Consider the following 100,340-nt stretch of genomic DNA (forward strand, 5'->3'; position numbering starts at 1 on the left):
CTCCTGCCGAGGGCCGTCCTCATGAGGCCGCCGCCCACGCGGCGAGGCAAGGAGCGGACGGCGCTCGGCGATCGGCCCCCGCAGCAGCAACGCACCCGCGGCCCCCGCCGCGGCGCCCGGTATCGCCCACCACCAGTCCGTGCCGCCATCACCCGCAGCGCCATGGCTCCGGTCACTCGCAGCCTGCCCGCCCTCGTCCCCGCCCCCGGCCTCCGAGCCGGACGCCGGCGGCGGGGCCGAGTCTGCCTTCGGCGGTATCGCATGGCTGCCCTTGTCCGTCGGCCCGCCCAGGACCCCGAGCTTCTCGAACAGCGCTGTCAGACGAACCGGGTCCTTCGCCTTGTGCCAGACGCCCTTCATGGACGCGACGTCCGTCGTCGTGTGGATCCACACGGTGTCGCCGCTCCCACCGCCCCTGCCGTCCTCGCCGTCCTCGCCGTCCTTGGACCCGGAGGCCACCGGATAGGCCCGGTCCACCCGCCACGGCCGCACGTCATGCATCATCCACGTCACATTGATCTGACGCCGTCCGTCGCCCATCGACAGGCCCGGCGGCTGCTCACGCTGTCCCTTGCCCAAGCCGTCGCCGAGGTAGCCGAGAGAGCTTTCCAGGTCCTCGTACTCCTTGGAGCTCGTATACAGCGCCGTGCTCTGGCCGCTCTCCGGGGCGACCACGAGGACGCTTGTCGACCCGCCCGCCACCGCCTGCGGGGCTCCCGCCACCAGCACCGCCAGCGTGGCCGCGAACCCCGCCACCGACCCGCACATTCCCCTTGCCGTCCGCATCCGCATGTCGATCCCCCAGCCGCTCTCCGGCACGACCCGTCCGCACCGCGTCACTTCTGGTACACCGCCCGAGCCGTTCAGGTTCCCGATTCGCCCGGCCGAACCGAAACCGACTTCCCGATCTCCAGCGCCCGCTCCTTCGACGCCACGCCTTCGAGCCGCAGCGTGAGCTCCGGCCCCTGAGTCCACAGGAGCGTCGGCCCCGCCGTCCGCTCGGAACGCGTCCACCGGTCGCCATCGCCCTCGATCATCCAGAACGTCAGCCGATGCGGGCGCGAGAACCACAGCCCCGTCTCCCGCCCGACCCGCACCCAGTCGGGATACTCCGTCACCCTCTTGCTGAAGCTCGGGTCCAGGCGTGCCCCGAACTCGTCGAGCCGTATCGTCCGGCCCTCGTCGCGCCAGCACAGCGTGACCAGGACGCGCGCGCCCGGCTCACGCGTCACCGCCACGGCGTCCGGAGCGCCGAGCACGCTCGGGACCGCCGGTGTGAATCCGGCCCGCCGCTCGGCCTCGGACAGGCTCACCGCGTCACCGCACCCCGGCACTCCGGCCTTGGTCGGCGGGGTCGCCGACGGGTCGTACCGCACCTCGACGCCGCCGAAGTCGAACCATTCGAAAACCGCGGCCCTCACCGGCGGTGTCAGCACCGCCGCCGTCAGGAGCCCGCACAGCGCAGCCATCAGGACCCGCCACCGCGCCCGCAGCCATGACCGCAGCCGGGAGAGGAGACCCGGCGGCTCGGGCACCGGGACCGGCACCGACTCCGCGATGATCTGCGCGATGACCCGCTCGGCCATCGATTCACCGCCGGGGTCGGTGCCACCGGCGGCGTCGAAGGAGCGGCCGAGTGCCCGCAGCTCCTCAGGAAGCCGACGGGCGCCCGGCTCGGCTCCCTCGGCGGCTTCCCCGTCCTGGCCGTCGCCCCGCTCACTCATGCCCGTCACCTCCTTCCGCACTCTGCGGCAGGATCCGCTCCAGCTTCCGCAGCGCGCGGTTCAGCCGGGACTTCACCGTGCCCCGCGGCCAGCCCAGCGCCTCGGCCGTCTCCGTCTCGTCCATCTCCAGGAGATAGCGGTACGTGACGACCAGGCGGTGCTCCTCGCTCAGCCGGTCGAGCGCGGCGAGCAGAGCCGTCCGACGCTCGTCCTGCAGCGCCGCCACCGCCGGGTCCGCCGATTCCGGTATCAGCGGTTCCGCCTCGACGAGGGCCGCCTCGCGTCCGGCGAGCGACCGCTGCCGCACCGCCGAACGCACTGTGTTCCTCGTCTCATTGGCGACGATCGACAGCAGCCACGGCTTGAACGCCGAGCCGTCCTTGAATCGCCCCAAGGAGCAGTACGCCTTGAAAAAGGCCTGCTGCACCACGTCTTCCGCGTCCGCTCCCGCCCCGAGTGCCGCGGCCGCCCTGAGCGCGAGCCCGGTGAAGGCGCGCACCAACTCCGCGTATGCCTCCGCCTCCCCGGCGCGCACACGCGCGATCACCGCACCCTCGTCGACGACGCGGCCCCCCTCCAGGACCTCCCCCTGTGCCCTCACACTCTTGATACACCGGCCGACCGGGATCGGTTCCGTATCCGCGACGACCGGATCGAAGAGAGGAAGACGGGAGAGGGGGAGGGAGGCAGGAGAGGGAGACAGGACAAGATCGCGGCACACCCGTCACACGTCTGTTTCCGAGCAATGAGAGACACCTGAGAGAATGGCTCCATGGCCCTTGATCGTCCCCGCGTGCTCTCCGGAATCCAGCCCACCGCAGGCTCGTTCCACCTCGGCAACTACCTCGGCGCGGTCCGCCAGTGGGTGGCGCTGCAGGAGTCCCACGACGCGTTCTACATGGTGGTGGACCTGCACGCGATCACGGTCCCGCAGGACCCGGCCGAGCTCCGCGCCAACACCCGGCTCGCCGCGGCCCAGCTGCTCGCCGCCGGACTCGACCCGGAGCGCTGCACGCTCTTCGTGCAGAGCCACGTTCCCGAGCACGCGCAGCTCGGCTGGATCATGAACTGCCTCACGGGCTTCGGCGAGGCGTCCCGTATGACGCAGTTCAAGGACAAGGCGGCCAAGCAGGGTGCGGACCGCGCCTCCGTGGGCCTCTTCACGTACCCGGTCCTGCAGGTCGCGGACATCCTGCTCTACCAGGCCAATCAGGTCCCGGTCGGCGAGGACCAGCGCCAGCACATCGAGCTGACCCGCGACCTCGCCGAGCGTTTCAACGGCCGCTTCGGCGAGACGTTCACCATCCCGGCGGCGTACATCCTCAAGGAGACGGCGAAGATCTTCGATCTTCAGGACCCGTCGATCAAGATGAGCAAGTCGGCGTCCACCCCCAAGGGCCTGATCAACCTCCTCGACGAGCCCAAGGCCACCGCCAAGAAGGTCAAGAGCGCGGTCACCGACACCGACACGGTCGTGCGCTACGACACCGTGAACAAGCCGGGTGTCAGCAACCTCCTCACCATCTACTCGACGCTCACCGGCGCCGGTATCCCGGAACTGGAGCAGAAGTACGCCGGCAAGGGCTACGGTGCGCTGAAGACTGACCTCGCCGAGGCCATGGTCGACTTCGTGACTCCCTTCCGGGACCGCACCCAGGCCTACCTGGACGACCCGGAGACGCTCGACTCGATCCTGGCCAAGGGCGCGGAGAAGGCACGCGCCGTCGCCGCGGAGACCCTCGCCCAGGCGTACGACAAGGTGGGCCTTCTGCCCGCCAAGCACTGAGCCACACAGCCCCCTGCACCACACCAGGTACAGCAGCGCCCTCTGCCCGCCACCCGACCGACAGGAGTACGACGTGGGGACCGTAACGATCGGTGTGTCGATCGCGGTCCCGGAGCCTCACGGCAGCCTGCTCCAGGAGCGGCGCGCGGGCTTCGGGGACCCCGCGGCGCACGGCATCCCCACGCACGTCACGCTGCTGCCGCCGACCGAGGTGGACTCCACGGCGCTGCCCGCCGTCGAGGCGCACCTGGGGGCCGTCGCGGCCGCCGGGCGCCCCTTCCCGATGCGGCTCTACGGGACGGGCACGTTCCGTCCGCTGTCACCCGTCGTCTTCGTCCAGGTGATGGCGGGCGGCGCCGCCTGCGGCTGGCTCCAGGAGCGGGTGCGGGACGCGTCGGGGCCCATGGCGCGCGAGCTGCAGTTCCCGTACCACCCGCACGTCACCGTGGCGCACGGCATCTCCGAAGAGGCCATGGACCGAGCGTACGAGGAGCTCTCGGAGTACGAGGCGCAGTGGCCCTGCACCGGCTTCGCGCTCTACGAGCAGGGCGCGGACGGCGTGTGGCGCAAGCTGCGCGAGTTCGCCTTCGGCGGTGGCGGCCCGCTCGTGCCTCCGCAGGCCTCCGCCCCGGCCGCGCACGGCACGCTGCCCGCCCGCTGATCGCCGCCCCGGAGAGCTCACACGACAGGGCTCACACCAGCGGGCTCACACCGGAAGCCGCCGGAACACCGCCCTGGGGGCGTGCCGCAGCGCCGACATGACCACCCGCAGCGCGCCGGGCACCCACACCGTCTCCGAGCGCCGCCGCAGGCCCGTCTCGATGGCCTCCGCGACCGCCTCCGGAGTGGTCGCCATGGGGGCCTCCTCCAGGCCCGCCGTCATCTTCGAGCGTACGAAGCCGGGGCGTACGACCATCACGTGCACCCCCGTGCCGTGCAGCGCGTCACCCAGGCCTTGGGCGAAGGCGTCCAGGCCCGCCTTGCTGGACCCGTAGATGAAGTTCGAGCGGCGGGCCCGCTCGCCCGCGACGGAGGAGAGCACCACCAGGGAGCCGTGCCCCTGGGCCTGCAGCGACCGCGCGCACACCAGGCCGGCGGAGACCGCGCCGGTGTAGTTGGTCTGCGCGACCCGCACCGCCGAGAGCGGTTCGTCCTCGTCGCGTGCCTGGTCGCCGAGGATGCCGAAGGCCAGCAGGACCATGTCGATGTCGCCCTCGGCGAAGATCTTGCCGAGCGTGGGCTCGTGGGATTCGGAGTCGAGCGCGTCGAAGGCGACGGTGCGGACGTCCGCACCCATGTCACGCAGGCCCGCAGCCGCCTTCTCCAGGCCCGGGGACGGTCGTCCGGCGAGCCACACGGTGCGGGTGCGCCGGGCGACGAGACGGCGGGCCGTGGCGAGGCCGATCTCGGAGGTACCGCCGAGTACGAGCAGGGACTGGGGGGTGCCGAAGGCGTCCTTCATGGGACCAACTCCTGGAGGTGCTAGAGGGCGAGGCGGCGTGAGAGGTCCGAGCGGAACACACCGCGCGGGTCGAGGTCGGCCCGCAGCCCGCGGAAGTCGTCGAGCCGCGGATACATCGCGGCGAGCATCTCGGGCCGCAGGCGGGAGTCCTTGGCCAGGTAGACGCGGCCGTCGGAGGCGGCGACCTCCTCGTCGAGCTCGTCGAGGAAGGCGCCGAGGCCCGGCAGGTTCGCCGGGATGTCCAGGGCGAGGGTCCAGCCGGCCATGGGGAAGGAGAGCCAGCCAGGATCGCCCTCTCCGAAGCGCTTCAGTACGGCGAGGAAGGAGGGACAGCCGCGCTCCGAGATGCGCCGCACGATGCGGCGCAGGGACTCCTCCTTGCCGTATCCGACGACGAATTGGTACTGGACGAAGCCCCCGCGGCCGTACACGCGGTTCCAGTGCGGGACGCCGTCCAGGGGGTGGAAGAACGTCGACATCTTCTGGAGCTCGCCCACTCGGCAGCGGGGTGCCTTGCGGTACCAGAGCTCATTGAAGAGGCCCACCGACCTGCGGCCGAGCAGCCCTTCGGGGAGGAAGCGCGGGGCGGGCGGCAGTTGACCCGGGCGGAACGTCAACGGGGCTCTACGCGTGCGTGCCGGGAGGGCGTCCAGGGGAGCGTGGTCGCCGCGCGTGAGCACCGAGCGGCCCATCGATGCCCCGCGCGCGAGGAGGTCGATCCAGGCGACGGAGTAGCGATAGCGGTGGTCGGTGGCGGTGAGGCGGGCCATCAGGTCGTCCAGGTCGGTGGCACGCTCCGTGTCCACCGTCATCAACGACGTCTCGACCGGCTGCAGTTGCAGCGTCGCGGCGAGGATCAGGCCGGTCAGGCCCATGCCGCCCGCCGTCGCGTCGAACAGGGCACTGCCGCGCTCGACCGCGTGCACCGTGCCGTCGGCGGTGAGCAGTTCCACGGCCATCACATGGCGCGAGAACGATCCGGCCCCGTGGTGGTTCTTGCCGTGGATGTCCGCGCCGATCGCGCCGCCGACGGTCACATAGCGGGTCCCCGGCGTGACCGGCACGAACCAGCCGAGCGGAAGCAGGACTTCCATCAGGCGGTGCAGCGAGACCCCGGCGTCGCACAGGACGGTGCCCGCGTCGGCGTCGATGGCGTGCACGCGGTCCATGCCGGTCATGTCGATCACGGCGCCGCCCGCGTTCTGCGCGGCGTCCCCATAGGCCCGCCCGAGGCCTCTGGCGATGCCGCCACGCTCACCGCAGGCCTCAAGGGCTGCCACGGCCTCCTCGGGCGAACGGGGGCGGATCAGGCGGGCCGTGGACGGGGCGGTGCGCCCCCAGCCCGAGACGGACACAGTCGGCGCGATCGCGGAATCGGCGGGCGGAGCGGAGTCGGCAGGCATAGGTGTGACCGTATCGTCCGCGCAACAGCAGTTTGCCCATATTCGTCAGAGCTCTCACCGAAATGGGTGATTGATGGAGTGTCGTCCTATATTGGCGTAAATATTGAGAGGTTGCCTAGAAGAGTCGGGAGGTCAGGTCCTTGAAGTCCCCGGAGAGGGAGGCCACATGCACGACATGGACCACCGGCTGCTGTCGGCCCTGCGCGACTGCGGCTCCGACGCCCGCGTGGCCGCCGCCGCACGGGCCCTGTCTTGGACCGGCGAGCACGGCGCCCTGTGGATCGTCGCCGGGCTCGCGGGTGCCGCGGTCGACCGTGAGCGGCGCGGCGCGTGGCTGCGCGGCACGGCGCTGACCGCCGGGGCGCACTTGGCGAGCATGGGCCTCAAGCGAGTCGTACGGCGCCCGCGCCCCGGCGGAGATACGGGCGCGCAACCCCTCGTCAGGACCGCGGGGCGGCACTCCTTCCCGAGTTCGCACGCCACTTCGGCCGCCGCGGCCACCGTCGCGTACGGCGCGCTCAGCCCCGTCGGAGCGCGCGTGGTTCCGCCGCTCGCCGCCGCGATGTGCGTCTCGCGGATGATCGTCGGCGTCCACTACCCGAGCGACGTGGCCGCCGGAGCGGCCCTCGGCGCTCTCACCGCGCGCGTGGGCTCCGCCTGGATGAACGGGGGCCGCGCGCATGGCTGACCGCACCGCCCTGCTCGAACGCCCCCAGCCGCCCCGGCCGCCCGGCACGGGCTCCCTGGCCGCCCTGCCGCTCGGCCTCCTGAAGACCGCGCGCCCCCGCCAGTGGGTGAAGAACGTCCTGGTCGTCGCGGCCCCCGCCGCGGCGGGCGAGCTCTTCTCGCGCCACTCGCTCATCCAACTCGCAGTGGTGTTCGGCCTGTTCACGGCTGCCGCGTCCGCCGTCTATCTCATCAACGACGCGCGCGACGCCGACGCGGATCGCGCCCACCCCACCAAGTGCCGCAGGCCCGTCGCCGCCGGGCAGGTCCCGGTGGTGCTCGCCTACGCGGTCGGCGGGCTGCTGGCCGTCCTCGCGCCGGTGGCCGCCGCCGCGTTCTGCACGCCTCTGACCGCCGGCCTGCTCGCCGCCTACGTAGTGATGCAACTGGCCTACTGCGTCAGCCTCAAGCACATCCTCGTCGTCGACCTCGCCGTCGTCACCACGGGCTTCCTGATGCGGGCGATGATCGGGGGAGTGGCCCTGGACATCCCGCTCTCGCGGTGGTTCCTGATCACCACGGGCTTCGGCGCCCTCTTCATGGTCTCCGCCAAGCGCTACTCCGAAGCCGTGCAGATGTCCGGGAAAGCGGGCGCCACGCGCGCGTTGCTCACCGAATACACCACCGGCTACCTCCGCTTCGTCTGGCAGCTGGCCGCCGGTGTCGCCGTCCTCGCGTACTGCCTGTGGGCCATGGAGAGCGGCGGCACCGCCAACGGCAGCCTGCTGCCCTGGCGGCAGCTGTCGATGGCCGCCTTCGTCCTCGCCGTCCTGCGATACGCCGTCTTCGCCGACCGGGGCACGGCCGGCGAGCCCGAGGACGTCGTCCTGCGCGACCGCGCGCTGGCCGTCATCGGCCTGGTGTGGATCGCCATGTACGGCCTAGCGGTCGCCGACTGGTGAGCGCCCTCAGGGAGCGGCTACGGGTCATGGGCCCCGAACTGCTCGGCTTCGCCACCGCCGGGATCTGCGCGTACGCCGTCGACCTCGGCCTCTTCATCTGGCTGCGCGGGCCCGTCGGTCTCGACCCGCTGACCGCCAAGGCGCTGTCGTTCGTGGCTGGTTGCACGGTCGCGTACGCGGGCAACGCGCTCGGCACCTACCGGCGACGCGAGGTTGCCGGAGTGTCGCGCCTGCGCCAGTACGGGATCTTCTTCGCCGTCAACATCGCGGGCGCCCTCGTGCAGTTGCTCTGCATCGCGGTGTCCCACTACGGCCTCGGCCTCACCTCACAGCGCGCGGACACCATCTCCGGAGCGGGTGTCGGTATGGCACTCGCCACTGTTCTGCGTTTCTGGGGTACCCGGACCTTGGTCTTCCGCACAACGGGCAGGGAGGCATCATGGACTGGCTGAAGAAACTCCCCGGCATCGGGCCCCTGGTGGAGCGCCTGATGCGCACGCACGCGTGGAGCGCGTACGAGCGGCTCGACAGCGTGCACTGGAGCCGTCTCGCGGCCGCGATGACCTTCATCAGCTTCCTGGCGCTCTTCCCGCTGATCACCGTCGCCGCCGCGGTCGCCGCCGCGACCCTCTCCAAGAGTCAGCAGAACAAGCTCGAGGACACCATCTCGAAGCAGGTCCCCGGCATCTCCGACCAGCTGAACCTGGACGCCCTGGTCGCCAACGCGGGCACCGTCGGGCTCATCGCGGGCGCCCTGCTGCTCTTCACCGGCATCGGGTGGGTCGGCTCGATAAGGGAGTGCCTGCGGGTCGTCTGGGAGCTGGAGGACATCGACGAGAACCCCGTCATGCGCAAGGTCAAGGATGCCGGGGTGCTCATCGGACTCGGCGGCGCCGGGCTCGCGTCCGTCGTCGCCTCGACCCTCGCATCGACCGCCGTCGGCTGGAGCGCCGACCTCATCGGGATCTCCGAGGACGGCTGGGGCGGGCTGCTGCTCCAGGCGATCGCGTTCGCCATCGCCGTCCTCGCGGACTTCCTGCTGCTGCTCTACGTCCTGACCCTGCTGCCGGGCGTCCAGCCGCCGCGCCGCCACCTGATCACCGCCGGTCTGATCGGCGCTGCCGGGTTCGAGCTGCTCAAGCTGCTGCTCGGCGGCTACATGAAGGGCGTCGCCGCGAAGAGCATGTACGGCGCCTTCGGAGTGCCCGTCGCGCTGCTCCTGTGGATCAACTTCACCGCGAAACTCCTGCTGTTCTGCGCCGCCTGGACGGCGACGCGGAAGCAGTCACGTACAGAAGAAGAAGCCGACGAAGCTCGAGAAGAGCCGCGGCAGGACAAGCCCGGCGACGTCAGCGGCGGTTCTTCCGCCGCGACAGGTCCAGCGGCAGCCGGCGGTTGAGCACGAACCACCCGGCGGCGATGAGCGCGAGGACGCCGCCCGCGACCCCGAGTGCGATGCCGACACCGCTGCCCGACTCCTTGTCGGAGGCGTGTGCCACGTTCTTGGACGAGTCCGAGCCGCCCTTGCCGGCCCCACCGGGAGCGCCCTTGCCGCTGCCCGTACCGGCACTCTTCGGGGCGACCAGTTCGCCCACGGGCTCGACCTTGCCGGAGGCCTTGAAGCCCCAGTCGAGAAGGCGCTCGGTCTCCTTGTAGACGGCGTGCTGCTCACCGGAGTCGGGGTTCATGACGGTCACGAGCAGTACCTTGCCGTCGCGCTCGGCGACACCGGTGAACGTGTTGCCCGCGTTCGTGGTGCTGCCGTTCTTGACGCCCGCGATGCCCTTGTAGGGGGAGAGACCGATGTCCCCCGTAAGGAGCCGGTTGGTGTTCTGGATCTCGAAGGACTCGCGCTTCTTCTTGCCCTTGTCCTTGCCCTTCGTGACCTTCTTGGTCTCGCCGGGGAACTTGGCGGTGGCCGTCGAGCAGTACTCGCGGAAGTCCTTCTTCTGCAGCCCCGAGCGGGCGAACAGCGTCAGGTCGTACGCGGAGGAGACCTGCCCCTTCTCGTCGTAGCCGTCCGGGCTGACCACGTGCGTGTCGAGGGCCTGCAGCTCCTCGGCGTGCGACTGCATGTCCTTGACGGTCTGCGGGACACCGCCGTTCATCGCCGACAGGACGTGCACCGCGTCATTGCCCGACTTCAGGAAGACGCCGAGCCACAGGTCGTGGACGGTGTACGTCTCGTTCTCCTTGATGCCGACCATGCTGCTGCCGGCGCCGATGCCCGCCATGTCGGAGAGCTCGACCTTGTGCTTCTGCGTCTTGGGGAACTTCGGCAGGACCGTGTCCGCGAAGAGCATCTTCAGGGTGCTCGCCGGGGCCAGCCGCCAGTGCGAGTTGTGCGAGGCGAGCACCTCGCCCGTCTCGGCGTCCGACACCATCCAGGAGCGCGCCGACAGGTCCTTGGGGAGGACGGGAGCGCCTTCCTTGAGACTCACCTGGGTGCCCGGCTCGCCGAGCTTGGCGCCCCCCACCGTCGACATCGAAGCCGGGGGCTTGGGCTTCTTCTCGCCCCCCGGTTTGTCGTCCGCCCACGCGGGAGCCGTGGTCGACATGGTCAGCAATGCGGCGGAAGTGACCAACAAGGCGGTCTTTTTTACGGCAGGCACGGACGAGAACGTACAGGGCGCCGCTGTGGAAGTCGCCGCCGAGGTCGGCTGTGTCTTCGGGGGCCCGGACTCCCCACCCCGGCCGCGATGCGGAAGGGAGGCTCGCGATACTGAACGTATGAAGCTCAGCCGCCCGGTCTCCTGGTTCCTGCTCGCCTTCGGCGTGTGGAGCTGGTTCATCTGGATCACTTTCGTCAAGAACCTGTGGAAGGACGGCAGCGGGCTCGCCTTCGATGACGCAGGCGACCCGACCGCGTACTTCTGGGTGCACCTGACGCTCGCCGTCGCCTCCTTTGTCTTGGGGACGGTGGTAGGGACCATCGGGTTGCGCGGAGTGCGCGCTCTGCGCCGTACGTCATAGCTGATCGGTCACTTCGGGCACTGCTGAGGGGCGCGCAACCGTGGTCATCCTGTTCGTGCTGGCCGGTATCGCCGCGCTCGCGGCCCTCGCCGGAATGCAGTGGTACGCGTGGCGGCGCCTGGTGCGGGACACCACGTCCCGGCCCGGGGTCGCCCGGCGCGCGGGCGCCGTGATCTTCGTGGCGGGTCCCCTGCTGATGTTCGCCGCGGTCGCCAGTGAGCGGGCCGGTGCGCCGTTCTGGCTGCAGAAGGTGCTCGCCTGGCCCGGCTTCATGTGGATGGCGCTGTCGATCTATCTCGTGCTCGCGCTGCTTGTCGGTGAGCTCGTACGGCCCTTCTTCTTGCGGCATGGCGCGAAACCCGCCTCTACGGAGGACACCGTCGAGGCGGAGGGGGAGGCCCCTGCCCAGCCGGAGGGGGTGGCCCCTGCCCACCCGGAGGAGGAGACCCCTGCCCAGCCGGAGGAAGCCCCCGCCTCCGCTCCGGTGGCGACAGTGCCGACCGCCCCCTCACGCCGTCTCTTCGTCTCCCGCATCGTCGGCGGGACCGCCGCGGCCGTCGCCGTCGGAACAGTCGGCTACGGAACGTACGGCGTCCTGCGCGGCCCCCGCGTGAAGCGCGTCACCGTGCCGCTGGCCAAGCTGCCGCGCGGGACGCACGGGTTCCGGATCGCCGTGGTCAGCGACGTCCACCTGGGGCCGATTCTCGGCCGAGGCTTCACCCAGCGCGTGGTCGACACGATCAACGGCACGCAGCCCGACCTCATCGCGGTCGTCGGCGACCTGGTCGACGGCAGCGTCGAGGACCTCGGTCCTGCCGCGGCGCCGCTCGCGCAGCTCCGGGCGCGGCACGGGACGTACTTCGTGACCGGCAACCACGAGTACTTCTCGGGAGCCGGGCAGTGGGTCGATCACGTACGTGAACTCGGCCTGCGTCCCCTGGAGAACGCCCGCACCGAACTGCCCGGCTTCGACCTCGCCGGAGTGGACGACGTGGCAGGCGAGCGCGAGGGGCACGGGCCCGACTTCGCCGAGGCGCTCGGCGACCGGGACCGCTCGCGGGCCTCCGTGCTCCTGGCCCACCAGCCGGTCGTCATCCACGACGCCGTCAAGCACGGCGTCGACCTCCAGCTCTCCGGGCACACCCACGGCGGACAGCTGTGGCCAGGCAATTTCATCGCCGACCTGGCGAATCCGACGCTCGCGGGGCTTGAACGGTACGGCGACACGCAGCTGTACGTGACGCGGGGAGCGGGGGCGTGGGGGCCGCCGGTGCGGGTCGGGGCGCCGTCCGACATCACGGTGGTCGAGCTGGCCTCCCGCCATGCGTAATCGTGTGTTGGTTCGACGCGATACGACCTGGCCGGATACAACCGGGCCGTAAGGTGACGGTGTGACACCGGGCATTACCTCTGCGCAGCATTAAGTGTCGGAAGTGTGAGCGGTTGCTGGTGCTTTGGTGTGCCATAGGGGGAACGTTGTTGCGACGTCAGGCTTTCCGGCTGCCACCGCATCCGGCATCCGTCTCGCTCGCCCGGCTCCGTGTGCACGATCATCTGGCCGCCTGGGGGCACAAGGAGGAGAGTGCGGCGCTGCACGACGCCGTGCTCCTCGTCTCGGAGCTCGTGACGAACGCGGTGTGCCACGGCCCCGTCCCGGACCGGGAGTTCGAGGTCGTCGTCACGGTGCTCGCCGACGGCGACTGCTTCATAGAGGTGTCCGACGAAAGCCCCGCCAGCCCGGAGCTCCGGGAAGCGGGGCCCTGGGAGGAGAGCGGCCGCGGTCTGCGGCTGCTCGACTCGCTCTCCGAGGTGTGGGGCGTCTGGCAGCGGGGGCGGCACGGGAAGACGGTGTGGGCGCTGCTACGGGCCTGAGAGGCGCCCTGAGCGGCCTCACGCCCCTCCCCCGGGCGCTCTCAACCAGTCGTTCGCGCAGGCAACGCGACCGTCACCGTGAGCCCCGCCCCCGGCGCCGTCTCCACCCCCACCTCGCCGCCGTGCGCCGCGACGACCCCCTGCACGATCGCCATCCCGAGCCCGCTGCCCGCACCCCCGCCCGCCCGGAAGAACCGGTCGAACACGCGCGCAGCGTCCTCCTCCGTGAGTCCGGGCCCCCGGTCGGCCACGCGCAGCCGCACCACCCCGTCCTTCCGCTCCACGCCCAGCGTGACCGGCACGTCAGCGGGCGTGTGGACGCGTACGTTGCCCAGCAGATTGCCGAGCACCTGGTGCATCCCCGACTCGTCCGCGCGGATCAGCACCGCCCCGTCGGCGCGGACCGTGAGCGGTCGCTCCGGCTCCTGTGCCCGCAGATCGTCGGCGGCTTCCCGTACCAGACGGCTCAAGTCGACGTTCCTGAAGCGCAGTTCCGGCTGCTGGTCCAGGCGGGCCAGGGTGAGCAGCTCGTCGACGAGGTGGCCCATGCGGTCGGTCTCGGCGATGACGCGGCTCCACGCGCGCGTGCGTTCCGCCCGGTCGCGGAGCATCCCCTTGTCGTACAGCTGGAGGTAGCCGCGGATCGCCGACAAGGGCGTACGCAACTCGTGCGAGGCATCGGCCACGAAGCGGCGCAGCTGCGCCGAGCTGCGCTCGCGGGTCTCGAACGCGGACTCGACCTGGTGGAGCATGGAGTTGAGGGCGAGGCGCAGCTGCTCTGTCTCCATCGCGGGGGCACGGCTCGACGGCACGCGCCGCGTCAGATCCCCCTCGGCGATGGCGGAGGCCGTCTCGACCATGTCCTCCAGGGGCCGCAGCCGGTGGCGCGCGGAGATCATCGTCAGGACGGCGAGCAGCGCCAACAGGACCACTCCGAAGGCGGCGTCGAGCTTGAGCGCCTTCTTGATGCCCGATTCCACGTCCTGGGTGGCAGCGGCCATCAGGACCGTCGTACCGTCCGCGAGCTTCGCGCCCACTACGCGGTGGGCGTCGCCGTCCAGGGTGATGTCCCGCGGCTCGGACCTGTCGGCGACCGCATCGGGGGCGTCGACGGCTGCGGCCAGGGCGCGCTGGCGCGGGGTCGGGTCGAGCGAGCCGATGGCGACGGGTTCGCCGCGCTCGTCCACCGCCACGAACAGCGCGTCCCCGAGGGGCAGGGGGCTCGCGCGCTCCTTGCCGCCGGGTGAGAGCTTGTCGAGCGCGATGCCCAGTTCACTGAGCCGTCCGATCTCCTTCATGGTGAGGCCGGTGCTCAACAGCGAGGCGCGCGACTGCGCGAGCTCGGAGTCCACGCTGTCCAGCAGATAGTGGCGCATCCCCATGACGCTCACCCCGGTCGCCACGACGATGCCGAGGGCAAGGAGGGCCACGTTCACCCACGTGAGCTTGGCGCGCAGCGAGCTCAAGCCGCGGTGCGCACGCCTCATGCGAGGCCGTATCCGACACCCCGGCGGGTCGTGATCACCGGTGGGCCCAGCGCGTCCAGTTTGCGCCGCAGATAGCTGATGTAGGTCTCCACGACGGTCGACTCGGCCGGGTGCTCGTACTGCCAGACATGGCGCAGGAGCTGCTCCTTGGGCACCACGCGGCCGCCGTTGCGGACCAGGAAGCGCAGCAGGGCGTACTCGGTGGGGGTGAGCTGCGCCGTGCGGCCCGCGCGACGCACCACGTACGTCGTCTCGTCAAGCTCCAGGTCGCCGTAGCGCAGCGGCGGGCGCTGGGGGAGAACGTCACCCGCCCTGGTGCGGCGCAGGACCGCCCCGATGCGCGCGATGACCTCGTCGATGTTGAACGGCTTGGTGATGTAGTCGTCGCCGAAGCCGAGCGCCCCCACGACCTCGGCCGGCGCGTCCCGCGCGGTCACGAAGAGCAGCGCCGAATCGGGCCACCGGGCGCGGAGTTCACCGGCCAGGGCGCGGCCGTCGCCGTCCGGCAGCATCACGTCGAGGAGCGCCACGTCCGGGCGGGTGCGCCCGGCGAGGGCGAGCGCCTCGCGCACGGTGCCCGCCACCATCACGTCGAAGCGGTGGTAGCGCAGGGCGATGGCGAGCACGTCGGCGATGCTCGGCTCGTCCTCGACGACGAGCACGGTGGCGCCGGCGTTCGGGCCGCTCGGCCCACCCGGACCGCTCGGACCACCCGGACCGCCCGCACCGGTTCGCACTCCGACATCTGTTCCCTGCTGCCCTTCGGCGTGGCTCATGACCTCAGTATCGGCGCGGGCGTTGTACGAAGACCCGGTCCGTGCCTTGGAGTTACTTGAGAATCATGGCCGCGTCGCACCGCTGGAGCGTGGCGCCGCTGATGCTGAGGCTCCTGAAAGCACGGACCCGGGGGACTTGGCGACGCGGAGGAGGAGTGGATCGTGGCGGCATTGGCGCGATGGTGCTATCGGCACCGTCTGGTGGTCCTTGTGCTGTGGGTGGGAGCCCTGTTCGGTCTGGGGGCCGCGGGGACCTCCGCGGGGACCGACTATTCGAATGTGTTCTCCCTGCCGGATACGGACTCCAAGCGCGCGTACGACCTGATGACGAAGGCCTTCCCGGAGAGCTCCGGGGACACCGACACGGTCGTCTGGCGCGTCGACGAGGGTGCTTCGGCCCGTGAGGAGGGCGTACGTTCCCGTATCGAGCCCGCGCTCAAGGAGATCGCCGGCATGCGGGGCGTCGGCGAGGTCACGAGCCCGTACGCGTCCAAGGAGGCGGGCGCGGCGCAGATCAGCGAGGACGGGCGCATCGCCTACGCCCAGGTGACCTTCGCCGAGGAGGCGAACTCGGTCCCCAAGGAACTCGTCCAGGACGTCGTGGACACGGCTCGAAGCGCCCAACGCCCGGGCCTGGAGGTCGAGCTGGGCGGCCAGGCGATCACCCGCACCCAGGAGCCGCCCACGGGCATCGCCGAAATGGTCGGCATCGGGGCTGCCGCCGTCGTCCTCTTCCTGGCCTTCGGATCGCTCTTCGCGATGATCCTGCCGATCGTCATCGCCGTCTTCGGAGTGGGCCTCGGCATGCTCTCGACGATGCTGCTCAGCCACGTCACGGCCATCCCCGAAGTGGCCCCGCTGCTCGGCTCGTTGATCGGACTCGGCGTCGGCATCGACTACGCGCTCTTCATCGTCACCCGGCACCGGCGCGGCATCCTGCGCGGCATGGAGCCCGAGGAGTCCGCGGTGCAGGCCCTGAACACCTCGGGTCGCGCGGTGCTCTTCGCGGGCGGCACGGTGTGCATCGCGCTCGCCGGGATGCTGGTGATGAACATGCGCTTCCTGGACGGTGTGGTCATCGCGGCCTCCCTGACCGTGGTCCTGAGCGTCCTCGCGGCCGTCACGCTGCTGCCGGCCCTCCTCGGGGTGCTCGGCCCCCGGGTGCTCAGCGGCAGGCAGCGGCGTCGCCTCGCCGCCACGGGACCGGAGCCCGCCGAGGCGAGCGGACTTGCGGCGCGCTGGTCCTCGTACGTCCAGAAGCGGCCGCGTTCGATCGCGGCGCTCGCCTTCGTGGTGATGGCCTTCCTGGCCCTGCCGCTGCTCTCCTTGCGGCTCGGCGCGACCGACCAGGGCAACCACCAGGAATCGACGACGACCCGGCAGGCGTACGACATGCTGGCCGAGGGATTCGGTCCCGGATTCAACGGCCCACTCCAAGTAGTGGCCGAAGAGGCCGACACCGGAAGCCTGGTGGCGACCATCCGCGATACGGAGGGCGTCGCGAGGGTGGCGGCAGCCCCGCCGTCCGAGGGCGTTTCGGTCATCAACGTCATCCCGACCACATCGCCCCAGTCGGAGGAGACGGACCAGCTCATCGACCGTCTACGGGGAGACGTGATTCCGGCGGCCGGGGTCGACGCCCATGTGGGCGGCGTCACCGCCGTCTTCAAGGACTTCGCCGCGGTGACCGGCGATCGACTGCCCTACTTCGTAGGAGCGATCATCGCGCTCGGCTTCCTCTTGCTGCTGATCGCGTTCCGCTCGCTGGTGGTGCCGCTGACGGCGGCCCTGATGAACCTGATCGCGGCGGCGGCGTCTTTCGGCGTACTGGTGGCGGTCTTCCAGTGGGGCTGGGGCACGGAGGTCCTCGGCGTCGGCAAGGAGGGCCCGATCACCGCCTTCCTGCCCGTCATCATGCTGTCGCTGCTCTTCGGGCTCTCGATGGACTACCAGGTGTTCCTGGTGAGCCGCATGCACGAGGAGTGGGTGCACACGAAGGACAACGCGCGAGCGGTTCGCGTCGGACTCGCCGAAACGAGCAGGGTCATCAACTGCGCGGCCCTGATCATGATCTGTGTCTTCTCCGCGTTCGTCCTGAGCGGCGACATGGAGGGCGCCATGGCGGGCATCGGCCTGGCCGCCGCCGTCGCCCTCGACGCGTTCATCCTGCGCACGGCCCTGGTCCCGGCCGCCATGCATCTGCTCGGCCGCTCCAACTGGTGGCTTCCCGCGGGCCTGGAGAAGCGCCTCCCGCATCTGGCGGTGGAGCCGCGCGAGGAGCCGGCGGCGACGCAGGGAGCGCCGCGGCCGCCGCGGGAAGTGCCGGAGCAGACGGTGCCCGTGCCCCACGCGCGCGTGGGGGAGCCGAACGGCTCGCGCGGTGGCGCCTCCGTAGTGCACGGTTTCATCCGCACCATGGAGGGCGAACCGGTGGAGGGCGCGACCCTGACCCTCCTCTCCAAGGGGGGCGGTCAGCTGGACCGCGTGACGTCCTTGGCGGACGGCTCGTACATCGTCGCGGCCCCGTCGGCGGGCGCGTACCTGCTGGCCGTCACGGCCCCCGGCTACGCGGCCCGCGCGCGGCACCTCATGGTCGCGGACGCACCACTGGTGTACGACGTGGAGCTGGCGCTCGGCGAGATGGACGCGGTGAACTGACCCGGGCCCCGGGCCCCGGGTCAGGCAGCCGCCGTCCTGACCCGGGGCAGCCCCGTCACCGACATCACCAGGGAGTAGAGCGAGGTCGTCGCCGCGATGAAGAGACGGTTGTTCTTCGGGCCGCCGAAGGCGATGTTGGCGACGGCCTCGGGGACCGTGATCCGCCCGATGAGGGTGCCGTCGGGGTCGTAGCAGTGCACCCCGTCGTAGAGGGCGGCCGCCCACAGCCGTCCTTCGTCGTCGAAGCGGATGTTGTCGAAGCCGGATTCCTTCGACTCGGCGAAGACGACGCCGTCCGAGAGGGTGCCGTCATCGCGCACATCGAATGCGCGGATCCGGGCCGCGCGGGAGTCGGACACGTACAACTGCCGCTCGTCGGGCGAGAAGACGAGACCGTTCGGCCCTTCGAAGCCGTCGGCGACGATTCGCACGTCACCGGTCACGGGGTCGATCCGGTAGACGTTGCAGGCACCTATCTCGGCGGGCGCCCGGAACCCCTCGTAGTCACTGGTGATCCCGAAGTCCGGGTCGGAAAACCAAACAGACCCATCCGAGCGGACCACGGCGTCGTTCGGGCTGTTGAACCGCTTGCCCTCGAAGCGGTCGGCGAGGACGGTCAGGCGGCCGTCGTGCTCGGTGCGGGTCACGCGCCGGTTGCCCTGCTCGCAGCAGATCAACCGGCCTTCCCGGTCGAGTGTGTTGCCGTTGACGTATCCGGCGCTCGACCGGAAGACCCCTACGGCGCCCGTGGACTCGTCCCAGCGCAGCAGCCGGTCATTGGGGATGTCGCTCCATACGAGCTGCCGCCAGGCGGGCAGGTAGAGCGGCCCTTCGGCCCACCGGCAGTCGTCGTACAGGACTTCCAGCTTGGCGTCCCCGTTGGTACACCGCCCCGTGCGGAAGCGCTCGTCCAGAATCTCGTACGCCGTGGGTACCTTCTGGGAAGACATGACAACCCCTGCCTGTAGCCATATGTGACTTACATTCGGTGACAGGAGGATATTGCAGTACGAGATATGGTGTACGTCAAGGATGGCTGAACGGAGGGCGGGAGCAAAGCCGATGGACGACACCGACCGAGAACTGCTGACGCTGCTGCAGGAAGACGCCGCCCAGTCCTACGCGACCCTGGGCAAGGCGGTGGGACTCTCGGCGGGCGCCGCCCACGAGCGGGTACGCAAACTGCGCGAGCGCGGAGTGATCCGCCGCACGACGGTCGACGTGGACCCGGCGGCCGTGGGCCAAGGCGTGCTGGCGTTCGTCATGGTCGACTCGACGGCATGGATGGGGGACCGGGCAAAGGACTTCGCGGCGATCGGCGAGATTCTGGAGGCGCACGTCATCGCGGGCTCGGCGAGCGTCCTGGTGAAGGTCCGCACGGGCACGACGGAGCAACTCCAGGACGTGCTGCGGCGGCTGTACGCGATCGACGGGGTGAGCGGGACTCAGGCGACGGTGTCGCTGGAGACGTTCTTCGAGAGGCCGGTCTCGCCCGGAGCGGCCTGACGCGCCGACTCCTCGCCGGCACTCGCCCCGAACCGACGCACCCCCGGGACCGCCGCGGTCCCCGCGCACGCGAACCCCACCAGGACGGCCGCGACCCACAGCGGGACCGCCGGGCCCCACGCGTCCGCCGCGAGCGGCCCGAGGACGTACGCCAGCGGCATCGCGCCCAAGGACAACAGCCAGTCGTACGACGTGACGCGGGCCAGCACGCCGGAGGGGATCGCCGCCTGCACCGACGTCTGCCAGACGGGGCTGAGGAAGCCGAGCCCCGCCTGCGCGACGCCGTACGCGGCGATGACGGCCGGCGCCGGGGCCTTTGCCGCGAGCAGCGCGAGGGGCAGGGCGTACGTCGCGAGGCCGAGGTTGGCCACGAGGACCGGACGCCTGGGCCTCGCGCGCCCCGCGAGCAGGGAGCCTGCCAGCAGGCCGACGGCGCCCGCCTGGAGGATCGCGATCCAGGCGCCCTCTCCGCCCAACTCCTCGACGGCGATGACCGGTCCGAGCGTCATGAGGACGGCGGCGGCGCCGTTCCACGCGGAGTGCGCGACGAGGCTGGTCCAGTACCAGTCGCGGCTGCGCACCTCGTGCCAGCCCTCGAGGAGATCCTTGCGCAGGGACCGGCGCGCGGTGGATTCCCGGCCGGGCTCCTCGTCCGTGGGGCGTGTGCGGACCGCCGAGAGGAGGCACGCGCTGACCGCGAAGGACGCGGCGTCGAGGACGAACGCCCAGCCGGGTCCCGCGACCAGGATCAGCAGCCCGGCGAGCGCGGGGCCGCCGACGCGGGCGCCGCTGTTGACCACACCCAGGACGGCGTTGGCCGCGTGCCGGTCTTTCGGGGCGACCGTTCCCGCGATGAGGGGCGACAGGGTCGGCATGGCGAAGGCGGACGCGGCGCCGCCGACTGCCTCGGCCAGGGCGATGTGCCACAACTGGGGATCGCCACCCAGCAGTTGTACGCCGACGAACAGCTGGGTCACGCAGCGCACCAGGTCGGAGGCGAGGGCCACCGTACGGGCGTCTAACCGGTCGCCCACGACGCCGCCGAGCGGCAGCAGCAGGAGCTTCGTCCCTATCGCGCAGCCGAGTACGAGCGCGAGCGCTGACGCGGAGCCGGTGGCGCGGAGCACGGCGAGGGCGAGGGCGGCGGGGATGACGGCGTCGCCGATGAGGGACAGGGAGCGGCCGAAGAAGAAGAGCCGGAAGGAGCGGTTGCGCAGCAGGGGGTACGACGGCATGGGGGAGATGGTATTTCGGCACCGAATTATTCGTCAACGAAATATCAGGGACCGAAGCGTGCCGAAGTAGGCTGCCGTGTATGGCGAGGAAGCACGAGAACGACAACGTCGACGAGCCGCTGCGCGACTGGACCGACGGCCACGTGGAACGCTGGCTACCGGTCCTCCCCGCTCTCGATCCGGACATCGAGGGCGCGGTCACCCGCCTGAAGAAGCTCACTGTCCATCTGCGCCGGGTGCGTGAGCAGTCCCTGATCGACTTCGACCTGGAACGCCACGAGTTCGACACCCTGCACAAACTGGCGGGCCGCGGCGGCCGGGCGACCCCCTCCGAACTCGCCACGGACCTGGACCTGGCCCCCGCTTCGGTGACGGGCCGCCTGGACGGGTTGGAGAAGCGCGGCCTGCTCCACCGCACCGCGTCGAAGAAGGACCGCCGCCGGGTGGACGTGGAACTGACGAAGTCGGGCCGGTCGATCTGGCTGGGCGCGATGGACGTACTGGGCCACGAGGAGTACCGCCTCCTCGGGACGCTTTCCAAGGAGGAGCGGGCGCAGCTCTCGGACATGCTGCGCCGCGTGATGGTGGTGGCGGAGGAGGGCGGCGGGGCGCGCTGGAAGTAACGCGCGCCCCCCGGATGCGAGTCCGCTTAACTCCGCGCCAGCTCGGGGCGCTTGCGGTAGTCGGTGAACCCGACGACGTTCCCCCACGGATCGGCGACCTCCACGGTCCACCCGGTGGCCACGGAGGAGGCCGGCGCGAGCGGCTCGACCCCGGCGGCCTCGAGGGCCCGCCCGGTGGCCCGCGCGTCCCCCACCTCGAGCCACACCCGGGGCGTGGCCCACGCGGAAGGCCGATGCTCGACCCCCTCCTCCACGCGCAGCAGGATCCCGGGCGTCTCCTTGCCCACCTTCAGGATCGCGAGCCCGATCTCGTCGATCCGGTGGGTCACGGGGAACCCGGCACGCTCGTAGAAGTCGACGGCCTCGCCGAGATCACCGACAGGGAAGACGACGTTGTCGAAGCCGAGCAGTTCGGTCGACTGGTCAACGGATTGACGAACGGACTGGTCAACGGACAGGCCGACCGACTGGTTGTCTGACATTTGGTCAGGGTAAGTCGGCCATACCGGAATCAGTCGCATTGTCGAACGCGAGGCCGCCATACGCGTGCGGGTGTCACTCGGTGGCGTGAGGTCGTCCTTGGAATCTGAGACAGACTTCCGGCAGATCAACCGTTGATCTGCCGGATCTCCTCTACGTCGCGTCCTGCTTCCTGCCGACGGTTCCGTCTGGGCGGCGCCTTTGCCCTGTCGCCCAGGGAGGGGGCTGACTGGGCCGAGTGCTCAGCGCCCCTGACCCGTCACCCACGTAACCAGCCGTTCGACAGCCGTGGTGAGTTGCCCTGCGTCGTCCAGTTGAAGATGCTCATCGGTGATGTGGCCCGTGGCCACATCACCAAGCTGGAGTTCGGCCTCGCCGGAATCCCATACCGTCAGTTCGGCCAGCCGGTCCGGCCCATCGACGCTGAGGGACGCTCCCTGCTTGGCTCGGCCGGGCAGTGTGCCCTCCCAGGTGACCTCGTAGCATGAGGGGTCCAACTCGGCGTTCAGCCGGTCATACGCACCCCGAAGCTCAGCCAGCTCCACCGGTGAATTCCTCCTTGGTCATGACCTTCTCGATGTTCCGGACTTCGGGGAACTCCGGCAGTGGTTCTCCCCTGCGGGCGGCCAATCTGCCGCGAAGGGAATTCGGGCCTTCGATCTGGGACCAGCCAGGTTCACCGCCGGCTCGGAGGGAACTCAACGGTACGTCATACTCCACGTAGCTTGTTCCCGGTGCCGCCTGTCGTCCATAGGCTGCGGGGTCTGGCGGATTCGCCACGTAGGAGCGGTCGCCCTTTCCAGGCTGAACCTTGCCCTCCGCCACCATCTTGTTGTACTCGTCATCCGACATCCAGCGTCCCACGCGCGTCCAATCCTCATCAGCCTCGTCGCAGGAGAGGCCGTGCGGATCCACCCATGCGGTCGGATTGGGGACGTAGGAATGATGGTTCGGTGCGGGAGCAAGGCCGAGTGGATCAGGTGACTGGTAGCGCGCTGTATCCGGATCGTAATAGCGGAAGTAGTTGTAATGAAGCCCTGTTTCGTCGTCGTGGTACTGACCGGGGAAACGCAGTGAACAACGGACATCGCCGGATTCGCCGCTCACAGTCGGCCTGCCGGAGGAACTGCCCCACAGGCTCACGGCCGAGCGCCAGACCACCGTTCCGGTTTCGTCGACCATCTCGGTGGGTGTCCCCATCAAGTCGGTGATGATGGCGTAGAAACGGGAGTCGATCTCACTCTGCGAGGGTTCGGCCAGGCCGTCCACGTCCGTGAGGCGCAGCTCGCTCTGCGCGACGGGGCGGAAGGAATCAGGCTTCCACTGCCACGTGGTTACGATCTTCTCGCCGGCACACTCGTCGAGGTGCACTTGTTCTGCGATGCGTGCGCCATCCCAGACGAACGAAGTGCGCTCGAGTAGGTGTCCGTTTGCCGCGTGATGCTGCTTCTCCACCCGGCGCCCCAGCGGGTCGTAGTGATACAGCCAAGTGGTTCCGTCGGGGACGGTTACGCGCACGAGGCGGTCCTCGCCGTCCCATTCGTATGCCCAGGACCGGGATTGCCCGGAGAGGAGCTTCTGGGTCTTTCGTACAGTCCGCCCTTGGGTGTCATGCTCGTAGAAGGTGCGTCCCGCGCGGCGCAGCAAGGTGCCGGAGAAGTGCCGGCTGCCCTGCGTCGCGGCGTGGGTCGACCCTTCGTCGCCAGCCACTTCGGGCGAGGCGGGCCAGGAGGCATGGGAGACGTTCCCGGAGCTGTCGTACGCGTACACCTCGGACCAGTCTCGCCCGCTGACCTCTATCACGCGGCCCATCTGATCGAGGGCCAGGCTACGCGTGCTGCCGTCGTGCTCCACAGTGCTGGCGAGATGGCCGTCTTGGTGGTAGCGGAAGCCCCGCCGCCATGCTGACGAGGATGTATCGGTTGCAACGAGCGACTGCTGGGTCAGCCGATGGTTCTCATCCCATTCCTGCGTGAGGAGCATGCCGGGAAAGAGTGATCTTTCGACCTCGTGTCCCGCACCGTCATAGGTGAGCTGCATACTCTGCTGCGCCACGGTCAACCCGGTGGGGCGATTGTTGGCGTCGTACTCCCAAACGGATGCAGCGCTGTTGGGTGTGGTGAAGGTCGTCCTTCGGCCGTTCGCATCGTAGGCCGCCGTTGTGGACAGGCCGTTGCATCTTTCTTCGACGACCCGGCCGAGACGGTCGCGGACGAACTCGATATGCGCTTGCTCGTTCTCGGCTCCGATGAGCCGGTCCGCGGCGTCGTACGCGTAGGTGGTGATGTGGTCACCGCAGCGCTGCTCGACCACCCTCCCCTGGGCATTTCGCACGAAGCGGGTCGTCTGTCCTGCTCCGTTGATGCGCTCCGTGAGGTGCCCCGTGGCATCGTAAAGGTAGTTGAGGGTCCGACCGTTGAAGTCCGTCTCGGCGATGACGTTCCCGATCGGGTCGTGCGAGTAGGACCACGGCCGGTCCTGCGCGTTGCGAACCTCCTTAAGGCGGAGTTCGGTGTCGTAGGAGAACTCGTAGCGTGTGTCGTCGGGATCGACTCGTGCCGTGGTCAGGTTGAAGTGGCTGGTTTCGAAGCGGGTCCTCGCGCCTCCAGGGGCGCGGTGTTCCACCAAGTTGCCCTCGCCGTCGTGGTCCCAGGACTCTGTTGTGCCGTCCGGGTTCACTCGATGAGTGAGCTTGCCTTCGAGGCTCCAAGTCAGCATGGTGGTGTTGCCCAGCTGGTCGCGTACTGCCGCGATTCGGCCGAAGACATCCCGTTCGAACCTGGTCATCCACCCCAGCCGGTCAGTCTCCGCGAGCGGCAGACCGTGACCGTCGCACTCGATACGGCGTTCCGCCCCCAAGGCATCGACGACCGTGCTCAGATGGCCGTACAGGTCGTAGCGGTAGCTCGTCCGCGCTCCAGCAGGATCCACGGTCTCGACGAGGTTCCCCCGATCGTCATAACCGTGACGCCAAGTGGCGCCGTCGGACGTGACAACCTCGACTGGCAGATGCAGCTCGTTGAAAGTCGCGGTCAGCGTCGTGGCGTCGGGCCGAAGCACCGAGGTGAGATTGCCGTGCCTGTCATGGACATACGTGATCCGCCGGCCGATCGCGTCTGTGCTTGCTGACAGGTTGTTATGCGGATCCCACTCACTATGCTTCACGTTGCCGAGCGAGTCGGTCTCCGCAGTGACTTGCAGTAGATCGTTGTACTCGTACGTGGTGCTGAAGCCCAGGCTGTCGGTGTATCTCGTGCGCCGGTTCGCTGTGTCGTATTCGACGACACAACTGAGGAAGCCATCAGCGCCCTCACCCCGTACGACCCGGTCCTGGTCGTCGTACGTGTAGCGGTACCAGGAGCCGTTCCGGTCCGTCCACGATGAGATGCGGGCCTCTTCGTCGTAGGTAAGGCGATACGGTCCGCTCGAGTTGTGGATCTCGGACAAGTTGCCGTCGTCGTCATAGGCATAGCGCAACAACTCCGTGTTAGTCCCGCCGGGCTCCTCGGGGGTAACGCAGTCCTCGGATCTCTCCGTGCCGACGAGGCTGATCCGAGTGACGCGGCCGCCCTCGGTCTCGATGGCCACATAATGTCCGCCAGAGTGGCGCATCGCTGTAGGGATGCCATTCGGAGCACGTTCCACGGTGACGTGGTGACCGTTGCGGTCCGAAATGGATTGCAATGGCAGCGTGAAGGCGGAGTGGCCCTCGCCGTGGTGGTCCAGCGGGGTGAAGTGGCGGACATGGCCGGTCTTGGGATTGGTGATCCGCAGCGGCGTGCCACCGCCATCCCACTCCAGGGGCCACCGAGGGCCCGCTGCCGGCATGACGGCGTCTCCGGGGCGCGGGACGGGGTAGGAGAGGATCATGCCGTCTTCGCTCGCGAACAGGGCGCCCTCGGCATCGAGCTCGAGCCGTTCGTCGAGGGTGGAGGCCCACGACTCGCCAAAAAGCTGCCCCCAACGGTAGGTGGACAAGTGGGTGCGGCGGAGGACTAGCGGAAGGAGCCCCGGAAGAGCGAAGTCGGTCTTCCCCATGATCATTTCGCCGGTGACCATGTCGATTGGGTCGCCGTTCTTGCAGCGCCCCTTGGTGGGTCGGCTCTTGGCGACCGCGTCGTCAGCGCCCTTGCGTAGCCCTCCCTTGCCCAAGCCCTTGGCTATCCCCTTGAGTCCGCCCTTAGCCAATCCCTTCATGCCCTTTGCGAGCTTGCCGACGGTGGTCAGGCCCTTCATGCCTGGAATGCAGTCCAGTGCCGCGAAGGCGACATCCAGCAGCCCTGCCCCACCGTTGACATATTTGTTGAGAGTGTCGGCGAGGACGACAAGGGCAGCCACCACGGCGATGGCCGCAAGGATAGGCCCGCCGACGATCATCGCGATGATGCCGACGACCGCCACGACGACCTTGCAGACGGCGACGATGGTGTCCCAGTTGTCGGTGACCCAGTCGCCGACTTCCTCCCACCACTTGCGGTTCTGGATGCCCGCGTCGGAGGCGTCTTCCAGCTTCTTCTTCGCCGTGCCCGCGGCGTCCTCGCGCATCTTGCGGGCGTCCTCGGCCATCTTCTTGGCGGCGTCGAGGTTGCTCTTCGCGGCGGAGACATCCGACTTCGCGGTTGTCTGGGCCTTCTCGGCGGAATTCGCGTTGCGGGTTGCGGCCTTGACCTTGTCCGGGTCGGGCTTGGGGACGTCCTTGCCGGCCTTGGAGCCGCCGTCGTCGTCCTTGTACTTGTCGGCTTCCTTGCCCGCCTTGTCCATCCACGAGTCGGCCGATGTCAGGCGGGTCTGGGCGGAGCTCAAGTCGCCTTGCGCCTCGCGGCCCTTGACCAGGGCCTTGTCGGCCAGGGCCTGGGCGCGTTCCAGCTCCGGCCAGTACGTGGACAGGGCGTCGCCGGCCATCTCGTAGCTCTTCTTGAGCTTCTTCAGCTTGCCCGGCGCGTCCTCGAACTCCGCCGTGAAGGATTCCGCGGTCTTGCCCGCCCAGGTGAGGATCGCGTCCTCGCCCGCCATCCCCTTGATGTCCCGCAGGACCTTCGACACGTCGTCGGCGAAGGCATGCAGGTTCTTCGCCAGGCTCCGAACCCGGTCCGGATCCCCGGGGGTTGGGTCCTTGTCCAAGTCCAGGACATGCCAATCCGCCGGACGATTCCCCGCCATGTAGATCCCCCGTCACGCGTGTGTCGTCGTCTATCGGTTGATGGCCTGGATTTCCTGGACGTTCATGTCCTGGGTGGTCTCGAAGGTGCCGTCGGGCAGGTCGCCCTTGGCTCCGCCTGTGCCTTCCCAGGAGATCTCCCAGGTGATGGAGGCCTTGAGCTGGTACGGCTTACCGCTCGTGGCGCGGAGGTAGGAGATGCCGCACGAAGGATCCTGCTTGGAGGCGCCCTTGGTGTACGGGGTGCCGATGGAGCCGTCCTCGTTGACCGGGCAGTCGCCCGAGGCGGGGAAGGTCTTCGCGTCCGGGGTGCCCGGTTCCAGGTGCAGGGCCACCGGCTTCGCCGTCGTCACCGCGTACAGAGGCGTGTCCGGTAGTTCAGCGCGCACGGTGACGTCCTTGAAGACAGCCTTGTCCAGCCATGCCCAAGTGGGCATGTTCACCGTGGACTTGGCCTGCGGCTTCAGCTCGATCTCGGTCTCCGGTACCCGGATCTTGTCGTAGGCGTACTCGGCGAGAGTCTCCGGGGTGGGGGCGTTCGGGTTGTTCGGGAGAGTGCCCGCGTCCTGCCAGAACATGTTGTCCGAGCAGTCCAGGATTTCGGGATCGTCGGCGCGGTCCTCGCGGGCCACCGCGCGCCAGAACATCCCCTTCTTGCCCACGTTGTAGTTCTTGGTCGGGGTGTCGGTGAAGGTCGGCTCGTTCTTGTCGAAGGCGTCGACGAGCAGGCTCTTGCCCCAGCGCCGACCGAAGTTGACGGAGAACAGGTCGTCCTCCTTCATCTTCTCTGTGGCGTTCTTGAGCTGCTCCGGCGTCGCGAGCGGCTCGTACCAGCAGGCGGGGGGCTTCCAGTTCGGGTCGATGGCGGCGAGCGCGCCCGCGGATGGCTTGGCCGTTCCGCCGCCTGTCTGTTTGACCACGATGCGGGAACGGGAGACCGCTGCTCCCAACTCCGCTCCGTCGGACGTACCTTGCGCGCTGTCGCCACCGGGCGGCTTGCCGCCCTCTCCCTGGTCTTCCCCCCAGCCGAAGGCGGCCGACGGCGTCAGCAGTGTGAGGGACAGGGACGCCGCGGCGAGCGCGACTGCGCGACGGGTCGGCTTCCTCATGTGCAGGCACCCCGCTCTGTCTGGACCATCGTGGTCTTCCATACGCCCGCCTTGGTCTTGCTCAGCTTGGTGCGGTAAAGCACGAGGGCGTCATCGGCAGGGGTGGCGGTTTCCTTGCCGGTCTTGGTGTTCTTGGTGGAACCCTTGCCCTCGTCGACGCAGTAGAACAGCGTCCCGGAGCCGTCCGGGCTGATGCGGGGCTGCGGTTGGGAGACGCGGCCCTTACCGACCAGGGTCAGGTTCTCGTCCGTGAATCCCTTGACCCATGCCGTCCCGGTACGCAGAGCGTCACTGGAGCTGTAGAAGCCGAGTGCGTCGTACTGCGGGTCCTGCTTGGTGATCGCGGCGTAGGACGCGAGGAGGCGTTCCTTGCCGTCGTCCATGATGGCCTGCAACTTCGGATCGCTGTTCTTCCAGCCTGCGAAGTCGACCTGGAAGGACTTGGGCAGCTTGATCTCCGGCCGCTCGGCCCCGTCCGCTTGCGACGGTGCGTCGGCGGAGGCCGAGGCCTTCTCGTCCCCGTCACCCGCTCCCTTGATCTTGTCGGAAGTGTCGTCGCTGCCGCCTGAACCGCATGCGGTCAGGATCAGGGCCGCTGATGCGGCCAGCGCGGTCGACACGAGCCGGATGGGGCGGTTCACTCTGGACTCCCGTTCGAGGTGGGGGGTAACGCAAGCGAACCAACGCTATCTCTGGGGCTCGTGGGGCTACCACGCGGGATTCCGTCTGCGGGTAACTGGCCGCGTCACCACGCACATGGGCCCCGCCCCCGGCGCGAAACCAGGAACGGGGCCCACATCAACGTACGGCCGAAGGCGTACTCAGAAGCGTCGCGTGATCAGTGCCCGCTTCACTTCCTGGATCGCCTTCGTGACCTCGATGCCACGCGGGCACGCGTCCGTGCAGTTGAACGTCGTGCGGCAACGCCACACGCCGTCCTTGTCGTTGAGGATCTCCAGGCGCTGCTCGCCCGCCTCGTCACGCGAATCGAAGATGAAACGGTGCGCGTTGACGATCGCGGCCGGGCCGAAGTACTGGCCGTCGTTCCAGAAGACCGGGCAGGACGACGTGCACGCGGCGCACAGGATGCACTTCGTCGTGTCGTCGAAGCGCTCGCGGTCCTCAGCGGACTGCAGACGCTCGCGCGTCGGCTCGTTGCCGCTCGTGACCAGGAACGGCATGACGTCGCGGTACGCCTGGAAGAACGGGTCCATGTCGACGACCAGGTCCTTCAGGACCGTCAGACCCTTGATGGCCTCGACCGTGATCGGCTTGGACGGGTTGATGTCCTTGATCAGGGTCTTGCAGGCCAGGCGGTTGCGGCCGTTGATGCGCATGGCATCCGAGCCGCAGATACCGTGGGCGCAGGAGCGACGGAAGGTCAGCGACCCGTCCAGCTCCCACTTGATCTTGTGGAGGGCGTCGAGGACACGCTCCTTGGGGTCGATCTCCACCTGGAAGTCCTCCCAGGTCGCGTCCGCCGAGATCTCCGGGTTGTAGCGGCGGATACGGAAGGTCGCCGTGATGTACGGGGAGTCGGCGAAGCCGGCCTCGGGCTTGGCGTCTTCCTTGTCGAGGGTCGGGGTTGCCATCAGTACTTACGCTCCATCGGCTGGTAGCGGGTCTGCACGACCGGCTTGTAGTCGAGGCGGATCGACTCGGCGCCGTCGTCGCCTACCTCGCGGTACGCCATGGTGTGGCGCATGAAGTTGACGTCGTCGCGGTTCGGGAAGTCCTCGCGGTAGTGACCGCCGCGCGACTCCTTGCGGGCCAGGGCCGACTGCGCCATGACCTCGGCCAGGTCGAGCAGGTTGCCCAGCTCGATGGCCTCAAGGAGGTCGGTGTTGAAGCGACGGCCCTTGTCCTGGATCGAGACGTTGAGGTAGCGCTCGCGGAGCTCCGCGATCTTCTCCACCGCCGTCTTGATCGTCTGCTCCGTGCGGAACACCATGACGTTGGCGTCCATGGTCTCCTGCAGCTCCTTGCGGAGCTCGGCGACCCGCTCGTTGCCCGAGGCGTCGCGCAGGCGCTCGACCTGGGCGACGACGAGCTCTTCGGCGTTCTCGGGGAGCTCCACGAAGTCGTTCTTCGCCGAGTACTCCGCCGCCGCGATGCCCGCACGACGTCCGAAGACGTTGATGTCCAGGAGCGAGTTGGTGCCCAGGCGGTTGGCGCCGTGCACCGACACGCAGGCCACCTCGCCCGCCGCGTACAGACCCGGGACGACCGTGGTGTTGTCCGCGAGGACCTCACCCTGGACGTTCGTCGGGATGCCGCCCATGGCGTAGTGCGCGGTCGGCTGGATCGGGATCGGGTCCGTGTAGGGCTCGATGCCGAGGTACGTGCGCGCGAACTCCGTGATGTCCGGGAGCTTGGCGTCCAGCTGCTCCGGCGGGAGGTGCGTGAGGTCGAGGTAGACGTGGTCGCCCTCGGGGCCGCAGCCGCGCCCCTCTCGGATCTCCGTGTAGATGGAGCGCGAGACCACGTCTCGCGACGCCAGGTCCTTCATGACCGGCGCGTACTTCTCCATGAAGCGCTCGCCGTCCTTGTTACGGAGGATGCCGCCCTCACCACGGGCGCCTTCCGTAAGGAGGATGCCCATGCGCCAGATGCCGGTCGGGTGGAACTGGAAGAACTCCATGTCCTCCAGCGGCAGGCCGCGGCGGTAGCAGGCCGCCTGGCCGTCGCCCGTCAGCGTGTGCGCGTTCGACGTCACCTTGAAGAACTTGCCGGTGCCGCCCGACGCGTAGACCACGGCCTTCGCCTGGAAGAGATGGATCTCGCCGGTGGCCAGCTCGTAGGCGACCACGCCCGCGCTCTTCTTGACGCCGTCGACCTCCACCAGGAGCTGGTCGAGGACGTAGAACTCGTTGAAGAACTCCACGCCCTCCTTGATGCAGTTCTGGTACAGCGTCTGGAGGATCATGTGGCCGGTGCGGTCGCCCGAGTAGCAGGCACGGCGGACAGGAGCCTCGCCGTGGTTGCGGGAGTGACCGCCGAAACGGCGCTGGTCGATCTCACCCTTGGGCGTACGGCCGAAGGGCAGGCCCATCTTCTCCAGGTCGAGGACCGCGTCGATGGCCTCCTTCGCCAGGATCTCGGCGGCGTCCTGGTCGACCAGGTAGTCGCCACCCTTGATCGTGTCGAAGGTGTGCCACTCCCAGTTGTCCTCCTCCACGTTGGCGAGCGCGGCGGCCATGCCGCCCTGCGCCGCGCCCGTGTGGGAGCGGGTCGGGTAGAGCTTCGTCAGGACCGCGGTCCGGCTGCGCTTCGTCGACTCGATCGCCGCGCGCATGCCCGCGCCACCGGCGCCGACGATGACAGTGTCGTACTTGTGAATCTTCACTGGGTTCGCCTCGGCTTTAGCGGATGTTCGGGTCGAAGGTGAAGATCACCAGCGTGCCCAGGAGGATGGTGAACACCGTGGCGGTGTACAGCAGGCCCTTGAGCCACAGGCGCGTGTTGGCGCGCTCCGCGTAGTCGTTGATGACCGTGCGCAGGCCGTTGGCCCCGTGCAGCATCGCGAGCCACAGCATCAGCAGATCCCAGACCTGCCAGAACGGCGAGGCCCAGCGACCGGCGACGAACGCGAAGCCGATCTTGCTCACGCCGCCGTCGAGCACCAGCTGGATCAGCAGGTGGCCGAGGACCAGGACGACAAGGACGACGCCGGACAGGCGCATGAAGAGCCATGCGGCCATCTCGAAGTTGCCGCGGGTCGAGCGCGGGGTCTTGGAGGTGCGCTTGCGCGGTGCCTCGATGAGAGGGGCCGGGTTGTCGGCGTCGTAGAGCGAGGCGCCTTCGACGGGACCCACTCCGGACACTCCGGACTTCTCGAGCGTGGTGTCGGACATGTCTGGCGTCAGCTCCCGAAGACTTCGCGGACGGCGTGGCCGAGGACCGGGTAGAGCGCCCCCACCATCAGGACGATCCAGATACCCATGACGGTCCAGAGCATCTGCTTCTGGAAGCGCGGGCCCTTCGACCAGAAGTCGACGGCGATGACACGCAGGCCGTTCAGCGCGTGGAAGAGGATGGCGGCGACCAGGCCGTACTCAAGGAGTGCGACGAGGGGCGTCTTGTAAGTGCTGACGACATCGTCGTACGCCTCCGGGGAGACGCGGACGAGAGCGGTGTCCAGCACATGCACGAACAGGAAGAAGAAGATGAGGACGCCGGTGACTCGGTGAGCCACCCAGGACCACATTCCTTCCCGGCCGCGGTACAGCGTTCCAGCCGGCACGGCAGAACCCTCCGGGAGCGGGGATTGGGGCCAGCCGGCTTGGGTGGTCGGACGGGCCCGGCCGGGTACGGTCCACCGGCCGCTCGTCATCGTATCGACGAGTTGTCGGTTCGCTCGCGCGGGGTAGCCAGGTGTGATCAAACAGGCAATCAAACAGGCACGTACGGGCTATTCAGGTCGTGCACGAGTCGGGTGAGTCGCCCGCGGGCGAGCTTCCGCATTTCCTCGGCCGCCAGGACCCGCTCCTCCTCCGGGTCGCCCGCGAGGCGGGCGCGGATTCCGGCGAGCAGATGGTCGAGGGCCTGGCTCGGTGGGACGTCGTCCAGGCAGATCACGAAGACGTGACCGAACCGGCTCTCGTACGCGGCGTGCGCGGCCCGCAGAGCGGTGTGTGCGGCGCTGTACGTGCCCTGGCGAGGGACGGCCGGACCCAGAGGTTCGCAGGCCAGGGCCTCGGCGAGGGCCTCCGGCGGCAGGTCGTACGCCGCTTCGTCGGACGCGGCGAGCAGGGCGTCCAGGTCGGGGTAGGGCCGGTGGGCGACAAGGCGGCGGGCCCAGAGGCGGCTGCCGCAGCAGGTCAGGAAGGCGGCTTCGGCCACGCCTGGCTCGGCGGAGTTCAGTTGCTCCGGGGAGCGTGTCGGCTCCGCCGGGGGACTCGGTGAACTGTGCGTGGACAGCGGGGACTCCTGGGCAGGGGGCATCGACTGGGGGCTGTGGGGGTTTTGTCGTAACGCTAGCGAGGTGTGGTGAAGCCTGTCGGGCGGATGCGTGAAATATCACCCGGATGGGAGAGTTTCGCTTCGCGTGGTGGACAGAGTGGCCGGGGGCCCCGCTTTACCGTGGGCGGATGCTGGCTCTGACTGCTGATGCCCGTGGCGCCCGCCCCGCAGGGTGGGGGGTTTGCCTGACCGCCGTCTCGCGGCGGATGACCCCACGCCCACCCGTACCCCCGGCAGTGTCCGACCGGCCCCGGGGCGGTACCCGATGATCCAGCGGCGTTTCGCTCTTGCCGCCGCGGTCCTTGTCGCCGGGGCCATCGCACTCGCCGTGGTCGTCTGGCCCGGTGGCGGGAGCGGCGGCGGGTCCGTGGCGGCCCCCTCGGCCAGCGAGTCCGCGACGCCGACCCCCTCGCCCACGAAGTCGTACCCCCTCTCCAAAGCCCCGGCCACCATCCCCGCCGTACGCGAGCACAGCGCGGCGCGCGGGCCGGGATGGAAGCCGGAGAGCGGCGGGCGCGTGGTCGTCGGTGACGACGATCTCGCGGACGAGGGCAAGCTGCTCGCCGGTGAGCTGAAACTGAAGTACGCCGGTGACGCCGACCCCCGCAAGGGTGACGTGGAGCTCGCGCTCACCGAGGACGGCTCCGAAGACGGCTCCGAGGAGCGCGACGAGTCGTACACCCTCTCCGTGAAGGGGCAGCGGGTGAAGATCACCGCTCCCGAGGAAGCGGGTGTCTTCTACGGGACCCGCACCCTGAAGCAGGAGGTACGCGGCGGCGGTACCGCGCCCGAAGGCGTCGTACGCGACCGCCCCGCCAAGCCGCAGCGCGGCTTCATGATGGACATCGCGCGCAAGCACTTCGACGCGGCGTGGATCGAGGACCGCATCCGGGAGATCGGCGACCTCAAGTACAACCAGCTCGGCCTGCACTTCTCCGACGACCAGGCCTTCCGCATCGAGTCGGACTCGCACCCCGAGATCGTCTCGCGCGACCACCTCACCAAGGCGCAGGTCCGCCGCATCCTCAAGCTCGCGGCCAGCCGCCACATCACCGTCGTGCCCGAGATCGACTCACCGGGCCACCTCGGCACGGTCATCGCCGCGCACCCCTCCCTCCAGCTCCGCGACACCCGTGGCGTCGCCGCGCGCGGCGCGGTCGACATCTCCAAGCCGCAGGCCGCGGAGATCGTCGACGACCTCCTGGAGGAGTACGCGGACCTCTTCCCGGGGCGCTACTGGCATCTCGGCGCCGACGAGTACCAGGCCCTCACGGTCAGCAACCCCGAGGCCAGCTACCCGCAACTGGCGTCCGCGGCCCGCGAGAAGTACGGGCCCGACGCCCGGGTCCAGGACCTCGCGACCGGGTGGCTCAACGACCGGGCCGAGACCATGCGTCCGTACGAACGCGGGCTCAGGGCCTGGAACGACGGGTTCTTCCGCGGCGGGGTCGAGAAGGCCGACGACGATCTCGACGTCGCGTACTGGACGGGCAAGGAGATCGGGTCGAGGGAGCCGGCCGAGTACCTGAAGGAGGGCCGGAAGGTCATCAACTACAACGACGAGTACCTCTACTACGTCCTCGGCCAGCCCAACGCCTTCCGCTATCCCACCGGGCAGCGGATCTACGAGCAGTGGACCCCGCTGGTGATCCGGGGGACGAAGCCGGTGAGCGCGGAGTACGACGACCAGATTCTCGGTGGTTCCTTCGCGGTCTGGTGCGACCTGGCGAACTCCCAGACGCAGGAGCAGGTGGCGCAGGGGATCCGGCTGCCGCTGCGGGCGACGGTCCAGAAACTGTGGGACGCGCGCAAACCGGCCATGCCCTGGGCGGAATTCGTCAAGCTGGCCGACCGGGTGGGGTAAACGGCCGGGAGGGCGGGGGACGGGTAAGGGCCGGGGCGGTCGCGAGATCCGTTTTCGGCTTTTTGGTGGCGAACTTGCTTACATCTGTGGTGTATTCGGCCCAAAGACGATCGCCATCGCAGCCGTCGAGCGCAGTTGAGCAGAGTCGAGAACACGGGGGGACGCGAGCATGGGCTACTGGGGTTATTACGTCGTGGGCAGGAGCGAGCGGCCACTCGTGGAGCTTTCGGCGGTGGCGGGGGTGCGGGACGAGCTGAGCCTGCTCGTACAGCGGGACGACGGCTGGCAGGTGTGGGAGGTGCCGGGCGGCGACGGCGCCCGCGACGTCGGCAACATGAACACCCTGGCCCTGGAGACGGGTTCGCCCGCCCTCTTCGGCTACGTCATGGACAGCGACTGCGTGGCCGTCGAGGCGGCGGCCCCCGAGAGCGGCGTATGGACGACGTGCCTGGCCCGCGAGGCGATGGCCGGGTACATCGGCGACGACGGTCTGAGCCTTGACGACTACTTCCTGGAACCGCGCGACGCCGCGGACCGGGCGGTCACGTGGGCGGCGGAGACGGGCAGGACGGTGGCGTCGGCGCCGCTGCTCGACGTGCTGAAAGCCGCGGCGGAACCGTCGGCGGAGGAGCTCTTCTTCCGCTTCCTGGACAGGCTCGGCGTCGTGCCGCAGTGACGTTCCCGGGGGCCCGCACGCAGTAGGGGACGTGCGCCGCCCACGAGGGGTCGCGCATGGTCCGCGACGGGAGGCGTACGACATGAGCGGCGCGAGTCTGGTCGAGCTGATTGCCGAGGCCGACGAGAGAGGTCTGGCGGCGAGCGGGCTCGCCTGCCTCGACCGGTGTGTGCCGCTTCTCGGCGGCGGTGACGAAGTGCTGCGCCCGCTGTGGGGGAGTCTCGCGGAGGGCGGGGCCTGGGACGTCGCGCTCGCCGAGGCGCGGGTGACGCTGGGCGGTGCGGACGTCCTGGAGGACCCCTCCGCGGACGAGGCGAGCACCCTCGCCTACCGCATGCTCGGAGCTGTGCCATCGAGGCGTTCCGCCGTCGAGCTCCGGGAGTGGGCCGACGCCTGCTCGGTCGCCGCGCTGCAGATCCACCGGCTGCTCGACGCCGCGCCGGACGGCGGCGCCAGTACGCCGGCCCTGAGCGCGCGGCGTGCGGCCCGCACGGACGGCATGACCCCGCTGGTCGCCGCCGAACTGAGGCGGCAGGTACGCATCCTGGAACTGCTCGCCCACCAGGGCGCGGGCGCCGGCGGCCTGCGGCAGGCGCTGGACGTGTCGACGGAGGGCCGACGGGTTCTGCGAGCGGTCGTGTCACGCAGGGAGCGGGGCAGCAGGGTCTGACGGAGGGCCGGCCGGCAGGAAAATCCCGAAAGCCCCGCGGAAATCGACGTGTCCGCGGAATTTCTCTGCAATGACCCGCTCCCACACCCGCACTTGCTCCCACACCCGCACTTGCTCCCACACCCGCACTTGCTCCCACACCCGCACTTGCTCCCACACCCGCACTTGCTCCCACCCCGCACCTGCTCCCGCATCAGCAGTCGCTCCCGCTTCCGGCGTTCGCGTGTGAGATGGGTCACGCTCAATCGCCGTCATGGTTGGCTGCCTGCTTCCGCTTAGTAGGAGGAGGGCGCTTCGCGTGCGCCCTTGATCACTGAGTCGAAGGGGTGGGGAGTTATGGACGGTGAGGGAAGACAGGCGCCGAGAGCGGGGGAGATGCGGGGGCGCGCGCGGGAGTTCGTGGCGCGGGTGACCGTGCGGAATCGGTTGCCGCTTGATTACTCCGTCATGAGTCTGCGCGTCGTCGACTTCCTCATCGAAGGGCTGCGCAAGGGCGGGCGCGGCCGCGATGAGGTCGCGGGGGCGCTCTTTGGACTCGGCGCCTATGTGGGGGAGGTGTTGGTGCGTCGCGCCGGTGCCGCGTGGGTCGATTTCGACGAGAGCCAGCGCCTCTACTTCGGACATTCTGTGGGTGTACGGATGCCCGACGGGAGGGTGTGGAATCCCCTGGGGAAAGTGGTCAATTGCTTCGACTGCTCCGCCGCTGATGCCGCGGAGCAGTCATTGCAGACCTTCTACCTCACCCTTCCGGGGCGCTCTCGGCCCGCGGCCTAAAGCGTCGCGCTCGCACTGAGGTTCCTTCTTGGGGGCACGGGCACGGTGAACAGTGTCAGCGGGGTTAAGAGGAGAGCGTGGGGCAGGGTGGGGAACATCGCCGCGCGGCGGCCAGCGATGAGGAGTTGACGCGGGCTCTGGGGGGTGCCAGGGACGGGGACGAGGCGGCCTTCGGGGTCGTCTATCGGTGCGTGCAGCCCGGGCTTCTCGGGTATTTGCAGGGGCTCGTACGTGAGGATGCCGAGGACGTGGCCTCTGAGGCGTGGTTGCAGATCGTCCGGGATCTGGGGCGGTTTCGCGGAGGAGGGGCCGACTTCCGCCGTTGGACCGCAACTGTGGCCCGCCACCGAGCCATTGATCACCTGCGTCGTCAGAAGAGCAGGCCGCGCGCCTCCGTGCTGGAGTGGGACGCGTTCGCACTGCCGGCAGCCGACGACACCGCCGGTGAGGTCCTTGAGTCGATGACCACCGCGCGTGTGCTGGGACTCGTGGCCCAACTACCGCCGGACCAGGGTGAGGCAGTGCTGTTGCGAGTGGTGGTGGGGCTCGATGGCCCGGCCGCCGCGCAGGTCCTCGGCAAACGGCCCGGGGCGGTGCGTTCGGCCACGTATCGCGGACTGCGCGGTCTGGCACGGCAGTTGGCACATGAGACGGAACCTGTCGCTTGTCCTCGGCGGCGCTCCGTGGGGAGCGGGTACGCCATGCGGCGGGAGAGACGGGCGGCGTGCTGAAGGGAACGCCGAGCGCCGTGCCACCCCCCTTCAGTCCTGGGGAGCGGCACGGCGCGCAGGCGTCGGTGCGTTATTACGGAGTCAGGAGTTGGCCCAAGTGGGCCGCCGTCGGCGTGCCCAGTTGCGTGCGGCCGTAGTAGACGCCGCTCGACGTCGAGACCCCGGAGGCGCCGCTGTCCAGTTGGAGGATCGTGCCGTTGCCCTCGTCCTCGCCGTCCACGCCGATCGCCAGATCCGCGCGGCCGTAGCCCGACAGGTCCGCCAGGAGCACCGACGAGCCGAGACGGTCCGCCGACTCCGTGGAGCCCGTGACGCCCTCCGTGTCCTGCGTGAACGCCTGCGCTCCCGTCCCCGTCAGGCCTGATGAGGTGCCCTTCAGGAGGAGCGACGTGCCCGCGTCCTTCTTCGCCGAACCGGACCGCGTGATGTCCTCGTTCGGGGCGCCCGTCAGGACGTCCGCGTAGCCGTCCAGGTTGAAGTCGCCCGCCGAGACCGACCAGCCCATCGCGTCGCCCGACTCCGCCGCTCCCGGGACTCCCGACGTGTCCTGGTGGATCGTCTTGAGACCTGTGGTCGTGAAGCCTGTCGACGTGCCCGGGACCACCGTCACCTGGCCGCCCGCGTGCGCGCCCGACTCCGCCGTGTACGGCTGGCCGATGACCAAGTCGTCGTAGCCGTTGCCGTTCACATCGCCGACGGCGAGGGAGCGGCCGCCCTTGACGGTGAGTGAACCGACTCTGCTCAGCCCTGACTTCGAGCCCTTGAACCACTGGACGCGGCCCGTTCCGGCCTGGTCGCGGTAGGTCAGGGCCACGTCCGCGTAGCCGTCACGGTTGAAGTCGCCGGACGCGGCGTCGGCGTACGAGATGGCCGTGTCGCCCGATGTGAGGGTGCCGCCCACCTCGGTGCCCGCCTTGAAGCGCGCAGCCCAGGTGCCGCCCGTGCCGGTGGATGCCGAGAAGACGTCCGCCTTGCCGTCCGCGTTGAAGTCGCCGACCGCCACCGCCGAGCCGAACCTGGCGCCCGGGTAGTGGAAGTCGTCCGCGAGCTGCATGTCCGTGCCGGTGGTGAAGTCCGGGCCGTAGAGCATCGTGACCGCGCCGCGGTCCTTGTTCGTGGTGTCGTCCTCGCCGGGGGCGCCGATCGCCAGGTCCGCGTGGCCGTCACCGTTGATGTCGCCCCACGCCGTGGCCGCGGCCCAGTTGTCGCCCGCCTCGGAGGCACCGGGGACGCCGGGGCTGGACTGGGTGAGCGTCTTCTTGGAGCCGGCCACCGGGCCGTCCAGACCGCCGGGGACGATCGTCAGCGTGCCGACGCCGCCGGATGCCTTCGGCGTGCCCGCGACCAGGTCCGTGATGCCGTCGCGGTTGAAGTCCGCAGTGGGGATCGCGGAGTTGCGGGCCGCGCTCGTCGCGTAGCGGCGTATCTCGCCGAGCTTGGAGTACAGGTTCTTGCCGGGGCAGGCGGTCGCGAAGCCGTCCCGGTGGCCGGAGACGGTGTTGAGGGAAGGGGTGTCGCCCTTCTTCCATACGCCCGTGTCGTCAGCCGCCGTCAGCGTGACCTTCCCGGCGGGGTTGCTCCCGTACTGGCCGAGCTTCCAGGCCGCGACGCGGGAGACCGACTCCATCGCGGCGCGGGTCGGCTTGCCCGCCGGTTTGTTCGTGGCCGGGTCGCCCTCGAAGTCGCCGAGGACCGCGATGCCCGCCGACTCGCCGTTGAAGCCGTACGTGTGCGCGCCGCGCACGGGCAGATCGGTGCCGCCGCCGCGGCCCTCGAAGATCTGGCCGCACTTGTCCACGAGGAAGTTGTAGCCGAGGTCGTTCCAGCCCTCGGTCTCCACGTGGTACGCCATGATGCCGCGGACCAGGGACGCCGACTGGGCGCAGCTGTAGTCGTTCGTGCCGACCGTGTGGTGGACGAAGACCGCCTTGACCTTGTCTATGTACTCCGGCGGGTCCTCGACCTGCGACTCGTCCGCGCCCCAGGCCGCCCTGCCGGTCATGGGCGGCTTGGTGACCGTCGACGGCGGAGCCGGCGGAACCGTGGGCTCCGGGTCGGGGGAGGCGGAGGGGGAGGCAGAGGCGGAGGGGGAGCCCGTGGGGGCGGGGGATGTGGGGGCATCCGTCGGAGCCACCGTCGGAGCCTCGGTCGGGGCTTGCGACGGTGCGGGCGAGCCCTCGCCACCGCCCGTCTCCGGGTCCGGCGGCACCGTCTCGTCGGCCGCGAACGCCACCGGAGCCATCGCCGAGCCGTCCAGCGCCGGGTTGTCCGCCTCCTTGGACGTCACGCCCGGGTCCACGAGGTTGACCTCAAGCCCCTTGGGCAGCACAGCAGTTGATGTGCCGTCGGCCGCCATCACGCGTACCTCGACGCCGTCCGACGGGCCGACCCACAGCGGCTCGGACGCGGCACGCATGCCCGCCTCGGCCTTCTCGGGCAGGTGCAGCTCCAGGTCCAGGTTCTGCCAGCCGGTCCACTCGTCGTTCTCGATGGAGCGGGTGCGGACCTGGGCCTTGCCCTCAAGTTCCCTCGTCACGCCGGTCCATGAGACGCCGAGCAGCGAGAACTGCTTCGTCGACGTGCGCGGCAGCTCCCTCTCCTTGGCTCCGTCGGCCTTGAGCGCGATGTCGTGCACGCTCACCGGGCGCTCGCCGCGGGGGTCGCCCGGCTGATCCCCGTTCGTGGAATCCGCCATCGCGTACGTGACGGCCCCCGCGCCGCCGAGCACGACGGCTCCGATCGTCAGCCACGCCCTGCGCTTGAGACTCAGTGGTCTGTACGCGTGCGTGCTTCGCGCTGCTTCGCGCGGTTTGCGCGGGCTCAAATGCCCCACCCCTTAGCGGAATTGCGGGTTGATCGGTTGGAGTAGATCGGGTTGACCAAACGAGTGCGTACGACCACCCGAGGGTTCAAACGGTTGTACGAGGTTGGGTGAAATGTGACGTGACGTATCCCGCACTCCAGGGGTGTGACAGATAGACGGAGGATTGCGCTGGGTCACCTGACAGCTGTGAACGGGGAGACGGGGACGAGGGTCTGGACGGGAACGAGGGTCTGGTCGAGCGGACGTCGGCCGCCGGCCACGCCTGCCGACGAGGTGCGGGGCGAGCGGCTCTCGCGGGAGTCCATGGAACTGCTCCGGAACGCCGAATCCCTGCGCATCGGGGTCGAGATGACCACTCCGGAGGAGCACGAGGACGTCTCGGTGCACATGGACCGGCGTAAGAACTGCACGGCGACCTTTGACTCCGGGCCCATGAAGAAGGGCGACGTGATCGTGGTCGGTGGCGGGGCGGCCGCTTGGAGCATCTGAGGCTTGGAGGCTCCGAGCTCGGTCCGTACCTGTGACATTTCTGTGGGCCCTGGCGCAGCTCAGCGTGGGGGCACGGACACGGTGAGCTGTGTCGCGTCGGTACGGATGGGAAAGCGTGGGTCGAGGAGGGGAACCCCGTCGCGCACGGGTGCGCGACGAGGAGCTGGGCGCCGCGGTCGCGCGGGCACAGGAGGGCGACGAGGCGGCCTTCGCGGTCGCCTACCGCCTGGTGCAGCCGGGGCTCGTCGGCTATCTGCGGGGTCTGGTCGGCCACGACGGTGAGACCGCGGAGGACATCGCGGCCGAGGCCTGGCTGGAGATCGCCCGTGATCTGGGGCGGTTCCGCGGCGACGGCGCGGGTTTCCGCGGCTGGACGGCGACCATCGCGCGCCACCGGGCCTTCGACCACCTGCGGCGCCAGAAGGTCAGGCCGCGCCCGTCCGCCCTCGAACAGGATGTGCTCGATCTGCCCGGACCGCACAGCACCTCGGAGCAGGCGCTCGAGTCGATCTCCACGGGGGAGGCCATCGCGCTGATCGCCGCGCTGCCGCGCGACCAGGCGGAGGCGGTGCTGCTGCGGGTCGTCGTGGGCCTGGATGCGGCGGCGGCCGCGCGGGTCCTCGGCAAGCGGCCCGGGGCGGTGCGGACTGCCGCGTATCGGGGGCTTCGGCGGCTTGCCCAGCAGTTGGGGGGTCTTCGGTGACCCGGCGGAGTGGGGTGGCCGCCGGGGAGCCCCGCCTCGCCACGCTCCTCGCGGAGGCGATTCGTGCCGATCGGGTCGACGCGGAGGCTCAGCGCCGGGCTCTCGCGGCCTTCCGCTCGGCCCGCGTGGCTGCGGGGCGGCCGCTGCGGACCCGTCCTGACGACGACTGGCGGGGCTGAGGGGGGTTGGGGGGCGGGGGGGGCTCGCGTCGCACCTCGCCTGCACGCGCGTGGTGACCGAGCGCGCAGTTCCCCGCGCCCCTGACGGGCGCTCCCTGTCGTGTTTTGTCTGCACGTGTGTGGGGGTTGGGCGCGCAGTTCCTCGCGCCCCTGTCGGGTGCTTCCCGTCGTGTTTCGTCTTCGCGTGTGTGGGGGTTGGCCGCGCAGTTCCTCGCGCCCCTGTCGGGTGCTCCCCGTCGTGTTTCGTCTTCGCGTGCGTGCCCGGCGGTGGTGGGGTGCCCCTTTAGGGGCGCGGGGAACTGCGCGACGTTCAGCAAGGCGGGGGGTGCGGGTCGAAGGCCCGGGGTGGCGGAGCCGCAGGGTCAACTCCCGCCGGGCCCCGCCAAGGTGAGCGGCCGGGGTCGCCACCCCCCACAGGAGAGACCCCGGCCGTCACGCGGACGGACCGCACGCGGCCCGTACTCCCTTCAGCGCCGTGGGTGCGTTTTCTGTCACACCGCGTACTGTCACGCGCTAGTTGCACGTTGTACCAAACATGGACGTGAGCCCACTTCAGCCCGTAGCGTGCTGCTTCGCGCCAGGCTGCGGGGGCAGGACCGCAACCGGTGTAGGCGCATAGGGAGAAGTTGTGCTGGGGGACGACGCGGAACTGACCGCCGCGGTGCTTGCGGCGCAGGACGGGGACGAGACCGCGTTCCGGACTGTGTACCGCGCTGTGCACCCGCGGCTGCTCGGCTACGTACGGACACTGGTCGCGGACCCGGACGCCGAGGATGTCGCGTCCGAGGCCTGGCTGCAGATAGCCCGCGACCTCGACCGGTTCAGCGGCGACGCGGACCGGTTCCGCGGCTGGGCCGCGCGCATAGCGCGCAACCGCGCCCTCGACCACATACGCATGCGGGGCCGCCGCCCGGCGATAGGCGGCGACGAGACCGAGCTCACCGGAAAGCCGGGCGACGCGGACACCGCGGACGAGGCGATGGAGTCCCTGGCCACCGGCGACGCCCTCGCCCTGATAGCCCAGCTCCCGCAGGACCAGGCCGAAGCGGTCGTGCTCCGGGTGGTCGTCGGCCTCGACGCCAAGAGCGCTGCTCAGACCCTCGGCAAGCGCCCCGGCGCGGTCCGCACCGCCGCACATCGCGGCCTCAAGCGACTCGCGGAACTCCTCGGCGCGGACGGCCCGCCGAGCGAGGGCGCGCTGGACGCCGTACCGCCCCAGAGAGAGCGGCGCGGGCACGCGGTGACGTCCGCCGGTGTGACGCATTCTCGTTCGCGGGCGCAGAAGGACATGTGATGGCCGACGAGGATTACAGGTGGCTGGACCGCGACGCGGCGGAGCGTTTGCTGAGCGGTGAGTCCATCGACGGCGTCGACCACCAAGCGCGGGAACAGGCCGCGCAGTTGGCCAAGGCCCTGGCCGCGCTGGCGGCGGACGACCGCGCAGGATCCGTCGTACCCGCCGACATCTCCTCCGAACTCCCTGGTGAGGCCGCCGCCCTCGCGGCGTTCCGGGAGGCCCGTGGCACTGAGGCCCGGACAGCTTCTACGCGCGTGGGAGCGGGCGAAACCGTACGTCTCGGGCGCTCTGTCGAGCCTTCGCGCCCCGCGCGCTGGGCCCGCCCCCTGCGCTACGGACTCGCCGCCGTGCTCGCCGGCTGCATGGTCGGCGGGGTGGCCGTCGCGGCCGGTACGGGCGTGCTGCCCTCGCCCTTCGGTGACCGGGACCAGCCGGGCCCCGCGGCCTCCGCGTCGTCCGTCGCGTCGCCCGAGCCGCTCGCGTCCCCGTCGGAGGATGCGAGCGCCACCCCGGACGTGCAGCCCGACGACGTGACCACGACCCCGGAAGACCCCTCGCGCGGGCCCGGCAGCAGCGCGCCGCCCCAGCAGTCCGAAACCCCCGACGGCGCCTCCCAGGACACCGCGGGCACCACGCAGCCCGGCTCCGGCGACCCGCAGCGCGATGACGAGGCGGGGGGCTGGTACCGCAAGGTGGTCTCCGCCTGCCGCGACTACCGCAGCGGAGACCTCCAGGGCGAGAAGAGGCGCCGCCTGGAGGAGGCCGCGAAGGGATCCCGGCGGGTGACCGAGTTCTGCGGCCGTGTCCTGGACGGATCGGGCAGCGACCGAGAGCACAACGGCGGCGGCAACAGCGGCAACAGCGGCAACGACGGCGGCAGTGACGAGGACGGCGACGGCGACAAGGGCGACGGACCGTCCGGCAGTGGCAGCGGCAACGACCACTGGGGCAACGGCGGCATCCGTCCCGTTCCGCCCGTCGTGGCACCCGCGCCCCCGCGCCCGCTGCCCACCCCCGCCGTCTCCGCCTCGTACAGCGCGCAGCCTGTACTGCCCGGCTCCTGACCTGCTCGCAAACCCCTCTCGGCGAGGGTGTGACGTTTTTTGAAGCAGTGACGCAGTAAGAAGTGAGCCGACTGGTCATCGGCCCGCGCACGAGCCAGGGGTTCCCCCCGTACCTTTGGCTCAGTGCCACCAGCGTGGGCGGGAGACGTTCCCCCGATCCCGCCCACGCTGATTAATCCCACGCCCGTCCCGCGGCCTCACTTGTAGACGACGACCTTGTCGCCGTTCTTGACCTGCGCGAACAGGTTCGCGATCTTCTTCTCGTCCCGTACGTTCACGCACCCGTGCGAAGCGCCGTCGTAGCCGGTCGCCGCGAAGTCCGACGAGAAGTGCACGGCCTGGCCGCCGCTGAAGAACATCGCGTACGGCATGGCGGTGTCGTAGAGCGTCGAGACGTGGTGCCGGGACTTCCAGTAGACGGTGAACGCGCCGTCGCGGGTGGGCGTGTACTGCGAGCCGAAGCGCACGTCCATCGTCGAGACGACCCTGCCGTCGATCATCCATGTCAGCGTGCGGCTGGCCTTGCTGATGCACAGGACGCGCCCGGTCAGGCAGCGCTTGTCGGGCTTCGACGCCGGGATGCCGCCCCCGGAGTAGAGCTCGTACTTCGTGGGCTCGCGGGTCATGCCGATCAGCTTCTGCCAGGTGACCGTGTCCGTCGTGCCCGTGCGGGGCAGCCCGCGCTTGCCCTGGAATCCCTTGATCGCGGTCGTGGTGGACGAGCCGTACGTGCCCGAGGGGTTGTCGAAGAACCAGGCGATCTGCCGGAGTCGGGCCTGCAGCTCACGCACCTGGTCGCCGCGCTGCCCCGGGGCGAGCAGGGTCTTCGGGGCGGGCTTCGGCGTCGGCTTCGCGGGCGAGGCCCGGCCGGGGGCGGTGGACGGTGTGTCCGAGCCGTCCGATGGCGTCTTCGTGGGGGAGATCCGGACCGGTTGCGCCTTCCCGTCCGAGTCGACGGCCTGCGCCTTGCATCCGCCCACCAGGGCGACCGTGACCACGGCCCCCACGGCTATCGCACCTCTGCGCACAATGACCCCCGTCATCGCTCGACCGCTCGACAGACTCGCCGAGAGTGTTCCCCGCGAGTGACCACCCCTGAACGTTGCCGCATGCTGGAGGCGGACCGCTATACCGGAGAAGTAACGGAGAAGGATCTCCAGGATCTCTGGCAGGAGGCACAGAGCGATGGCGCGTGAGTCGGAGTCCGGACTGCCGTTCGAGCCCGTATACGGACCTGAGGCCCTCGAAGGGTGGGATCCGGAGACGAAGCTGGGCGTGCCGGGTGCCTATCCCTTCACGCGCGGCGTGTATCCCTCCATGTACACAGGGCGCCCCTGGACGATGCGCCAGTACGCGGGCTTCGGGACGGCCGTCGAGTCCAACGCCCGCTACAAGCAGCTGATCACCAACGGCACCGCGGGCCTTTCGGTCGCCTTCGACCTGCCCACACAGATGGGCCACGACTCGGACGCCCCGATCGCGTCCGGCGAGGTCGGCAAGGTGGGTGTCGCGATCGACTCGATCGACGACATGCGGATCCTGTTCGGCGGCATCCCGCTGGACAAGGTGTCGACATCGATGACGATCAACGCCCCGGCCGCCCTGCTGCTCCTGATGTACCAACTGGTCGGCGAGGAACAGGGAGTCGACGCGGGCGAGCTGACGGGCACGATCCAGAACGACGTCCTGAAGGAGTACATCGCGCGCGGCACGTACATCTTCCCGCCCAAGCCGTCGCTGCGCCTGATCGCGGACATCTTCAAGTACTGCCGGGCCGAGATCCCGAGGTGGAACACCATCTCCATCTCCGGCTATCACATGGCCGAGGCGGGCGCGACGCCCGCGCAGGAGATCGCCTTCACCCTGGCCGACGGCATCGAGTACGTCCGCACGGCGGTCGCCGCGGGCATGGGCGTGGACGACTTCGCGCCCCGCCTCTCCTTCTTCTTCGTGGCGCGTACGACGCTTCTGGAGGAGGTCGCCAAGTTCCGTGCCGCACGCCGCATCTGGGCCCGCGTGATGCGGGAGGAGTTCGGCGCGAAGAACCCCAAGTCGCTGATGCTGCGCTTCCACACGCAGACGGCCGGCGTCCAGCTCACCGCACAGCAGCCCGAGGTGAACCTCGTCCGCGTCGCGGTCCAGGGCCTCGGCGCGGTGCTCGGCGGCACCCAGTCCCTGCACACGAACTCCTTCGACGAGGCGATCGCGCTGCCGACCGACAAGAGCGCGCGCCTGGCCCTGCGCACGCAGCAGGTCCTGGCGTACGAGACGGACGTGACGGCCACGGTCGACCCGTTCGCCGGGTCCTATGTCGTGGAGAAGATGACCGACGACATCGAGGCCGCGACCCTCGGACTCATGGAGCGTGTCGAGGACATGGGCGGCGCGGTCGCCGCCATCGAGAACGGCTTCCAGAAGAACGAGATCGAGCGCAGTGCCTATCGCATCGCCCAGGAGACCGATTCCGGCGAGCGGGTCGTGGTCGGCGTCAACCGCTACCAGCTCGACGCCGAGGAGCCCTACGAACCCCTCCGCGTCGACCCCGCGATCGAGGCCCAGCAGGCGGCCCGCCTCGCGAAGCTGCGGGCGGAGCGGGACGGGGCGGCGGTGGACGCGGCGCTCTCCTCGCTCCAGGAGGCGGCGAAGGGCGAGGCCAACGTCCTCTATCCGATGAAGGACGCGCTGCGGGCAAGGGCGACGGTGGGCGAGGTGTGCGACGCGCTGCGGGAGGTGTGGGGGGCGTACGAGCCCTCGGACGTCTTCTGACGGGGCCCGATGCGGCCGGGTGTCCGATGTACGGACACCGTGCCCCTCGTGTCGTACGCACGTGCGACACTCCGCCTCATGCTGGGTGTCACCGATCTTCCGACCTATCTCGCGGGCCTCGCCCTGATCATTCTGCTGCCGGGGCCGAACTCGCTGTACGTGCTCTCCGTCGCCGCGCGCCGCGGCGTACGCACCGGCTATACCGCCGCCGCGGGCGTCTGGTGCGGAGACGCCGTCCTGATGACGCTGTCGGCGGCCGGCGTGGCCTCCCTGCTGCAGGCCAACGCCCTGCTGTTCGGGATCGTGAAGTACGCCGGTGCGGGATATCTGACGTGGCTGGCGATCGGGATGCTGCGGGCCGCGTGGGGGATGTGGCGTACGCGGCGCGAGCAGGCCGCGGAGCAGGGTGCGAGCGGAGCGGAGGAAGCGGGGGAGCGGCCGTTCCGCAGGGCCCTGGTGATCAGCCTGCTCAACCCGAAGGCCATTCTCTTCTTCATCGCCTTCTTCGTGCAGTTCGTCGATCCGGGGTACGCCTACCCCGCGCTCTCCTTCCTCGTGCTCGGGCTCCTGGCTCAGCTGGCGAGCGTCCTCTACCTCACCGCCCTGATATTCAGCGGCACGAAGCTGTCGGCCGCCTTCCGCCGCCGCAAGCGGCTCTCGGCGGGAGCCACTTCGGCGGCGGGCGCGCTGTTCCTCGGGTTCGCGGCGAAGCTCTCGCTCGCCAGTGGCTGAGTGACGGCCAAGGGACTCAGTGGTGCCAGGCCGTGCCGCCCACGTTGTGGATCATGCGCTGGAGCACCTTGAGGGTGCGGACGTACTCCTCCTCCGGGATGCCCTCGTGGATCTGCGCCCGCGTCTTGTGCTGGCGCGCGGCGGCGTCGTCCCGCAGCCTGCGCCCCTCGTCGGTGAGGCGGAGGCGGCCTCCGGCGTCCTCGGTGAGCAGGGCCCGGTCGTGCAGAGCTTCGATGTCGTGGTGCAGCGAGCCGTCACCCACGTTGAGGTAGCCCCGCAACGTGGCCACCACGGCGGCCTTGTCGCGGCCGTCATCGGCGATGATCTGGTTCAGGATCCACCACTCGGGCTGGGTGAGTCCGAACTCGGCGAGCATGGTGCGGATGTGGTGTACGACGACCTCGCCCGCCGTCGATGCCCAGTAGCCGATGGGCTGGTCGATGAGGTCCTCGTCGCTGTGGGAGTACGTGAAAGTGTCCATGCGCAGAACATAGAACCTCAAGTTTGATTGAGGTCAACTGCCCTGGTGGACCAGCCTGAAGTAGTCCGTCAGGCCCGTCGCGTCCTCGCCCGCCCAGCCGACGTAACCATCGGGGCGCACCAGGAACAGGCCCTTGCCGTAGGGAGCGTAGGCGTCCATGCGGTGGGAGTGCGTCAACTCCTCGTTCAGTACGGGCAGTTCGGCATCCGTGCCGACCGCGAGCAGCGTGAGGTGCGGGCCCCTGAACACGTCGAACAGCCTCCCCTCGGCGTACGGCCCGTCCGGTGCGCGATCGCCCGCCCGCAACGCCTCGTCCGCGAGACCCGTACGGGTCTCCACCGCCAGGGAGCTGCCCCGGTAGCCGAGGCTCAGCTGGCGGGTGGCCTCCCCGCGCCGCTCCTCCCCCCGGTGGATGCGGGTGGAGAGGCCCAGCATCTGTGCGGCGACCGGCAGGCGCTCGGCCTCGTAGGTGTCGAGGAGGGCCGCGAGTGCGCCGCCCCGCAGGACCGCGCCCAGCTTCCAGCCCAGGTTGTAGGCGTCCTGCACGCTGGTGTTCAGGCCCTGCCCGCCCGCCGGTGAGTGCACGTGCGCCGCGTCCCCGGCCAGGAAGACGCGGCCCTCGCGAAACCGGTCCGCCATCGCCGCGCGCGGCCGGAAGTCGGAGGCCCAGCGCACCTCGGTCACCTCGTCGGCGGTCAGATGCGTACGGGCGGCGACGATCTTGCGTACCCCGTCGGGCGAGGTGTCGGGGTGGGTCCCGTCCGTGAACTGGGCCGTCAGCTGGAAGTCCGGCGTGCCCGGCAGTGGGCAGATCGCCAGGAAGCCCGCGCCGTCGGCGGCGGGCGGGAACATGTGCCAGTTGTCGCGGTCCAGGGTGGGGATACGGACGTCGGCCACCAGGATCGGGTTCGGGTCGACGCTCTCGCCGGTCATGCCGATGCCCAGCGCCGCGCGCACCGTCGAGCGGCCCCCGTCGGCCGCCACGGCGTACGCGGCGCGGACGGTCCGGCCGTCCGACAGCCGGGCGGTGACGCCCTCGGCGTCCTGTGTGAGGCCGGTCAGCGCGGCGCCGAACGCGATCTCGTCGCCGCCGAGTTCGCGCAGGCGGGCGTACAGGATTTCCTGGGTGCGCCACTGGGGGAGCATCAGCGGCCGGTCGTACGGGGCGTCCTGTGTCGGCTCCCTCTCGTCGAACATCCGGTGCTCGCCCTGTCGCTCGCCGCCTTGCCAGACCATGCCGACCGGGTAGGTGCCGCCCGCCGCCTCGGCCGCCTCGATGATCCCGAGGTCGTCGAAGACCTCCTGCGTACGGGGCTGGATGCCCTTGCCGCGCGAGCCGGGGAAGAGGGTCTCTGCCCGCTCGACGACCTGGGCGCGCACGCCGCGCCGCGCGAGGTCGCAGGCGAGGGTCAGGCCGGTGGGGCCGGCGCCCACGATGAGTACGTCCGTCACGACAGCCGTCACGACTGTCTCCTTAACGCTGTTAAGTGCCATGTTCCAGAGCCTGCGCTTAACGGTGTTAAATTGTCAAGGTGGCTACGACCCCCCTGGACCGCACCCGCGTCGCGTGCACCGCCCTGAAGCTCCTGAACGAGACGGGCCTCGACGGACTCTCCCTGCGTGCCATCGCCAAGGAGCTGGACGTCAAGGCGCCCGCTCTGTACTGGCATTTCAAGGACAAGCAGGCGCTGCTCGACGAGATGGCGACCGAGATGCTGCGCCGCATGAACGAGGATCTTCTGGCGGGCGCGGAGCCGGACGCCGACTGGCGGGCCGCCCTCGCGGCCGCCATGCGGGGCCTGCGCCGCCACCTGCTGATGTACCGCGACGGCGCGAAGGTCTACAGCGGCACGCACTTCACCGACATGTCCTACGCCGCCCCCATGGAGGCCCACCTGGGCACGCTCACCGGCGGCGGCTTCACACCGGGCGGCGCGGCCCGCGCCTGGCTCACGGCGTACAGCTACACGATCGGTTACGTCATCGAGGAGCAGTCCATGGGGCCGGACCCCGCGAAGGCGGAGGGCGGCTACGACCTGGCGGCGCGCGCCGAGCGCCTGGCCGCGTACCCGCTCGCTTCGGCCGCGGGCAACGAGATGTTCCGCGATTACGACGCGGGGTTCGAGAAGGGCCTTGCCGCGGTGGTCGCCGGGATCGGGGCGACGATGCTGGAAACGTAGTCTGGGCCCATGAACGAGGACCCGGAAGACACCTTGGGCCGACTGGTCCAGGAGCTGGCGGACGCGATAGGCGAGGCCCAGGACGTCATGGGCGAGGCGATGGACGTCGCCCGCGTGGTGGCGGACGACGCCGAGACCGAAACCGGCGGCGCTACTTCCGCGTCATGAGCCCGCGGCGGATCAGCGGCGTCAGCCGCTCCTCCACGAAACGGTTCAGCAGCCACGCGAGCAGCAGCATCGCGGCGATCGTCAGGCCGAAGGTCGCGTACGAGGGAAGCCCGAGGCCCCGGTGCAGCGCGCCCACCGTCACCCAGCCCAGGTGCTCGTGCACCAGGTAGAACGGGTACGTCAGGGCACCCGCCACCGTCAGCCACTTCCAGTCGACCCGGTGCAGCGCGCCGAGCGCGATCAGGAGCACCGCCGCGAAGCCCGCCGTCACGACGGCGATGATGCCGAAGGACGAGCGGTAGGAGAAGAAGTCCGGGTTCGGTGCGTGCCAGAGCCGGTCGACCGCGTAGTGCTGGCCGATCAGCCAGCTGACCCCCACGATGCCCCAGGCCGTCAGGTCCCTGCGGTCGCGGTGGACGAGGTAGATGCCGATGCCGCCGATGAAGAACGGGGCGTACTCGGGCATGAGGACGAGGTCGAGCAGCGGCTCGTTCGCACCCTCCGCGATGACCGCGGCGAGGGTCCAGACCGCGCAGAACAGGATCACGCGGGCCCGGTTCGCGCCGGGCATGACGACGCAGAGCGCGAACAGCGCGTAGAAGCGCAGCTCGGCCCAGAGCGTCCAGCAGACCCCCAACACCCGGTCCACGCCGAGCGGTTGCTGCAGCATGGTCAGATTCACCAGGGCGTCGCTGGGCGAGACCGCCTTGTACGCCACGACGGGCAGCGCGAAGACCGCCGTCACCAGGATGATCGCCGCCCAGTAGGAGGGCAGCAGCCGGGACGCGCGCGAGGCGAAGAACCCGCGCAGCGGACGGCCCCAGCCGCTCATGCAGATCACGAAGCCACTGATCACGAAGAAGATCTGCACGCCGAGACAGCCGTACGCGAACCAGCTGTGCGCCGTGGGGAACTGGAGCTGCGGAGAGCTGCCCCAGGCCTCGCTGATCTCGCCGTCACGTCCGCCGTAGTGATAAGCGGCGACCATCAGGGCCGCGATGAGCCGCAGCCCGTCCAGGGCTCTGAGGCGGGGGCGCGCACGCCGGACGGTGGGGGCGGGGATCGTGAGCGCGAAAGTGTCCGCCCCTGAGGTTTCCTTCGGGAGCGTGGTTGCGGGAGAGGTCATCCGAGTGCGGTCCGCTTGATGGAGCGCTGGACCGAACGGGCGCGGCGCGCGACCCGGCGTACGGCCGCGTTGCGCGGGATGAACGAGAGCTGCGGGGGCAGCGCTCCGGGCAGGGCGAGGGCCGTGAGGCGACGGCGCTTGAAGTAGCGCCAGGTGTGCGGAGTCAGGTGCGTCGAGAGGTAGCTCTCGGCCGCCTCGCGCCGGCGCGGACAGATCTGCGGCTGCATGGCGAAGCCGACGGCGACCAGCAGCTCGCCGAGATCGGCGACCGGCATGCCCGGCTGCCGCCCGGTGACCGCGCCCTTGTCGGCGAGGTCGGGGATCAGTGCGTCCACGATGGTGACCGGGACGCGGTTGCTGTTCTGGTAGGGCGCGAGCCGCTCCAGAAGCGTCTCGGTGCCGGTGCGGGCGACCGGCAGGCCGTAGAGCGCGGAGGCGGTGAGCAGCGCGGTCGAGAAGCAGCCGATGACGAGCGAGGGCCGCATCCGCTGGTACAGGACCTCGGCGAGGACCGGCGAGTCGAGGACGGTCAGCTCCACACCGATCGCCTCCGCCTCCTTCTCCAGCATGCGTGACCAGCGGGCCGGAGCCGTCGGATGCGGCTTGAACACCACGCGCGTGTGGCCGAGTTCGGCTGCGCCGCGCACCATGCGCACATGCAGCTCCTCCTCTTCCTCGGCGGTCAGGATGCCGAGGGCGGAGAGGTACTGGCCGAGGAGCAGCGCCGGCTCGGCGATGTCGGGGGTGTCCGCGGCGTCGGCCTCGGAGGCGGCCAGGCGGTCGAGCACCTTCACGAACGCCTCGGTCGGCACGATCTCCGGCCGCACACCGAACTCGGTCAGGAGCAGCGGGGTCAGGCCGGGCACCAGGTCCAGGTGAAGGAGGCGGCGCACCCGCGTGCCGATCAGTGGGTCGATCTTGTTGCGGGTGGGGCCATAACTCATCAGTCCGTCGGCGTAGACGTCCACGGGGGCGCCCGTGAAGATCTGCGCGAGGGCCAGGGCCGGGTTGACCTGGATCGACTCGACGGCCAGCTCGATGTCGTCGTCACCGAGATCCCACAGGAGCCGGATGTAGCGCTCCCACATCGGGATGTCGTCCGCCCGGGGCGCCCAGCCGCCCGGATGAAAAGGGGAGATGGCCTCGTTCCAGGAACGTACGTCGTCGAACCGGTCCCGCAGCTGCGTGAAACCCGGCATCTCGTCCACGGCGACCGTCGTCTCCGGCGTCGCCGCGTTGTTGCTGACGAGCAGCAGCCGCCGGTCGGCGGGACCGAAGCGGTCGGCGTCGATCGCGGCGGCCAGCGTCGCGGTGCCGTACAGCGTGGACGCGAGGAAGATCTGCGTCGTCGCCATTACGCGGCCACCTCCGCCGACACCGGACGCCGGCGAAGCCGGCGAAGGCGGGTCGCCCGCTGTATGTCCATGGAGTCGAGGGCGTCGTCGAGAACGCCCTGCGGCATCCGCTTCAGGGCGGCCGCACTCAGTGACTTCAATTTCCGCGCCACTTGTGGCTCGAACCTTTCGATGGATCCCAGATGGTGGGAAATGATCGCGCAGTAAGTACGCACTGCCTTCGGCAGCAGTTCGTCCGCGTCCCGGTCCTCGGCTGTTTCGCGGATCACCTGGTCGAATGCCCGGATGAAATCGAGCTGTCGTACGTCGCCGATCTGTGTCAGTGACGAGGCGACCCCGCGCCGGTAGAACACACCGAGCAGACCCACCGCGGCGAAGGAATCCGCCTCGCGGTGCAGGCGCCAGATCCAGGGCCGGTCCTCCGCGGTGCGCAGGCCGTCCGTGAAGTGCAGCAGGCCCCGGTCGGCCAGGCGCCGGTGGTAGATGCCCGCCCAGGCGTAGGCGTAGTCGACCGACGTCGACCGGTCGGCGGGCAGGATGACGTCCCGCGGCGGCATGACGACACCGCGCCTGCCGTGCGGGACACGGTGGATGCTGCGGGCCCGAGCGGTGCACTGCACATGGTCGGTACGCACGAAGTCGCAGCCCAACTCCTCGATGGCCGAGACGAGTTGCGCGTAATAGCCGGGAGCGAGCCAGTCGTCACCGTCCAGGAAGGTGAGGTACTCGCCGCGCGCCGCGTCAAGGCCCGTGTTGCGGGCGGTCGCCAGACCGCCGTTCGTCTCATGTCTGAGATGGACGGCGCCGGGCAGTTCGCGCGCGGCACGCTCCAGAATCTCTGGAGTCTCATCCTTCGAACAGTCGTCGACGAGAATGAATTCGAAGTCTTCGCGTGCGTTCGCTCGCAGACTCCTCAAGGTGTCGGGCGCGTATTGCTGCACGTTGTAGAACGGCACGATGACGGAGAGCTTAACCACGTGGGTGACGTTAGGTGTCGGCCCGGCATTCGTCTTGGCCGAAGGTGAGATCTCAGGTGAACGAAGTATGGCGGAATGGTTAACCCGCCTGCTTGACCACGGATTCCCGGGCTGATTCGCCATTCGTCGGCGTTCTGTTAACCGTTTGTTGCACCTGAGTTGGGCCGCCAATCTCAATGCCTTCCTAGCGTCCTTCCTGTGCCAGTAAGCAACAGCGGGACGACACGGATCACCGTGCTCGCCGACTCCGACACCCGATGGAAATGGGGTGCGCTCACCGCGAGCCGCCTCGCGGGTGGCCTCGTAGGTGACCTCACGGGTGACCTCACGGGTGACCTCGCGGGTGAGGGAGCGGACGCGCGCCTCGACGGACGCCTTCTCCGCGGTCGGGCCACGCCCACCGTCCGGCAGCTCGAAGAGGTCGGGGTGCGCGCGGACACGCTCCGCGAGGTCACCGCCGTCGAGTTTCTGCGCGAGGTGGAGCGCGAAGCGCCCGACGTGATCGTGCTCGCCCTGGTGGGCGGCGCGGTCCAGGCGGTCCTTCACGGGCTCGCCCGCATGGCGGTGTCGGCGGTTTCCGGGAAGCGGCGCCCCGTGATCGTCACCGGCTATGTCGGCGTCGTCTACGAGAAGCTCGCCGACGGACTGCTCCTTCGCCACGGCGCGGACGTCGTCCTCGCCAACTCCCGGCAGGACGCGGAGCGTTTCCGCGCCGTGTACGAGGGGGTGGGCGCCGACGCGTCGGGCGTCGTGGAGAGCGCGCTGCCGTTCCTCGGCGGCGCCGCCTACCTCGAAGAGGACCAGAAGCACGACCCGTACACGGTCGTCTTCGCCGCGCAGCCCTCCGTGCCCGACAGCCGCGCGCACCGCACGTACCTGCTGCGCCGCATGGTCGAGCACGCACGGCTCCACCCGGACCGCGAGGTCCTGATCAAGCTGCGCAGCAAGCCCGGCGAACACACCACGCACATCGAGGAACTGCCCTACCAGAAGCTCGCCAAGGGCGAGGACCTGCCGCCCAACTGCCGCCTCGTGTACGGGAACATGGGCGAGGTCCTGGACCGCACCGACCTGCTCGTCACGGTCAGCTCCACCGCCGCGCTCGAATCCCTGCACCGCCGCATCCCCACCGCGGTCCTCACCGACCTCGGGGTGCGCGAGGCGCTCGGCAACCACCACTTCATCGGCTCCGGATGCCTCGCGTCCTGGGACGAGATCGACGCCGGGCACAGCCCCGAGGCCGCTCCGGAGTGGGTCGCACGGCAGGGCGTCGCGCCCGATGGGACGTACGCGACGGCCTTCGACGCGGCACGTGAGCGCGTCGCGAGCCTCCTCGCGCAGGACCAACTGCCGCCCATCACCCCGTACTACAGCCTCATCACCGCCCCCGGATACCTCCCCGGCATCCTGGCCCGCCACCACCTCGGCCCGGACGGCGCCCCGCTGCCGGGCGCCCCCGCCGCGGACCGCGAGCCCGGCCCCGTGCGCCAGGCCGTCCGCAGCGCGGCACGCGGCGCCTACCGGCACGGGGTGCAGCGCGTGGCCCCCGTCATCCGGCGGATGGGCGAGCTGTGAACCGCGGGCGTGACGTGAACCGCGGGCGAGCCGTGAACCGCGGGCGAGCCGTGATCCCCCACCCCTCTCAAGGAGCCCCCATGTCCCACCCCGCCCCAGGGAGCGCGCCAACCCGCCGTGTCCTCGCCGTCATCCCGGCCCGCGGCGGCTCCAAGGGCGTGCCCGCCAAGAACCTCGCCCCGGTCGGCGGCGTGCCCCTGGTGGCGCGCGCCATCCGCGAGTGCCTGGCCGCGCGGCTCGTCACGGATGTCGTGGTCTCCACGGACGACCACGTGATCGCCGAGGCCGCGCGCTCGGCCGGCGCGGAGGTGGTCCTGCGGCCCGCGGCGATCGCGGGGGACACCGCAACCAGTGAGGCGGCGGTCCTGCACGCGATGGACGCGCACGAGACGCTGCACGGCACCACGGTGGACGTCGTCCTGCTCGTGCAGTGCACCAGCCCCTTCATCGTCCGCGAGGACGTCGACGGCGTGGTCGGCTCGATCATCGACGGCGGCGCGGACACCGCGCTGACCGTCGCGCCCTTCCACGGCTTCGTGTGGCGGGACGCCGACGACGAGCCCAAGGCCATGGACGCGCGCCGCACCGGCGAGGTGGGCGGCACCACGAAGGTCGCCAACTCCACCGCCACCGACGGCGGTTACGGCGTCAACCACGACAAGTCCTTCCGGCCGCGCCGCCAGGACCGCCCCCAGGACCTCCTGGAGACCGGCGCGGTCTACGCGATGGACGTGACCGGCTTCCGCCAGCACAAGCACCGCTTCTTCGGCCGCACGGAGCTGGTCCGCACGGACCCCGCGCGCGTCCTGGAGATCGACGACCCGCACGACCTCGCCCGCGCCAGGGCGCTCGCGCCGCTCTTCGACTCCGGCCGGGCGGACGCCCTTCCGACCCGCGACGACATCGACGCGGTCGTACTCGACTTCGACGGCACCCAGACGGACGACAGGGTGCTGATCGACTCCGAAGGACGGGAGTTCGTCTCCGTGCACCGCGGGGACGGCCTCGGCATCGCGGCCCTGCGTGACGCGGGGATTCCGCTGCTGATCCTGTCCACGGAACAGAACCCGGTCGTCGCCGCGCGGGCCAGGAAGCTGAAGCTTCCCGTCCTGCACGGCATCGACCGCAAGGACCTCGCACTCAAGCAGTGGTGCGAGGAGCAGGGCATCGCTCCCGAGCGCGTGCTCTACGTCGGAAACGACGTCAACGACCTCCCGTGCTTCGGCCTCGTCGGCTGGCCCGTGGCGGTCGCGAGCGCCCACGACGTCGTACGCGGCGCCGCACGTGCGGTCACCGCTCTCCCCGGTGGTGACGGCGCGATCCGAGAGATCGCCGCATGGATCCTCGGCCCCTCCCTCAACAAGTAAGGAAAGTTCCTGCCATGAGCTCTACGATCTCCAACTCCCGTCTGCGCACCTTCGGTTCGAAGACGGCCGGACCCGGTCAGCCCGTCTACATCACCGGCGAGATCGGCATCAACCACAACGGCGAGCTGGACAACGCCCTCGCCCTGATCGACGTGGCCGCCGACGCCGGCTGCGACGCGGTCAAGTTCCAGAAGCGCACCCCCGAGATCTGCACCCCGCGCGACCAGTGGGACATCGAGCGCGACACCCCCTGGGGCCGGATGACGTACATCGACTACCGCCACCGCGTGGAGTTCGGCGAGTCCGAGTACCAGGCCATCGGCGAGCACTGCAAGAAGCGCGGCATCGACTGGTTCGCTTCCCCGTGGGACACCGAGGCCGTCACCTTCCTTGAGAAGTTCGACGTCCCCGCCCACAAGGTCGCATCGGCCTCCCTCACGGACGACGAGCTGCTCCGCGCCCTGCGCGCCACGGGCCGCACGGTCATCCTCTCGACCGGCATGTCGACCCCGAAGCAGATCCGCCACGCGGTCGAGGTGCTCGGCTCCGACAACATCCTGATGTGCCACGCCACCTCGACGTACCCGGCGCAGGCCGAGGAGCTCAACCTCCGCGTCATCAACACCCTCCAGGCCGAGTACCCGAACGTCCCGATCGGCTACTCCGGCCACGAGACGGGCCTGCAGACCACCCTCGCGGCGGTCGCCCTCGGCGCCACGTTCGTCGAGCGCCACATCACCCTCGACCGCGCCATGTGGGGCTCGGACCAGGCCGCGTCGGTGGAGCCCCAGGGCCTCACGCGCCTCGTCCGCGACATCCGCACCATCGAGGCCTCCCTCGGTGACGGCGTCAAGAAGGTCTACGAGTCGGAGCTCGGCCCGATGAAGAAGCTGCGCCGCGTCGCGGGCGTCGTCGCCGAGGCCGAGTCGGCCGAGGGCGCCGACCGTGAGCCGGTCGCGGTCTGAGCGCCCTCGCGGTCTGAGCGCCGTCGCGGTCTGAGCGCCGAACTGACGCTCTTAACGGGTCCTTTCACCGAGGCCCCTTTCAACAAGGACAGGACACGGTCATACGACGATGAGCCCCCGAACCGGGCCCACGGCCCCCACTGCTGCGGCGCTGACCACCATGGCGTTCGTAGAGAGCCCTGTGCAGCTCCTCAACGTCCTTGAGTGGGCGCATTCGGCAGGGGCGACCGGCGCGGCCGGGGGTCTCACCGTCGTCGTCCTCTCCCCGAACGACCCCATGACCCGTGGCCAGTTGCGCCGCATGGCACAACTGGCCCGTGACGAGGGCCTGAACGTCCGCTGGGAGGAGGCGCGCGGCGGCCCGGCTGCTCCCTTCCAGACGATCGGCGGCCTGACGGGCGCGTTGCGTGCGGCGGACCGGATCGTGATCGGCGACCCGTTCTCGCGCTACGTCCAGCTGTTGTTGACCATCACCAGGGTCCGCTCGCTGGTGGTCGTGGACGACGGCACGGCCACGATGGAGTTCGTGGCGCAGCTGGCGGCGGGCGAGCGCCTGGTGCGCTGGCACCGGCGCGGGGGCCGTCCCGGTATGCGGGACCTGGCCTTCGCCCCGGTCTCGGCCTCCGCCCGCCGCCGCCTGACGCCGGGCGGCAAGCGAACGGTGGAGGTCTTCTCGTCCATGCCGATCGAGACGGCCCCGGAGGGTGTCGTCGTGACGGCCAACACCTTCGCCTGGACGCGGGAACGATTCGGTCCGCCGCGCGTCTCCAAGGGCGCGGACCTGGTGGGCACGTCGCTGGTGGAGACGGGAGTGGTGGACCTGGACCGCTACGTGGAAGCGGTCCGCTCGCTCTCCCGAGCACACGGCGCGACGCGCTATTTCGCACACCGCCGCGAGAGCTCAGAGAAACTCCACCGCCTGGCGGTGGAGACGGGCTTGCAGGTGGTACGCCCCGACCTCCCCTTGGAACTGATCGCCCGCCGGGGCCCGATCGGCCGCACGATCCTGAGCTTCCCGTCAACGGTGGTACACACCCTGCCCCTGGCCCTGGCGGGCACGGAGGTCCGGGTGGCGGTCTGCGACATCGACCCGGCGTGGCTGACGGAGAACGCCTCACCGAGGGCGCAGGGCTTCTTGTCGGGCGTGACGGGGACGGCACGGGATGTGCACCGGCTGGCTTCGGTGGCTTCGTCTGCTCCCCCGACGCGGGGGGTCGTGGCTACGGCGTGATGTCGGGGGTGGGTGCGGGTCTCGTCAAGCGGCTACCGGCCGGTTCTTCTGGGGCGGGCGTCAGGGGAGGGCGGGGACTGCCCGGCCGGGCGGCTCGACTCCGGGGATGGGCGCGGGCTTTAGCGCCGGGTGCGGATTGGTTCTTCTGGTGTGAGCGCATGGCGGTGAGGCGCGGCCGGGGTGGCGGGGGTGCTCCGGTGCGGTGTGGGGTGGCATGCCGTCTGCGGACTGGTGCTTCCGGGGCGGACGCCAGGGGGAGGGGCGAAGGGGGGGCGGCGCTTGGGGGATGAGTCGGTCGCGTCATGCGGCTGCCGGCCGGCTCTGCTGGAAGGGGCTGGCATGGCATGACCCTCACGGGCAGGTGACACGCATGGTTCGGCGGTGGGTCCGGCTTTCGTCAGGCGGCTGCTGATCGGCTCCGATGCCACGGGGGCAGCGCGCGGCCGATCGGTGTCGCGGGAGGAGAGGCGGGCCGGTCGGCCCATGAGGGGGCGGATCCCACGTGCGCCGTGAAGCTCGGGCGGCGGTGCGCAGCCCTCAGGCCGGGGCAGCCCGAGCGTCAGGCAGACGGTGAGGGGCGAAGCGCGCGGCGGGCAGTCGCATGCCGGACGGCGGCGATGGAAGAGAGGCGGCAGGGGCACGTGTGACTGGCGTGGCCTCCCTCCCTCTCCCCAGACTCACCAAATCGGTCATCTCGGGCTCCGGAAGGGGTGATTCGACGCGGTTTGCAGAGAAATCCCACGGACCGACGCCTGGCAGCGGTGCGTCGTGGGAATTTCCTGCATTCCCGCGCCCCAATGACCCGCGATGCGCGATGCCTCCATACCCCACCCCACCACGGCCGGCATCGACCACTCCCCATCCCCGCCGCGCCCTGCCATCGATTCGCCTCAGGCACCCCCTGCCCATCTCCGAGCGCCACCTCAACGGCGAGCCCCGCACGGACCGGACCGCACCCGGCGACGAAGCCCGTCACCGCGACCAAAGCAGCCCCGCCCCCCCTTCGCCCCTCCCCCTGGCGTCGGCCCCGGAAGAACCAGCCCGCAAACGGCATGCCACCCCACACCGCACCGGAGCGCCCCGCCATCCGGGCCGCGCCTCACCACCATGCGCCCACACCAGAAGAACCAATCCGCACCCGGTGCTAAAGCCCGCGCCCATCCCCGGAGTCGAGCCGCCCGGCCGGGCAGTCCCCGCCCTCCCCTGACGCCCGCCCCAGAAGAACCGGCCGGTAGCCGCTTGACGAAACCCGCACCCACCCCCGGAGCGGCTGCGGGCCGGACGCCCGCCCTTCTCCCCCTGACGCTCACACCAGAAGAACCAATCCGCACTCGGCACGCAAACCCCAAGCAGGTGACGGGCCTGGTCGAGAGTCCCGCCCCTTGGGCCGTCCGGTCGTCTTCCCTCGCGCGGTGGAGGGACGGGTGTCAAGGGTGGCCCGAAGGGTCATCGGCGCAGCCGACGCGTAGCGCAGCGGAGCGCCCTTGACTCCCGGCCCGCAACCGCCAACCTCAGGACAACCGGGCGGCCCCGGTACGTATGCCACCGCCGGTGCGCCGAAGCTCCCCCGCCCGAGGCGGTGAGCGTGTGTGACCAGTGGCTTTCCCCCTGAAAGGGCGGGAAGTTTACCCACCTCAACCAGCGGCCATGCGCCACGCGGCCACTTTTTCTTACCCTATCGGGCTGAACTTTTGTTGATCGTGGGTCAGTTGGACCGTGCCTCGCCCTACCCTTCAAAGGGTGAACCAACTGATGTCACGAGAGTCCGAGCAAGGATCCGGGGCCGATCTGCCCGGGGAAGCAGCGGGGGACGCCCCCGGGGAAGCAGTACTCCCCGGTGCGCTCCCGGAAGCCCTGCGCGCCGAACTCATCGCCTTCCGCCGCGACTTGCACATGCACCCCGAGCTCGGAAACCAGGAGTTCCGCACCACCGCGGCCCTCAAGGCCCGGCTGGAGCGGGCGGGGCTCGAACCCCGCGTACTCGACATCGGTACGGGGCTCATCTGTGACATCGGCATGGGCGAACAAGAAGGCCCGGTGCTCCCCATGCTCGCCCTGCGCGCCGACATCGACGCGCTGCCCATCCCGGACACCAAGCTCGGCGTCCCGTACCGCTCCACCGTGCCCGACCGCGCCCATGCCTGCGGCCACGACGTGCACACCACCGTGGTGCTCGGGGCGGGGCTCGTCCTCGCCGAGCTCGCCAAGCAGGGGCAACTTCCGCGGCCCGTACGGCTGATCTTCCAGCCGGCGGAGGAAGTGCTGCCCGGGGGTGCGCCCGACGCCATCGAGTCGGGGGTGCTTGACGGTGTCGGGCGCATCGTCGGCGTGCACTGTGATCCTCGTGTCGATGCGGGGAAGATCGGGCTTCGGCATGGTGCCATCACCTCCGCCTGTGACCGGCTGGAGGTGTCGCTCGACGGAGCCGGGGGCCACACCGCACGCCCCCACCTCACCACCGATCTCGTCACCGCCGCCGCCAAGGTCGTCACCGAGGTTCCCGCCCTCGTCGCCCGGCGCATCGACGCCCGTTCGGGGCTCGCCGTGACCTGGGGCCGCATCGAGTCCGGACACGCCTGCAACGTCATCCCGCAGCACGCCGAACTCTCCGGCACCGTCCGCTGTCTCGACCTCACTGCCTGGCGCAAGGCGCCGGACCTGGTGCACGGAGCCATCCAGGAGATCGCCGATCTCTACCGCGCCAAGTCCGAGGTCAATTACATCCGTGGCGTGCCGCCCGTCGTCAACGACCCTGACGTGACGGACCTGTTGAGGGAGGCCATGGAGGTGCGCCTCGGGTCGCACTCCGTCGAGGACACGGAGCAGAGCCTGGGGGGAGAGGACTTCTCCTGGTATCTCGAGCACGTCCCCGGCGCCATGGCCCGCCTCGGCGTCCGTACGCCCGGCGAGCGCACCGTCCGCGATCTGCACCAGGGCGACTTCGACGCGGACGAGTCGGCGATCACCGTGGGCGTCGAGCTCTTCACCGCGGCGGCGCTGCTCGACGGCGCCCGGTAGGTAACCACCGCTATTGGCCGGTTACGGCGGACCTGTTCACCCGGACGTAACCGGCCCTCGGCACGAATAGGTAACGGCAGTGCGAAACCCCGTTCCCCTCCCTTTCTACGCGCGTTACTGTGCGCCGAAATCAGGCCCGTCAAGGGCGCTTTGGGGAACGTAAGGGGTGCGTCCTATGCGTCTTCGTCGAGGATCTTGTGGAACCCGTGGAACCCGTGGAACCCGAGGAACCCAGGAAACCCAGGAAGCCCAGGGAATCCGTGGAACCCGAGGGTCGAGGCTCTCCCAAGTGGCCGTCGTGATGGCGTCCCTCGCCCTCGCGGCCTCAGCGTGCGGCAAGACCAGCAACGAGGCGTCGGAGGAAGAGGGCGACAAGTCCGCTGGTTCCTCCGCGTACAAGGCCAAGGGCATCGGCCTCGCCTACGACATCGGCGGCCAGGGCGACCAGTCCTTCAACGACGCCGCCTACGCCGGATACGACAAGGCCCGCAAGGACTTCAAGATCGGCGGCGTGGACATGGAGCCGGGCGACGGCGAGTCCAGTGCCGACAAGGTGCAGCGGATCGAGCAGCTGGCCAAGCAGGGCTACAACCCGGTCATCGGCGTCGGCTACATCTACGCCCCCGCCATCAAGGAGGCCGCGGCGAAGTTCCCGAAGACCACCTTCGGGATCATCGACGACAACACCGTCAAGGCGGACAACGTCTCCGACCTGGTCTTCCACGAGGAGCAGGGCTCGTATCTGGCGGGCGTCGCCGCCGCGAAGGCCACCAAGGCCGATCACGTCGGGTTCATCGGCGGCGTGGACATCCCGCTCATCCACAAGTTCGAGGCCGGCTTCGTGCAGGGCGTCAAGGACACGAACCCCAAGGTCAAGGTCGAGAAGCAGTATCTGACCGAGAAGCCCGAGGACGGCGGCTTCAGCAGCCCCGACAAGGGCCAGAACGCGGCCAGTGGTCAGATCGAGTCGGGTGCCGACGTGCTCTACCACGCGGCGGGGCTCTCCGGGCAGGGCGTGATCCAGGAGGCCGGCTCACAGAAGGTGTGGGCGATCGGCGTCGACTCCGACCAGTACAAGCAGAAGGCCCTCGCCAAGTACAAGGACCACATCCTCGGCTCGGCCCTCAAGGACGTCGGCGGGGCCGTGTACGACCTGACGAAGTCGGTCGTCGAGGGCAAGCCGATCACGGGCGAGCAGCGCTACGACCTCAAGTCGGGCCGCGTCGGGTTCGCCGACACGAACCCGAAGTACACGGCGATGAAGGACGTGGTCGCCGCCGTGGAGAAGGCCGAGAAGGACATCGTCGACGGCAAGGTCACGGTCAGGACCACTCCGTGACCGGACCCTCGTAGACGGAACGCCGGCCCGTCGGAGCCGGACAGTGACAGGTGGGGCGCCCCGTGCGGTGCGGGGCGCCCCACGGTGCGTACATGCTCCCGCAACCTCGCGGCCACAGCTCGATAACGGACGGGACAGAAGGGTTCTTATGTCAGGTCTACGCGCGTTACGCTGCGGCGAAATCAGCGCCAGGTGAGGCGCTCGTACGTGCTTGTGCTTGCTTGTACATAAGGAGTTCCTCTCTATGCGCCGGGTTTCTCGAATTGCCGCAGCGGGCGTCGCGACCGCCGCACTCGCCGTTTCCGCCACCGCCTGCGGCGGCACGTCCAGCGATGCCGCAGGCTCCAAGAGCGGCGGCAAGAGCAAGGGCGTCGCCATCGCGTACGACGTCGGCGGCAAGGGCGACCAGTCCTTCAACGACGCCGCGACGGCCGGTATGGACAAGGCTGCCAAAGAGCTGAAGATCGGCAAGAAGGCCGTCGAGCCGAGCGACGGCGAGTCCGACGCCGACAAGACCCAGCGCCTCACCGAGCTGGTCAAGCAGGGCTACAACCCGGTGATCGGCGTCGGTTACGCCTACGCCCCCGCGGTCAAGGAAGTCTCCGCCAAGTACCCGAAGGTCACCTTCGGCATCGTCGACGACGAGACGGTCAAGGCCAAGAACGTCGCCGACCTCGTCTTCAGCGAGCAGGAGGCCTCGTACCTCGCGGGCGTGACCGCCGCCAAGACGACCAAGAGCAAGACCGTCGGCTTCGTCGGCGGCGTGGACGTACCGCTCATCCACAAGTTCGAGGCCGGCTTCACGCAGGGCGTCAAGGACACGAACCCCAAGGTCAAGGTCGTCAAGCAGTACCTGACGGAGAAGGCCGAGGACGGCGGCTTCACCAGCCCCGACAAGGGCAAGACCGCCGCGCAGGGCCAGATCGAGGACGGCGCCGACGTGGTCTACCACGCCGCCGGCCTCTCCGGTCAGGGCGTCATCGAGGCCGCCGCCGCCAAGAAGGTCTGGGCGATCGGCGTCGACTCCGACCAGTACAAGCAGGACGCGCTCGCCAAGTACAAGAAGTACATCCTCACCTCCGCGACGAAGGACGTCGCCGGGTCGGTGTACAACCTGGCGAAGTCCGTCGCCGATGACAACGCCGAGGGCGGCGTCGTCCGCGCCGACCTCAAGTCCGGTGGCGTCGCGCTCGCCGACTCGAACCCCGAGTTCAAGAAGATGGCCGATGTCCAGGCCGCCCTGAAGAAGGCCGAAGAGGGCATCATCAGTGGCAAGATCAAGGTCAAGGCGACGCCGTAACGGCTGCCGCGACAACAGCCATGACCACTGCTGTGACGACGGCCGCGGTGACCACCTCGACGGCGGTCTGACCACCTCGTCGACGGTCTGACCCCCTCGACGGCGGTCGCCGCAGCCGTAACAACAGCGTGATGGTCGCGGAACGGGGTGTGGGGGACGATGGTTTCCCCCGCGCCCCGTTCGCGCGGCCCACTGCTCAACTCCCGTCGAACCAGGGGCGCTACGCGCGTAGGTGGCCCCTTTCCTGAGGATTCCCGAGGAGAGTGCGCCATCGACGCGTCCACCAGTCCCGACAAGGACAAGCCCACCGCCAAGGTCTCGACCGGCCCGGGTGGCACCGCCGTTGAACTCACCGGCATCACCAAGCGTTTCCCGGGCGTCGTGGCCAACCACGACATCCGCCTGATCGTCCGCAAGGGCACCGTGCACGCCCTCGTCGGCGAGAACGGCGCGGGCAAGTCGACCCTGATGAAGATCCTCTACGGCATGCAGAAGCCGGACGAGGGCACCATCTCCGTCGACGGCACCCAGGTGACCTTCGCCAGCCCCGCCGACGCCATCGCGCGCGGCATCGGCATGGTCCACCAGCACTTCATGCTCGCCGACCAGCTCACGGTCCTGGAGAACATCGTTCTCGGCAGCGAGAAGCTGCACGGCATCGGCGGCGCGGCCCGCCGTAAGATCGTCGAGATATCCGACCGGTACGGCCTCGGGGTGCGCCCCGACGCCATGGTCGAGGACCTCGGCGTCGCCGACCGGCAGCGCGTGGAGATCCTCAAGGTCCTCTACCGCGGCGCCACCACGCTCATCCTCGACGAGCCCACGGCCGTGCTCGTGCCGCAGGAGGTCGACGCGCTCTTCGACAACCTGCGCGAGCTGAAGTCCGAGGGCCTGTCCGTCATCTTCATCTCCCACAAGCTGGGCGAAGTCCTGTCCGTGGCCGACGACATCACCGTCATCCGGCGCGGCACGACGGTGGGCACGGCGATCCCGTCCGAGACGACGCCCCGCCAGCTCGCCGAGCTGATGGTCGGCAGCGAGCTGCCCACCCCGGAGACCGCCGAGTCGACGGTCACCGACCGGGCGATGATCGAGGTCAAGGAGCTCAAGCTGCTCGCCGACGGCGAGTCGGGCCGCGCCCTCCTCGACGACATCTCCTTCACCATCCACGAGGGCGAAGTGCTCGGCCTCGCGGGCGTCGAGGGCAACGGCCAGACCGAGCTGATCGACGCGCTCATCGGCCTCAAGCACGCCGACTCCGGCGTCATCCGCATGGCGGGCCAGGACATCACCGCCATGGCAACGCGCCACCGCCGCGAGCAGGGCGTCGGCTACATCCCCGAGGACCGCCACCGCCACGGCCTCCTCCTGGAGTCGCCGCTCTGGGAGAACCGCATCCTCGGTCACGTCACCGAGAAGCCCAACTCCCGCGGCAAGGGCGGCTTCTGGCTCGATCCCAAGGGCGCGCAGGCCGACACCCGGCGCATCGTCGAGCAGTACGACGTCCGTACGCCCGGCATCGACGTCACGGCGGCGTCCCTCTCCGGCGGCAACCAGCAGAAGTTGATCGTCGGCCGCGAGATGAGCCACAAGCCCCGCTTCCTGATCGCCGCCCACCCCACCCGCGGTGTCGACGTCGGCGCGCAGGCCCAGATCTGGGACCAGATCCGCGAGGCACGGCGAGAAGGGCTCGCGGTCCTCCTCATCTCGGCCGACCTGGACGAGCTGATCGGCCTCTCCGACACCCTCCGCGTGATCTACCGCGGACGGCTCGTCGCCGACGCCGACCCGGCCACCATCACGCCGGAGGAGCTCGGCTCGGCCATGACCGGCGCGGCCTCCGGCCACCTCGAACACGTAGAAGAAGACCCCGAAGAGGGCTCTGCCGGCACTTCGGAGGACGAGGCCCGATGAAGAAGTTCGACAAGGAGCGCGTGCTCCTCGCGGTGGCCGGACCGGTCATCGCCCTTGTCGTGGCCGTGGCGCTGACCTCGGTCGTGCTGCTCGCCTCGGGCAAGAACCCGATCGAGCCGTACACCCTGATGCTGGAGCAGATCAGCTACTCCGACGTCCAGGTCCTGACCATCAACCAGGCCGGGATGTACTACCTGGCGGCGCTCGCGGTGGCCGTCGGCTTCCGCATGAACCTGTTCAACATCGGTGTGGACGGGCAGTACCGCCTCGCCGCGGTGACCACCGCCGTCGTCGGCGCGCACGTGGCGCTCCCCGCCCCGCTGCAGATCCCGCTCCTGATGCTGGTCGCCATGCTCACCGGCGCCTTCTGGGCGGGCATCGCGGGCATCCTCAAGACCACCCGCGGCGTCAGCGAGGTCGTCGCGACGATCATGCTCAACGCCATCGCGACGAGCGTCATCGGCTACATGACCCTCACCGACAACTTCGGTGTCCCGGTCGGCAACAACCAGACCACCGGCGAGATGCACGAGTCCGGCTGGTTCCCCGGCATCAGCATGGGCGAGTCCGGCGAGATCTACGGCTTCGTGATCATCGCCGCGCTCGCGGGCGTCCTGTACTGGGTGATCCTCAACCGCACCCGCTTCGGCTTCGACCTGCGCGCCACCGGCGCCTCCACGTCGGCCGCAGCGGCCTCCGGCGTGAACGCCAAGCGCATGGTTCTCAGCGCCATGTTGATCTCCGGCGCGGTCGCGGGCCTCGCGGGCATGCCGATCCTGCTCGGCGACACCCACACCTACAGCCTCAGCTTCCCCGCGGGGCTCGGCTTCACCGGCATCGGCATCGCACTGCTCGGCCGCAACAGCCCGGTCGGCATCGCGTTCGCCTCGCTGCTCTGGGCCTTCCTCGACAAGGCCTCGCCCGCGCTCGACTACGCGACCCCGGTCGCGTACGACAAGGAGATCGCGGTGATCATGCAGGGCCTCATCGTGATCGCGGTGGTCGTCTCCTACGAGGCCGTACGCCGCTGGGGCCTGAAGCGCCAGCAGCGACGCGTCGGCGAGGAACTGGCCGCCGCAGCCCGCAACAACGGCACCAACGACACCGTGAAGGAGGTGGCTGCCCGATGAGCTCGGCAACCGTGGCCAAGCCCCCGGCCAAGCAGCCCAAGCCGGGCCGCCGCCGCATATCGCTCCCCGTCCTCCTCCTGGTGATCGCGGGCGTCCTCGTCCTGACGTCCGTGGTCAGGCTGATCACCGACGCGAACGGCATCACCTCCACCGGCCAGATGTCGACCGCGCTGCGGCTCGCCGTGCCGATCGGCCTCGCCGGCCTCGGCGGTCTGTGGGCCGAGCGCGCGGGCGTCGTCAACATCGGTCTTGAGGGCATGCTGATCCTCGGCACCTGGTTCGGCGCGTTCGCCGGTTACCAGTGGGGCCCGTGGGTCGGCATCCTGTTCGGCATCCTCGGCGGCGCGCTCGGCGGACTGCTGCACGCGATCGTCACGGTCACCTTCAACGTCAACCACATCGTCTCCGGTGTGGCCATCAACATCCTCGCCCTGGGCGTCACGCGCTATCTGTCCACCTTCGCCTTCGAGGGCAAGGAGGGCGGTACGTCGAAGCAGTCGCCGCCGGTGGACTCGCTCGGGGAGTTCTCCGTGCCGGGCCTCTCCAACTGGCTGCAGGACCTGAACGAGAAGCACTGGTTCCTCGTCTCGGACATCGCGGGCCTGCTCGGCGGCCTGTTCACCAACCTGTCGCCGCTCACCGTCATCGCCATCGCGATGGTGCCGCTGAGCTGGTGGGTCCTGTGGCGTACGGCGTTCGGTCTGCGCCTGCGCTCCTGCGGCGAGAACCCGGTCGCCGCCGAGTCGCTCGGCGTGAACGTCTACAAGTACAAGTACCTCGCCGTGATCATCTCGGGCGGTCTCGCGGGCCTGGGCGGCGCGTTCCTGTCCCTGGTCGCCTCCAACATCTACCTGGAGGGCCAGACCGGCGGCCGCGGCTACATCGGCCTCGCCGCCATGATCTTCGGCAACTGGATGCCGGGCGGACTCGCGCTCGGTGCCGGCCTGTTCGGTTACACCGACAGCCTGAAGCTCCGGGGCGGCGGCACGAACGTGCACGCACTGCTCCTGCTGCTCGCGATCCTGCTGGTCATCGGCGCGGCCTACCTCGTATGGCGCAAGCGTTACGTCCCCGCGGCGATCACCGCGGCCGTCTCGGCGCTGATGTTCGCGTGGTACGGCTTGACCGACGAGGTGCCCAACCAGGTCGTCACCGCGACGCCGTACGTCGTCACGCTGCTGGTGCTCTCGCTCTCCGCCCAGCGGCTGCGGATGCCGAAGGCGGACGGCCAGCCCTACCGAAAGGGACAAGGAACGTGACCGAGACCGACTGGGACGCGCTGCGGGACGCTGCGCGCGAGGCCATGTCCCGTGCGTACGCGCCCTACTCAGGCTTCCCGGTCGGTGCCGCGGCCCTCGTGGACGACGGCCGCACGGTGGCGGGCTGCAACGTCGAGAACGCGTCGTACGGCCTCGGCCTGTGCGCCGAGTGCGGCCTGGTTTCACAGCTCCAGCTCACCGGAGGCGGCCGTCTGACGCACTTCACCTGCGTCGACGCCAAGGGCGAGATCCTGATGCCGTGCGGCCGCTGCCGCCAGCTGCTCTACGAGTTCGGCGGCGCGACGCTCCTCCTGGAGACGGCCGCGGGCATCCGGACCCTGGGAGAGATGCTGCCGGACCCGTTCGGCCCGCAGCACCTCAACTGACGTACGGCCCCTGCCCGTTGCAGATCTTCGGGCGGGGGCCGCCTTCATCTCGCGGCTCTATGCGCGTAGAGTTTCGCGATCACCGTTTTTGATCCCTTGTAGATCACCGTTGTAGGCGCAAGAGGAGTTATGCCATGGACGTCATCTCCGTCATCCGTACGAAGCGGGACCGCGGCGAGCTGAGCGGCGAGCAGATCGACTGGGTCATCGACGCCTACACGCGCGGCGCGGTGGCCGACGAGCAGATGTCGGCCCTGGCCATGGCGATCCTGCTGAACGGCATGAACCGCGGCGAGATCGCCCGCTGGACGGCCGCGATGATCGCGAGCGGCGAGCGCATGGACTTCTCGTCCCTGTCCCGCCCCACGGCGGACAAGCACTCCACGGGCGGCGTCGGCGACAAGATCACGCTGCCGCTCGCCCCGCTGGTCGCCGCGTGCGGAGCCGCTGTCCCGCAGCTGTCGGGCCGGGGCCTCGGCCACACCGGCGGCACCCTGGACAAGCTGGAGTCGATCCCGGGCTGGCGCGCGCTGCTGTCCAACGAGGAGATGCTCTCTGTCCTGGACGGCGTGGGCTCGGTGATCTGCGCGGCGGGCGACGGCCTGGCCCCGGCGGACAAGAAGCTGTACGCGCTGCGGGACGTGACGGGAACGGTGGAGGCCATCCCCCTGATCGCTTCCTCGATCATGTCGAAGAAGATCGCCGAGGGCACGGGCTCGCTGGTCCTTGACGTGAAGGTCGGCACGGGCGCGTTCATGAAGACGCTGGAGGACGCGAGGGAGCTGGCGTCCACGATGGTGGGCCTGGGCACGGACCACGGCGTACGCACGGTGGCTCTGCTCACGGACATGTCCACTCCGCTCGGCCTGACGGCGGGCAACGCCCTTGAGGTCCGTGAGTCGGTGGAGGTCCTCGCGGGCGGTGGCCCGTCGGACGTCGTCGAACTGACCCTCGCCCTGGCGCGGGAGATGCTGGACGCGGCGGGTCTGAAGGACGTGGACCCGGCGAAGGCGCTGGCGGACGGCTCGGCGATGGACGTGTGGCGCCAGATGATCTCCGCGCAGGGCGGCGACCCGGACGCGACTCTGCCGGTGGCCCGTGAGACGCACGTCGTGACGGCGCCGACATCGGGCGTCCTGACCCGCCTCGACGCGTACGACGTCGGCGTCGCCGCGTGGCGCCTGGGCGCGGGGCGTGCGCGCAAGGAGGACGTGGTCCAGGCGGGTGCGGGCGTGGAGCTCCACGCGAAGCCGGGCGCTCAGGTCCGCGCGGGGGAGCCGATCATGACCCTGCACACGGACACTCCCGAGCGCTTCGAGTACGCCTTGCAGGCGGTGGCCGGCTCCTTCGACATCGCCCCCGAGGGGACGGGCTTCGCGCCGACGCCGATCGTGTTGGACCGCATCGCGTAGAGGCGCGGTAGGGGCGGTCCCTGCGGGGCTTTCCCCAATCCCGCCCCTTCCCGAAACCATGGGGATCCGCCCCCTGGACCCCCGACAAGATGGCCTCAACGCCGGCCGGGCTGGAAATCCAGCCCGGCCGGCGTGTGAGGACGAACTCGGCGGAGCCGGTGATGACGGCCGCCCAGGCCCCCGGGCCAGAACAAGCCCGCCGCAGGCGAACCGGCGAACCTACCGATGAGTTCCGGGCGCCCGCCCAGTCCCCCCAACATGAACCCGAAGCCGCAGCCAGCCCTCACCCTCACCGGCACCCTCGACCGAGAGGCCACGCATCGCCTCTGCGAAGAGGCCAGAAGCCTGCTGCACGCGAGCGACGCAGACACCCTCGTATGCGACGTCGCAGGCGTGGGCCCGCCCGTCCTGGCAGCCATAGACGCCCTGGCCCGCCTACAACTCACCGCCCGCCGCGCAGGCGGCCGGATCCGCCTGCGGAACCCGGCCCCGCACCTGCGAGAGCTACTGCACCTCGTCGGGCTCCCCATGGAGGTCGAGGTGGAGCGGCAGGCCGAACAGCGGGAACCACCGGGGTGTGTCCAGGAAGCAGTGGAAGCCCGCGATCCGCCCCTCTGAGATCTCGATGACCTGAACCGCCCACGGCGCGAACCCGCCCTTCTCGGGGTCGGGCTTGTAGTGGGCGAAGCCCGGCGTGCCGTTGACCTGCACCGGGAACAGTTTGCTGTCGGCGCAGGAGGCGCCGATGGTCGACATGAAGCCTGTGATGTCGGACGTGCCGCGCAGCCACAGGTCGAACGGGGGCATCGTCATGATGGCGTCTTCGTGCAGCAGGGCCGTCAGCGCCGCCATGTCGTAACCCTCGAAGGCGGCCACATACCGCTCGAGGAGCTTCTGCTGTTCGTCGTCCAGGGGGTCGGACGTGGCGGTGTCGTCGCCCGGTCCCTCGGCCAGCGTCGCCCGTGCCCGCTGCAACGCGCTGTTGACGGAGGCCACCGAGGTGTCGAGGAGCTCGGCGGCCTCGCTGGCCTTCCAGGCGAGAACCTCGCGCAGGATCAGCACGGCCCGCTGCTTGGGCGGCAGTTGCTGCAGGGCGGCGACGAACGCGAGCCGCACCGACTCCTTCGCCACGGCGGCTTCGGCGGGGTCGCTGACGGAGGGCAGCACGCGCGCGTCCGGCATCGGCTCCAGCCACACGTTGTCCGGGCGGGGAGTGAGCGCGGCCTGCGCCAGCGGCGCCGCCGCGGTCAGGTCCATGGGGCGGGCGCGGCGGTTGCCGGCGTTCAGCATGTCCAGGCAGACGTTCGTCGCGATGCGATACAGCCACGACCTCAGGCTGGAGCGGCCCTCGAACTTCTCATAGCTCCGCCAGGCGCGCACCATCGTGTCCTGCACCGCGTCCTCGGCCTCGAAGGCCGACCCCAGCATGCGATAGCAGTACCCGGTCAGCTCGACCCGGTGTTTCTCCAGCGTGACGTCGAGCTCCGACGTCGTACCTGCGATGTCAGTCATACCAACCCACCCACCCCTGCGGCTGCCACGAAAGTCCCCAGCACTTTGGAAGCTACCGCAGCCCACTGACAACGGCCCCCGGAGTAGGAAAACCCGCAGGCGGGAGGGGGTCGCCCGGGACAGCTAGTGCGCTGCCACGAGCCCCCGTCGAGCCTGCCGCTCCTGGACCCGGGCCGCGTGCGACCCCCAGACGGTGAGGGAGACGACGCCGAGCACCGCCAGCAGACCGAGGCCCACCGTCCCGGCCCAGCCCCCCGCGTGGAAGGCGACCGCGCCGAGCGTGCCGCCCGCGCTGGAGCCCAGGTAGTACGCGGACTGGTAGAGCGCCGAGGCCTGCGCGCGCCCCGCGGTGGCCGTACGGCTCACGGACGAGGAGGCGACCGCGTGCCCCGCGAAGAAGCCCGCGGTGATCAGGACGAGTCCGAGCAGCACCATGGCCAGGGAGTCGGACAGGGAGAGCAGCAGACCACCCGCCGTCGTGCTCACCGCCAGGTACAGCGCCCCGCGCCGTCCGAGCCGCGCCACCAGCTTGCCCGCGGCGGCCGACGAGACCGTACCGACGAGGTAGACCAGGAAGATCGAGCCGATGATGCCCTGCGGGAGCGAGAACGGCGCTTCGGTGAGGCGGTAGCCGATCACCGTGTAGACCGCGCCGAAGACGGTCATGAACAGCGCGCCGATCGCGTACAGGCGGCACAGCAGCGGGTTGGAGAGATGCGAACGGATCGTCCTGCCGAGCGCCTTGGGGTTGAGCGAGCCCGCCGTGAAGTGGCGCGGCGCGGGGAGCAGCGCGCGGAACGCGAGGGCGCACAGGACCGCCACCACGCCCACCACGCCCACGGCCACGCGCCAGCCCCATGCCTGCGCGACCCAGCCGGTGATGATGCGCCCGCTCATGCCGCCGATGGAATTGCCCGCCACGAACATGCCGATCGCGGCGACCAGCGCCTTGGGCCTGACCTCCTCCGCGAGGAAGGCCATCGCGGACGCCGGGAGCCCGGCGAGCGCCGCGCCCTGTACGGCGCGCAGCGCGATGAGCGCGCCGATGGAGGGCGCGAAGGGGACGAGAAGACCCACGACCACCGCGACCGTCAGTGACACCGTCATCAGCGTCCGTCGTCCGAACCGCTCGCTGAGCGCGCTCAGGGGCAGCACGAAGAGGGCGAGCGCGCCCGTGGCGGCCGACACCGTCCAGCTCGCGGAGCTCGCGCTGACGCCGAAGTCGGCGGAGACGAGGGGGAGCAGCGCCTGCGTGGAGTAGAGGAGGGCGAAGGTGGCGACACCGGCGAGGAAGAGGGCGAAGCTCATCCGGCGGTAGCCGGGCCCGCCGGGGGTGAGCCGGGAGTCGGCTTCAGGAGAGGCATCGGTGGACGACGGAGGAAGGGCGGCCGCGTGGGTGGCGGACGCCCCGCTACTGGCAGGAGGCATGCATCGAACGTAGGCACACAGGACTCATCCGTCCAATGCATGGACTCGCCATAATCGTTCCTATGGTGCATGAGCGCAGTTCAGAGCGGCGTATGTCGCAGAGTAGTTACGTAGGAGACATCGGCGCGGCAGTGTCCGCGCCGGCCGAGCTGACCCCGGGGTCCTGGTCGGCGCTGCTCTCGCCGCGGCTCGCGTACTTCGCGGGGGTCGCGCGCACGGAGCACGTGACGCGGGCCGCGCAGGAGATGCAGGTGCCGCAGTCGACGCTGTCGCGTGCACTGGTCCGTCTCGAACAGGACCTGGGCGTCGACCTGTTCGCGCGGCACGGCAGGACGGTGTCCCTGACCCCGGCGGGCCGCACGTTCCTGGCCTCCGTCGAGCGGGCGCTCGGTGAGGTGGAGCGGGCCGCGGAGTCCGTACGGGCGGACGCGGACCCGGCGTCGGGCAAGGTGGCCTTCGGTTTCCTGCACACGATGGGCTCGGAGACCGTCCCCGGCCTGATCCGCGCCTTCCGCGCGGACCATCCAAGGGTCCGCTTCAGCCTCGTACAGAATTACGGGGAGGCGATGATCGAGCGGCTCCGGGCGGGGGAGCTGGATCTGTGTCTGACGTCGCCCGTGCCGGACGCGCCCGATCTCGTCGCCCGCCGCCTGGACGAACAGCGCCTGCGGCTCGTCGTGCCGGACGATCACCGCCTCGCCTCCCGCAAGCGGGTCCGCCTCGCGGAGGCGGCGGACGAGGCCTTCGTGACCCTCGAACCCGGCTACGGCCTGCGGCGCATCACGGACGACCTCTGCCAGGAGGCCGGCTTCAAGCCGCGGATCGCGTTCGAGGGGGAGGAGGCGGAGACGCTGCGGGGCCTGGTGGCGGCGGGCCTCGGGGTGGCCCTCCTGCCCCCACCGGCCGTCCCACGCCCGGGAGTTGTCGAGCTGACGGTGACGGGGCAGCGGGCGGTACGCGAGATCGGCGTGGCCTGGCTGGACGGCCACCCGGACACGCCGCCGGTGGCGGCGTTCAAGCGGTTCCTGTTGGGGCGGCGGGGGCGGCTGCTGCCGGAGTAGCTTCTTTGTCCCCAGCCCCCGCCCCTTCCCGGCTGTGTCAATTGGCGGCTCCGCCGCGGAAGGCCCCCGCGCAGTGGGGAAGGCCCCGCAGGGATCGCCCCCTCAGTGCCGCATCGACTCCCCGAACCCCGCGGCTAGCGGCATCCGCAACCCCAGCGGCGGCGGAGCCGCCAACGCGTCCTCCAGCGGGCGCGCGTACGCATGCCCGAACAGCGAGCCCAGGACGAAGTCCGATGCCAGAGCCTGGACTTCGGACTGGTGCTGCTGCAACCGGTGTCCGTCGGAGTGGACTTCGAACCGGCACACCTCCCGGTTCGCTTTCTTCGCCCGCTCCGCGAGCCGGAACGAGAGCTCGGGGTCGGTCCGCTCGTCATTCGTGCCGTGCACGATCAGGACCCGCCGCCCCGCGAGCTGTTTCACCGGTTCAGGGGACGCGGCCACATCATCCTCGGGCAGCCAAGGAGCCAGCGCGAGGACGGAGTTGACCGCCTCGTGGCCACTGGCCCGCAGGGCGGCCCGGCCGCCCATGTCCCTGCCGACGAGGCAGATCGAGACGTCGCCGTAGAGCCGGACGATTTCGTCCGCCGCCCACTCCGCGTCCCGCGCGAGCTGTGCCTGCGCTCCGTTCCACCCGCGGTAGCGGTAGTGCACGACGTGCGCCGCGAGCCCTTCCCCCCGGCCGTCCTGGGCGAGCCTGCGGCCGAGCGCGCGCACCGTGCTCGCGGCGAACGGGGACGGCTTGCGGGCGGAGGTCTCGTGGCCGCCGGGGAGCAGCAGCACCGCGCCGCTGACCGCCGTTGGCCGGGTGCCGATCACGCGCCCGAGCCTGGCCGCGCGCGCGGAATCGGGCGTCGCTTGCTGTGCCATGACAGAACAGTGTCAGAAGCGATGGTGTACGCCACCCGTCCGCGGGGTCACTGTTACGTATCGACCCGTGAGATTCCCCCAGCGATCTACGCGCGTAGGCGCTAGAGTGCCGAGATGACGAGCCAGACCCCCAAAGCCGGTCAGACGGACCGCGAAACGCCCAGCGCCGACCAGATCCGCCGCTCCCCGAAGGTGCTCCTGCACGACCACCTCGACGGCGGCCTGCGCCCCGGCACGATCGTCGACCTCGCCCGCGAGTCGGGGTACGAGGGCCTGCCCGAGACCGACCCCGACAAGCTGGGGATCTGGTTCAGGGAAGCCGCCGACTCCGGTTCGCTGCCGCGCTATCTGGAGACCTTCGCCCACACCTGCGCGGTGATGCAGACGAAGGACGCCCTCAAGCGCGTGGCGGCCGAGTGCGCCGAGGACCTCGCGGAGGACGGCGTCGTCTACGCCGAGATCCGGTACGCCCCCGAACAGCACCTGGAGCAGGGCCTCACCCTCGAAGAGGTCGTCGAGGCCGTCAACGAAGGCTTCCGGGAGGGCGAGCGGCGCGCGAAGGCGAACGGCCACCGCATCCGCGTGGGCGCGCTGCTCACCGCCATGCGGCACGCCGCCCGTGCCCTGGAGATCGCCGAACTCGCCAACCGCTACCGCGATCTGGGCGTCGTCGGCTTCGACATCGCGGGCGCCGAGGCCGGCTTCCCGCCCACCCGCCACCTCGACGCCTTCGAGTACCTCAAGCGCGAGAACAACCACTTCACCATCCACGCGGGCGAGGCCTTCGGCCTGCCGTCCATCTGGCAGGCCCTGCAGTGGTGCGGCGCCGACCGCCTCGGCCACGGCGTGCGGATCATCGACGACATCCAGGTCGCCGACGACGGCACCGTGAAGCTCGGCCGCCTCGCCAGCTACGTACGCGACAAGCGCATCCCCCTGGAGATGTGCCCCAGCTCCAACCTCCAGACCGGCGCGGCGAGCTCCTACGCCGAGCACCCCATCGGCCTGCTGCGCAAGCTGCACTTCCGGGCCACGGTGAACACCGACAACCGTCTGATGTCCGGCACCAGCATGAGCCGCGAATTCGAGCACCTGGTCGGCACATTCGGCTACACGCTCGACGACATGCAGTGGTTCACAGTCAATGCGATGAAATCAGCGTTCATTCCTTTCGATGAACGCCTGGCCATGATCAGTGACGTGATCAAGCCCGGATATGCCGAGCTGAAGTCCGAATGGCTGTTCCGTCAGACCGCCTCCACCAGGGCTTCTGTCGACGTGTAACAGAAATTGAGGCAATGTGGGCGCGGCCGGGAACATTAATTCCCGGTCGCGTTTTGCTGTTTGCGGACTGCCCCTTCACATGTTTACGGTCATGGGCCGCTCAAAAAGTCCCCGTCATCCCCGTATCAAGGACGCATTGAAGATGAAGCAGTCTGCAGCCAAGACCCTCGGTGTCGCCGCTCTCGGCGCCGCCTTCGCCGCCGCGGGCGCGGGTGCCGCCAACGCCGCACCGGCCCTGCCCGACGCCACGGGCGCCCTGGGCTCCGCCACCGCCATGCTGCCCATGGAGCAGCTCGGCGAGAACCTCCCCGCCGGTGGCCCCGAGGCGGTCACCGCCGGCCAGAACGTGGTCGGCAGCACCCTGCAGGCCTCCGCGCCGACCGTCGGCAAGCTCGGCGAGAGCATGAAGCACGCCGACGACCGGGGCAAGCCCGCGCCGGCCGACCCGGTCTCCGGTCTGCTCGGCGGCCTGCCGCTCGCCGGCGCCCTGCCCCTGCAGGGGCTGCCTCTGCAGGGTCTCCCCCTGGAGGGCCTGCCCGTGAACGGTGTGCCGCTCGGCTGATCATCGCGGTCCCCGCACACGCCGATGGGGCGCCCCCCTGCTCAGGGGTGCGCCCCATCGGCGTACGTGTGTGGCAGCGGCGGCCGCCGAGTCACCAGGCTGCCTGCCTGGCCTTGCCCTCGGAGGGCAACAGGACCCAGAGCGCTATGTAGAGCAGGAACTGCGGGCCGGGCAGCAGACACGAGATCACGAAGATCACGCGCATCGTGGTCGCCGACGTGCCGAAACGCTTGGCGAGGGCGGCGCACACTCCGCCGAGCATCCGGCCGTTGGCGGGGCGGGCAAGGGCGGTCATGGTGGCTCCTTCGTGAACCGTCGGTATGAGGTCCGGGGCGTGTACCCCGATGACTCAAAGCTACGTTCACGAAGCGGGCAAAGCGTCGCTCTATGGGGCGATACCGACCCTGGGAATCGTCGGGGTCGACCCCTGAGAAGCGTCCTCCCGCAGGAGGGCCGCGCGATGCTCCACGTCAGTACGGCGGCGCAGCCTTGCCCTGATCGCCGGCACCAGGGCGATATGCGCGAGGGCCACGCCCACGGTGTTCAGGAACAGCGAGTCGACGTCGACGACCTGACCGGGGACGCCGGTCTGCAGCAGTTCGATGCCGAGCGAGATCAGTGCGCCCGCCGCGACCGTCCGCACAAGCGAACCCAGCGGCGACACATGGACCCGCCCACCGGCGAGCGGAAGCAGCACGCCGAGCGGGGCCAGGAGCAGCAGACTGCCGCCTATCTGCCGGGCGGCCTGCGCGGGACCGAGCGCCAGATCCGCCTTGATGCCGGCGAACGGCTGGAGGTTCGCCGCGCTGACCCAGGGCACGTCCAGTGGACGCAGCGTGAACCATCCGACGAGCAGAAGATGCGCGACGAGGAGGAATCCTCCTGTCGCACGGAAGCGGATGGCGGCCCCGTGGCCGCCCGAGCCTTGACGCACGCCACCCAAGACGCGCCGAGCGGCAGGATCGGTTCCGCGCATTCACTCCCGGTGCGCGGCACTGTCCTGATCGCACACCGTGACTGTCCTGAACGGCTGCTTCACCCGTCTCGGCTGCTTCACCGTCTCGGCTACTTCACCGTCTCCGTGGGCGGGGCCACCGTCCCGGGGCGCTGGCGGACGGCCGGGGTGCATTCGTAGCGGCGCAGCGGGGCGTCGCCGGGGCCGCCCATGATGACCTCGCGGTCGTCGCCCGCCGCCGCGCTGTCCGCGAACGTGCAAACAACCTGGGCGAGTGCGAACGCCGACAGGTCCTCAGGCAAAGTGCTGAACCGCAGCGCGTCCTCGGGGTCCCCCTCTCCGGGGCCGCTGACGACCGTGCCGCCGCGTACGTCCGTGGCGAAGCCCGCCTGCTTCTCCGGGGCCGACGGCGCGTGCGACAGCTCGTCGAGGAGGGCCTGCGCGATGCGGACCCGGTCCGTCGTCGCCTTCTCGGTGGGGATCCGCACCGATCGGTCGACGGTCACCAGCTGCGCCGCGCACACCAGGAAGACCTGCACCGGGACCCCAGTGGTCGACTGCGACGCGATGCTCGACCCGGACATCACGCAGGGCACCCGGGAAGGTCCGGGTCCGAAGTCCGTCGGAACCTCCGTGGAGCGGATCCCGCAGCCCGCGAGGGTCGCGGTCAGCGCGGTGGCGAGCAGCGCGGCACGCAGCCGTCGGCGGTTCATCGCTTCTCTCCCTCGGCGGCGGCGTCGTCGTCGCCGTCCGTGCCGTCCTGCGTCTCGTCCGCGGGCAGCAGCGCCGACGGATCGCGCGGCAGCCACAGCGTGAACACCGCCCCACCCTTGGGCGAGTTCGCGGCGGTGATCTCCCCGCCGTGGATGTGGGCGTTCTCCAGGGCGATGGAGAGCCCGAGCCCGCTGCCCTCCGAACGCGGCCTGGACGCGCTCGCCTTGTAGAAGCGGTCGAAGACGTGCGGCAGTACGTCCTCGGGGATGCCGGGGCCTCCGTCACGCACCGCGATGACGAGCTTCTCGCCCGCGAGCCGCACGGAGACCTGCACCGGGGAGCCGCCGTGCTTGAGCGCGTTGCCGATGAGGTTCGCCAGGATGACGTCCAGCCGGCGCGGGTCGAGCCGCACCATGATGCCGCGCTCGGCGTCCAGCTCGACCGCGTCGAGCCAGGCACGGGCGTCGATGCAGGCCGTGATCTGGTCGGCGATGTCGACGTGGTCCAGGACGAGCCTTGCCGTGCCCGCGTCGAAGCGGGTGACCTCCATCAGGTTCTCCACCAGGTCGTTGAGCCGGCGGGTCTCGCTGACCACCAGACGTACGGCGGGCTCGATCATCGGGTCGACGCTGCCGGTCTCCGCGTCGAGCTCCTCTTCGAGCACCTCCGTCACCGCGGTGATCGCGGTCAGCGGCGTACGCAGCTCGTGCGACATGTCGGCGACGAAGCGCCGCGAAGCCTCGTCACGGGCGCTCATGTCGTCGACCTTCTTCTCCAGGCTCTCCGCGGTGCGGTTGAACGTCCGTGACAGATCGGCCAGTTCATCCGTGCCCGACACCCGAAGGCGCGTGTCCAGCTTGCCCTCGCCGAGCCGCCGCGCGGCCACGCCGAGCCGGTGCACCGGCTTGAGCACGGTGGTCGCCGCGGCCTGCGCGAGCAGCGCGGAACCGATGAGCGCGAGCCCCGTGGCGATGGCGAGCGACCAGCCGAGTGAGCTCAGGTCCTTCGCCTCCGGCTCCAGGGACTTGAGCATGTAGCCGGTCGGCCCGCCGCCGATGACCTTGGCGCCGCCGACGAGATACGGGGTGCCGTTGTCGACGGTCCGCTGCCAGTACAGGTGATACGGGCTCTTGTTGCTGGAGGTGAGCGGCTGCTCCTTGTTCACCGTCTTGCGCAGCGACCCCGGCACGTCGGCGAGCGTGAAGGCGTCCAGGTCGGAGTAGCCGACGATCGTGTCACCGTCGGTGTTCTCCCCGATCAGGAGCACGCTGTAGCGCTGGCTGCTGTTGGCCATGGTCCCGGCGGCCTGCTGCAGTTCGTCCTGGGTCGGATTGGGCGGCAGAGCGCCGGCGCGGGTCTGCATCTCCTGCTGGAAGTCCTTCAGGGCCGCGTCCTGCGCGCGCGTCAGGACCGCCTCGCGGTTCAGCCAGTAGGCGATTCCGGAAGCGGTCACGGCGGCGGTGAGCGCCACCAGACCGAACACCACGACAAGCCGGAGCCTGAGGCTCGTGAAGCGCAGCCCCGCCAGTATCGCCTTGCGCGCCGCGGCCCAACCGCGGAGCTTGTCCTGCGGTTTGGTCACTGAGGCGTGTCCAGCCGGTAGCCGACTCCACGCACCGTACGGATCAGCGTCGGCGAGGACGGCACGTCCTCGACCTTCGCGCGCAGGCGCTGCACACAGGCGTCGACGAGCCGGGAGTCACCGAGGTAGTCGTGCTCCCACACCAGACGCAGCAGCTGCTGCCGCGACAGCGCCTGCCCGGGCCTGCGGCTCAGTTCGAGGAGCAGCCGCAGCTCGGTCGGCGTGAGCTGCAGGTCCTCGCCGTTCTTCGTGACGGTCATCGCGGCGCGGTCGATGACGAGCGAACCGAACGTCGCCGCGTCATTGGCCTCGCGCTCACCGCGGCGAAGGACGGCGCGGATACGGGCGTCGAGCACCCGTCCCTGCACGGGTTTCACGACATAGTCGTCGGCACCGGACTCGAGCCCGACGACCACGTCGATGTCATCACTGCGCGCGGTCAGCAGGATGATCGGCAGCTGGTCGGTGCGCCGGATGCGACGGCACACCTCGAACCCGTCGATGCCCGGCAGCATCACATCCAGCACGATCAGGTCCGGCCGCTGCTCACTGAGCAGTTTCAGGCCGTCCTCGCCGGTGGCAGCAGTAGCCACCCGATGCCCTTGGCGGGTGAGCGAAAGCTCAAGGGCCGTACGGATGGCGTCGTCGTCCTCGATCAGCAACAGGGAAGGCACGGACGTCATTCTGTCCCATGGCACGGCCACAGTTCGACTGTTGGAGTTCCCCGGGCCCTTAATGGGCTGCGAGGAACCCCCACCCACACGTCCTCTTCACAGTTGGAAGGGCTGTTGCAGGCCTGTGACAGTCGGCGGACACCGTCATGAAGTGGGTCCGGCAGAGTTCTGGTCACACGGAGAAAGCCGGACACCACCGACGGGGGGCGCGAGATGAACACACTGCACAGCACCAGCTCAAGCGCAGTAATCACGCGTCTCCACGACGTGATCCGACCTGCCGAGAGGCACGAGAAGTCCGGTGCCGTGAGCGGGCGGGGGTGCGCTCGCGGCACCGGGCGTCAGCACGCCGCGTACATGACGGTGGTTGACGCGTTCCGGGGGGAGACCCGCGGAGACGATGGGGGGGCTCACGGGGGAGCCGCGTACAGGGAGGACACGGGGGAGCGCACTTCGGTCTCGGAGGCGGAGTTCACCGCCTACGTCCAGGAGCGTCGTGCCTCCCTGTACGCAACCGCCTATCACCTGACCGGTGACCGTTTCGAGGCCGAGGACCTGCTCCAGAGCGCCCTCTTCTCGACGTACCGGGCCTGGGACAGGATCAGCGACAAGGCCGCGGTCGGCGGATACCTCCGCCGCACCATGACCAACCTGCACATCAGCGCCTGGCGGCGCCGCAAGCTCAACGAATACCCGACCGAGGAGCTGCCGGAGACGGCGGGCGACACGGACGCGATGCGTGGCACCGAACTCCGCGCGGTTCTCTGGCAGGCCCTGGCCCGCCTCCCCGAACTGCAGCGGACGATGCTGGTCCTTCGTTACTACGAGGGCCGCACGGACCCCGAGATCGCGGACATCCTCGACATCAGCGTGGGCACGGTGAAATCCAGCATCTGGCGCTCCCTGCGCCGGCTGCGCGAGGACGAGGTCCTCAGCTTCGGCCGTGACCAGGAGGAGTCCTTCGGCGAGTTGGTCGCCTAGGGATGACGGGGGGCCGCCGCTCCCGGGGGGAGGCGGCGGTAGCAAGGGGGACACGGGGGAAAACGGGGATCGCGGGGGATCCACGGGGGAATCAAGTGGCGGGACCGGAAGGCCGGGGGGTCTTTCCGGTCCTTCTGCTGTGTGCGTGCGGCTTGCGCCTGTGTGCGTGCGGCTTCCGCCGCGCTGTCCGTCGTTGTGTCCGTGCGGAGTTACGCGGCTTCGGCGCGCGCCTTCGCGCACCGGCCGGCGGCAGCGGCCGCGAGCCGCCCCAGGGCTTCGTCCTTCCCGCAGGGGTGAGCGCCGAGCGCGGTCTGCCGGGCGACGATCGCGCGCTCGGCCCGCATCAGCCGCCAGCCGCGCCGCAGCAGGAACGCCACGGACTTGCGCCCCTCGCGCAGGTCCCGCAGGAGCCGCCGCCGGAAGGTGGTGGACGGCCGTCCCCGGAGGCAGATCGCGTCGGCGAGCACGCCGATCTCCCGGCACCGCTCCACGATGTCCGCCGCGAAGATCCCCTCCGCGATGAAGAGGGGCGTGCGTTCGATGTCCATCGCCGTCTCGCCCGTACGCGAGCTGGTGGCGAGGTCGTAGACGGGGACGCGGGTACGTCCCGTACGGCACAGCTGCTCGATGGCGGCGACGGCGACATCGGTGTCCCAGGAGGCGGGGGAGTCCCAGTCGATGTCCGGGCTGCCGGGGACCTGCGGCAGTGTCGGATCGTCACCCTCCTTGTAGAAGTCGTCGAGGCACAGGACGGGCAGCCCGGAGCGGACGGCGAACGACGACTTGCCTGAGCCCGAGGGACCGGCGAGCAGCACGACTCGGGCGGGTATCGGGGGATGGGAACTCACGAGAGACCAGTGTGCTGTATTGAGCCGCCCAGGCGACCCGACGGGTAGGGCTTTGGTACCGGCATCGCACCTCAACTACGCTACGTGCGCATCTGATTACTCAAAACGATATGGGCGGTACCCATGGCACGGCACGCATCAGCCTCCAAGCACCTCTCCCGCGCCCTGCTGCGCGCGGGCCTCACGGTCACCGTCGCGGGAACCGCGCTCGGCATCGGCGGCGCGGCGACGGCGAACGCCGCGTCAACGCCCCCGGAGTCCGAGAATCTGCCGGCAGCCGGTGCGGGGGTGCTCCGGGCGGTGCAGGAGGTCACCGCGGGTGGGCTCGGGCCGACCAAGGAGCTGAAGCTCAACCCGCTTGCGGGCACGGGCTCCGACCCTATGGACAACGCCCTTGGCACCCAGATCGCGGACTTCAAGCCGATCTCGACGGCGCCGGTGACCGCCCCTCTGACGCGGGGCGGATCGCTGAGCGACCTGCCGCTGGTGGGCCAGGCCACGGGGCTGCTGCCCGGCTAGCCCGCCGGAGCGTCAGCCCTTCCGCAGCGGAACCTCCCGCACCAGCCAGGCCACCGCGAACGCCACGGCCCCAAGCAGCGCGGCTCCCAGGGCCACGCCGTGCAGCCCGCTGGCGACCGACGTCCGCACCGCGTCCCGCACCCCCTGCGGCATCTCCCGCACCGCTTCAGGCGTCCACGTCATGCCGCCCTCGGGCATCCCTGCTGCCGTGACCCGGCTGGAGTAGACCGCGCCGAGCACGGCCACCCCGAGCGAGCCGCCGATGGTCCGCAGGAGGGTGGCGGTGCCGGTGGCCGCGCCCATGTCGCGTGGCTCCGCGCTGTTGATGGTGATCAGCAGAGTGCTCTGCATCAGGAAGCCCATGCCGGCTCCGAGCACGAGCGTCAGTGCGGAGGTCACCGCTGTCGGGGTGTCCGCGCCGATCGCCAGGAGCGCGAGCCCGCCCGTGGCCGTCAGCGCGCCGCCGATGATCGAGTAGGTGCGGTAGCCGCCGCCGTTGGATGTGGCCTTCCCCAGCAGGAGTTGCGCACCGAACATCCCCGCCATCAGCGGAAGCAGCAGCATGCCGCTGGCCGTCGATGACGCTCCGCGTACGAACTGCATGTACTGCGGCAGATAGGCGGACGCCCCGAGCATGGCCGCTCCCACCAGGAAGGCGAGGACCTGGGCGAGCGTGAAGTTGCGGTCGGTGAAGAGCCGGGGCGGGATGATCGGCTCGGGGACCCGCCGCTCGACCCGGGCGAACCAGACCAGGGCACCGGTGCCCAGCGCCCCGAGTCCGAGGACCTGCGGTGACGTCCAGTCGTACGTCGTACCGCCCCAACTGCCGAGCAGCGTCAGGGACAGGATGCCCGCGGAGAGCAGCGCGGCCCCCGCGCAGTCGATCCGTGCGGTGATCCGCTCGCCGGGCAGGTGCAGGCGGAGGGCGACGACGAGCAGCGCGATCGCGCCGACGGGCACGTTGACGTAGAAGACCCAGCGCCAGTCGAGCTGGTCGGTGAGGAAGCCGCCGAGCAAGGGTCCGCCGACCAGCGCGACGGGCATCATCGCGCCGACCATCGACTGCGAGCGGCCCGCCTGCGAGGGCGGCAGCATGACGCCGATGATCGAGATGGCGCCGACCATGAGACCCCCGGCGCCGAGCCCCTGGACGGCGCGGAAGGCGATGAGCTGCCCCATGTCCTGGGCGAGTCCGGAGAGCACGGAGCCGGCGAGGAACACCGTGATCGACCAGATGAAGCTGCCCTTGCGTCCGTACAGGTCGCCGAGCTTGCCCCAGATGGGAGTGGAGACGGAGGCGGTCAGGAGATAGGCGGTCACCACCCAGGAGAGGTGGTCGAGGCCGCCGAGGTCGCCGACGATCGTGGGCAGGGCGGTCCCGACGATCGTGCCGTCGAGCAGACCGAGCATCAGGCCGAGCAGTAGCCCGAAGAGGACGAGCTTGGACGGGCCGCCCGACTCGGCGGGCGGCTGTTCGGTGCCCGGCGTGTCCGGGATGCTCGTCTCTTCCGTACGTTGACTCATGGTTCCCCCTCAGGAAGCGTGAAGCGGCGTCCGGCTAGCGTGATGGAACGTCAGGCGGCGTACGGGCGTACCGATTTGGCGTCGCGCAGTGCGTGCGCCCACCAGGTCAGCTGGTCGAGCAGCGCCTTGGCCGCCGTGTCGACCTGGGGATCGTCGACGGCGCCGTCCTCGCCGAACCGGCCCCAGGCGTTGTGGAAGCTGACCGTGTTGCGGATGGTCGTGGCGTTCAACTCGGCCATGACGACGCGGAGTTGCTCCACCGCGCGCAGGCCGCCCGACAGGCCGCCGTAGGAGACGAAGCCGATCGGCTTCGCGTGCCACTGCTCGTTGTGCCAGTCGATGGCGTTCTTCAGGGACGCCGGGAAGCTGTGGTTGTACTCGGGCGTGACGAAGATGAACGCGTCGGCTGCCGCGAGGCGCGGGGAGACCAGGGCGAGTGCCTCCTCGGTGCCGGGTGCGGGCGGCTGTCCGAAGGCGGGGAAGACGGTGGGCAGCGGGGTCTCGGAGAGGTCGACGACGTCGGCGGTCAGGTCGTCGCGCTGGGCGAGGTGTCCGGTCAGCCACTGGGTGACGACGGGGGCGAACCGGCCCTCGCGGGTGCTGCCGACGAGGACGGCCACGCGGAGGGGCTGGGTGTCGCTGCTGGTCATGGGGGACCTCCTGGGAACACTGGGATGTGTACGGCGTATCTGGACGCGTACAACGTACACGTCGGTGTGTACAGCGTCTACTGGGGGATACGTTGTACGCTCACGTCCTGACGAGAGGAGCCCCGCTGTGGCTGGCCAGAAGAAGGACGGCAAGTCGACGGTGCCGGACAAGTCGCTCTGGGAGCGCTTGGAGCAGCCGACGGCGCCCCGCGCCTCGCTGTCCCTGGAGCGCATCGGGGCCGTCGCGGTGGAGGTCGCCGACGCCGAGGGGTTCGCCGCGGTCACCATGCGACGGCTCGCCACGGAGCTGGGGGTCGCGCCCATGGCGGCGTACCGGCATGTCTCGGGCAAGGACGACCTGTGGGCGCTGATGGCCGAGCGGGTGGCGGCCGAGCACCGGATTCCCGAGGAGCTGACCGAATGGCGTGAGGTGCTGCGGGCCTTCGCCCTGCTGACCCGGGAGATGATGCTGCGCCACCCGTGGGTGGGTCAGCTGCCCACGGCCCTCTTCGTGCTCACGCCGGGTCGGATGGCCATCGCCGAGCGGCAGTTGGCGGCCCTTGACGGCCTTGGCCTCGACGAGGACGCCATGATGATGGCCTTCCGCACGGTCAGCTCCTTCGCGCACGGCGCGGCCTCGTCCGAAGTGGCCCTGCGGGACTGGACGGAGTCGGAGGGCTGGTCGTCCGGCGCCGAGACCCGGATGGGCCTCGCGCCGCAGATGACGTACCTCATGGACACCGGCCGCTACCCCACCTACCGGCGCTACGGTCTGCGGTCGCGCCGCAAGGACGACGCCACCTGGACGTTCGAGACGGGCCTCGACTGCGTCCTTGACGGCATCGCGGCACGGCTCGGCATCTGACCGAGCCGGTGAAAGGCGAAGCCCCGGCCCTCCTGGACGGAGGAGGGCCGGGGCTTCGCGTGCGCAGTGGTCTCAGATGGCCTCAAGGGCGCCGGGCGGTCTCAGTACGAGGAGCCGGACGCGCCCAGTGAACCCGTGGGGTGCCAGACGGTCTTGGTCTCCAGGAAGGCCGTCAGGCGGTGCGTGCCCGGATCCGCCGACCAGTCCACAGGCTGTGGACGGACGACGCGCTTGAGGTTGTCCGCCGCGGCGACCTCGAGCTCCTTGGCCAGTACGTCGTCCTCGACCCCCGCGAGGTCGATCGCGTTCACGTCCTGGTGCGCGGCGAGCGACGGGGTGATCTCCGCCGTCCGGCCGGACAGGATGTTCACGACGCCGCCCGGCAGGTCGGACGTGGCGAGCACCTCGCCGAGCGAGAGCGCGGGCAGCGGGGAGTCCTCGCTGGCGATCACCACGGCCGTGTTGCCCGTCGCGATCACCGGGGCGATGACGGACACCAGGCCCAGGAACGACGACTTCTGCGGGGCGACGACCGTCACCACGCCCGTCGGCTCCGGCGAGGAGAGGTTGAAGAACGGGCCCGCGACCGGGTTTCCGCCGCCCACGATCTGGGCGATCTTGTCGGTCCAGCCCGCGTACCAGACCCAGCGGTCGATCGCCGCGTCCACCACGGCGGCGGCCTTGGCCTTCGACAGGCCCTCCGCCTCGGCGACCTCGCGGACGAACTGCTCCTTGCGGCCCTCCAGCATCTCCGCGACGCGGTAGAGGATCTGGCCGCGCAGGTAGGCCGTCCTGCCCGCCCAGCCGCCCTGCGCCTTGCGTGCGGCCACGACGGCGTCACGGGCGTCCTTGCGGGACGAGAGCGGGGCGTTGGCCAGCCACTTGTTCTTTGAGTCCGACACCTCGTACACCCGGCCGCTCTCGCTGCGGGGGAACTTGCCCCCGACGTACAGCTTGTAGGTCTTGAAGACGCTCAAACGCTGCTCAGACATCGAGGTAAGCCTCCAGGCCGTGGCGGCCGCCCTCGCGGCCGTAACCCGATTCCTTGTAGCCGCCGAAGGGCGAGGTCGGGTCGAACTTGTTGAACGTGTTGGCCCAGATGACGCCCGCCCGAAGGCGGTCGGCGACCGCGAGGATGCGGGAGCCCTTCTCGGTCCAGATGCCGGCGGAGAGGCCGTACTGGGTGTTGTTGGCCTTGGCGACGGCCTCTTCCGGCGTGCGGAAGGTCAGCACCGAGAGCACCGGGCCGAAGATCTCGTCGCGCGCGACGGTGTGCGCCTGCGTGACGTTCGTGAAGAGCGTCGGCGCGAACCAGTAGCCGGACGAGGGCAGTTCGCACGGGGCGGACCAGCGCTCGGCGCCCTCCGCCTCGCCCGTCTCGGCCAGGGCCTTGATCCGGGCGAGCTGCTCGGCGGAGTTGATCGCCCCGATGTCCGTGTTCTTGTCCAGCGGGTCACCGAGGCGCAGGGTGGTCAGCCGCCGCTTGAGCGCGTCGAGCACCTCGTCCCTGACCGACTCCTGTACGAGGAGGCGCGAGCCCGCGCAGCAGACCTGGCCCTGGTTGAAGAAGATGCCGGTGACGATGCCCTCGACGGCCTGGTCGATGGGGGCGTCGTCGAAGACGATGTTCGCGCCCTTGCCGCCCAGTTCGAGCGTGACCTTCTTGTCCGTGCCCGCGACCTGGCGCGCGATGGCCTTGCCGACGGCCGTCGAGCCGGTGAAGGCGACCTTGTTCACGTCCGGGTGGGCGGTGAGGGCCGCGCCCGCGTCGCCGTACCCGGGAAGGATGTTGACGACGCCCTTGGGCAGGCCCGCCTGGCGGCAGATGTCCGCGAAGAACAGGGCGCTCAGGGGCGTGGTCTCGGCGGGCTTCAGGACGACCGTGTTGCCCGTCGCGAGCGCCGGGGCGATCTTCCACGCGAGCATCAGGAGCGGGAAGTTCCAGGGGATGACCTGGCCCGCGACACCGAGCGGCTTCGGGTCCGCGCCGTACCCGGCGTGGTCGAGCTTGTCGGCCCAGCCCGCGTAGTAGAAGAAGTGCGCGGCGACCAGGGGGAGGTCCGCGTCGCGCGTCTCCTTGATGGGCTTTCCGTTGTCGAGGGTCTCCAGGACGGCCAGTTCACGGCTGCGCTCCTGGATGATCCGCGCGATACGGAAGAGGTACTTGGCGCGCTCGGCGCCCGGAAGGGCCGACCACTTCTCGAAGGCCCTGCGGGCCGCCTTCACCGCGCGGTCGACGTCTTCGGAGGATGCCTGCGCGACCTCGGAGAGGACCTCCTCGGTGGAGGGCGAGACGGTCTTGAAGACCTTGCCGTCCGCCGCCTCCACGAACTCGCCGTCGATGAACAGGCCGTACGACGGCGCGATGTCGACGACGGAGCGGGACTCCGGCGCGGGGGCGTACTCAAAGCGTGTGGAAGTCATGGGTCAGTCCACCGTCACGTAGTCGGGGCCGGAGTAGCGGCCCGTGGCCAGCTTCTGGCGCTGCATCAGCAGGTCGTTGAGGAGCGATGAGGCGCCGAAGCGGAACCAGTGGTTGTCCAGCCAGTCCTCACCCGCGGTCTCGTTCACCAGGACGAGGAACTTGATCGCGTCCTTGGAGGTGCGGATGCCGCCCGCGGGCTTCACCCCGATCTGTACGCCGGTCTGCTCGCGGAAGTCGCGCACGGCTTCCAGCATCAGGAGGGTGTTGGCGGGGGTGGCGTTGACGCCGACCTTGCCGGTCGAGGTCTTGATGAAGTCCGCGCCCGCGAGCATGCCGATCCAGGAGGCACGGCGGATGTTGTCGTACGTGGACAGCTCGCCGGTCTCGAAGATGACCTTGAGCCGGGCCTCGCCGGAGGCTTCCTTCACGGCGCGGATCTGCTCGAACACCGTCATGTAGTCGCCCGACAGGAAGGCGCCGCGGTCGATGACCATGTCGATCTCGTCGGCACCCGCCGCGACGGCCTCGCGGACGTCGCCGAGCTTCACGTCGATGGCGGCGCGGCCCGCGGGGAAGGCGGTCGCGACGGAGGCGACCTTGACCCCGCTGTCGCCGACGGCTTCCTTGGCGGTGGCCACCATGTCCGGATAGACGCAGACCGCGGCGGTCTTCGGGGTGCCGCGGTCGGTCGGGTCCGGGTTCACGGCCTTCGCGCCGAGCGCCCGGACCTTGCCCGGGGTGTCGGCGCCCTCCAGCGTCGTCAGGTCGATCATCGAGATGGCGAGATCGATGGCGTACGCCTTCGCCGTGCTCTTGATCGAACGGGTGCCGAGGGCCGCGGCGCGCGCTTCGAGGCCGACCGTGTCGACGCCGGGCAGCCCGTGGAGGAAGCGGCGCAGCGTGCCGGCCGACGCGGTGGCGTCGGCGAGTGCGTGTGCTGTTGCGGGTGCAGTGGGCATGGTCACGAGGGGAGCATATCTACGCGCGTAGCGGCTGTACAGGGGTGGGTCACTCCGGGGTAATCCGGCGGGCGGGCGTCCCCGCGGGCGTCCCCGCGGGGGTCCTGCGGGGGGCCTCAGGCAGAATCAGGGGTATGACCGACCCCCAGCACCCCGTGGCGGAGCCCGAGTACAAGGATCGGACCTTCCGCTCGTCCGGCGGTATCGCCGGAGGCGTCCTGCTGCTCGCCCTCGGCGGCTGGCTCGGCATCGACGCGATGATCCGGGGGGAGGGCAGCACCCCGTGGCTCGCCCTCGCCGGGCTGCTCCTGGCGGTCCCGCTCGTCGTCGCCTTCACCGTGCGCCCCGCCGTGTACGCCAACGACGACCGGCTGCGCATCCGGAACCCCTTCCGCACGATCACGCTGCCGTGGGCTTCCGTCTCGGGGCTGCGCTCCGGGTACTCGAACGAGGTCTTCACGCAGTCCGGCACCAAGTACCAGCTCTGGGCCATCCCGGTCTCCCTGCGGGGCCGCAAGAAGGCCGCGCGGAGGAAGTCGCAGGGGGTGGCCGCCGGTGATCCGAGCGTCGGCGGCCCGGGTCTGCGTGCTTCGATGCGGCCCGGTCAGGCGTCGTCCCAGCGCGCCGCCGGTGACCAGATCATGGACGACCTGCGCGACCTGTCCGAGCAGCGTGCCGGCGCCCAGTCCGCGCAGGGTGAGCCCGTGGTCCGCTGGGGCTACGAGATCCTCGCGCCGGCCGTGGCCGGGGCGGTGCTGCTCGCGGTACTTCTGGCCGTCGCCTAGGGGCCTCGCTCACGGCGGCCCCATCCACGCAAGCAGCATGTGGCCCCCGAACGCCGCCGACGTCACAGCGGCGGCCACCATCACCGTCACGGCGACCCGCGTCCGCGCGCGGGCCAGCGCCGCCGCCAGAGGCAGCAGCAGGGGAAAGCCGGGGAGCAGGAAGCGGGCCCGGGGGAAGTAGACCCCCTTGCTGCCGAGGACGATCAGGAGCAGCAGTCCCGTGAAGACCAGCAGCGGAAGCGGCTGCCGGTCGATCACCGACAGGACGAAGAGCGCCGCCGACGCGAGCAGCGTCGCCGTCACCATGATCAGGAACAGCTGCGGACGCTGGGCCGCGAGCAGGTCGTACATCGTCCGCAGGGTCGCCACCCCGCCGTCCCACTCGTTGCGCCACAGCTTCTGCACGGCGAAGTAGCCGTCCCAGCGGCCGAGTCGAACGCCCACCCAGCCGACGTACGAAAGCCAGCCGAGCGGGGCGAGCAGGGCACCCAGGAGCGTGCGTACGCGGGTGTCGCCGCCCTCTCCGCGGCGGGTGCGCCACAGCGTGAGCAGCGCCGTCAGGGACACCGCCGCCGCGAGCGCGACACCCGTCGGCCGGGTCAGGCCCGCGAGCGCGGCCAGCGAACCCGCCCAGATCCAGCGGCCGGTGAGCACGGCGTACAGGGCCCACGCGGTGAGTGCCGTGAAGAGCGACTCCGTGTAGCCCATCCACTGCACGAGCCCGATGGGCAGCGAACCCCAGAGCGCGGCCAGCAGGACGCCCGCCCTGCGCCCGTACAGACGGGCGCCCACCGCGAAGATCCCCCACGCCGCGAGGAACGAGCAGATGACGGCGATCGCGAGCCCCACGGCACCGCGCGGCTCCGGGACGAGCACGCTGCCCGCCCTGATGAGCAGGGGGTGCAGCGGGAAGAAGGCGAGGTTGTTCGCGTCGACCTGGGTGCCCAGGGTGTTCGCGTAACCCTTGTCGGCGATCTTCAGGTACCAGTCGCAGTCCCACGACTCCGCCAGGAGATGCCAGACGCTCCGGTGCTCCCCGCGAGCCCAGAGGGCGAAGACGACGGCACCGAAAAGGCGTACGGCGGTGTACGCGAGGAGTGCGGGCGACGCGTGGCGCAGGGCGCGGGTGGCGCGTGCCCTGCGGCCCGTGATGCGGCTCGGCGGGCTGCCGGGGCGGCCGGCCGGGGGGACGATCCGGGGTGCGGCGGCGGGCGCCGGGGCGGGGGAGGTCTCTGGGGTCGGTCCGTACGGCACTGCGGCAGCTCCCGGAACGTGATCGTGCGCTGCCGGCCACCCTTCCTGGGAGACCGGCAGCGCACCGGGTCGCTGCGGCAGCTGCGCCGGCGGAACCACCCGGACGGGTGGCCCCCCGCCGCTGTCCGCCTCGGCTGTCAGCTACCAGCTGTCGGCTGTCAGCCGTCGACCATGGGCTAGATGCCGGCGGCCGCCGAAAGGTCGCGCTTGATCGCAGCGAGGAGTTCCGCGGCCTCGGTGCGGGCGGCGGGCAGGCCGGACTTCTCCGACACCGGGACCACCACCTCCAGGTAGCACTTCAGCTTCGGCTCCGTGCCGCTCGGGCGGACGATGACGCGGGCCCCGTCGAGCGTGTAGCGCAGACCGTCCGTGGGCGGCAGCGTGTCCGTGCCCTGCGTGAGGTCCTCGGCCCTGGTCACGGGCAGGCCCGCGAGCGCGGTCGGCGGCTGCTCGCGCAGCCGGCGCATCGCGTCCGCGATCACGGAGAGGTCCTCCACGCGGACCGAAAGCTGGTCGGTGGCGTGCAGCCCGTGCTCCACTGCGAGGTCGTCCAGGAGGTCGAGAAGGGTGCGCCCCTGCTCCTTCAGCTCGGACGCGAGCTCGGTGAGGAGCAGCGCCGCCGTGATGCCGTCCTTGTCGCGTACGCCTTCGGGGTCCACGCAGTAGCCGAGGGCCTCCTCGTAGCCGTAGCGCAGGCCCTCCACGCGGGCGATCCACTTGAAGCCGGTGAGGGTCTCCTCGTACGCGAGGCCCGCCTTCTGCGCGATCCGGCCGAGCAGGGACGAGGAGACGATCGACTCGGCGAACGTGCCGCGGGCGCCCCGGCGCACGAGGTGGGCCGCCAGGAGCGCGCCGACCTCATCGCCCCGGAGCATGCGCCAGTCGGCGTCGTCCGGGCCGTCCTTGACCGCCGCGGCGCAGCGGTCCGCGTCCGGGTCGTTGGCGATGATCAGGTCCGGGTCCGCCTCGCGGGCCTTCGCGAAGGAGAGGTCCATCGCGCCCGGCTCCTCCGGGTTGGGGAACGCGACGGTCGGGAAGTCCGGGTCGGGCTCCGCCTGCTCGGCGACGAGTACGGGGGCGGGGAACCCCGCCCGCTCGAACGCCGCGAGGAGGGTGTCCTTGCCGACGCCGTGCATCGCCGTGTAGACGGTGCGGGCGGTGCGGGGGGAACCGGCGGACAGGACGGCGTCGGTACGGGCGAGGTAGGCGTCGAGGACGTCATCGCCGAGGGTCTGCCAGCCGGACTCGGGGCGGGGCACGTCGTGCAGGCTCGGGACCGCGTCGATCTGAGCCGCGATCTCCGCGTCGGCGGGCGGGACGATCTGGGAGCCGTCGCCGAGGTAGACCTTGTAGCCGTTGTCGCGCGGGGGATTGTGGCTCGCCGTCACCTCCACTCCCGCGACGGCGCCGAGGTGCCTTATGGCGAAGGCGAGTACGGGGGTGGGGAGCGGGCGGGGGAGCACCGCCGCCCTGAGGCCGGCGCCGGTCATGACGGCGGCCGTGTCGCGCGCGAAGTCCGCCGACTTGTGGCGGGCGTCGTAGCCGACGACCACCAGGCCGTCGGTCTGGCCCTCGGCCTTGAGGTACGCGGCGAGGCCTGCTGCCGCGCGGATGACTACGGAGCGGTTCATGCGCATGGGGCCCGCGCCGAGTTCGCCGCGGAGGCCGGCGGTGCCGAACTGGAGGGTGCCGCTGAAGCGGGCGGTCAGCTCTTCGGTGTCCTCGGCGTCGATGAGCTTCGCGAGTTCCTCGCGGGTCTCGGTGTCCGGGTCCTCGGCCAGCCAGGCCTGGGCCCGCGCGATGAGTTCAGAGTCGTCCAGCACGGTTCTTCAGCCTCTCGTATGCGGGGTTCTGTTGCGGGCGTCCGGTTACTCCCGGTACTCCTACCCGGGGTGCGGCCCTGCGGTGCGTTCTTGCCCCTGGCGGGTGCGGCTGCCGGGGGCCGGCCTCCGGCGGTGGCTTGGTGCGGTCCGGGCCGGCCCCGGCGGTGGCTTGGTGCGGTCCGGCTCGGCCCGGCCCGGTCCGGTCCGGCGGTGGCTTGGTGCGGCCCGGCTCGGCCCGGCCCGGTCCGGTCCGGCGGTGGCTTGGTGCGGCCCGGTGGGCGTGTCTGTCCCGCCGCTTCGCGACGGATTTCTCCCCGCCCACCCACCCGATCACCCCGCGGCGGAAAGGCCCTCCCCACCCACCCGACGCTCCGGGGCAATCGGGCGGGTGGGCGGGAAGGCTCGTGCGGTGACGAGTAGGACCGCCGGGCAATCGGGTGGGTGGGCGGGAGAGCTTGTTCGGTGACGAGTAGGGCCGCCGGGTAATCGGGTGGGTGGGTGGGAGAGCCTGTTCGGCAACGGGCACTGCCGCCGGGCAATCGGGCGGGCGGGTGGGAAAGCCCTGCGGCAGCGGTCACCGCAGGCTGCCAAGCCGCAGAGCGGAGGGCCCCCGCCCGGCAAGACGCCCCCGCAGGGAAGGCAAGCCCCCGGCCCTGGCGCCCCGCCAGGCAAGGCCCCCGCCCGGCAAGACGCCCCCGCAGGGAAGGCAAGCCCCCGGCCCAGGCGCCCCGCCAGGCAAGGCGCCCCCGCCAGGAGCAAGCCCCCGCCAGGGGAACGTTAGATACGGCCCAGGACCTGGCCCAGCAGCTCGCCCATGCGGGTAGCACTGTCACGGCCTGCCTGAAGAACCTCTTCGTGGTTCAGGGGCTCACCCGTCATGCCCGCGGCGAGGTTCGTGACCAGGGAGATGCCGAGCACCTCCGCACCCGCCTCGCGCGCGGCGATCGCCTCGAGGACCGTCGACATGCCCACCAGGTCCGCACCGATCGTGCGGGCCATGCGGATCTCCGCCGGAGTCTCGTAGTGCGGGCCGGGGAACTGCGCGTAGACCCCCTCTTCGAGGGAGGGGTCGATCTCCTTGCAGAGGGTGCGCAGACGCGGGGAGTAGAGATCCGTGAGGTCCACGAAGTTCGCCCCGATGATCGGCGACGTGGCCGTGAGGTTGAGGTGATCGCTGATCAGGACCGGCTGGCCGGGACGCATGCCCTCGCGCAGACCGCCACAGCCGTTCGTCAGCACGATCGTCTTGCAGCCCGCGGCCACCGCGGTACGCACGCCGTGCGCGACGGCGGCGACGCCACGGCCCTCGTAGTAGTGGGTGCGGCCCAGGAAGACCAGGGCGCGCTTCTCCCCGATCGTGATGGAGCGGATGCGCCCCCCGTGTCCTTCCACGGCCGGCATCGGGAAACCGGGCAGCTCGGTGACGGGGAACTCGGCGTCGGGCTCGCCGAGCGCGTCCACCGCCGGCGCCCAGCCGGAGCCCATCACAAGGGCTACGTCATGGGTCTCGGCGCCCGACAGCTCACGCAGACGCGTGGCGGCGGCGTCGGCGGCGACGTAGGGGTCGCCCTGGTCATCCGAAATAACTGAAGCGTTCACGCGGACGAGAGTAGCCGCTCTCGCCCTACGCGCGTAGATGACGATGCTCACGGGATTCGGATCGTTGTCTTGTCGTTTCCGACGAGAGCCCCCCGGAGCATCCCGCGAGCGCCCCCGGGGCACCCCGCGAGCGCCTAGCAGGGCCGCTTCCGCAGCTCCATCACATAGTCGTGCGGCGCCCCCGCGGTCTCCGCCGCGTCGGCGAGCTCCCCCAGATAGCGCGCGGACGGCAGGCCGCCCTCGTAACCATTGAGGACGTACACCCAAGCGGGTTCCTCGCCGTCGAGGGTGTCCACGCGCACCCGCATCCTGCGGTAGATGTCCAGCCCCACGCCCTCCCACCGGTCCATGGAGTCCTCGTCCATGGGGGCGACGTCGTAGAGGGTGACGAAAACCTGCGAGCGCGGTGCTTCCACGAGGGTGGCGAGCGCGCCCTCCCACCCCATGTGCTCCCCGCCGAAGGTCAGCCGCCAGCCGTTCAGCCAGCCGGTCTGGCGCAGCGGCGAGTGCGGGGCGCGGCGTGACATGAGCCGCGGATCCAGATTGCCGGCGTACGCGGCGTAGAGCGACATGTGGTCGAGGGTACGGCAGGTGACGCGTGCGTCCCTCCGATGCGCACAGGCCCCTCCAGTGGTGCGCACAGGCCCCTCCAGTGGTGCGCACAGGCCCCTCCAGTAGGGAGAACGTCCGGATGGCGCCCCCGGGGCGAAGCACCTTGAAGCGTGCGGGACAATGGAGTACGTGACTCGGATCGTGATCATTGGCGGCGGACCCGGCGGATACGAGGCGGCACTCGTTGCCGCCCAGCTCGGCGCGGAGGTGACCGTCGTCGACTGCGACGGTCTGGGCGGGGCGTCGGTGCTCACCGACTGCGTCCCGTCCAAGACTCTGATCGCCACGGCCGAGGTGATGACCAGCTTCGACTCTTCCTATGAAGAGCTCGGGATCATCGTCGCGGACGACACCCCGCACATCGATACTCCCGCGCGCGTCGTCGGCGTCGACCTCGGCAAGGTCAACCGCCGTGTGAAGCGCCTCGCGCTCGCGCAGTCCCACGACATCACCGCCTCCGTCACGCGCGCCGGCGCCCGTGTGCTGCGCGGCCGTGGCCGTCTGGAGGGCCAGCAGGACACTGACGGCTCGCGCAAGGTCATCGTGCGCGCGGCTGACGGCACCGAGGAGACGCTCGTGGCCGACGCCGTGCTGATCGCCACCGGCGGGCACCCGCGCGAGGTTCCCGACGCGCTGCCCGACGGCGAGCGGATCCTGAACTGGACCCAGGTGTACGACCTGGACGAGCTCCCCGAGGAGCTCATCGTGGTCGGCTCCGGTGTCACCGGCGCCGAGTTCGCAGGCGCCTATCAGGCGCTCGGGTCGAACGTCACGCTCGTCTCCAGCCGCGACCGCGTGCTGCCCGGCGAGGACCCGGACGCCGCCGCCGTCCTGGAGGACGTCTTCCGCCGCCGCGGTATGAACGTCATGTCACGCTCCCGCGCCGCCTCCGCCAAGCGCGTGGGCGACCGCGTCGAGGTGACGCTCAACGACGGCCGCGTCATCTCCGGTACGCACTGCCTGATGGCCGTGGGCGCCATCCCGAACAGCAGCGGCATGGGCCTGGAGGAGGCCGGGGTCAAGCTCAAGGACTCCGGGCACATCTGGACCGACAAGGTGTCCAGGACGTCCGCCCCCGGTGTGTACGCCGCCGGTGACGTGACGGGGATCTTCGCGCTCGCCTCCGTCGCCGCCATGCAGGGGCGCATCGCGATGTACCACTTCCTCGGCGACGCGGTGACGCCGCTGAACCTGAAGACCGTCTCGTCGAACGTCTTCACCGACCCCGAGATCGCGACCGTCGGCTACAGCCAGTCCGACGTCGACGGCGGGAAGATCGACGCCCGCGTCGTCAAGCTGCCGCTGCTTCGCAATCCGCGCGCGAAGATGCAGGGCATCCGCGACGGTTTCGTCAAGATCTTCTGCCGTCCCGGTACGGGCATCGTGGTGGGCGGTGTGGTCGTCGCGCCGCGCGCTTCGGAACTGATCCACCCCATCTCGATCGCGGTCGACAACAATCTGACGGTCGAGCAGATCGCGAATGCGTTCACCGTGTATCCATCCCTTTCGGGCTCGATCGCCGAGGTCGCGCGTCAACTGCACACGCGGAAGTCGGCGGGCGAAGCCTGATCGCGGACCGATCGTCGGGTGAACGCCGACTGATCGGGGTTCGCGCGGGTATCAACTCTGCGCAGGTCACGGGCTGTTGTCGCCCATTCGCCGGGCATAGGCGGGGCGAGTAGGCGCGTATACCACTTCACGCCCAACCGTGCGAACAACTTCTGTAATTCGGCGCAAACTGCTGAAAGCAGACGGTCGTTGGGGTTACTGTCAGTTTCGTGTTCGCTGCAGAACGTCGCCAATTGATCCTCGAAATGGTGCGAGCCAACGGAGCTGTATCGCTCCGGGAGCTCGCCCGCGTCGTCCAGACCTCCGAAGTGACCGTACGGCGGGACGTGCGCGCGCTGGAGGCAGAAGGACTCCTCGACCGCAGACATGGCGGTGCGGTATTGCCGGGCGGATTCACGCGGGAGTCCGGCTTTCCGCAGAAATCACATCTCGCGACCGCCGAGAAGACGGCCATCGCCGATCTCGCGGCGGGACTCGTCGAAGAAGGCGAAGCCATCGTCGTCGGGGCGGGTACGACCACGCAGGAGCTGGCCCGACGGCTCGCGCGGGTACCCGGTCTGACCGTCGTCACCAACTCCCTCCTGGTGGCACAGGCCTTGGCCCATGCCAACCGCGTCGAGGTCGTCATGACCGGCGGCACCCTGCGCGGGTCCAACTACGCACTCGTGGGCAGCGGGGCCGAACAGTCCCTGCAGGGCCTTCGGGTCTCACGCGCTTTCCTGTCGGGCAGTGGTCTGACCGCCGAACGCGGGCTCTCCACGTCCAACATGCTCTCGGCGAGCGTGGACCGTGCGCTCGTCCAGGCGGCGGCCGAGGTCGTGGTCCTCGCGGACCACACCAAGCTCGGCACCGACACGATGTTCCAGACGGTGCCGACGGACGTCATCACCCGCCTGGTCACGGACGAGCCGCCCACGCACGACGACCGTGCGGCCACCGAGCTGCAGGCCCTGGCCGACCAGGGTGTGCAGATCGCCGTCGCCGGCGGGAGCGCGAGCTCGGGCTCCGGACCAGGGGTGGATTCCGTCCCGGCGCGGCAGCCGCGCCGGGACGTGCCACTGCCGGGGCAGCGCCGTAACCACGGCGGTCATGGGGCAGGGCCCGGGTCGCAGCTGCGCAGTGCGGTGCTCGGGGAGCAGCAGCCCGGGGAGCGGGCCGCGCGAGTGGCGGATCTACGCCGCCGCTGAACCGCTCGTCCGGCCGGCACCGCACTCGTCGGGCGCCTCGGGTGCCTCGGGTGCCGACCCTTCGGGCTTCAGGCCGCGCAGGGTCAGCATCAGGAGACGGTCGGCCAACTCGGGGTCGTCGGGAGTCTCTTCGGCGGCCAACGCGATCGCGTTGGTCAGCTGCAGCAGGTCGCCGATCGACACACCGGGGCGTACGGCGCCGGCCTGCTGCGCCCGCACGAGCAGGGCCGTGCCCGCCTCACGCATGGGCCTGCTGCACTGGGAGAGTGCCGAACTGTCGTCGTGCGACGCCGACATGAGGGCGCGGGAGAGCCCGCGGTACTCACCCGCATGAGTGATGATGTCGCGGAGCCAGGTCACCAGGGCCGAGCAGGGCTGCGGGTCCACCAGCAGCGCGCGGGAGCGGTCCAGGAGGTCGCTCAGCGCCTCTTCGAAGACCGCGTTCATCAGGGCGTGGCGGTTGGGGAAGTGGCGGTAGAGGGTGCCGATGCCCACGTTCGCGTGGCGGGCGATTTCTTCCAGCGAGGCGCTTGTGCCGTGTTCCCCGAAGGCGGCGCGGGCCTCCGCGAGGAGCCGGTCGTAGTTGCGGCGCGCGTCCGCTCTTTTCGAGCGGGGGCGCTCTTGCGGGCTCGCTGCCTCTGCCATGGCGTGCCTCCCTGGACGTACGCGTGCTTCAAGTCTGCCCGAAGCGTGCGTGCCGTTCATCACCGGCTTCGCCGAGTTCGTCCTCAAACGCCGGACGGGCTGAATACCTTGCTGGCCGGACTGGATGCTCCAGTCCGGCCAGCAAAATGAGTATGGCTCTGCGGGTCAGTCCTTGATCTCGCAGATGACCGCGCCGGAGGTCAGGCTCGCGCCCACCTCCGCCGTGAGGCCCTTGATCGTGCCCGAGCGGTGCGCGTTCAGGGGCTGTTCCATCTTCATGGCCTCCAGGACGACGACCAGGTCGCCCTCCTGAACCTCCTGGCCCTCCTCGACAGCGATCTTGACGATCGTGCCCTGCATGGGGGACGCCAGGGTGTCACCGGAGGCCGCGGGGCCCGACTTCTTCGCCGCGCGCCGCTTGGGGCGGGCGCCGCCTGCCGCGGCCGTGCGGGCGATGGTCATGCCCAGCGAGGAGGGGAGCGAGACCTCAAGACGCTTGCCGCCGACCTCGACGACCACCGTCTCGCGGCCCGGCTCCTCGTCCGTCTCGGCGTCGGCCGTCGCGGAGAACGCGGGGATGTTATTGGCGAACTCGGTTTCGATCCAGCGGGTGTGGGCCGTGAACGGGTCGGTGGAGCCGGTGAGTTCGGGGGCGAAGGCGG

General features: G+C 70.0%; 95 protein-coding genes (1 of these 95 cut by a window edge). 48 read left to right on the forward strand and 47 right to left on the reverse strand.

The window, feature by feature from the left end:
* The 3 genes in view from ACZ5WE_RS22930 to ACZ5WE_RS22940 are tightly spaced (at most 44 nt apart) and all read right to left on the reverse strand, a layout consistent with a single transcriptional unit that may run on beyond the window.
* On the reverse strand, positions 1 to 819 hold the 5' portion of the coding sequence (locus ACZ5WE_RS22930; protein ID WP_467691698.1) for a hypothetical protein. It extends 15 nt beyond the left edge of the window; 819 of the gene's 834 nt are visible here — the first part of the coding sequence; it begins with the start codon at positions 817 to 819; its stop codon lies beyond the left edge, outside the window.
* 44 nt (positions 820 to 863) lie between these two features.
* Positions 864 to 1,724, reverse strand: a complete 861-nt coding sequence (locus ACZ5WE_RS22935) for a hypothetical protein (RefSeq protein WP_467691699.1) — start codon at positions 1,722 to 1,724, stop codon at positions 864 to 866.
* Complete coding sequence (locus tag ACZ5WE_RS22940; protein WP_467691701.1) at positions 1,717 to 2,325, reverse strand: RNA polymerase sigma factor; 609 nt, start codon at positions 2,323 to 2,325, stop codon at positions 1,717 to 1,719. The genes ACZ5WE_RS22935 and ACZ5WE_RS22940 overlap by 8 nt, the downstream gene beginning before the upstream one ends.
* Positions 2,326 to 2,496: 171 nt before the next feature.
* On the opposite strand from ACZ5WE_RS22940, the gene trpS reads away from it, so the two are divergent.
* Positions 2,497 to 3,510 (forward strand): tryptophan--tRNA ligase, encoded by a 1,014-nt coding sequence (gene trpS, locus ACZ5WE_RS22945; RefSeq protein ID WP_467691703.1) that lies wholly within the window; start codon positions 2,497 to 2,499, stop codon positions 3,508 to 3,510.
* Positions 3,511 to 3,583: 73 nt separating this feature from the next.
* Complete coding sequence (locus ACZ5WE_RS22950) at positions 3,584 to 4,171, forward strand: 2'-5' RNA ligase family protein (RefSeq protein WP_467691705.1); 588 nt, start codon at positions 3,584 to 3,586, stop codon at positions 4,169 to 4,171.
* Between the two features lie 45 nt (positions 4,172 to 4,216).
* On the opposite strand, the gene ACZ5WE_RS22955 is transcribed toward ACZ5WE_RS22950, so the two are convergent.
* Positions 4,217 to 4,972, reverse strand: coding sequence for a decaprenylphospho-beta-D-erythro-pentofuranosid-2-ulose 2-reductase (locus tag ACZ5WE_RS22955; RefSeq protein ID WP_467691707.1), 756 nt, complete (start codon positions 4,970 to 4,972; stop codon positions 4,217 to 4,219).
* A 20-nt stretch (positions 4,973 to 4,992) separates the two neighbouring features.
* A complete protein-coding gene (locus ACZ5WE_RS22960; protein WP_467691709.1) occupies positions 4,993 to 6,375 on the reverse strand; it encodes an FAD-binding protein in 1,383 nt (460 codons plus the stop codon).
* Between the two features lie 166 nt (positions 6,376 to 6,541).
* Between ACZ5WE_RS22960 and ACZ5WE_RS22965 the strand changes: the two genes are divergently transcribed.
* From ACZ5WE_RS22965 to ACZ5WE_RS22980, 4 genes are read left to right on the forward strand one after another with little or no spacing between them, the layout of a single operon-like run.
* On the forward strand, positions 6,542 to 7,063 hold the full coding sequence (locus ACZ5WE_RS22965; RefSeq protein WP_467691711.1) for a phosphatase PAP2 family protein: 522 nt from the start codon (positions 6,542 to 6,544) through the stop codon (positions 7,061 to 7,063).
* Positions 7,056 to 8,003 carry a decaprenyl-phosphate phosphoribosyltransferase gene (locus ACZ5WE_RS22970; protein ID WP_467691713.1) on the forward strand — a complete coding sequence of 316 codons (948 nt, stop codon included), beginning with the start codon at positions 7,056 to 7,058 and terminating at the stop codon, positions 8,001 to 8,003. Before ACZ5WE_RS22965 ends, ACZ5WE_RS22970 begins: the two co-directional genes overlap by 8 nt.
* A 26-nt stretch (positions 8,004 to 8,029) precedes the next feature.
* Positions 8,030 to 8,455 (forward strand): GtrA family protein, encoded by a 426-nt coding sequence (locus ACZ5WE_RS22975; protein WP_467691843.1) that lies wholly within the window; start codon positions 8,030 to 8,032, stop codon positions 8,453 to 8,455.
* Positions 8,443 to 9,402 carry a YihY/virulence factor BrkB family protein gene (locus tag ACZ5WE_RS22980; RefSeq protein WP_467691715.1) on the forward strand — a complete coding sequence of 320 codons (960 nt, stop codon included), beginning with the start codon at positions 8,443 to 8,445 and terminating at the stop codon, positions 9,400 to 9,402. Before ACZ5WE_RS22975 ends, ACZ5WE_RS22980 begins: the two co-directional genes overlap by 13 nt.
* Here the strand turns inward: ACZ5WE_RS22980 and ACZ5WE_RS22985 are convergent.
* Positions 9,353 to 10,795: a D-alanyl-D-alanine carboxypeptidase gene (locus ACZ5WE_RS22985; RefSeq protein ID WP_467691717.1), complete on the reverse strand. Its 1,443-nt coding sequence runs from the start codon at positions 10,793 to 10,795 to the stop codon at positions 9,353 to 9,355. The genes ACZ5WE_RS22980 and ACZ5WE_RS22985 overlap by 50 nt on opposite strands.
* Here ACZ5WE_RS22985 and ACZ5WE_RS22990 point away from each other — a divergent pair.
* From ACZ5WE_RS22990 to ACZ5WE_RS23000, 3 genes are all read left to right on the forward strand, one after another.
* A complete protein-coding gene (locus ACZ5WE_RS22990; RefSeq protein ID WP_249588213.1) occupies positions 10,734 to 10,976 on the forward strand; it encodes an SCO4848 family membrane protein in 243 nt (80 codons plus the stop codon). The genes ACZ5WE_RS22985 and ACZ5WE_RS22990 overlap by 62 nt on opposite strands.
* Before the next feature lie 40 nt (positions 10,977 to 11,016).
* Positions 11,017 to 12,306, forward strand: coding sequence for a metallophosphoesterase (locus ACZ5WE_RS22995; RefSeq protein ID WP_467691719.1), 1,290 nt, complete (start codon positions 11,017 to 11,019; stop codon positions 12,304 to 12,306).
* A gap of 146 nt (positions 12,307 to 12,452) precedes the next feature.
* Positions 12,453 to 12,848 (forward strand): ATP-binding protein, encoded by a 396-nt coding sequence (locus ACZ5WE_RS23000; RefSeq protein ID WP_467691721.1) that lies wholly within the window; start codon positions 12,453 to 12,455, stop codon positions 12,846 to 12,848.
* Positions 12,849 to 12,889: 41 nt separating this feature from the next.
* Here ACZ5WE_RS23000 and ACZ5WE_RS23005 read toward each other — a convergent pair whose 3' ends face one another.
* Positions 12,890 to 14,335, reverse strand: a complete 1,446-nt coding sequence (locus tag ACZ5WE_RS23005) for a sensor histidine kinase (protein ID WP_467691723.1) — start codon at positions 14,333 to 14,335, stop codon at positions 12,890 to 12,892.
* The gene (locus ACZ5WE_RS23010; RefSeq protein WP_467691844.1) at positions 14,332 to 14,997 is read right to left on the reverse strand and encodes a response regulator transcription factor; all 666 of its coding nucleotides are present in this window, start codon (positions 14,995 to 14,997) and stop codon (positions 14,332 to 14,334) included. The genes ACZ5WE_RS23005 and ACZ5WE_RS23010 overlap by 4 nt, the downstream gene beginning before the upstream one ends.
* Before the next feature lie 285 nt (positions 14,998 to 15,282).
* Between ACZ5WE_RS23010 and ACZ5WE_RS23015 the strand changes: the two genes are divergently transcribed.
* Complete coding sequence (locus ACZ5WE_RS23015) at positions 15,283 to 17,769, forward strand: MMPL family transporter (protein ID WP_467691845.1); 2,487 nt, start codon at positions 15,283 to 15,285, stop codon at positions 17,767 to 17,769.
* 20 nt (positions 17,770 to 17,789) lie between these two features.
* On the opposite strand, the gene ACZ5WE_RS23020 is transcribed toward ACZ5WE_RS23015, so the two are convergent.
* Entirely contained in the window at positions 17,790 to 18,719 is a 930-nt protein-coding gene (locus tag ACZ5WE_RS23020; protein WP_467691725.1) for an SMP-30/gluconolactonase/LRE family protein, read from the reverse strand.
* Between the two features lie 112 nt (positions 18,720 to 18,831).
* Here ACZ5WE_RS23020 and ACZ5WE_RS23025 point away from each other — a divergent pair, with 112 nt between their 5' ends.
* Positions 18,832 to 19,275 carry an Lrp/AsnC family transcriptional regulator gene (locus ACZ5WE_RS23025; protein ID WP_467691726.1) on the forward strand — a complete coding sequence of 148 codons (444 nt, stop codon included), beginning with the start codon at positions 18,832 to 18,834 and terminating at the stop codon, positions 19,273 to 19,275.
* Here ACZ5WE_RS23025 and ACZ5WE_RS23030 read toward each other — a convergent pair.
* Positions 19,215 to 20,510, reverse strand: coding sequence for an MFS transporter (locus tag ACZ5WE_RS23030; RefSeq protein ID WP_467691727.1), 1,296 nt, complete (start codon positions 20,508 to 20,510; stop codon positions 19,215 to 19,217). The genes ACZ5WE_RS23025 and ACZ5WE_RS23030 overlap by 61 nt on opposite strands.
* 80 nt (positions 20,511 to 20,590) lie before the next feature.
* On the opposite strand from ACZ5WE_RS23030, the gene ACZ5WE_RS23035 reads away from it, so the two are divergent.
* Positions 20,591 to 21,133, forward strand: coding sequence for a MarR family winged helix-turn-helix transcriptional regulator (locus tag ACZ5WE_RS23035; protein ID WP_467691728.1), 543 nt, complete (start codon positions 20,591 to 20,593; stop codon positions 21,131 to 21,133).
* 26 nt (positions 21,134 to 21,159) lie between these two features.
* Here the strand turns inward: ACZ5WE_RS23035 and ACZ5WE_RS23040 are convergent, their stop codons facing one another.
* From ACZ5WE_RS23040 to ACZ5WE_RS23085, 10 genes are all read right to left on the reverse strand, one after another.
* The gene (locus ACZ5WE_RS23040) at positions 21,160 to 21,615 is read right to left on the reverse strand and encodes a VOC family protein (RefSeq protein WP_467691730.1); all 456 of its coding nucleotides are present in this window, start codon (positions 21,613 to 21,615) and stop codon (positions 21,160 to 21,162) included.
* 240 nt (positions 21,616 to 21,855) lie between these two features.
* Positions 21,856 to 22,158 (reverse strand): hypothetical protein, encoded by a 303-nt coding sequence (locus ACZ5WE_RS23045; protein ID WP_467691732.1) that lies wholly within the window; start codon positions 22,156 to 22,158, stop codon positions 21,856 to 21,858.
* Positions 22,145 to 26,734, reverse strand: a complete 4,590-nt coding sequence (locus tag ACZ5WE_RS23050; RefSeq protein WP_467691733.1) for a TreTu family toxin — start codon at positions 26,732 to 26,734, stop codon at positions 22,145 to 22,147. The genes ACZ5WE_RS23045 and ACZ5WE_RS23050 overlap by 14 nt, the downstream gene beginning before the upstream one ends.
* A 69-nt stretch (positions 26,735 to 26,803) precedes the next feature.
* Entirely contained in the window at positions 26,804 to 27,880 is a 1,077-nt protein-coding gene (locus ACZ5WE_RS23055) for a hypothetical protein (RefSeq protein ID WP_467691735.1), read from the reverse strand.
* Positions 27,877 to 28,521 carry a hypothetical protein gene (locus ACZ5WE_RS23060; RefSeq protein WP_467691736.1) on the reverse strand — a complete coding sequence of 215 codons (645 nt, stop codon included), beginning with the start codon at positions 28,519 to 28,521 and terminating at the stop codon, positions 27,877 to 27,879. The genes ACZ5WE_RS23055 and ACZ5WE_RS23060 overlap by 4 nt, the downstream gene beginning before the upstream one ends.
* Before the next feature lie 180 nt (positions 28,522 to 28,701).
* Entirely contained in the window at positions 28,702 to 29,472 is a 771-nt protein-coding gene (locus tag ACZ5WE_RS23065) for a succinate dehydrogenase iron-sulfur subunit (protein ID WP_467691737.1), read from the reverse strand.
* Positions 29,472 to 31,226, reverse strand: coding sequence for a succinate dehydrogenase flavoprotein subunit (gene sdhA, locus ACZ5WE_RS23070; RefSeq protein ID WP_467691739.1), 1,755 nt, complete (start codon positions 31,224 to 31,226; stop codon positions 29,472 to 29,474). The genes ACZ5WE_RS23065 and sdhA overlap by 1 nt, the downstream gene beginning before the upstream one ends.
* Before the next feature lie 16 nt (positions 31,227 to 31,242).
* On the reverse strand, positions 31,243 to 31,734 hold the full coding sequence (locus ACZ5WE_RS23075; protein WP_451207291.1) for a succinate dehydrogenase hydrophobic membrane anchor subunit: 492 nt from the start codon (positions 31,732 to 31,734) through the stop codon (positions 31,243 to 31,245).
* 8 nt (positions 31,735 to 31,742) lie between these two features.
* The gene (gene sdhC / locus ACZ5WE_RS23080) at positions 31,743 to 32,123 is read right to left on the reverse strand and encodes a succinate dehydrogenase, cytochrome b556 subunit (protein WP_160506796.1); all 381 of its coding nucleotides are present in this window, start codon (positions 32,121 to 32,123) and stop codon (positions 31,743 to 31,745) included.
* A gap of 149 nt (positions 32,124 to 32,272) precedes the next feature.
* Positions 32,273 to 32,824, reverse strand: a complete 552-nt coding sequence (locus ACZ5WE_RS23085; protein WP_467691742.1) for a 2-oxo-4-hydroxy-4-carboxy-5-ureidoimidazoline decarboxylase — start codon at positions 32,822 to 32,824, stop codon at positions 32,273 to 32,275.
* Between the two features lie 283 nt (positions 32,825 to 33,107).
* Here ACZ5WE_RS23085 and ACZ5WE_RS23090 point away from each other — a divergent pair, with 283 nt between their 5' ends.
* The 5 genes from ACZ5WE_RS23090 (at position 33,108) to ACZ5WE_RS23110 (ending at position 37,557) form a co-directional block, all read left to right on the forward strand.
* Positions 33,108 to 34,706, forward strand: a complete 1,599-nt coding sequence (locus ACZ5WE_RS23090; RefSeq protein WP_467691744.1) for a beta-N-acetylhexosaminidase — start codon at positions 33,108 to 33,110, stop codon at positions 34,704 to 34,706.
* A 169-nt stretch (positions 34,707 to 34,875) separates the two neighbouring features.
* On the forward strand, positions 34,876 to 35,382 hold the full coding sequence (locus tag ACZ5WE_RS23095) for a hypothetical protein (RefSeq protein ID WP_467691746.1): 507 nt from the start codon (positions 34,876 to 34,878) through the stop codon (positions 35,380 to 35,382).
* Between the two features lie 82 nt (positions 35,383 to 35,464).
* Positions 35,465 to 36,052, forward strand: a complete 588-nt coding sequence (locus ACZ5WE_RS23100) for a hypothetical protein (protein ID WP_467691748.1) — start codon at positions 35,465 to 35,467, stop codon at positions 36,050 to 36,052.
* Between the two features lie 447 nt (positions 36,053 to 36,499).
* Positions 36,500 to 36,826: a hypothetical protein gene (locus tag ACZ5WE_RS23105; RefSeq protein WP_467691750.1), complete on the forward strand. Its 327-nt coding sequence runs from the start codon at positions 36,500 to 36,502 to the stop codon at positions 36,824 to 36,826.
* Between the two features lie 77 nt (positions 36,827 to 36,903).
* Entirely contained in the window at positions 36,904 to 37,557 is a 654-nt protein-coding gene (locus ACZ5WE_RS23110) for an RNA polymerase sigma factor (RefSeq protein ID WP_467691751.1), read from the forward strand.
* 73 nt (positions 37,558 to 37,630) lie between these two features.
* Here the strand turns inward: ACZ5WE_RS23110 and ACZ5WE_RS23115 are convergent, their stop codons facing one another.
* Positions 37,631 to 40,390 carry an FG-GAP-like repeat-containing protein gene (locus tag ACZ5WE_RS23115; RefSeq protein WP_467691752.1) on the reverse strand — a complete coding sequence of 920 codons (2,760 nt, stop codon included), beginning with the start codon at positions 40,388 to 40,390 and terminating at the stop codon, positions 37,631 to 37,633.
* Positions 40,391 to 40,567: 177 nt separating this feature from the next.
* On the opposite strand from ACZ5WE_RS23115, the gene ACZ5WE_RS23120 reads away from it, so the two are divergent.
* The 5 genes from ACZ5WE_RS23120 to ACZ5WE_RS23140 all read left to right on the forward strand — a co-directional run bounded on the left by ACZ5WE_RS23120 (position 40,568) and on the right by ACZ5WE_RS23140 (position 44,113).
* Positions 40,568 to 40,870, forward strand: a complete 303-nt coding sequence (locus tag ACZ5WE_RS23120) for a hypothetical protein (protein WP_467691754.1) — start codon at positions 40,568 to 40,570, stop codon at positions 40,868 to 40,870.
* Between the two features lie 115 nt (positions 40,871 to 40,985).
* Positions 40,986 to 41,573, forward strand: coding sequence for an RNA polymerase sigma factor (locus ACZ5WE_RS23125; protein ID WP_467691755.1), 588 nt, complete (start codon positions 40,986 to 40,988; stop codon positions 41,571 to 41,573).
* Positions 41,570 to 41,752, forward strand: a complete 183-nt coding sequence (locus ACZ5WE_RS23130) for a hypothetical protein (protein WP_467691757.1) — start codon at positions 41,570 to 41,572, stop codon at positions 41,750 to 41,752. The genes ACZ5WE_RS23125 and ACZ5WE_RS23130 overlap by 4 nt, the downstream gene beginning before the upstream one ends.
* 628 nt (positions 41,753 to 42,380) lie before the next feature.
* Entirely contained in the window at positions 42,381 to 43,046 is a 666-nt protein-coding gene (locus ACZ5WE_RS23135; protein ID WP_467691759.1) for an RNA polymerase sigma factor, read from the forward strand.
* Positions 43,046 to 44,113 (forward strand): hypothetical protein, encoded by a 1,068-nt coding sequence (locus tag ACZ5WE_RS23140; RefSeq protein ID WP_467691761.1) that lies wholly within the window; start codon positions 43,046 to 43,048, stop codon positions 44,111 to 44,113. Before ACZ5WE_RS23135 ends, ACZ5WE_RS23140 begins: the two co-directional genes overlap by 1 nt.
* 197 nt (positions 44,114 to 44,310) lie before the next feature.
* Here ACZ5WE_RS23140 and ACZ5WE_RS23145 read toward each other — a convergent pair whose 3' ends face one another.
* Positions 44,311 to 45,156, reverse strand: coding sequence for a L,D-transpeptidase family protein (locus ACZ5WE_RS23145; protein WP_467691762.1), 846 nt, complete (start codon positions 45,154 to 45,156; stop codon positions 44,311 to 44,313).
* A 142-nt stretch (positions 45,157 to 45,298) separates the two neighbouring features.
* Between ACZ5WE_RS23145 and ACZ5WE_RS23150 the strand changes: the two genes are divergently transcribed.
* Together ACZ5WE_RS23150 and leuE are read left to right on the forward strand one after the other, a co-directional pair.
* Positions 45,299 to 46,879: an acyl-CoA mutase large subunit family protein gene (locus tag ACZ5WE_RS23150; protein ID WP_467691764.1), complete on the forward strand. Its 1,581-nt coding sequence runs from the start codon at positions 45,299 to 45,301 to the stop codon at positions 46,877 to 46,879.
* A 78-nt stretch (positions 46,880 to 46,957) separates the two neighbouring features.
* Positions 46,958 to 47,611, forward strand: a complete 654-nt coding sequence (gene leuE, locus ACZ5WE_RS23155) for a leucine efflux protein LeuE (RefSeq protein WP_467691847.1) — start codon at positions 46,958 to 46,960, stop codon at positions 47,609 to 47,611.
* Positions 47,612 to 47,627: 16 nt separating this feature from the next.
* On the opposite strand, the gene ACZ5WE_RS23160 is transcribed toward leuE, so the two are convergent.
* Entirely contained in the window at positions 47,628 to 48,092 is a 465-nt protein-coding gene (locus tag ACZ5WE_RS23160; RefSeq protein ID WP_467691765.1) for a MarR family winged helix-turn-helix transcriptional regulator, read from the reverse strand.
* A 33-nt stretch (positions 48,093 to 48,125) separates the two neighbouring features.
* Positions 48,126 to 49,586, reverse strand: a complete 1,461-nt coding sequence (locus ACZ5WE_RS23165) for an FAD-dependent oxidoreductase (RefSeq protein ID WP_467691767.1) — start codon at positions 49,584 to 49,586, stop codon at positions 48,126 to 48,128.
* Between the two features lie 29 nt (positions 49,587 to 49,615).
* Between ACZ5WE_RS23165 and ACZ5WE_RS23170 the strand changes: the two genes are divergently transcribed.
* Together ACZ5WE_RS23170 and ACZ5WE_RS23175 are read left to right on the forward strand one after the other, a co-directional pair.
* Positions 49,616 to 50,272 carry a TetR/AcrR family transcriptional regulator C-terminal domain-containing protein gene (locus tag ACZ5WE_RS23170; protein ID WP_467691848.1) on the forward strand — a complete coding sequence of 219 codons (657 nt, stop codon included), beginning with the start codon at positions 49,616 to 49,618 and terminating at the stop codon, positions 50,270 to 50,272.
* A gap of 9 nt (positions 50,273 to 50,281) precedes the next feature.
* Entirely contained in the window at positions 50,282 to 50,440 is a 159-nt protein-coding gene (locus tag ACZ5WE_RS23175) for a hypothetical protein (protein ID WP_467691769.1), read from the forward strand.
* On the opposite strand, the gene ACZ5WE_RS23180 is transcribed toward ACZ5WE_RS23175, so the two are convergent.
* Genes ACZ5WE_RS23180 through ACZ5WE_RS23190 form a run of 3 tightly spaced genes read right to left on the reverse strand, consistent with a single transcriptional unit; the run spans position 50,424 to position 53,898 of the window.
* Positions 50,424 to 51,566, reverse strand: a complete 1,143-nt coding sequence (locus ACZ5WE_RS23180) for an acyltransferase family protein (RefSeq protein ID WP_467691771.1) — start codon at positions 51,564 to 51,566, stop codon at positions 50,424 to 50,426. The genes ACZ5WE_RS23175 and ACZ5WE_RS23180 overlap by 17 nt on opposite strands.
* The gene (locus ACZ5WE_RS23185; RefSeq protein WP_467691773.1) at positions 51,563 to 52,921 is read right to left on the reverse strand and encodes an alpha-2,8-polysialyltransferase family protein; all 1,359 of its coding nucleotides are present in this window, start codon (positions 52,919 to 52,921) and stop codon (positions 51,563 to 51,565) included. The genes ACZ5WE_RS23180 and ACZ5WE_RS23185 overlap by 4 nt, the downstream gene beginning before the upstream one ends.
* Complete coding sequence (locus ACZ5WE_RS23190; protein ID WP_467691775.1) at positions 52,921 to 53,898, reverse strand: glycosyltransferase family 2 protein; 978 nt, start codon at positions 53,896 to 53,898, stop codon at positions 52,921 to 52,923. The genes ACZ5WE_RS23185 and ACZ5WE_RS23190 overlap by 1 nt, the downstream gene beginning before the upstream one ends.
* 198 nt (positions 53,899 to 54,096) lie before the next feature.
* On the opposite strand from ACZ5WE_RS23190, the gene ACZ5WE_RS23195 reads away from it, so the two are divergent.
* The 13 genes from ACZ5WE_RS23195 (at position 54,097) to ACZ5WE_RS23255 (ending at position 71,412) form a co-directional block, all read left to right on the forward strand.
* Positions 54,097 to 55,473 (forward strand): DUF6716 putative glycosyltransferase, encoded by a 1,377-nt coding sequence (locus ACZ5WE_RS23195; protein WP_467691777.1) that lies wholly within the window; start codon positions 54,097 to 54,099, stop codon positions 55,471 to 55,473.
* Positions 55,474 to 55,553: 80 nt separating this feature from the next.
* On the forward strand, positions 55,554 to 56,840 hold the full coding sequence (locus tag ACZ5WE_RS23200; RefSeq protein WP_467691778.1) for a cytidylyltransferase domain-containing protein: 1,287 nt from the start codon (positions 55,554 to 55,556) through the stop codon (positions 56,838 to 56,840).
* A 26-nt stretch (positions 56,841 to 56,866) separates the two neighbouring features.
* The gene (locus tag ACZ5WE_RS23205) at positions 56,867 to 57,805 is read left to right on the forward strand and encodes an N-acetylneuraminate synthase family protein (RefSeq protein WP_467691849.1); all 939 of its coding nucleotides are present in this window, start codon (positions 56,867 to 56,869) and stop codon (positions 57,803 to 57,805) included.
* A 109-nt stretch (positions 57,806 to 57,914) separates the two neighbouring features.
* Complete coding sequence (locus tag ACZ5WE_RS23210) at positions 57,915 to 59,036, forward strand: hypothetical protein (protein ID WP_467691779.1); 1,122 nt, start codon at positions 57,915 to 57,917, stop codon at positions 59,034 to 59,036.
* 1,752 nt (positions 59,037 to 60,788) lie between these two features.
* The gene (locus ACZ5WE_RS23215; protein ID WP_467691851.1) at positions 60,789 to 62,054 is read left to right on the forward strand and encodes a M20 family metallopeptidase; all 1,266 of its coding nucleotides are present in this window, start codon (positions 60,789 to 60,791) and stop codon (positions 62,052 to 62,054) included.
* A 301-nt stretch (positions 62,055 to 62,355) separates the two neighbouring features.
* Positions 62,356 to 63,393 carry a BMP family lipoprotein gene (locus tag ACZ5WE_RS23220; protein WP_467691852.1) on the forward strand — a complete coding sequence of 346 codons (1,038 nt, stop codon included), beginning with the start codon at positions 62,356 to 62,358 and terminating at the stop codon, positions 63,391 to 63,393.
* Between the two features lie 244 nt (positions 63,394 to 63,637).
* Complete coding sequence (locus tag ACZ5WE_RS23225; RefSeq protein WP_467691781.1) at positions 63,638 to 64,693, forward strand: BMP family lipoprotein; 1,056 nt, start codon at positions 63,638 to 63,640, stop codon at positions 64,691 to 64,693.
* 159 nt (positions 64,694 to 64,852) lie between these two features.
* Positions 64,853 to 66,607, forward strand: a complete 1,755-nt coding sequence (locus ACZ5WE_RS23230; RefSeq protein ID WP_467691783.1) for an ABC transporter ATP-binding protein — start codon at positions 64,853 to 64,855, stop codon at positions 66,605 to 66,607.
* Positions 66,604 to 67,737, forward strand: coding sequence for an ABC transporter permease (locus ACZ5WE_RS23235; protein WP_467691784.1), 1,134 nt, complete (start codon positions 66,604 to 66,606; stop codon positions 67,735 to 67,737). Before ACZ5WE_RS23230 ends, ACZ5WE_RS23235 begins: the two co-directional genes overlap by 4 nt.
* Positions 67,734 to 68,996 carry an ABC transporter permease gene (locus ACZ5WE_RS23240; RefSeq protein WP_453641739.1) on the forward strand — a complete coding sequence of 421 codons (1,263 nt, stop codon included), beginning with the start codon at positions 67,734 to 67,736 and terminating at the stop codon, positions 68,994 to 68,996. Before ACZ5WE_RS23235 ends, ACZ5WE_RS23240 begins: the two co-directional genes overlap by 4 nt.
* A complete protein-coding gene (locus ACZ5WE_RS23245) occupies positions 68,993 to 69,382 on the forward strand; it encodes a cytidine deaminase (protein ID WP_467691787.1) in 390 nt (129 codons plus the stop codon). The genes ACZ5WE_RS23240 and ACZ5WE_RS23245 overlap by 4 nt, the downstream gene beginning before the upstream one ends.
* 134 nt (positions 69,383 to 69,516) lie before the next feature.
* On the forward strand, positions 69,517 to 70,794 hold the full coding sequence (locus ACZ5WE_RS23250) for a thymidine phosphorylase (RefSeq protein WP_467691788.1): 1,278 nt from the start codon (positions 69,517 to 69,519) through the stop codon (positions 70,792 to 70,794).
* A gap of 258 nt (positions 70,795 to 71,052) precedes the next feature.
* Positions 71,053 to 71,412 carry an STAS domain-containing protein gene (locus ACZ5WE_RS23255; protein ID WP_467691789.1) on the forward strand — a complete coding sequence of 120 codons (360 nt, stop codon included), beginning with the start codon at positions 71,053 to 71,055 and terminating at the stop codon, positions 71,410 to 71,412.
* Here the strand turns inward: ACZ5WE_RS23255 and ACZ5WE_RS23260 are convergent.
* Both ACZ5WE_RS23260 and ACZ5WE_RS23265 read right to left on the reverse strand, forming a co-directional pair.
* Positions 71,299 to 72,306, reverse strand: a complete 1,008-nt coding sequence (locus ACZ5WE_RS23260) for a sigma-70 family RNA polymerase sigma factor (protein WP_467691791.1) — start codon at positions 72,304 to 72,306, stop codon at positions 71,299 to 71,301. The genes ACZ5WE_RS23255 and ACZ5WE_RS23260 overlap by 114 nt on opposite strands.
* Before the next feature lie 123 nt (positions 72,307 to 72,429).
* Positions 72,430 to 73,734, reverse strand: a complete 1,305-nt coding sequence (locus ACZ5WE_RS23265; RefSeq protein WP_467691793.1) for an MFS transporter — start codon at positions 73,732 to 73,734, stop codon at positions 72,430 to 72,432.
* 62 nt (positions 73,735 to 73,796) lie between these two features.
* Here ACZ5WE_RS23265 and ACZ5WE_RS23270 point away from each other — a divergent pair, with 62 nt between their 5' ends.
* Positions 73,797 to 74,795, forward strand: coding sequence for a LysR family transcriptional regulator (locus ACZ5WE_RS23270; protein WP_467691795.1), 999 nt, complete (start codon positions 73,797 to 73,799; stop codon positions 74,793 to 74,795).
* Between the two features lie 102 nt (positions 74,796 to 74,897).
* Here ACZ5WE_RS23270 and ACZ5WE_RS23275 read toward each other — a convergent pair whose 3' ends face one another.
* Positions 74,898 to 75,662, reverse strand: coding sequence for an alpha/beta fold hydrolase (locus ACZ5WE_RS23275; RefSeq protein WP_467691797.1), 765 nt, complete (start codon positions 75,660 to 75,662; stop codon positions 74,898 to 74,900).
* A 114-nt stretch (positions 75,663 to 75,776) separates the two neighbouring features.
* Here ACZ5WE_RS23275 and ACZ5WE_RS23280 point away from each other — a divergent pair, with 114 nt between their 5' ends.
* Positions 75,777 to 76,946 carry an adenosine deaminase gene (locus ACZ5WE_RS23280; RefSeq protein ID WP_467691798.1) on the forward strand — a complete coding sequence of 390 codons (1,170 nt, stop codon included), beginning with the start codon at positions 75,777 to 75,779 and terminating at the stop codon, positions 76,944 to 76,946.
* A 142-nt stretch (positions 76,947 to 77,088) separates the two neighbouring features.
* Complete coding sequence (locus ACZ5WE_RS23285) at positions 77,089 to 77,508, forward strand: ATP-binding protein (RefSeq protein WP_467691800.1); 420 nt, start codon at positions 77,089 to 77,091, stop codon at positions 77,506 to 77,508.
* 91 nt (positions 77,509 to 77,599) lie between these two features.
* Here the strand turns inward: ACZ5WE_RS23285 and ACZ5WE_RS23290 are convergent, their stop codons facing one another.
* The 5 genes from ACZ5WE_RS23290 to afsQ1 all read right to left on the reverse strand — a co-directional run bounded on the left by ACZ5WE_RS23290 (position 77,600) and on the right by afsQ1 (position 81,433).
* Complete coding sequence (locus ACZ5WE_RS23290) at positions 77,600 to 77,803, reverse strand: PspC domain-containing protein (RefSeq protein ID WP_467691801.1); 204 nt, start codon at positions 77,801 to 77,803, stop codon at positions 77,600 to 77,602.
* 90 nt (positions 77,804 to 77,893) lie between these two features.
* Complete coding sequence (locus ACZ5WE_RS23295; RefSeq protein WP_467691802.1) at positions 77,894 to 78,484, reverse strand: VanZ family protein; 591 nt, start codon at positions 78,482 to 78,484, stop codon at positions 77,894 to 77,896.
* Between the two features lie 89 nt (positions 78,485 to 78,573).
* Positions 78,574 to 79,176 (reverse strand): hypothetical protein, encoded by a 603-nt coding sequence (locus tag ACZ5WE_RS23300; RefSeq protein ID WP_467691803.1) that lies wholly within the window; start codon positions 79,174 to 79,176, stop codon positions 78,574 to 78,576.
* A complete protein-coding gene (locus ACZ5WE_RS23305; protein ID WP_467691805.1) occupies positions 79,173 to 80,759 on the reverse strand; it encodes an ATP-binding protein in 1,587 nt (528 codons plus the stop codon). The genes ACZ5WE_RS23300 and ACZ5WE_RS23305 overlap by 4 nt, the downstream gene beginning before the upstream one ends.
* Positions 80,756 to 81,433, reverse strand: a complete 678-nt coding sequence (gene afsQ1 / locus ACZ5WE_RS23310; RefSeq protein ID WP_030562528.1) for a two-component system response regulator AfsQ1 — start codon at positions 81,431 to 81,433, stop codon at positions 80,756 to 80,758. Before afsQ1 ends, ACZ5WE_RS23305 begins: the two co-directional genes overlap by 4 nt.
* A 213-nt stretch (positions 81,434 to 81,646) precedes the next feature.
* On the opposite strand from afsQ1, the gene ACZ5WE_RS23315 reads away from it, so the two are divergent.
* Positions 81,647 to 82,414 (forward strand): SigE family RNA polymerase sigma factor, encoded by a 768-nt coding sequence (locus tag ACZ5WE_RS23315; RefSeq protein ID WP_467691807.1) that lies wholly within the window; start codon positions 81,647 to 81,649, stop codon positions 82,412 to 82,414.
* A 209-nt stretch (positions 82,415 to 82,623) separates the two neighbouring features.
* On the opposite strand, the gene ACZ5WE_RS23320 is transcribed toward ACZ5WE_RS23315, so the two are convergent.
* Positions 82,624 to 83,262, reverse strand: a complete 639-nt coding sequence (locus ACZ5WE_RS23320) for a uridine kinase family protein (RefSeq protein ID WP_467691808.1) — start codon at positions 83,260 to 83,262, stop codon at positions 82,624 to 82,626.
* A 123-nt stretch (positions 83,263 to 83,385) separates the two neighbouring features.
* Between ACZ5WE_RS23320 and ACZ5WE_RS23325 the strand changes: the two genes are divergently transcribed.
* Positions 83,386 to 83,781, forward strand: coding sequence for a hypothetical protein (locus tag ACZ5WE_RS23325; RefSeq protein ID WP_467691810.1), 396 nt, complete (start codon positions 83,386 to 83,388; stop codon positions 83,779 to 83,781).
* A 12-nt stretch (positions 83,782 to 83,793) separates the two neighbouring features.
* Here the strand turns inward: ACZ5WE_RS23325 and ACZ5WE_RS23330 are convergent, their stop codons facing one another.
* Complete coding sequence (locus ACZ5WE_RS23330) at positions 83,794 to 85,305, reverse strand: MDR family MFS transporter (protein WP_467691811.1); 1,512 nt, start codon at positions 85,303 to 85,305, stop codon at positions 83,794 to 83,796.
* Positions 85,306 to 85,355: 50 nt separating this feature from the next.
* Positions 85,356 to 85,955 carry an NADPH-dependent FMN reductase gene (locus ACZ5WE_RS23335; protein ID WP_467691813.1) on the reverse strand — a complete coding sequence of 200 codons (600 nt, stop codon included), beginning with the start codon at positions 85,953 to 85,955 and terminating at the stop codon, positions 85,356 to 85,358.
* Positions 85,956 to 86,082: 127 nt separating this feature from the next.
* Here ACZ5WE_RS23335 and ACZ5WE_RS23340 point away from each other — a divergent pair, with 127 nt between their 5' ends.
* Complete coding sequence (locus tag ACZ5WE_RS23340; protein WP_467691814.1) at positions 86,083 to 86,820, forward strand: TetR/AcrR family transcriptional regulator; 738 nt, start codon at positions 86,083 to 86,085, stop codon at positions 86,818 to 86,820.
* Between the two features lie 101 nt (positions 86,821 to 86,921).
* Here ACZ5WE_RS23340 and ACZ5WE_RS23345 read toward each other — a convergent pair whose 3' ends face one another.
* The 3 genes from ACZ5WE_RS23345 to deoC are packed head-to-tail and all read right to left on the reverse strand — an operon-like array spanning position 86,922 to position 90,204.
* The gene (locus ACZ5WE_RS23345) at positions 86,922 to 87,812 is read right to left on the reverse strand and encodes an aldehyde dehydrogenase family protein (protein WP_467691816.1); all 891 of its coding nucleotides are present in this window, start codon (positions 87,810 to 87,812) and stop codon (positions 86,922 to 86,924) included.
* Positions 87,805 to 89,244 (reverse strand): aldehyde dehydrogenase family protein, encoded by a 1,440-nt coding sequence (locus ACZ5WE_RS23350; protein WP_467691817.1) that lies wholly within the window; start codon positions 89,242 to 89,244, stop codon positions 87,805 to 87,807. Before ACZ5WE_RS23350 ends, ACZ5WE_RS23345 begins: the two co-directional genes overlap by 8 nt.
* A gap of 3 nt (positions 89,245 to 89,247) precedes the next feature.
* Positions 89,248 to 90,204: a deoxyribose-phosphate aldolase gene (gene deoC, locus ACZ5WE_RS23355; protein WP_467691854.1), complete on the reverse strand. Its 957-nt coding sequence runs from the start codon at positions 90,202 to 90,204 to the stop codon at positions 89,248 to 89,250.
* A 134-nt stretch (positions 90,205 to 90,338) separates the two neighbouring features.
* Here deoC and ACZ5WE_RS23360 point away from each other — a divergent pair, with 134 nt between their 5' ends.
* Positions 90,339 to 90,989 carry a PH domain-containing protein gene (locus tag ACZ5WE_RS23360; RefSeq protein WP_467691818.1) on the forward strand — a complete coding sequence of 217 codons (651 nt, stop codon included), beginning with the start codon at positions 90,339 to 90,341 and terminating at the stop codon, positions 90,987 to 90,989.
* A gap of 9 nt (positions 90,990 to 90,998) precedes the next feature.
* On the opposite strand, the gene ACZ5WE_RS23365 is transcribed toward ACZ5WE_RS23360, so the two are convergent.
* The 4 genes from ACZ5WE_RS23365 to ACZ5WE_RS23380 form a co-directional block, all read right to left on the reverse strand.
* Positions 90,999 to 92,243: a hypothetical protein gene (locus ACZ5WE_RS23365; protein WP_467691819.1), complete on the reverse strand. Its 1,245-nt coding sequence runs from the start codon at positions 92,241 to 92,243 to the stop codon at positions 90,999 to 91,001.
* A gap of 176 nt (positions 92,244 to 92,419) precedes the next feature.
* Complete coding sequence (locus ACZ5WE_RS23370; protein ID WP_467691856.1) at positions 92,420 to 94,063, reverse strand: phospho-sugar mutase; 1,644 nt, start codon at positions 94,061 to 94,063, stop codon at positions 92,420 to 92,422.
* Between the two features lie 780 nt (positions 94,064 to 94,843).
* Positions 94,844 to 95,665 (reverse strand): purine-nucleoside phosphorylase, encoded by an 822-nt coding sequence (locus tag ACZ5WE_RS23375; protein ID WP_467691820.1) that lies wholly within the window; start codon positions 95,663 to 95,665, stop codon positions 94,844 to 94,846.
* 134 nt (positions 95,666 to 95,799) lie between these two features.
* Positions 95,800 to 96,237: a gamma-glutamylcyclotransferase family protein gene (locus tag ACZ5WE_RS23380; RefSeq protein WP_453641758.1), complete on the reverse strand. Its 438-nt coding sequence runs from the start codon at positions 96,235 to 96,237 to the stop codon at positions 95,800 to 95,802.
* Between the two features lie 160 nt (positions 96,238 to 96,397).
* On the opposite strand from ACZ5WE_RS23380, the gene ACZ5WE_RS23385 reads away from it, so the two are divergent.
* Both ACZ5WE_RS23385 and ACZ5WE_RS23390 read left to right on the forward strand, forming a co-directional pair.
* The gene (locus tag ACZ5WE_RS23385; RefSeq protein ID WP_467691822.1) at positions 96,398 to 97,846 is read left to right on the forward strand and encodes an NAD(P)H-quinone dehydrogenase; all 1,449 of its coding nucleotides are present in this window, start codon (positions 96,398 to 96,400) and stop codon (positions 97,844 to 97,846) included.
* A gap of 209 nt (positions 97,847 to 98,055) precedes the next feature.
* Positions 98,056 to 99,033 carry a DeoR/GlpR family DNA-binding transcription regulator gene (locus ACZ5WE_RS23390; protein ID WP_467691823.1) on the forward strand — a complete coding sequence of 326 codons (978 nt, stop codon included), beginning with the start codon at positions 98,056 to 98,058 and terminating at the stop codon, positions 99,031 to 99,033.
* Here ACZ5WE_RS23390 and ACZ5WE_RS23395 read toward each other — a convergent pair.
* Both ACZ5WE_RS23395 and ACZ5WE_RS23400 read right to left on the reverse strand, forming a co-directional pair.
* Positions 99,019 to 99,678: a TetR/AcrR family transcriptional regulator gene (locus ACZ5WE_RS23395; protein ID WP_467691824.1), complete on the reverse strand. Its 660-nt coding sequence runs from the start codon at positions 99,676 to 99,678 to the stop codon at positions 99,019 to 99,021. The two genes, ACZ5WE_RS23390 and ACZ5WE_RS23395, sit on opposite strands and share 15 nt — an antisense overlap.
* Before the next feature lie 165 nt (positions 99,679 to 99,843).
* On the reverse strand, positions 99,844 to 100,340 hold a 497-nt coding region (locus ACZ5WE_RS23400; RefSeq protein WP_467691826.1), incomplete at its 5' end, for an acyl-CoA carboxylase biotin carboxyl carrier protein subunit.

The sequence above is a fragment of the Streptomyces sp. NPDC033180 genome (assembly GCF_055577645.1).

Excerpts from the sequence above, each read along its gene's own strand:
- ACZ5WE_RS22935 (WP_467691699.1), bottom strand. The coding sequence starts at position 1,724 with ATGAGTGAGCGGGGCGACGGCCAGGACGGGGAAGCCGCCGAGGGAGCC.
- trpS (WP_467691703.1), top strand. The coding sequence starts at position 2,497 with ATGGCCCTTGATCGTCCCCGCGTGCTCTCCGGAATCCAGCCCACCGCA.
- ACZ5WE_RS22955 (WP_467691707.1), bottom strand. The coding sequence starts at position 4,972 with ATGAAGGACGCCTTCGGCACCCCCCAGTCCCTGCTCGTACTCGGCGGT.
- ACZ5WE_RS22960 (WP_467691709.1), bottom strand. The coding sequence starts at position 6,375 with ATGCCTGCCGACTCCGCTCCGCCCGCCGATTCCGCGATCGCGCCGACT.
- ACZ5WE_RS22965 (WP_467691711.1), top strand. The coding sequence starts at position 6,542 with ATGCACGACATGGACCACCGGCTGCTGTCGGCCCTGCGCGACTGCGGC.
- ACZ5WE_RS22970 (WP_467691713.1), top strand. The coding sequence starts at position 7,056 with ATGGCTGACCGCACCGCCCTGCTCGAACGCCCCCAGCCGCCCCGGCCG.
- ACZ5WE_RS22975 (WP_467691843.1), top strand. The coding sequence starts at position 8,030 with ATGGGCCCCGAACTGCTCGGCTTCGCCACCGCCGGGATCTGCGCGTAC.
- ACZ5WE_RS22980 (WP_467691715.1), top strand. The coding sequence starts at position 8,443 with ATGGACTGGCTGAAGAAACTCCCCGGCATCGGGCCCCTGGTGGAGCGC.
- ACZ5WE_RS22990 (WP_249588213.1), top strand. The coding sequence starts at position 10,734 with ATGAAGCTCAGCCGCCCGGTCTCCTGGTTCCTGCTCGCCTTCGGCGTG.
- ACZ5WE_RS22985 (WP_467691717.1), bottom strand. The coding sequence starts at position 10,795 with ATGAACCAGCTCCACACGCCGAAGGCGAGCAGGAACCAGGAGACCGGG.
- ACZ5WE_RS23005 (WP_467691723.1), bottom strand. The coding sequence starts at position 14,335 with ATGAGGCGTGCGCACCGCGGCTTGAGCTCGCTGCGCGCCAAGCTCACG.
- ACZ5WE_RS23020 (WP_467691725.1), bottom strand. The coding sequence starts at position 18,719 with ATGTCTTCCCAGAAGGTACCCACGGCGTACGAGATTCTGGACGAGCGC.
- ACZ5WE_RS23025 (WP_467691726.1), top strand. The coding sequence starts at position 18,832 with ATGGACGACACCGACCGAGAACTGCTGACGCTGCTGCAGGAAGACGCC.
- ACZ5WE_RS23030 (WP_467691727.1), bottom strand. The coding sequence starts at position 20,510 with ATGCCGTCGTACCCCCTGCTGCGCAACCGCTCCTTCCGGCTCTTCTTC.
- ACZ5WE_RS23035 (WP_467691728.1), top strand. The coding sequence starts at position 20,591 with ATGGCGAGGAAGCACGAGAACGACAACGTCGACGAGCCGCTGCGCGAC.
- ACZ5WE_RS23040 (WP_467691730.1), bottom strand. The coding sequence starts at position 21,615 with ATGTCAGACAACCAGTCGGTCGGCCTGTCCGTTGACCAGTCCGTTCGT.
- ACZ5WE_RS23055 (WP_467691735.1), bottom strand. The coding sequence starts at position 27,880 with ATGAGGAAGCCGACCCGTCGCGCAGTCGCGCTCGCCGCGGCGTCCCTG.
- ACZ5WE_RS23065 (WP_467691737.1), bottom strand. The coding sequence starts at position 29,472 with ATGGCAACCCCGACCCTCGACAAGGAAGACGCCAAGCCCGAGGCCGGC.
- ACZ5WE_RS23075 (WP_451207291.1), bottom strand. The coding sequence starts at position 31,734 with ATGTCCGACACCACGCTCGAGAAGTCCGGAGTGTCCGGAGTGGGTCCC.
- ACZ5WE_RS23085 (WP_467691742.1), bottom strand. The coding sequence starts at position 32,824 with ATGCCCCCTGCCCAGGAGTCCCCGCTGTCCACGCACAGTTCACCGAGT.
- ACZ5WE_RS23090 (WP_467691744.1), top strand. The coding sequence starts at position 33,108 with ATGATCCAGCGGCGTTTCGCTCTTGCCGCCGCGGTCCTTGTCGCCGGG.
- ACZ5WE_RS23095 (WP_467691746.1), top strand. The coding sequence starts at position 34,876 with ATGGGCTACTGGGGTTATTACGTCGTGGGCAGGAGCGAGCGGCCACTC.
- ACZ5WE_RS23100 (WP_467691748.1), top strand. The coding sequence starts at position 35,465 with ATGAGCGGCGCGAGTCTGGTCGAGCTGATTGCCGAGGCCGACGAGAGA.
- ACZ5WE_RS23105 (WP_467691750.1), top strand. The coding sequence starts at position 36,500 with ATGAGTCTGCGCGTCGTCGACTTCCTCATCGAAGGGCTGCGCAAGGGC.
- ACZ5WE_RS23140 (WP_467691761.1), top strand. The coding sequence starts at position 43,046 with ATGGCCGACGAGGATTACAGGTGGCTGGACCGCGACGCGGCGGAGCGT.
- ACZ5WE_RS23145 (WP_467691762.1), bottom strand. The coding sequence starts at position 45,156 with ATGACGGGGGTCATTGTGCGCAGAGGTGCGATAGCCGTGGGGGCCGTG.
- ACZ5WE_RS23150 (WP_467691764.1), top strand. The coding sequence starts at position 45,299 with ATGGCGCGTGAGTCGGAGTCCGGACTGCCGTTCGAGCCCGTATACGGA.
- leuE (WP_467691847.1), top strand. The coding sequence starts at position 46,958 with ATGCTGGGTGTCACCGATCTTCCGACCTATCTCGCGGGCCTCGCCCTG.
- ACZ5WE_RS23160 (WP_467691765.1), bottom strand. The coding sequence starts at position 48,092 with ATGGACACTTTCACGTACTCCCACAGCGACGAGGACCTCATCGACCAG.
- ACZ5WE_RS23165 (WP_467691767.1), bottom strand. The coding sequence starts at position 49,586 with ATGGCACTTAACAGCGTTAAGGAGACAGTCGTGACGGCTGTCGTGACG.
- ACZ5WE_RS23175 (WP_467691769.1), top strand. The coding sequence starts at position 50,282 with ATGAACGAGGACCCGGAAGACACCTTGGGCCGACTGGTCCAGGAGCTG.
- ACZ5WE_RS23180 (WP_467691771.1), bottom strand. The coding sequence starts at position 51,566 with ATGACCTCTCCCGCAACCACGCTCCCGAAGGAAACCTCAGGGGCGGAC.
- ACZ5WE_RS23185 (WP_467691773.1), bottom strand. The coding sequence starts at position 52,921 with ATGGCGACGACGCAGATCTTCCTCGCGTCCACGCTGTACGGCACCGCG.
- ACZ5WE_RS23200 (WP_467691778.1), top strand. The coding sequence starts at position 55,554 with ATGTCCCACCCCGCCCCAGGGAGCGCGCCAACCCGCCGTGTCCTCGCC.
- ACZ5WE_RS23210 (WP_467691779.1), top strand. The coding sequence starts at position 57,915 with ATGAGCCCCCGAACCGGGCCCACGGCCCCCACTGCTGCGGCGCTGACC.
- ACZ5WE_RS23215 (WP_467691851.1), top strand. The coding sequence starts at position 60,789 with ATGTCACGAGAGTCCGAGCAAGGATCCGGGGCCGATCTGCCCGGGGAA.
- ACZ5WE_RS23220 (WP_467691852.1), top strand. The coding sequence starts at position 62,356 with ATGGCGTCCCTCGCCCTCGCGGCCTCAGCGTGCGGCAAGACCAGCAAC.
- ACZ5WE_RS23225 (WP_467691781.1), top strand. The coding sequence starts at position 63,638 with ATGCGCCGGGTTTCTCGAATTGCCGCAGCGGGCGTCGCGACCGCCGCA.
- ACZ5WE_RS23230 (WP_467691783.1), top strand. The coding sequence starts at position 64,853 with ATGGTTTCCCCCGCGCCCCGTTCGCGCGGCCCACTGCTCAACTCCCGT.
- ACZ5WE_RS23235 (WP_467691784.1), top strand. The coding sequence starts at position 66,604 with ATGAAGAAGTTCGACAAGGAGCGCGTGCTCCTCGCGGTGGCCGGACCG.
- ACZ5WE_RS23240 (WP_453641739.1), top strand. The coding sequence starts at position 67,734 with ATGAGCTCGGCAACCGTGGCCAAGCCCCCGGCCAAGCAGCCCAAGCCG.
- ACZ5WE_RS23250 (WP_467691788.1), top strand. The coding sequence starts at position 69,517 with ATGGACGTCATCTCCGTCATCCGTACGAAGCGGGACCGCGGCGAGCTG.
- ACZ5WE_RS23255 (WP_467691789.1), top strand. The coding sequence starts at position 71,053 with ATGAACCCGAAGCCGCAGCCAGCCCTCACCCTCACCGGCACCCTCGAC.
- ACZ5WE_RS23260 (WP_467691791.1), bottom strand. The coding sequence starts at position 72,306 with ATGACTGACATCGCAGGTACGACGTCGGAGCTCGACGTCACGCTGGAG.
- ACZ5WE_RS23265 (WP_467691793.1), bottom strand. The coding sequence starts at position 73,734 with ATGCCTCCTGCCAGTAGCGGGGCGTCCGCCACCCACGCGGCCGCCCTT.
- ACZ5WE_RS23270 (WP_467691795.1), top strand. The coding sequence starts at position 73,797 with ATGGTGCATGAGCGCAGTTCAGAGCGGCGTATGTCGCAGAGTAGTTAC.
- ACZ5WE_RS23275 (WP_467691797.1), bottom strand. The coding sequence starts at position 75,662 with ATGGCACAGCAAGCGACGCCCGATTCCGCGCGCGCGGCCAGGCTCGGG.
- ACZ5WE_RS23280 (WP_467691798.1), top strand. The coding sequence starts at position 75,777 with ATGACGAGCCAGACCCCCAAAGCCGGTCAGACGGACCGCGAAACGCCC.
- ACZ5WE_RS23285 (WP_467691800.1), top strand. The coding sequence starts at position 77,089 with ATGAAGCAGTCTGCAGCCAAGACCCTCGGTGTCGCCGCTCTCGGCGCC.
- ACZ5WE_RS23290 (WP_467691801.1), bottom strand. The coding sequence starts at position 77,803 with ATGACCGCCCTTGCCCGCCCCGCCAACGGCCGGATGCTCGGCGGAGTG.
- ACZ5WE_RS23295 (WP_467691802.1), bottom strand. The coding sequence starts at position 78,484 with ATGCGCGGAACCGATCCTGCCGCTCGGCGCGTCTTGGGTGGCGTGCGT.
- ACZ5WE_RS23300 (WP_467691803.1), bottom strand. The coding sequence starts at position 79,176 with ATGAACCGCCGACGGCTGCGTGCCGCGCTGCTCGCCACCGCGCTGACC.
- ACZ5WE_RS23315 (WP_467691807.1), top strand. The coding sequence starts at position 81,647 with ATGAACACACTGCACAGCACCAGCTCAAGCGCAGTAATCACGCGTCTC.
- ACZ5WE_RS23325 (WP_467691810.1), top strand. The coding sequence starts at position 83,386 with ATGGCACGGCACGCATCAGCCTCCAAGCACCTCTCCCGCGCCCTGCTG.
- ACZ5WE_RS23330 (WP_467691811.1), bottom strand. The coding sequence starts at position 85,305 with ATGAGTCAACGTACGGAAGAGACGAGCATCCCGGACACGCCGGGCACC.
- ACZ5WE_RS23335 (WP_467691813.1), bottom strand. The coding sequence starts at position 85,955 with ATGACCAGCAGCGACACCCAGCCCCTCCGCGTGGCCGTCCTCGTCGGC.
- ACZ5WE_RS23345 (WP_467691816.1), bottom strand. The coding sequence starts at position 87,812 with ATGTCTGAGCAGCGTTTGAGCGTCTTCAAGACCTACAAGCTGTACGTC.
- ACZ5WE_RS23350 (WP_467691817.1), bottom strand. The coding sequence starts at position 89,244 with ATGACTTCCACACGCTTTGAGTACGCCCCCGCGCCGGAGTCCCGCTCC.
- deoC (WP_467691854.1), bottom strand. The coding sequence starts at position 90,204 with ATGCCCACTGCACCCGCAACAGCACACGCACTCGCCGACGCCACCGCG.
- ACZ5WE_RS23360 (WP_467691818.1), top strand. The coding sequence starts at position 90,339 with ATGACCGACCCCCAGCACCCCGTGGCGGAGCCCGAGTACAAGGATCGG.
- ACZ5WE_RS23380 (WP_453641758.1), bottom strand. The coding sequence starts at position 96,237 with ATGTCGCTCTACGCCGCGTACGCCGGCAATCTGGATCCGCGGCTCATG.
- ACZ5WE_RS23385 (WP_467691822.1), top strand. The coding sequence starts at position 96,398 with ATGGAGTACGTGACTCGGATCGTGATCATTGGCGGCGGACCCGGCGGA.
- ACZ5WE_RS23395 (WP_467691824.1), bottom strand. The coding sequence starts at position 99,678 with ATGGCAGAGGCAGCGAGCCCGCAAGAGCGCCCCCGCTCGAAAAGAGCG.